This window comes from Streptomyces sp. NPDC057950 (genome assembly GCF_042887295.1).
Classification (GTDB): Bacteria; Actinomycetota; Actinomycetes; order Streptomycetales; family Streptomycetaceae; genus Streptomyces; species Streptomyces kaempferi.
Map to the genome: position 1 here is coordinate 1 of NZ_JBHVPP010000034.1, position 85,095 is coordinate 85,095.

Annotated in this window: 70 protein-coding genes and 1 riboswitch; of the genes, 44 read left to right on the forward strand and 26 right to left on the reverse strand. The window is 71.4% G+C overall.

All coding sequences use genetic code 11. The features are described 5' to 3' along the window. The first annotated feature begins 442 nt into the window (after window positions 1-442). From ACFVTC_RS39055 to ACFVTC_RS39075, 5 genes are all read left to right on the forward strand, one after another. Window positions 443-967, forward strand: a complete 525-nt coding sequence (locus ACFVTC_RS39055) for a DUF1453 domain-containing protein (protein WP_390134000.1) — start codon at window positions 443-445, stop codon at window positions 965-967. Continuing rightward, window positions 964-2,115, forward strand: a complete 1,152-nt coding sequence (locus tag ACFVTC_RS39060; RefSeq protein ID WP_390134002.1) for a sensor histidine kinase — start codon at window positions 964-966, stop codon at window positions 2,113-2,115. Before ACFVTC_RS39055 ends, ACFVTC_RS39060 begins: the two co-directional genes overlap by 4 nt. Continuing rightward, entirely contained in the window at window positions 2,112-2,795 is a 684-nt protein-coding gene (locus ACFVTC_RS39065) for a response regulator (protein ID WP_390134005.1), read from the forward strand. Before ACFVTC_RS39060 ends, ACFVTC_RS39065 begins: the two co-directional genes overlap by 4 nt. A gap of 104 nt (window positions 2,796-2,899) precedes the next feature. Next, entirely contained in the window at window positions 2,900-3,388 is a 489-nt protein-coding gene (locus ACFVTC_RS39070) for a DUF485 domain-containing protein (protein ID WP_390134007.1), read from the forward strand. Next, window positions 3,385-4,977: a cation acetate symporter gene (locus ACFVTC_RS39075; protein ID WP_390134009.1), complete on the forward strand. Its 1,593-nt coding sequence runs from the start codon at window positions 3,385-3,387 to the stop codon at window positions 4,975-4,977. The genes ACFVTC_RS39070 and ACFVTC_RS39075 overlap by 4 nt, the downstream gene beginning before the upstream one ends. Window positions 4,978-5,172: 195 nt before the next feature. Here the strand turns inward: ACFVTC_RS39075 and ACFVTC_RS39080 are convergent, their stop codons facing one another. Next, on the reverse strand, window positions 5,173-5,865 hold the full coding sequence (locus tag ACFVTC_RS39080; protein WP_390134011.1) for a response regulator: 693 nt from the start codon (window positions 5,863-5,865) through the stop codon (window positions 5,173-5,175). Window positions 5,866-6,026: 161 nt separating this feature from the next. On the opposite strand from ACFVTC_RS39080, the gene ACFVTC_RS39085 reads away from it, so the two are divergent. The 3 genes from ACFVTC_RS39085 (at window position 6,027) to ACFVTC_RS39095 (ending at window position 9,020) form a co-directional block, all read left to right on the forward strand. Continuing rightward, the gene (locus tag ACFVTC_RS39085; protein WP_329527587.1) at window positions 6,027-6,842 is read left to right on the forward strand and encodes an ABC transporter ATP-binding protein; all 816 of its coding nucleotides are present in this window, start codon (window positions 6,027-6,029) and stop codon (window positions 6,840-6,842) included. After that, window positions 6,832-7,707, forward strand: a complete 876-nt coding sequence (locus ACFVTC_RS39090; RefSeq protein WP_390134013.1) for an ABC transporter permease — start codon at window positions 6,832-6,834, stop codon at window positions 7,705-7,707. The genes ACFVTC_RS39085 and ACFVTC_RS39090 overlap by 11 nt, the downstream gene beginning before the upstream one ends. 254 nt (window positions 7,708-7,961) lie before the next feature. After that, on the forward strand, window positions 7,962-9,020 hold the full coding sequence (locus ACFVTC_RS39095; protein ID WP_390134015.1) for an ABC transporter substrate-binding protein: 1,059 nt from the start codon (window positions 7,962-7,964) through the stop codon (window positions 9,018-9,020). A 97-nt stretch (window positions 9,021-9,117) separates the two neighbouring features. Here ACFVTC_RS39095 and ACFVTC_RS39100 read toward each other — a convergent pair whose 3' ends face one another. The 4 genes from ACFVTC_RS39100 to ACFVTC_RS39115 form a co-directional block, all read right to left on the reverse strand. Beyond that, window positions 9,118-9,798, reverse strand: a complete 681-nt coding sequence (locus tag ACFVTC_RS39100) for a response regulator (RefSeq protein WP_390134017.1) — start codon at window positions 9,796-9,798, stop codon at window positions 9,118-9,120. Beyond that, window positions 9,795-11,456, reverse strand: a complete 1,662-nt coding sequence (locus tag ACFVTC_RS39105; RefSeq protein WP_390134019.1) for an ATP-binding protein — start codon at window positions 11,454-11,456, stop codon at window positions 9,795-9,797. Before ACFVTC_RS39105 ends, ACFVTC_RS39100 begins: the two co-directional genes overlap by 4 nt. Window positions 11,457-11,663: 207 nt before the next feature. Further along, on the reverse strand, window positions 11,664-12,608 hold the full coding sequence (locus tag ACFVTC_RS39110) for a sucrase ferredoxin (protein WP_390134021.1): 945 nt from the start codon (window positions 12,606-12,608) through the stop codon (window positions 11,664-11,666). A gap of 113 nt (window positions 12,609-12,721) precedes the next feature. Continuing rightward, window positions 12,722-13,990 carry a citrate synthase family protein gene (locus ACFVTC_RS39115; protein ID WP_390134023.1) on the reverse strand — a complete coding sequence of 423 codons (1,269 nt, stop codon included), beginning with the start codon at window positions 13,988-13,990 and terminating at the stop codon, window positions 12,722-12,724. 65 nt (window positions 13,991-14,055) lie between these two features. Here ACFVTC_RS39115 and ACFVTC_RS39120 point away from each other — a divergent pair, with 65 nt between their 5' ends. Beyond that, a complete protein-coding gene (locus ACFVTC_RS39120) occupies window positions 14,056-15,342 on the forward strand; it encodes a citrate synthase/methylcitrate synthase (RefSeq protein ID WP_390134025.1) in 1,287 nt (428 codons plus the stop codon). A 126-nt stretch (window positions 15,343-15,468) separates the two neighbouring features. Here ACFVTC_RS39120 and ACFVTC_RS39125 read toward each other — a convergent pair whose 3' ends face one another. Together ACFVTC_RS39125 and ACFVTC_RS39130 are read right to left on the reverse strand one after the other, a co-directional pair. Continuing rightward, window positions 15,469-15,705, reverse strand: coding sequence for a hypothetical protein (locus tag ACFVTC_RS39125; RefSeq protein ID WP_168530585.1), 237 nt, complete (start codon window positions 15,703-15,705; stop codon window positions 15,469-15,471). 666 nt (window positions 15,706-16,371) lie between these two features. Next, on the reverse strand, window positions 16,372-16,878 hold the full coding sequence (locus ACFVTC_RS39130; protein WP_390134027.1) for a DUF6082 family protein: 507 nt from the start codon (window positions 16,876-16,878) through the stop codon (window positions 16,372-16,374). Between the two features lie 353 nt (window positions 16,879-17,231). Between ACFVTC_RS39130 and ACFVTC_RS39135 the strand changes: the two genes are divergently transcribed. Beyond that, window positions 17,232-18,356 (forward strand): CobW family GTP-binding protein, encoded by a 1,125-nt coding sequence (locus tag ACFVTC_RS39135; protein ID WP_390134029.1) that lies wholly within the window; start codon window positions 17,232-17,234, stop codon window positions 18,354-18,356. A gap of 7 nt (window positions 18,357-18,363) precedes the next feature. Here ACFVTC_RS39135 and ACFVTC_RS39140 read toward each other — a convergent pair whose 3' ends face one another. After that, a complete protein-coding gene (locus ACFVTC_RS39140; RefSeq protein WP_390134031.1) occupies window positions 18,364-20,823 on the reverse strand; it encodes a DNA topoisomerase (ATP-hydrolyzing) subunit A in 2,460 nt (819 codons plus the stop codon). A gap of 286 nt (window positions 20,824-21,109) precedes the next feature. Here ACFVTC_RS39140 and ACFVTC_RS39145 point away from each other — a divergent pair, with 286 nt between their 5' ends. The 4 genes from ACFVTC_RS39145 (at window position 21,110) to ACFVTC_RS39160 (ending at window position 25,932) form a co-directional block, all read left to right on the forward strand. Beyond that, window positions 21,110-22,474, forward strand: coding sequence for a M16 family metallopeptidase (locus tag ACFVTC_RS39145; RefSeq protein WP_390134115.1), 1,365 nt, complete (start codon window positions 21,110-21,112; stop codon window positions 22,472-22,474). Beyond that, the gene (locus ACFVTC_RS39150) at window positions 22,471-23,859 is read left to right on the forward strand and encodes a M16 family metallopeptidase (RefSeq protein ID WP_390134032.1); all 1,389 of its coding nucleotides are present in this window, start codon (window positions 22,471-22,473) and stop codon (window positions 23,857-23,859) included. Before ACFVTC_RS39145 ends, ACFVTC_RS39150 begins: the two co-directional genes overlap by 4 nt. 249 nt (window positions 23,860-24,108) lie before the next feature. Continuing rightward, a riboswitch (cyclic di-AMP (ydaO/yuaA leader) is annotated at window positions 24,109-24,270 on the forward strand. Between the two features lie 13 nt (window positions 24,271-24,283). Beyond that, window positions 24,284-25,048, forward strand: a complete 765-nt coding sequence (locus ACFVTC_RS39155) for a M23 family metallopeptidase (protein ID WP_390134035.1) — start codon at window positions 24,284-24,286, stop codon at window positions 25,046-25,048. Between the two features lie 188 nt (window positions 25,049-25,236). Next, entirely contained in the window at window positions 25,237-25,932 is a 696-nt protein-coding gene (locus tag ACFVTC_RS39160) for a GntR family transcriptional regulator (RefSeq protein WP_390134037.1), read from the forward strand. Between the two features lie 184 nt (window positions 25,933-26,116). Here ACFVTC_RS39160 and ACFVTC_RS39165 read toward each other — a convergent pair whose 3' ends face one another. Beyond that, window positions 26,117-26,398 (reverse strand): HPr family phosphocarrier protein, encoded by a 282-nt coding sequence (locus ACFVTC_RS39165; RefSeq protein WP_148010890.1) that lies wholly within the window; start codon window positions 26,396-26,398, stop codon window positions 26,117-26,119. A gap of 178 nt (window positions 26,399-26,576) precedes the next feature. On the opposite strand from ACFVTC_RS39165, the gene ACFVTC_RS39170 reads away from it, so the two are divergent. The 4 genes from ACFVTC_RS39170 (at window position 26,577) to ACFVTC_RS39185 (ending at window position 32,003) form a co-directional block, all read left to right on the forward strand. Next, the gene (locus ACFVTC_RS39170) at window positions 26,577-29,423 is read left to right on the forward strand and encodes a GNAT family N-acetyltransferase (protein ID WP_390134039.1); all 2,847 of its coding nucleotides are present in this window, start codon (window positions 26,577-26,579) and stop codon (window positions 29,421-29,423) included. A gap of 110 nt (window positions 29,424-29,533) precedes the next feature. Then, window positions 29,534-30,121, forward strand: a complete 588-nt coding sequence (locus tag ACFVTC_RS39175) for a DUF5998 family protein (RefSeq protein WP_390134041.1) — start codon at window positions 29,534-29,536, stop codon at window positions 30,119-30,121. Continuing rightward, complete coding sequence (locus ACFVTC_RS39180; protein WP_390134043.1) at window positions 30,121-31,308, forward strand: alkaline phosphatase family protein; 1,188 nt, start codon at window positions 30,121-30,123, stop codon at window positions 31,306-31,308. Before ACFVTC_RS39175 ends, ACFVTC_RS39180 begins: the two co-directional genes overlap by 1 nt. A 47-nt stretch (window positions 31,309-31,355) precedes the next feature. Further along, a complete protein-coding gene (locus tag ACFVTC_RS39185; RefSeq protein WP_390134045.1) occupies window positions 31,356-32,003 on the forward strand; it encodes a thymidine kinase in 648 nt (215 codons plus the stop codon). A gap of 109 nt (window positions 32,004-32,112) precedes the next feature. On the opposite strand, the gene ACFVTC_RS39190 is transcribed toward ACFVTC_RS39185, so the two are convergent. After that, entirely contained in the window at window positions 32,113-32,916 is an 804-nt protein-coding gene (locus ACFVTC_RS39190) for a VOC family protein (RefSeq protein WP_390134047.1), read from the reverse strand. 324 nt (window positions 32,917-33,240) lie between these two features. On the opposite strand from ACFVTC_RS39190, the gene ACFVTC_RS39195 reads away from it, so the two are divergent. After that, window positions 33,241-34,092: a sulfurtransferase gene (locus ACFVTC_RS39195; RefSeq protein ID WP_390134049.1), complete on the forward strand. Its 852-nt coding sequence runs from the start codon at window positions 33,241-33,243 to the stop codon at window positions 34,090-34,092. A gap of 140 nt (window positions 34,093-34,232) precedes the next feature. On the opposite strand, the gene sepH is transcribed toward ACFVTC_RS39195, so the two are convergent. Next, a complete protein-coding gene (sepH, locus tag ACFVTC_RS39200) occupies window positions 34,233-35,315 on the reverse strand; it encodes a septation protein SepH (protein WP_390134051.1) in 1,083 nt (360 codons plus the stop codon). A gap of 438 nt (window positions 35,316-35,753) precedes the next feature. Here sepH and ACFVTC_RS39205 point away from each other — a divergent pair, with 438 nt between their 5' ends. Beyond that, a complete protein-coding gene (locus ACFVTC_RS39205; RefSeq protein WP_390134053.1) occupies window positions 35,754-36,572 on the forward strand; it encodes a hypothetical protein in 819 nt (272 codons plus the stop codon). On the opposite strand, the gene ACFVTC_RS39210 is transcribed toward ACFVTC_RS39205, so the two are convergent. Then, a complete protein-coding gene (locus tag ACFVTC_RS39210) occupies window positions 36,496-37,815 on the reverse strand; it encodes a D-arabinono-1,4-lactone oxidase (RefSeq protein WP_390134055.1) in 1,320 nt (439 codons plus the stop codon). The two genes, ACFVTC_RS39205 and ACFVTC_RS39210, sit on opposite strands and share 77 nt — an antisense overlap. After that, complete coding sequence (locus tag ACFVTC_RS39215) at window positions 37,775-39,013, reverse strand: MFS transporter (protein ID WP_390134057.1); 1,239 nt, start codon at window positions 39,011-39,013, stop codon at window positions 37,775-37,777. Before ACFVTC_RS39215 ends, ACFVTC_RS39210 begins: the two co-directional genes overlap by 41 nt. Before the next feature lie 175 nt (window positions 39,014-39,188). On the opposite strand from ACFVTC_RS39215, the gene ACFVTC_RS39220 reads away from it, so the two are divergent. Next, the gene (locus ACFVTC_RS39220) at window positions 39,189-40,316 is read left to right on the forward strand and encodes a ferrochelatase (protein WP_390134059.1); all 1,128 of its coding nucleotides are present in this window, start codon (window positions 39,189-39,191) and stop codon (window positions 40,314-40,316) included. Window positions 40,317-40,366: 50 nt separating this feature from the next. Continuing rightward, the gene (locus ACFVTC_RS39225) at window positions 40,367-41,182 is read left to right on the forward strand and encodes an inositol monophosphatase family protein (protein WP_390134061.1); all 816 of its coding nucleotides are present in this window, start codon (window positions 40,367-40,369) and stop codon (window positions 41,180-41,182) included. A 98-nt stretch (window positions 41,183-41,280) separates the two neighbouring features. Here ACFVTC_RS39225 and ACFVTC_RS39230 read toward each other — a convergent pair whose 3' ends face one another. Then, window positions 41,281-41,454, reverse strand: coding sequence for a hypothetical protein (locus tag ACFVTC_RS39230; RefSeq protein WP_168530603.1), 174 nt, complete (start codon window positions 41,452-41,454; stop codon window positions 41,281-41,283). Window positions 41,455-41,871: 417 nt separating this feature from the next. Here ACFVTC_RS39230 and ACFVTC_RS39235 point away from each other — a divergent pair, with 417 nt between their 5' ends. From ACFVTC_RS39235 to ACFVTC_RS39250, 4 genes are all read left to right on the forward strand, one after another. Further along, window positions 41,872-42,525: a response regulator transcription factor gene (locus ACFVTC_RS39235; RefSeq protein ID WP_081219848.1), complete on the forward strand. Its 654-nt coding sequence runs from the start codon at window positions 41,872-41,874 to the stop codon at window positions 42,523-42,525. 6 nt (window positions 42,526-42,531) lie between these two features. After that, window positions 42,532-43,764, forward strand: a complete 1,233-nt coding sequence (locus ACFVTC_RS39240) for a sensor histidine kinase (protein ID WP_390134063.1) — start codon at window positions 42,532-42,534, stop codon at window positions 43,762-43,764. A 393-nt stretch (window positions 43,765-44,157) separates the two neighbouring features. Beyond that, window positions 44,158-44,454, forward strand: a complete 297-nt coding sequence (locus ACFVTC_RS39245) for a DUF4193 domain-containing protein (protein ID WP_003997302.1) — start codon at window positions 44,158-44,160, stop codon at window positions 44,452-44,454. Window positions 44,455-44,467: 13 nt separating this feature from the next. Continuing rightward, a complete protein-coding gene (locus ACFVTC_RS39250; protein ID WP_390134065.1) occupies window positions 44,468-45,439 on the forward strand; it encodes a hypothetical protein in 972 nt (323 codons plus the stop codon). Between the two features lie 190 nt (window positions 45,440-45,629). Here the strand turns inward: ACFVTC_RS39250 and ACFVTC_RS39255 are convergent, their stop codons facing one another. Continuing rightward, a complete protein-coding gene (locus ACFVTC_RS39255; protein WP_390134067.1) occupies window positions 45,630-46,091 on the reverse strand; it encodes a DUF3093 domain-containing protein in 462 nt (153 codons plus the stop codon). 58 nt (window positions 46,092-46,149) lie between these two features. Here ACFVTC_RS39255 and ACFVTC_RS39260 point away from each other — a divergent pair, with 58 nt between their 5' ends. The 10 genes from ACFVTC_RS39260 to ACFVTC_RS39305 all read left to right on the forward strand — a co-directional run bounded on the left by ACFVTC_RS39260 (window position 46,150) and on the right by ACFVTC_RS39305 (window position 55,584). Further along, window positions 46,150-46,734: a PaaI family thioesterase gene (locus ACFVTC_RS39260; RefSeq protein ID WP_390134068.1), complete on the forward strand. Its 585-nt coding sequence runs from the start codon at window positions 46,150-46,152 to the stop codon at window positions 46,732-46,734. Beyond that, window positions 46,731-47,246, forward strand: coding sequence for a dUTP diphosphatase (gene dut, locus ACFVTC_RS39265; protein ID WP_153288141.1), 516 nt, complete (start codon window positions 46,731-46,733; stop codon window positions 47,244-47,246). The genes ACFVTC_RS39260 and dut overlap by 4 nt, the downstream gene beginning before the upstream one ends. Window position 47,247: 1 nt before the next feature. Next, the gene (locus tag ACFVTC_RS39270; RefSeq protein WP_390134070.1) at window positions 47,248-48,009 is read left to right on the forward strand and encodes a DUF3710 domain-containing protein; all 762 of its coding nucleotides are present in this window, start codon (window positions 47,248-47,250) and stop codon (window positions 48,007-48,009) included. A gap of 269 nt (window positions 48,010-48,278) precedes the next feature. Beyond that, window positions 48,279-49,493, forward strand: coding sequence for an alginate lyase family protein (locus ACFVTC_RS39275; protein WP_390134073.1), 1,215 nt, complete (start codon window positions 48,279-48,281; stop codon window positions 49,491-49,493). Between the two features lie 83 nt (window positions 49,494-49,576). After that, window positions 49,577-50,269, forward strand: coding sequence for an ABC transporter ATP-binding protein (locus ACFVTC_RS39280; protein ID WP_390134076.1), 693 nt, complete (start codon window positions 49,577-49,579; stop codon window positions 50,267-50,269). Between the two features lie 124 nt (window positions 50,270-50,393). Beyond that, window positions 50,394-52,937, forward strand: a complete 2,544-nt coding sequence (locus tag ACFVTC_RS39285) for an ATP-binding protein (RefSeq protein ID WP_390134078.1) — start codon at window positions 50,394-50,396, stop codon at window positions 52,935-52,937. Beyond that, the gene (locus tag ACFVTC_RS39290; protein ID WP_168530613.1) at window positions 52,934-53,617 is read left to right on the forward strand and encodes a response regulator; all 684 of its coding nucleotides are present in this window, start codon (window positions 52,934-52,936) and stop codon (window positions 53,615-53,617) included. The genes ACFVTC_RS39285 and ACFVTC_RS39290 overlap by 4 nt, the downstream gene beginning before the upstream one ends. Before the next feature lie 64 nt (window positions 53,618-53,681). Continuing rightward, window positions 53,682-54,080 carry an OB-fold nucleic acid binding domain-containing protein gene (locus tag ACFVTC_RS39295; RefSeq protein WP_148010914.1) on the forward strand — a complete coding sequence of 133 codons (399 nt, stop codon included), beginning with the start codon at window positions 53,682-53,684 and terminating at the stop codon, window positions 54,078-54,080. 3 nt (window positions 54,081-54,083) lie between these two features. Next, on the forward strand, window positions 54,084-54,839 hold the full coding sequence (locus tag ACFVTC_RS39300) for a DUF3159 domain-containing protein (protein ID WP_390134080.1): 756 nt from the start codon (window positions 54,084-54,086) through the stop codon (window positions 54,837-54,839). 154 nt (window positions 54,840-54,993) lie between these two features. Beyond that, complete coding sequence (locus tag ACFVTC_RS39305; protein WP_390134082.1) at window positions 54,994-55,584, forward strand: GNAT family N-acetyltransferase; 591 nt, start codon at window positions 54,994-54,996, stop codon at window positions 55,582-55,584. Window positions 55,585-55,643: 59 nt separating this feature from the next. On the opposite strand, the gene ACFVTC_RS39310 is transcribed toward ACFVTC_RS39305, so the two are convergent. Beyond that, window positions 55,644-56,321, reverse strand: coding sequence for a TrkA family potassium uptake protein (locus tag ACFVTC_RS39310; RefSeq protein WP_148010917.1), 678 nt, complete (start codon window positions 56,319-56,321; stop codon window positions 55,644-55,646). Beyond that, on the reverse strand, window positions 56,321-56,992 hold the full coding sequence (locus ACFVTC_RS39315) for a TrkA family potassium uptake protein (RefSeq protein ID WP_054237133.1): 672 nt from the start codon (window positions 56,990-56,992) through the stop codon (window positions 56,321-56,323). The genes ACFVTC_RS39310 and ACFVTC_RS39315 overlap by 1 nt, the downstream gene beginning before the upstream one ends. 1,008 nt (window positions 56,993-58,000) lie before the next feature. On the opposite strand from ACFVTC_RS39315, the gene ACFVTC_RS39320 reads away from it, so the two are divergent. Further along, window positions 58,001-60,052, forward strand: coding sequence for an APC family permease (locus tag ACFVTC_RS39320; protein ID WP_390134084.1), 2,052 nt, complete (start codon window positions 58,001-58,003; stop codon window positions 60,050-60,052). Window positions 60,053-60,191: 139 nt separating this feature from the next. Continuing rightward, window positions 60,192-61,520 (forward strand): class I SAM-dependent RNA methyltransferase, encoded by a 1,329-nt coding sequence (locus ACFVTC_RS39325; RefSeq protein ID WP_390134086.1) that lies wholly within the window; start codon window positions 60,192-60,194, stop codon window positions 61,518-61,520. An 81-nt stretch (window positions 61,521-61,601) separates the two neighbouring features. Here the strand turns inward: ACFVTC_RS39325 and ACFVTC_RS39330 are convergent, their stop codons facing one another. From ACFVTC_RS39330 to ACFVTC_RS39365, 8 genes are all read right to left on the reverse strand, one after another. Continuing rightward, window positions 61,602-62,372, reverse strand: coding sequence for a hypothetical protein (locus tag ACFVTC_RS39330; protein WP_390134088.1), 771 nt, complete (start codon window positions 62,370-62,372; stop codon window positions 61,602-61,604). Between the two features lie 443 nt (window positions 62,373-62,815). Continuing rightward, window positions 62,816-63,574 carry a hypothetical protein gene (locus ACFVTC_RS39335; RefSeq protein WP_390134090.1) on the reverse strand — a complete coding sequence of 253 codons (759 nt, stop codon included), beginning with the start codon at window positions 63,572-63,574 and terminating at the stop codon, window positions 62,816-62,818. A 7-nt stretch (window positions 63,575-63,581) separates the two neighbouring features. Beyond that, window positions 63,582-68,348, reverse strand: coding sequence for a putative T7SS-secreted protein (locus tag ACFVTC_RS39340; RefSeq protein WP_390134092.1), 4,767 nt, complete (start codon window positions 68,346-68,348; stop codon window positions 63,582-63,584). 2 nt (window positions 68,349-68,350) lie between these two features. After that, on the reverse strand, window positions 68,351-69,010 hold the full coding sequence (locus ACFVTC_RS39345; protein ID WP_390134094.1) for a hypothetical protein: 660 nt from the start codon (window positions 69,008-69,010) through the stop codon (window positions 68,351-68,353). Further along, window positions 69,007-69,423 carry an SseB family protein gene (locus tag ACFVTC_RS39350; protein ID WP_390134096.1) on the reverse strand — a complete coding sequence of 139 codons (417 nt, stop codon included), beginning with the start codon at window positions 69,421-69,423 and terminating at the stop codon, window positions 69,007-69,009. Before ACFVTC_RS39350 ends, ACFVTC_RS39345 begins: the two co-directional genes overlap by 4 nt. 131 nt (window positions 69,424-69,554) lie before the next feature. Continuing rightward, entirely contained in the window at window positions 69,555-71,261 is a 1,707-nt protein-coding gene (locus tag ACFVTC_RS39355) for a hypothetical protein (protein WP_390134098.1), read from the reverse strand. Between the two features lie 103 nt (window positions 71,262-71,364). Next, a complete protein-coding gene (locus tag ACFVTC_RS39360) occupies window positions 71,365-71,784 on the reverse strand; it encodes a molybdopterin-binding protein (protein ID WP_390134100.1) in 420 nt (139 codons plus the stop codon). A gap of 227 nt (window positions 71,785-72,011) precedes the next feature. Further along, on the reverse strand, window positions 72,012-76,346 hold the full coding sequence (locus tag ACFVTC_RS39365; protein ID WP_390134102.1) for a molybdopterin-dependent oxidoreductase: 4,335 nt from the start codon (window positions 76,344-76,346) through the stop codon (window positions 72,012-72,014). 256 nt (window positions 76,347-76,602) lie between these two features. Here ACFVTC_RS39365 and ACFVTC_RS39370 point away from each other — a divergent pair, with 256 nt between their 5' ends. The 4 genes from ACFVTC_RS39370 (at window position 76,603) to ACFVTC_RS39385 (ending at window position 79,503) form a co-directional block, all read left to right on the forward strand. After that, window positions 76,603-76,992 (forward strand): cell division protein SepF, encoded by a 390-nt coding sequence (locus ACFVTC_RS39370; RefSeq protein ID WP_168530623.1) that lies wholly within the window; start codon window positions 76,603-76,605, stop codon window positions 76,990-76,992. 92 nt (window positions 76,993-77,084) lie between these two features. Beyond that, complete coding sequence (locus tag ACFVTC_RS39375) at window positions 77,085-78,308, forward strand: ATP-binding protein (RefSeq protein WP_390134104.1); 1,224 nt, start codon at window positions 77,085-77,087, stop codon at window positions 78,306-78,308. Between the two features lie 104 nt (window positions 78,309-78,412). Continuing rightward, a complete protein-coding gene (locus ACFVTC_RS39380) occupies window positions 78,413-78,787 on the forward strand; it encodes a nucleotide pyrophosphohydrolase (protein ID WP_390134106.1) in 375 nt (124 codons plus the stop codon). A 239-nt stretch (window positions 78,788-79,026) separates the two neighbouring features. After that, window positions 79,027-79,503: a DUF6099 family protein gene (locus ACFVTC_RS39385; protein ID WP_390134108.1), complete on the forward strand. Its 477-nt coding sequence runs from the start codon at window positions 79,027-79,029 to the stop codon at window positions 79,501-79,503. 102 nt (window positions 79,504-79,605) lie between these two features. On the opposite strand, the gene ACFVTC_RS39390 is transcribed toward ACFVTC_RS39385, so the two are convergent. Next, window positions 79,606-80,529, reverse strand: coding sequence for an LLM class F420-dependent oxidoreductase (locus tag ACFVTC_RS39390; RefSeq protein WP_390134110.1), 924 nt, complete (start codon window positions 80,527-80,529; stop codon window positions 79,606-79,608). A gap of 382 nt (window positions 80,530-80,911) precedes the next feature. On the opposite strand from ACFVTC_RS39390, the gene ACFVTC_RS39395 reads away from it, so the two are divergent. Then, window positions 80,912-82,387, forward strand: coding sequence for a 3' terminal RNA ribose 2'-O-methyltransferase Hen1 (locus tag ACFVTC_RS39395; RefSeq protein WP_390134112.1), 1,476 nt, complete (start codon window positions 80,912-80,914; stop codon window positions 82,385-82,387). Next, window positions 82,384-84,933, forward strand: coding sequence for a polynucleotide kinase-phosphatase (locus ACFVTC_RS39400; RefSeq protein ID WP_390134114.1), 2,550 nt, complete (start codon window positions 82,384-82,386; stop codon window positions 84,931-84,933). The genes ACFVTC_RS39395 and ACFVTC_RS39400 overlap by 4 nt, the downstream gene beginning before the upstream one ends. Window positions 84,934-85,095 lie beyond the last annotated feature (162 nt).

The window sequence follows — 85,095 nt, forward strand, 5'->3', positions numbered from 1 at the left end:
CGTGGGCCGGGTAAGGGAGCCGTTGCTCGATCCGGGCGTAAGCGACGGGCTGCGACGTACCGGCACGGCCCCTCGCGTGCGTCGCCGGGTGCGGGTGCGGGTGCGGGTGCGGGTGCGAGTGCGGGTGGGGTCGGGGCGGTGGTGGCGGCGCCCCTCGCGTGCGTCGTCGGGTGCGGGTACGTGGTGGGTCGGGGCGGTGGTGGCGCGCCCCTCGCGTGCGTCGCCGGGTGCGGGGGCGTGGGGGAGTGGGGCGGGGTTCGTCGGGGTCGGGGTGGGCTGAGGGTGTCGTGGGCTCCACCCGTGGGTGGAGGCTTGGGGGCGGGGTGGATCCACCCCGGATCCACCCGGGCTCCGATCTGCTGACCTCGCGATTTCCGTAGCGTCGAAGGCGTCGACAGCGCTCGCTGTCGGTATCCGCTCTTCCTCGCCCATGGAGGTCGCGATGTCCGGGCTCGTCAACGCCTTGGTGATCGTCGCCGTTGTTGTTCTGGTCGTCGCGCGCCAATTCCGTACGCGCAGGGTGAGCACGGACAGGCGCTGGTGGATCGTGCCGGCCGTGCTGGCAGTGATCGCTCTGCGTGAGCCGGGGCTCATCGACGCCCATCACCGGGCCGAGGCGATCCTGCTCATCGGGGCCGAGGTCCTCATCGGGCTGGCCGTCGGAGCCGCCTGGGCGTGGACCACCCGGATGTGGGCGGAGCCGGACGGCACGGTCTGGAGCAGGAGCACCAAGGCCGGCGCGGCCGTCTGGGGCGTGGGCATAGCCCTGCGGCTGGGGCTCTTCGGCGTCGGCGCGCTGCTGGGCGTGCGTCAGGACAGCTCCGCCCTGCTGCTCGCGCTCGCCGCCACCCTGTCGGTCCGCTCCGGGCTCCTGCTCTGGCGGTCGCAGTCCCTGCGCCCGGCGGTCGGGCGGGACGCGGCGTACGGTGGCGGCGTGCCCCAGGCGGCGTGGAAGGAGCACGTGTGACCGAGCATTCCTGGACCCGCTGGCCCTCCCGCGAGGCGCTCTCCCGAGCGGGAGTGACCAAGGCCAGGCGTGGGCTCGCCTGGACGACGCGGCTCTTCGCCCTCGGCGTGCTCCTGTGGACGACCTTCACGAACAGCGACCTCAGCGGGTGGGACACCGCCGCGGCGACGCTGGGGGTGATCGTCTGCGGCGTCGCCGCCTGGGCGTTCTGGCAGACCACGCTCCAGCACCGGCTGCTGCCCTCCGTGGCGCTGCTCGCGCTGCTGCTAGCGATCGCGACGGTGGCGGCGAGCACGGGATTCAGGATTCCGGCGCTCGTGCTGTGGTGCGCGTGCGGGATCAGTGCCATCGAGAGACTGCCCCTGGCGGCGGCACTGCCCGTCACCACGGTGGCGCTGAGCGCCTACGCGGCGGTCAACAACGACATCTGGCTGACCACGGTGGCCACCGCCGTGGGGCTGGTCCTGGCGGGATACGTACTGCGTCTCGACGCGGAAGCGCGGGGCAGTGCCCAGCGCCTCCTCGCCCAGGAGCGCGCGGCACGCGCGGCCGAGGCCGAGTCGGCGGCGCTCGCGGAGCGCGCAAGGATCGCACGGGAGATCCACGACGTCCTGGCGCACAGCCTCTCGGCGCAGATGGTGCACCTCGAGGCCGCCCGGCTGCTGATCGAGCGAGGCGCCGACCGGGCGACGATCCTCGAGCGCGTCGTGGCGGCGCGCGGGATGGCCAGGGAAGGGCTCGCCGAGACCCGGCAGGCGCTCTCCGCGCTACGGGGCGAGATGTCCCCGGTGGAGGAATTCCTGGGTGAACTGGTCGCCACGTCCGACGGGGCGGACGTCACCGTCACAGGTGAACGCCAGCCGCTGCCGGCCGAGGCATCGCAGGCGGTGCGCAGGGTGGCGCAGGAGGCCCTGACGAACGTCCGCAAGCACGCGCCGGGCGCCAAGGTCCACGTCCGGCTGGAATACGGCGAACACGAAGTGACGCTGGCCGTACGGGACTCCGGGGGAGCGCCGGGGGAGCTCGGCGCCGCCGGCGCCGGGTACGGTCTGCTGGGCATGCGGGAGCGTGCCGAACTGTTGGGCGGCTCGTTGGAGGCCGGGCCGGACGAGGAGGGCTTCGTGGTCACGCTGAAGGTGCCCGTATGACGGCGGAGGAGACCCGAAGGGCGGCTCGGGTCGTGGTGGCCGACGACCAGACGGTGGTGCGCGAGGGCATCGTGATGCTGCTGGGCCTGCTGCCGGGGATCGAGGTGGTGGGTGCGGCCGGGGACGGGGAGGAGGCCGTGGCACTCGTCGCCGAACTCGCCCCGGACGTCGTGCTGATGGACCTGCGCATGCCTCGCTGCGACGGGGTGGAGGCGACCCGGCGCATCCGCGCCGAGCATCCCGGGACGCAGGTGGTCGTGCTCACCACGTACGCGGACGACGAGTCGCTGTTTCCGGCGCTCAGGGCCGGGGCCCGCGGATATCTCACCAAGGACGCGGGCGGTGACGAGATCGTGCGCGCCGTGGAGAGCGTGCTGTCCGGGAACGCGGGACTCTCACCGAGTGTGCAACGACGCTTGCTGGAGCGGCTGTCACAGCCGGAACCGCCGTCGGCCGCGCCCGTGGCGCCGCCCGACGGGCTCACCGCGCGCGAGACCGAGGTGCTGCTGCTGATCGCCGAGGGGCTCACCAACCAGGAGATCGCCCGCAAGTTGCATGTGTCCACCGCCACGGTGAAGACGCACATCAACAATCTCTTCGCCAAGACGGGACTCAAGGACCGTGCTCAGGCGGTGCGTTATGCCTATGGGAAAGGTCTCGTCCGGCCACCGGTGAATTGAGTCACCTGATGGGGTGAAGCGGGTGGGTAGAAGAGTCCGGGATCTTCCCGATCTGTACATCCTTGGGTACGCGGCCGAAACGGGTCGCGGACAAGGAGAGTTCGGTGGAGAAGCACGACGGCCGCGATACGGGGGAGGTCCGGTTCGACGACCCCTGGTATGACGCGCTCGCCTCCGGCTGGGGCGAGTTGGATGGCACGGGGGCGCCCGCGCCCGTCGTCCCGCCCGCGCGCCAGGGGCAGGGAGGCCGCTTGGGCGGCACGGCCGAGGTTTATCTGAAGGTGCAGCGCAGCGCGGCCTTCCAGGAGGTGCGTGGGCGGTACCGGAGGTTCGTGATCCCGGCCTTCGCCGTGTTTTTCACCTGGTACGTCGGCTACGTGGTGACCGCGACGGCGGCACCCGGGTTCATGGCCAGGTCGGTCGCGGGCGCGGTCAACGTGGGAATGGTGGCGGGGCTCGGGCAGTTCCTCACCACGTTCGTGCTCACCTGGGCGTACGCGCGGCACGCGCGGCTGCGCCGGGACCGATCGGCACTCGAACTCCGATGGGACACACAGGAGTTGACGCGAAACGTCACAGGGTCCGAGCGGTGACCGGCAACCATCAGACGCTGGCGCTGCTGCTGTTCAGCGCATTCGTGGCGGTGACTCTGGCGATCACCACATGGGTGAGCCGCAACCGACACGGTTCGGCCGAGGAGTTCTACGCCGGAGGGCGACTGTTCTCATCAATGGAGAATGGTTTTGCCATTTCTGGTGACTATATGTCGGCGGCGTCCTTCCTCGGGGTCACGGGGCTCATCGCGCTCTACGGCTACGACGGACTGCTGTATGTCGTGGGATTCTTCGTCGCCTGGCTCGTCGTTCTGTTCCTCGTCGCCGAACTGGTGCGCAACTGCGGGCGGTTCACCCTCGCCGACGTCGTCGCGGCGCGGATGAGCGAGCGACCCGTGCGGATCGCGGCGGGAACGGCCTCGGTGACGGTCTCCGTCCTGTATCTGGTGGCGCAGATGGTGGGCGCGGGCAGTCTGGTCGCGCTGCTGCTGGGAGGCACGAGTGACGCGGCGCGGAACTGGACGGTGATCGGCGTCGGCGCGCTCATGGTGATCTATGTGTCGCTGGGCGGGATGCGGGCCACCACGTGGATCCAGATCGTCAAGGCGGTCCTGCTGATGGGCGGCGCCGTCGCGCTGACCGTGCTCGTCCTGGTGCGCTTCCACGGGGACTTCAACCAGTTGCTGCTTTCGGCCGCCGCACGCAGCGGGCACGGCGACGCGTTCCTCGTGCCCGGCCTGAAGTACGGCGGGGACTGGACGGCGCGTCTCGACTTCATCAGCCTGGGTCTCGCGCTGGTGCTCGGCACGGCCGGTCTGCCGCACATCCTGTCGCGCTTCTACACCGTGCCGACCGCGCGAGCCGCACGGCGCTCGGTGGTCTGGGCGATCGGACTCATCGGGGGCTTCTACCTGATGACGATCGTGCTGGGCTTCGGAGCGGCTGCGGTCGTCGGACCGGGGGCGGTGAGGGAGTCGAACGCGGCGGGCAACACGGCCGTTCCGCTGCTCGCGCTCGACCTGGGCGGCGGCCCCGATTCGACAGGCGGAACGGTGCTGTTCGCGGTCGTCGCGGCCATCGCCTTCGCCACGATCCTCGCGGTCGTCGCCGGCATCACGCTGGCGTCCTCGGCGTCCGTGGCCCACGACCTGTACGCCTCACTGCGACGCCCGCACGCGAAGGTACGCAGCGAGGTCGCGGTGGCGCGTGCGGCGGCGGTGGGCATCGGAGTCGTCGCGATCGGGCTCGGGCTGGTGGCCCGCGACCTGAACGTGGCGTTCCTGGTGGGCCTCGCCTTCGCCGTCGCCGCGTCCGCGAACCTGCCGGTGCTGCTGTACTCGTTGTTCTGGCGGAGTTTCACGACCCGTGGCGCGGTGTGGGCCGTATACGGCGGGCTGGTGCCCGCGTTGGTGCTCGTGCTGCTGTCGCCGGTGGTGTCGGGCAGCCCCGACTCCCTGTTCCCGGGCGTCGACTTCCAGTACTTCCCGCTCCAGAATCCCGGCCTGGTGTCGATCCCGCTCGGCTTCCTGGCGGGCTGGCTGGGGACGGTCACCTCGGTGGAGCCGCCGGACGAGGCCAAATACGCGGAGACCGAGGTGCGGTCGCTGACGGGTGCCGGGGCGGTCTGAGGGCACCTCGCGTCCCGCGCCCACCCCGGGCGACGTGAACCGTGGCGGGGCGAGCGGCCCCCAGGACTTCCGTGACAGAGGCCTGCGGCGCCGCACGCCTCCAGCGGCGTATTCCTCCGCCGCCGGTTCCTGCCTGCGGAGACTCCGACGCGCGCGTCAGGGGCGCGTGCGGGCGACCGCGGATCGGGACAGCCCTCAGGGCGCCACCCACGCGTACCGATGCTCGGGGCGTCCGGTGTCGCCGTACTTGAGGGAAAGGCGCAAGCGCCCCGCCTGTTCGAGGTGGCGCAGGTACCGCTGGGCGGTGGAGCGGCTGAGGCCCGTCTCGGCGGCCACCTCGTGGGCGGACAGCGGTTGGTTCGCACGGTGCAGCACACCGCAGATCAGATCGGTGGTGGGCTCGGAGTGGCCTCTGGGCAGCCCCGGCGACGCCGGTGTGGGCGCGGTGCGCAGGGCGCCGAAGATCCGGTCGACCTGCTCCTGACCCGCGACGCCGCGCCCACCCACCCGGTCGACGGTGCGCCGCAGGGCGGCGTACGAGTCGAGGCGGGTGCGCAGTGCGGCGAAGGTGAACGGTTTGACCAGATAGTGCAGGGCGCCCAGCCGCATCGCGGCCCGCACGGTCGCCACGTCGCTCGCCGCGGTGATCATTATGACGTCGGTGCCGTGACCCCGTTCGCGCATGTGGTGGACGAGTTCGAGGCCTGTCCGGTCGGGCAGATAGTGGTCGAGCAGGACCAGGTCGACGGGCGCGCGCTCCACGGCGGCCAGGGCCTGGGCAGCGCTGTGCGCGCGGGCGGCCACCCGGAATCCGGGAACCTTACCCACGTACTTCGCGTTTATCTCAGCGACGCGGAAGTCGTCGTCCACGACCAGGACGTCAATCATCGGGCCTCTTTCTCTCAAGGCCTGGCGAGCGTTAAGCCCGTGTTTCGGCTCCGCCGTTGTAGCGCGAGCAAAATGAGCACAACAGACTCTTGCAAGCAGAAGAATGCCTTGCGCCCAGAAGACTGATGCTGTGGCCCGCGCCACATCTACCGTCCCGGCCCATGAGCGCAGACACCAGCCCCGCCATAGAGCTACGGGGCGCGAGCAAGATCTTCAAGACCCCGTCAGGCGGGCTGCACACGGCAGTCAGGGAACTGGACCTGACGATCGGCCGTGGCGAGTTCGTCGCCGTCGTCGGCCCCACGGGCTGTGGGAAGTCGACCACGCTGACCCTGGTGAGCGGCCTCGAGGAGCCCACCGAGGGCGAGGTCCTGGTGGCGGGTGCGCCGGTCGAGGGCGTCGGTGACAAGGTCGGCTTCGTCTTCCAGCAGGACGCCACCTTCCCGTGGCGTACGGTCCTGTCGAACGTCATGGCGGGCCCACGGTTTCGTGGGGTACCCAAGGCGGAGGCGAAGAAGCGGGCCCGCGAATGGCTGGCCAGGGTCGGGCTCGCGGCCTTCGAGGACCGCTACCCGCACCAGCTCTCCGGCGGTCAGCGCAAGCGTGTCGCGCTCGCCGCGACCTTCGTCAACGACCCCGAGATCCTGCTGATGGACGAGCCCTTCTCGGCGCTCGACGTGCAGACCAGGGCCCTGATGTCGGACGAACTGCTGGAGCTGTGGGAGGGCACGGGCGCCTCGGTCGTCTTCGTCACCCACGACCTGGAGGAGTCCATCGCGCTCGCCGACAAGGTCGTCGTGATGACGGCGGGCCCGGCCACCGTGAAGCAGATCTTCGACATCGATCTGCCGCGGCCCCGCAAGGTCGAAGCCGTACGTCTGGAGCCGCGGTTCATCGAGATCTACCGGGAGATCTGGCAGTCGCTCGGCGAAGAGGTCCGCATCACGCGTGAGAGGGGTGCGGCCGATGTCGCCTGACGTCATGCCCGAGGCCGTCGTCGCGCCGGCCGACCGTGAACCCGTCAAGCCGGGACGCGCCCACTCACGGGCCCGAGCCGCCCGCCGACGCCGGATGACCGTGGCCGCGGTCCGCGCGGTGCTTCTGGTCGCCGTGCTCGGTCTGTGGGAGGTGTTCGCACGGGCCGAGATCATCGACCCGTTCAACTTCTCCATGCCGTCGAAGATCTGGGACCAGATCTACACCTGGGCCGCCCACGGGACCGCACTCGGTTCGCTCGGCGAGCAGATCTGGTTCACGCTCCACGAGGCGCTGCTCGGCTGGGTCATCGGCGTGGTGTCCGGTGTGGTCTTCGGTATCGCGCTGGGACGCGTCACCTTCCTCGCCGATGTCCTTGGTCCATACATCAAGGTGCTCAACTCCATACCGCGGATCGTGCTGGCCCCGATCTTCGTGATCTGGTTCGGGCTCGGCCCCGCCTCCAAGGTCGCCTCCGCGGTGGTCCTGGTGTTCTTCCCGGTCTTCTTCAACGCGTTCCAGGGCGCCCGCGAGGTCGACCGCAACCTCGTCGCCAACGCCCGGATCCTCGGCGCGAGCGACCGACGGGTGACGCTTCAGGTCGTCATCCCGTCCGCCACCTCATGGATCTTCACCAGCCTCCACGTCAGCTTCGGCTTCGCCCTCATCGGTGCGATCGTCGGGGAGTACATCGGCGCCACCAAGGGCATCGGCCTGCTCGTCGCACAGTCGCAAGGCACCTTCAACGCGGCCGGTGTGTACGCCGCGATGGTCATCCTCGCCGTGGTCGCGCTGTTGGCCGAGGGACTGCTCACCTTCGCCGAGCGCCGCATCTTCCGCTGGAAGCCGTCGGACTCCGAGAGCTGACCGACCCGGAGCCCGGCTTTCCGGGCCGCCGGTCGTGCCCGCCCGGTCGAGGTCGCCGGCAGGAGGGCGGGCTCGGCGCCCGACTCCACGCCAGGAAACCCCTGTGGCCCTCCCGGCGCCCCTCCGCACAACACCGTTCCCGGCTCAACGCCCCTCTACAGCGCCCTTCTTCAGGAAGCCCGTTCCCGGTTCAGCGCCCCCTTCAGGGCGCCTGTTCTGCCCGCACCGCCCTCTCACAAGGACGTGACCCCATCATGCGCAAGACCGCCAGATACTCCGCGCTGGCAGCCGCCGGTCTGCTCGCCCTCTCCTCGCTCACCGCCTGTGCCAACGACGCGGCCTCCACCGCCGGCAGCGGCAGCGACGGAGGCGGTGGCAAGGGCGAACACGTCAAGATCATGGTGGGCGGCCTCGACAAGGTCATCTACCTGCCGGCGATGCTCACCCAGCGGCTCGGCTACTTCAACGATCAGGGCCTGGACGTCGAACTCCTCAGTGAGCCGGCCGGTGTGCAGGCGGAGACCGCGCTCGTCTCCGGCCAGGTGCAGGGGGCCGTCGGCTTCTACGACCACACGCTCGACCTGCAGACCAAGGGCAAGTCCGTGGAGTCCGTCGTGCAGTTCTCGCACGCGCCCGGTGAGGTGGAACTCGTCTCCGCCCAGCGCGCGGGCGACATCACGTCGCCCAAGGACTTCAAGGGCAAGAAGCTCGGCATCACCGGGCTCGGCTCCTCCACCGACTTCCTCACCAAGTACCTGGCGGTCAAGAACGGGGTGAGGGTCAGCGACTTCTCGCCGGTCGCCGTCGGCGCCGGACCGACCTTCATCTCCGCGCTCCAGAAGGGCGCGATCGACGGCGGTATGACGACGGACCCGACCGTCGCCACGGTCCTGAAGAAGGGCCTGGGCAAGGTGCTCATCGACATGCGCACACCGAAGGGTTCGGCGGAGGCGTTCGGCGGCCCGTATCCCTCGTCCAGCCTCTACATGCAGACGGATTGGGTGAACGGTCACAAGGAGACGGTCCAGAAGCTGGCCAACGCCTTCGTGAAGACTCTCGCGTGGATGGCCACGCACAGCGCGTCCGAGATCGCCGCCAAGATGCCCGCCGACTACTCACAGGGCGACAAGGCGCTCTACGCCACCGCCATCGAGAGCACGTTGCCGATGTTCACCAAGGACGGGGTGATGCCCGAGGGTGGCCCCGAGACCGTCGAGAAGGTGCTCAAGGCGTTCAACCCCAACATCAAGAACGCCAAGGTGGACCTCGGCAGGACCTTCACCACGGAGTTCGTGAAGAAGGCCGCCGGCTGAACGGCCCGAACGGTCCACCGCGTACGGCTGTGCTTCCCCGGCAGCCGTACACGGTGGACTGTTCGAAACTCCGGCCCCTGCCTCCTGAGCCGTGGCCTCACCCGCGGGTCGCCCAGACGTACCGATGCTCCGGGCGGCCCGCGTCGCCGTACCTGAGGGTCAGCCGGACCCGTCCCGTGCGCTCCAGGATCTTCAGATAGCGCTGGGCGGTCTGTCGGCTCAGTCCGGTCTCCTCGGCGATCTCCTGGGCCGACAGCGGCTCTCCGGCGTTCACCAGGGCACGGCGCACGAGCTCGGCCGTCGTGGGGGAGTGCCCCATGGGCGGGGTCGGCCCGGCAGTCGTCGAAAAGGCGCCGAAGATGCGGTCCACCTGGGCCTGTTCGGCCTCTCCGCCGCCGTCGAGGGTACGGCGCAGAGCCGCGTACGCCTCCAGTTTGGCGCGCAGGCCCGCGAAGGCGAACGGCTTGACCAGGTACTGCAGCGCGCCCAGCCGCATGGCCGCCCGCACGGTCGAGATGTCGCGTGCGGCCGTCACCATGATGACGTCGGTCTGGTGACCGCGCCGCCGTATCTCCCGGACGACCGTGAGGCCTGTCTCGTCGGGGAGGTAGTGGTCCAGGAGAACCAGGTCCAGGTCCGGCAGTGTCTCCATGAGCCGGATCGCCTCCGTCGCGCTGTGCGCTTCTCCCGCGACCCGGAACCCGGGCACCTTCGTGACGTAGGCGGCGTTGACCCGGGCGACCCGGGGGTCGTCGTCCACGACCAGTACCTCGATCACCGCGATCCCGCCCCGGTGGCCGTAAGAGGGCTGGGTTCCGCCGCCAGGTCCGCCTCCGTGAGCGCCTCCGGCAGGACGACCGTGAACTCCGCGCCCCCGCCGCTCGCCTCGGCCACCTCCGCGCTGCCGCCCTGCCGCTCGGCGAACCGTCTCACCAGGGAGAGACCGATCCCGCGCTTGCCGTGCGCCGGAGGCTTCTTGGTGGACCACCCGTCCGTGAAGATCAGCTCCCGCCGCTCCGCCGGGATGCCCGGCCCGGTGTCCCGCACGCGCAGTACGGCCGTACGCCCCTGGACCCGCAATTCGACCTCCACGCGCGCGTGCGGCGTACCGGCCACGGCGTCGAGCGCGTTGTCGACGAGGTTCCCGACGACGGTGACCAGTCCGCGCGGGTCGAGCAGCCGGTCGGGCAGCAGCGTCCCGTCCGAGATCCACAGAGCCACTCCGCGCTCGGCCGCGACGGTGGCCTTCCCGACCAACAGGGCCGCGAGCAGCGGATCGTGGACCTTCTCGGTGACCTGTTCCGCGGTGATCCGATGGTCGCCGACCACCTCGCCGACGAACTCCACGGCGTCGTCGTACATCTCCAGTTCGAGCAGTCCCAGAAGCGTGTGCAGCCGGTTGGCGTGCTCGTGGTCCTGGGCCCGCAGAGCGTCGATCAGTCCGTGCGTGGCGTCGAGTTCACGGCTGAGCTGCTCCAGTTCGGTGCGGTCGCGCAGGGTCGCCACGGCGCCGCCGTCGTCGGTCGGCATCCGGTTGGCGACCAGGACGCGCTGACCGCGCACGGTCAGCAGATCCGTGCCGGTGACCCGTCCGGCCAGCACGTCTGTGGTGCGGCCGGGGCCGAGCACGTCGTCGAGCGGCCCGCCGATGGCCGCCGCGTCGAGTCCGAGCAGCCGCTGGGCCTCGTCGTTGAGGAGGCGTACCCGGCCGGTCCGGTCGAGGGCGACGACTCCCTCCCGGATGCTGTGCAACATCGCCTCACGTTCCGCGAGCAGCGCCGAGATGTCGGAGAAGGCCAGGTCACGGGTCTGCCGCTGGACCCGGCGGGAGAGCAGATACGCGGCGAACGCACCGACGGCCAGGGCTCCGCCCGCGTAGGCGAAGAGGCCCGGGATGGCGTGGATCAGCCGGTTGCGCACACTGTCGTACTTGATGCCGACCGAGACCGCGCCGACGATGTGTCCATGGAGGCGCAGCGGCACCTTGCCGCGCGCCGAGCGCCCCAGTGTGCCGCTGTCGATCTGCATGACGTCCTTGCCGGCGAGGGCCCGGCGGGGGTCGGTGGAGACGACCTGGCCGATCTGCGTGACGTCCTTGTGCGACCAGCGCACGCCGTTCGTGTTCATCACCACCACGTACTCGGCCTCGCTGGCCCGGCGGATCCGCTCGGCGGCAGCCTGTACGGGCCCGTTCACGGACGGCAGCGACGTCTGCAGGTCCTCGGCGATGCGCGGCTGGGCCGCCGTGGTCTGCGCGATCGCGAGCGCGCGGCGCATGGCCTGGTCGTCGAGCTGCGCGCTGAGCGGGGCGAGGAACAGCCCGGTGGCGAGGACGGCGACTCCGGCGGCGATCGCCACCTGCATCAGCAGCACCTGCGAGAACATCCGCCGCGGCAGACGGAGGCGCAGGCGTCGTGCGCGGGGAGTGGAGCTCATGCCCATGACCGTACGGGGGAGGGCGTTCTCCACCGTAGGGGGTGTGGCGCGGATCTCCCGAGCTTCGTGCGGGAGGCGGTTACGGGGGCCGGGTCCGGGCGGGGCCCAGCGGGTGCCACAAGGGGCGTGTGCCGTGTGCCGTGTGGCGATCGGTGGTGGGTGGAGCCCGGGTGCGGAGGTGTGTGGCCCGGCGCTGGTGGGCCGTGGTCAGCAGGCGATCGGGATCGGCGTCCGGGGCAGCTCCCGCACGGCCACCACGTCCATGCGGGCCGGGGAACCGAGCGCCGAGCCGCAGCTCTCGGGGCGAGGCGGCAGCGAGGCGCCCTGCGCGACGACCACACGCCACACGCGACCGTCGGTGTGGGCGACGGTCACCTCCCAGCGCGGTGCCGTCCCGTGGGTGCGCAGGACCCGGAAGGCGTCCGCCGCGTGCTCCCCGGTGGCCGTGCGCACGGCCAGCTCCGCCGCCTGTCCCGGCCGCTCCCAGGCGGACCCGCCCCGGCAGCCCTCGGTGACGATGCGCCCCTCCCGCACGCCCTGGAGGATCTCCTTGACGGAGTGTGCCGCGGTCCGTCCGTACGCGTAGCCGTACGGCAGGACGAGCAGCGTGGGTGAGAAACGGTGACCACCCAGATGGGTGACCTCCCACACGCCCTCCAGCCCCGAGGCCGCGAGTTCGGCGGCGAGAGGCCGGCCCAGGAGGGCGCAGCAACGGTCACGCTTGCCGTTGGTGCAGACGAGCGCGAGCGGGTCGCCCCGGTGCGGACGGCCTCGCAGCACCGTGTCGAAGGTGCGCGCGTCACCGGTACCGAGCGCGGCGAAGTCCAGGTCGAGCAGTTGCGCGGGTGTGCGGGTCGTGGCGCTGTGCAGCCATGTGTGTCCGGGAGTGGTGTGGGCCGCGTACACCTGGCGCTCGGCGGATGCACCGCGGTCCGCGTGCCGTCCGGGGCGCCGGATGAGCGCGATCCGCACGCCGGTGCCCTCGGCGGCCGCTTCGAGGGCACGCCCGAGCTCGGGGTCCAGGTGGCTCGACGTGAGCGCCTTGGCACCCCAGGGTCCGGGCTGCTCGAGCAGCAGCCATGTCGCCGCGGTCGCCGCGGTCCCCGCGAGCGGTTCGTCGAAGTCGCGGGACGCGGTCGTGCACGTACTCACAGAGGTGAGCCTAACCTGACTTCGGCCAGGGCGACTTCCGACCTAGGGCCAGGGTGACCCCCGGCCGTGCGGACGGGGGCGCACTCTCGGCGCATTCAGCGCGTGGAGAGGCTTCAGGGGGCGCACTCGGGGAGCGGCTGTGGTGGCCGCGCTCCCACGTACTGGCCGCTCGGACGCATGCGCAGCGGCCGTTCCCCGTACTCCTCCAAGGTGTGGGCGATCCACCCCGCCGTGCGGGCGACGGCGAAGACCGTCTCCGCGGCGGAGGCGGACATGCCGGAGGAGACCGTGAACACGGCCAGCGCGAGATCGACGTTGGCGTGCAGCGGGGTGTGGCGGGCGGTGGTGGTCACGATGTCCCGCGCCGCCGCCAGGGCCGGTTCGGCGCCGGGTACCTCCTCCAGGAGGGCGAACAGGGCACGCGCGCGTGGGTCCTCTCCGGGGTAGAGACGGTGGCCGAGACCGGGGACGCGACGTCCGGCGCGCAGTTCGTCGGCGACGACCGGCGCCGCGGTGCCCTGGTCCAGTACGTCGAGGAGCATCCGGTGGGCCAGGCCGCCGGCGGCGCCGTGCAGGGGCCCTTCGAGGACGCCCAGGCCCGCGGAGACGGCGGCGTACGGGTGTGCCCGAGCCGACGCGGCGACCCTTACCGCGAGCGTCGAGGCGGCCAGGTCGTGGTCGACGAGCAGACCGAGTGCCTTGTCCAGGACCCGCAATGACGCACCGTCAGGTGTCCGGCCGGTGAGGCGCGGCCACAGACGGTGGGCCAGGGGGCCCTCGTCGCGGTGGTCGTGCCGCTTCGGCGGGAGAGCGGCGACGAGGGTGGGGATGAGGGTGCGCGCGCTGCCGAGGACGGCGCTCTCCGACAGGTCGAAGCGCAGCGGGTCGGCGGCCGAGGCGGCGATCGCGGCGACGCGCAGCCGGTCCGTCGGGCCGCTGTGGTCGGGCAGCGCGTCGACGGCCCGGCGGGCGGCGGCGACGGTGGCGTCCGGAGCGGTGAACGTGATGCCGGGGCGCAGTCGTCCGGTCCACAGCCACTCGGCGATCTCTTCGTAGGAGTGGTGTGCGGCCAGTTCCGTCGCGTCGACTCCGCGATAGTAGTACCGGTTCTCGTCGATCAAGGTGATGCGGGTGCGGACGGACAGCTCGCCGCCCGCGCTCGGACTCCCGCTGGAATCACGCCTGTTGCGTCCGGCGAGCGCCTCCACCTCCTCGGCGTCGAAGGTGCTGCCCCGGCCGGCGGGGTTCCGTCGGCTGCTGAGCTGACCGCGGCTCACGTACGCGTACACGGTCTCGGCCTTCACGCCGAGCAGGTCGGCGGTCTCCCTGGTGCTGAGCCGCCGGCCCGCGCGCGCCTGCGTTCCCGGTTCCTGATCCCTCATGGGTGACACCGTATCCGTGGATCGACATATTGATCCAATCAATATTGACAGAGATCCAGTCAAGCATGGACAGTCGAATCAAGTTCAGGGAGGAACGCATGCCGAACAACCGGGCCGCCACCGCCACCGCCAGCATCAGCGCGACAGCCCCCACCACCGCGACAACCCCCACAACCCCCGCCCCTGCCGCCATACCGCGAGGACTCGCGGGCGTCGTCGTCACCGAGACCGCACTGGGTGACGTCAGAGGCATGGAGGGCTTCTACCACTACCGCCAGTACTCGGCCGTCGAACTCGCGCGGACCCGCGGGTTCGAGGACGTCTGGCATCTTCTGGTCCACGGTGAACTGCCGGACGCGGCCCATGGCGCCGCCTTCGCCGCGCGGACCGCGGCGCTGCGCCGGCTCCCGGACGAGGTGCGCGCGGCGCTGCCCGCGATCGCCGCGGCGACCGGCCCCGCCGGACCGCTCGCGGGCTTGCGGACCGCGTTGTCGCTGCTCGGGGCGGCGTCGGGATTCCGGCCGCTCTACGACACCGACGCGGACCGGCGCCAGGCGGACACGCTCGCCGCGTGCGCGGCCGTGCCGACGCTGCTCACCGCGCTGTACCGGCTCGGGCGGGGCCTGGAGCCGGTGGAGCCGCGCGAGGACCTCCCGTACGCGGCGAACTACCTGTACATGCTCACGGGTGCGGAGCCGGACGCGGCGCGGGCGCGGGCGGTCGAGCAGTACTTGATCTCCACCATTGACCACGGATTCAACGCGTCGACGTTCACGGCGCGGGTGATCGCGTCGACGGGTGCGGACGTGGCGGCCTGTCTGGTGGGCGCCGTGGGGGCGCTGTCGGGGCCGCTGCACGGTGGCGCGCCGAGCCGTGCCCTGGACACGCTCGACGCGATCGGCACCGCCGACCGCATCGACCCGTGGATCCGCGCACGGGTCCTCGCGGGTGAGCGCATCATGGGCTTCGGTCACGCCGTGTACCGCACCGAGGACCCGCGCTCCCGGATGCTCCGCGACATCGCCCAAGGGTTCGGCGGCTCCCTGGTCGGCTTCGCCGTCGAGGTCGAGCGCCGGGTGGAGGCGATCCTGGCCGAACTCAAGCCGGGCCGCGAACTCCACACCAACGTCGAGTTCTACGCCGGTGTGGTCATGGAACTGTGCGGCCTCCCGCGCGAGATGTTCACCCCCACCTTCGCGGCGGCCCGGGTCGTCGGCTGGAGCGCCAACATCCTGGAACAGGCGCGGGATTCGAAGATCATCCGTCCGTCCGCGCGGTACGTGGGGCCGGTGCCGCCGATGCCCGTCCCTCCGGCGCCGGCGCCGCGGGCCGAGGTGCCTGCGGCTCGCTGACGGGCGGTGTGTGTCCGCGGCACATGAAGGGCCCGGCATCCGGGGGATGCCGGGCCTGGCGTCGTGGCCGCAGGGGGTGGATCCTGACCGCGGATCACCCGCGGTCAGCTCCTGACGGTGACGAGGTCAGACGTCGGGGATGTCCTTCTTCGCGCGGACCAGGGTGTCGCGCGTGATGATGACGATCCGCTCGTAGTCGGCTCGTGCGGCGTCGGGCGGGAGCTCGGGGTCGAGTTCCAGGGTGGCCTCGCGCCCGATGACGGCGAAACTGCCGTCACTGAGCTCGAAGATGTCGGGGCACGACTGACCAGTGGCGCTGCCGCGCTCGCGTGGCGTAGCTCCGACACGTCGCACGATTTTCACGGGGTGGTACCAATCTTGTGGCTCGGACTGATGGGTGCCTCCGAGCTCTGGGGTCCTCGGAGCATGGCCGACTCCGGGCGGAGATGTTCGTCGGAGCCGAAAAGTGCCTCCGAGCGCGGGGTGTTCGTCGGAGTGCCCGCGCAGCGGGCAGACGATAACCTAGCGCGTCCGATTGCCCCTGGTGTGCAAAGCCATCACAAGCAGGGGAGTGAATTCCGTCGGATGTGTCCCGGTCTCCGCTGCTATGTCCGGCGTCGGAACACCTTCTCCACCGTGCCGCGCATGCGCGCCGGAACGCGGTACGGGTCCCCCGACGGGCGGCGTTGGGGCTCAGGCAGGCGACCGGTACGGCTGTCAGGACGGGAAGCGGGACGGCGGTCGCGAGCGCCATCGCAGGGGCCGTGATCTCCACGGGTGGTGTCCGTCCTTCGGGCTCGGAGTGGTGGGTGCCTCCGACCTCCGGGGTCCTCGGAGCATGGCCGACTCCGGGCGGAGATGTTCGGCGGAGCCGGAAGTGTCCCCGGGCGCAGGGGTGTTCGCCGGAGTGCCCGCGGGCCGGGCAGGCGACAAGTCGGCCGGTTCCGTCGTCTGTGGGGCGCGAATGGTGCGCGAAGCCGTCACGAGCCGTGGAGTGAAGCCGCGCAACTCCGCCGACCACGCCGGGAGCTACTGAGGTCCCTCATCGGGTTCGCCGACCACCCACCATTCGTCGGTGTCGGAATCGGTCTGATCCTGGATCAGGCTCTCCATCATCCGGCCCAGTTCGGCTTCCTCGGAGGAGTCGGCCAGACTCTTGCGGTGGTGCTCCGTCGCGGCCCAGTACGCCCGGAAGATCTGGTTCTGGCACATGATGCGGAAGTGGCCGTGGAGTTCCGCCCGCGTCAGGGCCCCGATCCGGTGGAAGTACAGGGCATTGATGTACAGGGCGTTCGCGAAGAGGTACTGCCGCTGCTCCTCGTCGGTGATCTCCGTCTCGTACGTGTTGAGGACCGCGGCGAGAGCGGGATCGTCCATGGCCTTGCACAGCAGATCGAAGTGGAGTCGGTGCTGCTCGGTGAGCACGGCCCGCCTGCGCGGCCTCGTCCTTCGTTCCGTGACGGCACCGGCCGCGGCGGTGAGCCGGGCCCAGGCATCTGAGCCGAACCTCCGAACCGCGGAGTTCTGTGTGGCCATGTCAACCCCCGAATCAGGCGACCGTTCCGCCGGCCGTCGGTTGCGGGGCGACAGGGAGCGGACCGGTGACCGGTGGGCGGCGCGCTTGCCGCCTCCCAGTCTTGCCGAGCGGCTCTGATCGGCGGGGAGGCGGAGAGGAGGCGCACGGAGGGAAGTGAGGGTTGCGCGTCCCGGCGCCATGCCCAACGTGTGCCCCGCGAGCGCCGCTAACAATCGTTCACTTCGGGGCGATTCCTCCCGCTCGTATCCTGGGACGACAGCCATTCCCCGTACGAGCGCCGGTCCACGAGCCGCCCTCGTCGAAGAACCGGTCCACGAGCCGGTGCACGCGTCGGTGTGAAAGAGGTCGCCCGTTGAGCCAGCCCAGCCCGCAGCAGGTCCCGTCCGCGTCGGACGGACGGCCCCCGCTCGGTGACCCGCAGGTTCCCGTCATCGTCCTCGCCGGATTCCTCGGCGCAGGCAAGACCACTCTCCTCAACCACCTCCTGCACCACAGCGGAGGCAGTCGCATCGGCGCCGTCGTCAACGATTTCGGGGCGATCGAGATCGATGCGATGGCGGTGGCCGGAGCGCTCGGGGACTCCACCGTGTCGCTCGGGAACGGATGCCTGTGCTGCGCCGTCGACGCCGGTGAGCTCGACGACTATCTGGAACGGCTCACCCGGCCCTCCTCCCGCATCGACGTCATCGTCATCGAGGCGAGCGGCCTGGCCGAGCCCCAGGAACTCGTGCGGATGGTGCTCGCCAGCGAGAATCCGCGGATCGTCTACGGCGGACTCGTCGAGGTCGTCGACGCGGCCGAGTTCGACGGCACGCGGGAGAAGCATCCCGAGATCGACCGGCACCTCGCCCTCGCCGACCTCGTCGTCGTCAACAAGATCGATCGCGCCGACGGCGGGGAGCGGGTGCTGCGCACCGTACGGGACCTCGTGGACCACGCCGCCGTCGTGCCCGCCGCCCACGGCCGCGTCGACCCCGAGTTCCTCTTCGACCGCAGGCCGAGCGAGGACCGCGTCGGCCAGCTCTCCTTCGACGACCTCCACACCCACGACGAGGACGGCCACACGGACCGCGAAGGGCACGCCGGTCACCTGCACGCGGCCTACGAATCCCTCTCCTTCAGCTCCGAGGTCCCGCTCTCCCCGAGGCGGTTGATGGAGTTCCTCGACAGCAGGCCCGAGGGGCTCTACCGCATCAAGGGGTACGTCGACTTCGGCGCCCACGACCGCCGCAACCGCTACGCCGTGCACGCGGTCGGTCCGTTCCTGCGGTTCCGTCCGGAGCCCTGGGCCGGCGGCCCGGAGCCGAGGGCCGCCGCCGGCGAACGGCGCACCCAGCTCGTACTGATCGGCTCCGGCATCGACACCACCGCCCTCGGCAAGGACCTGGCGGCGTGCGAGGAGGACGCCCCGCACGCCGACGAGCACAGCATGTGGGGCGTCCTGCGCTACGTACAGGAGCAGAGCCCGGAGGGCTGAACCGGCGCTACACCGGACCCGCCACCACCGACACCGTCTTCGCCAGCGACACGCCCGAGCCGTCGCGGCGCGGGTCCATCTCGGGCAGCTCGGCCGGTGTGCCGTTCTTCTGCGCGGCCCGCGCCGGAGCCGCGCCCGCCCAGGCCAGCGACAGGCAGTCCTCGCCCTTCAGGAACCGCTGGCAGCGCACACCACCCGTGGCCCGGCCCTTGCGCGGGTACTGGTCGAACGGTGTCAGCTTGGCCGTGGTCTGGACGGAGTCGTCCAGCGTGCCGCGCGAGCCGGCCACGGTGAAGACCACCGCGTCCACCGCCGGGTCGACCGCCGTGAAGGAGATCACCTTCGCGCCGTCGGTGAGCTTGATGCCCGCCATCCCGCCAGCGGCCCTGCCCTGCGGGCGGACCTGAGAGGCCTGATAGCGCAGCAACTGGGCGTCGTCGGTGACGAAGACCAGGTCCTCCTCGCCGGTGCGCAGTTCGACCGCGCCGACGATCCGGTCGCCGTCCTTGAGGGTGACGACCTCCAACTCCTCCTTGTTCAGGGGGTAGTCGGGTACCACACGTTTGACGACGCCCTGCTCGGTGCCGAGGGCCAGGCCGGGCGACGACTCGTCGAGCGTCGTCAGACAGATGACCGTCTCGTCCGCCTCCAGGGAGGACAGGAACTCCGAGATCGGCGCGCCTCCGGAGAGATTGGGTGCCGACGCGGTCTCCGGCAGCTGCGGGAGATCGATCACGTTCAGCCGGAGCAGCCGGCCCGAGGAGATGACCACCCCGATCTCACCACGGGCCGTCGCCTGCACCGCGGAGACGATCAGGTCGTGCTTGGTGCGCTTGGCGTCCTCCGCCTCGGCGAAGGGTTCGCCGTTGGCCGTACGGGCGACCAGGCCCGTCGAGGAGAGGAGCACCCGGCACGGGTCGTCCGCCACCTGGAGCGGAACCGTCGTCGCGACGGAGCCGGCGGACTCCAGGAGCACCGTGCGCCGGTCGGTGCCGAACTTCTTCGCGACCGCGGCCAGTTCGGTGGAGACCAGCTTGCGCAGCTCGGCGTCCGAGTCCAGGATCCCGGTCAGCTCGTCGATCTCGCCGTTGAGCCGGTCGCGCTCCGACTCCAGCTCGATACGGTCGAACCTGGTGAGGCGGCGCAGCGGGGTGTCCAGGATGTACTGCGTCTGGACCTCGGAGAGCGAGAAGCGCTCGATCAGGCGCTCCTTGGCCTGCGCCGAGTTCTCGCTGGACCGGATCAGACGGATGACCTCGTCGATGTCGATCAGCGCGACGAGGAGACCCTCGACCAGGTGAAGCCGGTCGCGCTTCTTGCCGCGGCGGAACTCGCTGCGCCGGCGCACGACCTCGAAGCGGTGGTCGAGATAGACCTCCAGGAGCTCCTTGAGGCCCAGGGTGAGCGGCTGACCGTCCACCAGGGCAACGTTGTTGATGCCGAAGGACTCCTCCATCGGCGTCAACTTGTAGAGCTGCTCCAGGACCGCTTCCGGCACGAAGCCGTTCTTGACCTCGATGACCAGGCGCAGGCCGTGCGCGCGGTCGGTGAGGTCCTTCACGTCGGCGATGCCCTGCAGCTTCTTGGAGCCGACCAGGTCCTTGATCTTGGCGATCACCTTCTCCGGGCCGACGGTGAAGGGCAGTTCGGTGACGACGAGACCCTTGCGGCGGGCCGACACGTCCTCCACCGACACCGTGGCACGGATCTTGAAGGTGCCGCGGCCCGACTCGTAGGCGTCCCTGATCCCGGACAGGCCGACGATCCGGCCACCCGTGGGCAGGTCCGGGCCCGGCACGTACTTCATCAGCGTGTCGAGGTCGGCGCCCGGATAGCGGATGAGGTGCCGGGCGGCCGCGACGACCTCGCCGAGGTTGTGCGGCGGCATGTTGGTCGCCATGCCGACGGCGATGCCCGACGAGCCGTTGACCAGGAGGTTCGGGTACGCCGCGGGGAGGACGCCGGGCTCCTGCTCCTGGCCGTCGTAGTTCGGCGAGAAATCGACCGTGTCCTCGTCGATGGACTCGGTCATCAGTGACGTGGCGTCGGCCATCCGGCACTCGGTGTAACGCATGGCGGCCGGCGGGTCGTCGTTGCCGAGCGAGCCGAAGTTGCCGTGCCCGTCGACGAGCGGCAGGCGCATGGAGAAGGGCTGGGCCAGCCGCACCAGGGCGTCGTAGATCGACGCGTCGCCGTGCGGGTGGAGCTTACCCATGACCTCGCCGACGACGCGCGCGCACTTCACGTAGCCGCGGTCGGGGCGCAACCCCATCTCGTTCATCTGGTAGACGATGCGTCGGTGCACGGGCTTGAGGCCGTCACGGGCGTCCGGCAGGGCTCGCGAGTAGATGACCGAGTACGCGTATTCGAGGAAGGAGCCCTGCATCTCGTCCACGACGTCGATGTCGAGGATCTTCTCCTCGTACGAGTCGTCGGGCGGCGGGGTCTTCGTGCTGCGGCGGGCCATCGCTGCTGCGGCTCCTTCACAGTCTCTGCCGGGGCATGAACGGGATCTGACGCGCACCATTGTGGACCGCCCCGCTGACAACGCCGACCGCGACCCGTCCGTAGGGGCTCCGCGGAGCCCCTTTCCGCTCGCTCGGGGCGGGCGGGAGCCCGCCCTACCGCCGCAGGTGAATCTCGCTCTCGGCGTACGGGGCGCGGGAACTTCGCCACCTGTCGGCACGCTTGCATACAGTGGCAGGACCGGCAGGAATTCTGCAGTTTCCGCGATCGAAGGGACGTACATGCCCATGGGTCACACGGCCACAGCTGAGACAGGCTCCGGCGGCCTGACAGCGACCGAGCACCGCCTGGCCAACGGCCTGCGCGTGGTGCTCTCCGAGGACCATCTGACCCCGGTCGCGGCGGTGTGCCTCTGGTACGACGTCGGTTCGCGCCACGAGGTCAAGGGCCGTACCGGACTCGCCCACCTCTTCGAGCACCTGATGTTCCAGGGATCGGGCCAGGTGAAGGGCAACGGCCACTTCGAACTGGTGCAGGGCGCGGGCGGTTCGCTCAACGGCACCACCAGCTTCGAGCGCACCAACTACTTCGAGACGATGCCGGCCCACCAGCTGGAGCTCGCCCTCTGGCTGGAGGCGGACCGGATGGGCTCGCTGCTCGCCGCCCTCGACGACGAGTCCATGGAGAACCAGCGGGACGTCGTCAAGAACGAGCGCAGGCAGCGCTACGACAACGTGCCCTATGGCACCGCCTTCGAAAAGCTGACCGCGCTCGCCTACCCCGAGGGCCACCCCTACCACCACACGCCCATCGGGTCCATGGCGGACCTGGACGCGGCGACCCTCGAGGACGCCCGCGCCTTCTTCCGCACCTACTACGCGCCCAACAACGCGGTGCTCTCGGTCGTCGGCGACATCGACGCCGAGCAGACGCTCGCCTGGATCGAGAAGTACTTCGGTTCCATCCCCGGGCACGACGGAAAGCCCGCCCCGCGCGACGGTTCGCTGCCCGAGACCATCGGCGGACAGCTGCGCGAGGTGGTCGAGGAAGAGGTCCCGGCGCGCGCCCTGATGGCCGCCTACCGGCTCCCCGAGGACGGCACGCGCGCGTCCGACGCGGCCGACCTCGCCCTGACCGTCCTCGGCGGCGGCGAGTCCTCCCGCCTGTACAACCGGCTCGTACGCCGCGACCGCACCGCCGTCGCGGCCGGCTTCGGCCTGCTGCGGCTCGCCGGGGCGCCCTCCCTGGGCTGGCTGGACGTGAAGACGTCCGGCGACGTCGAGGTCCCGGTCATCGAGACCGCGGTCGACGAGGAGCTCGCCCGGTTCGCCGAGGAGGGCCCCACGGCCGAGGAGATGGAGCGCGCCCAGGCCCAGTTGGAGCGCGAGTGGCTGGACCGGCTCGGCACGGTCGCGGGCCGCGCCGACGAACTGTGCCGGTACGCGGTCCTGTTCGGCGACCCGCTGCTCGCCCTGACGGCCGTGCAGCGCATCCTCGACATCACCGCCGAGGAGGTCCAGGAGGTCGCCAAGGCCCGCCTGCGCCCCGACAACCGCGCGGTGCTCGTCTACGAGCCGATCGCCGACGAAGCCACCGGCACGGACGACGCCACCGACGCCGCCGACGACACCGACGAGGAGGCGGCGAAGTGACCGAGCTCGCCACCATGGACTTCCACCCGCAGCCGCAGGCCGGCCGGCCCAAGCCCTGGGCCTTCCCCGCTCCCGAGCGCGGCACGCTGGACAACGGCCTGACCCTGCTGCACTGCGACCGCCCGGGTCAGCAGGTCGTCGCCGTCGAGGTGCTGCTCGCAGCGCCGCTGGACGCCGAGCCGGCCGGTCTCGACGGCATCGCCACGATCATGGCGCGCGCGTTCTCCGAGGGCACCGACAAGCTCTCCGCCGAGGAGTTCGCCGCCGAGCTGGAGCGCTGCGGCGCCACCCTCGACGCGCACGCCGACCACCCCGGCGTACGCCTCTCGCTCGAAGTGCCCGTCTCACGCCTGCCCAAGGCTCTCGGTCTGCTCGCCGACGCCCTGAGGGCACCGGCGTTCACCGAGAGCGAGATCGAGCGGCTGGTGCGCAACCGGCTCGACGAGATCCCGCACGAGAGCGCCAACCCGGCCCGCCGCGCCGCCAAGGAGCTCTCCAGGGAGCTGTTCCCGGCGACCTCGCGGATGTCCCGTCCCCGGCAGGGCACCGAGGAGACCGTCCAGAAGATCGACGCTGCGGGTGTCCGCGCCTTCTACGACCGGTACGTCCGCCCGGCCACGTCCACCGCCGTGATCGTCGGCGACCTCACCGGCGTGGACCTCGACGGGCTGCTCGCCGAGACGCTCGGCGCCTGGACGGGCTCCTTGGCCGAGCCGCGCCCCGTGCCGCCGGTCACCGCCGACGACACCGGCCGCGTGATCATCGTGGACCGCCCCGGCGCGGTGCAGACGCAGTTGCTGATCGGCCGCGTCGGCTCGGACCGGCACGACCGTGTCTGGCCCGCCCAGGTGCTCGGCACGTACTGCCTCGGCGGCACCCTCACCTCGCGCCTGGACCGCGTACTGCGCGAGGAGAAGGGCTACACCTACGGGGTGCGGGCCTTCGGCCAGGTGATGCGTTCCGCCCCGGACGGCACGGGCATCGCGATGCTCGCCATCAGTGGTTCCGTGGACACCCCGAACACCGGGCCGGCGCTGGACGACCTCTGGAAGGTGCTGCGCACCCTCGCCGCGGACGGTCTGACGGACGCCGAACGGGACGTCGCCGTGCAGAACCTGGTGGGCGTGGCACCCCTCAAGTTCGAGACCGCTGCGGCCGTCGCGGGCACGCTCGCCGACCAGGTCGAGCAGTACCTGCCGGACGACTACCAGGCGACGCTGTACCAGCAGCTCGCCGCGACCGGCACCGTGGAGGCCACCGCGGCGGCGGTGAGCGCCTTCCCGGTGGACCGTCTGGTCACCGTCCTGGTGGGCGACGCCGCGCAGATCGAGGAGCCCGTCAAGGCGCTCGGTATCGGTGAAGTGACCGTCGTGGCCGCGGAGTAGAAGCGGAGCGGACGACGCGGCGGACAGCGCGGCGGAAATCGCGAGCACGGAGGGGCCCGGGTGACCGAAGAGTCGCCCGGGTCCCCTTATGCCCGGACAACATCCTCAATTTGTCCGTATTGATGGGGAGGTTGCCTTTCTGCCCTGTGGCATGCGCTACAAAAGCCGCGATCCGTTTGTCGATTGAAAGAGGGCCCCCTTAGCGTCGGTCCGGCTGTTCGTCAGGCAGTGCGCCGCGTCCGCGGCACCGGACAGTCATCGCCGAGTCCCCGTACGGCGCGAGCCAGGGGAGCCGGGGACCCGTACGCAGTCCCTGGGGTGAATCGGACCCCCTCCCCGCGAGGGCGTCCGTAGGAGACCTTCCTGCTCCGAACCCGTCAGCTAACCCGGTAGGCGAGAGGGAAGGAAAGGACCAAGCCCCTTCATGGCGTTCACCTGTGGCACCGGGAAACACCGTCGTCCGAGCCGCGTGAAGCGCACCACGTCGAACGCCGTCGGCGTCGCGGCGCTCACCACCACCGGTGTCATCGGAACCCTGGCCGCCCCGGCCTTCGCCGCGGACAGCTCCGTCGAGCAGACCGGACTGACCCAGGCGATCACCATCGGCGACACGGTCGCCGCCCGGATCGACGCGCAGGCCGCCGCGCAGCAGCATGCCGCCGACGAGGCCGCCGCCCGTCTCGAGGCCGAACAGGCCGCGCGCAAGCAGGCCGTCGAGGAGGCCAAGAAGGAGCGCGAGGCCGAGGAGCGCGCGGCCCGAGCCGCCGAGCGCAAGCGTCTCAACACCTTCGTCCTGCCGATCCCCGGCTCGTACGTCTCCACCGGCTACAAGGCCGGCGGCAGCCTCTGGTCCTCCGGCAGCCACACCGGCGTCGACTTCCACGCCGCGTCCGGGACCTCCGTCCACGCGGTCGGCTCGGGCACGGTCGTCACGGCCGGCTGGGGCGGCGCCTACGGCAACCAGGTCGTCCTGCGGATGATCGACGGTACGTACACGATGTACGGCCACCTGTCGTCCATCGGTGTCTCCGTCGGCCAGACCGTCACGCCGGGCGGCCGGCTGGGCCTCTCCGGGGCCACCGGGAACACCACCGGGCCCCACCTCCACTTCGAGGCCCGCACCACGGCGGAGTACGGCTCCGACATCGACCCGGTCGCCTACCTCCGCTCGCACGGCGTGAACGTCTGACGCCCGGCGTCCGCACTTCCGAAGCCCCGGCTCACCCGAGTCGGGGCTTCGTCGTTTCGAACGGCTGTCTGTCCAAAAAATATCCATGGATTCAGGCCCGCCATCGGAAATTCCGGCTCGCTGCAATAGAGTCGCCGAACGAGCGTCGATCGACCGCGTTTCGCGGGGATTAAGGCGGAGGTCCGGTCATGCGCATTCCCGCGCACTCGGTATGCACGGCGATCCGCGACGACATCGTCGCGGGTGTCTACGAGCGCGGCGGCCGGCTCACCGAGGAACTGCTCGCGCGCCGCTACGGTGTCTCGCGGGTCCCGGTGCGCGAGGCCCTGCGCACCCTGGAGGCCGAGGGATTCGTCGTCACCCGGCGGCACGCGGGGGCGTGCGTGGCGGAGCCCACCGAGCAGGAGGCCGCGGACCTGCTGGAGATGCGCATGCTCCTGGAGCCGCTGGGGGCGTTCCGGGCCGCCCAGCGGCGCACCGAAGCCCATCTCAAGGTGCTGCGAGGCCTGGTCAGGCTGGGTCAGGAGCGCTCCAGGAGGGGGAACAGCGAGGATCTGCGCTCCCTGGGCGGCTGGTTTCACGAGACGCTCGCACAGGCATCCGGGAGTCCCGCGCTGACGTCCACGCTGGCCCAGCTGCGGCACAAGATCGCCTGGATGTACGCGGTCGAGGCGCCCGCCGATCCGGCGGAGTCCTGGGCGGAGCACGGCGGCATCGTGGACGCCGTGGCGCGCGGTGACGGTGAGCGGGCGCGGGCCGTCACGGCGCTGCACACCGAGCGCGCGACGGCCGCGCACCGGCTGAGGTTTCCCGGCGGGGGAGACCGCCCGGACCGTGTGAGGACTTCGCAACATCCCGTAAACATGACGGGCCTGCGTCATTAACACGGGGGCCGTATACAAAGAGAGGTAATTCGCGGGAGATTATTTCTGCTGCCCGTAATTCGAAATAGCGAAGGGCTCGCCCGATGTTTTCGGGCGAGCCCTTCGCGATGTCGGCGGGGCGACGTTCTTCGGTCCGGAAAACTTCGCCGCCGTCAATGGGGGAGCCCCGCGAGGGGGGGGCGCCTCAGACGGTCTCGGGAAGCTCCTCGAGGCCTTCCGCGACCAGCTTGGCCAGTCGGTCGAGGGCGGCGTCCGCGCCCTCGGCCTCCGAGGCGAGGACGATCTCCTCGCCGCCCTGGGCGCCCAGGCCGAGGACCGCCAGCATGGAGGCCGCGTTGACGGGGTTGCCGTCCGCCTTGGCGATCGTCACGGGGATGCCGGAGGCCGTGGCCGCCCGGACGAAGATGGAGGCGGGACGGGCGTGGAGGCCCTCGGCCCAGCCGACGTTGACGCGGCGCTCAGCCATGTGATGCTGCCCTTCAGGGGTTCAGGGTTGTCTAGACCAGTGTTCCATAGAGTGAAGCGCGTCCGAAGCGGGTGTCGTACCCGCCCCGGACCCGGCTTCGGACCCCGGCCTGGATCCGAATCCGCTGCCCCTAGCCTGCCTCGCGCCGCTGACGGACGCGAGCCGTACTCTGGGCCCCATGCAGACCTCGTCGGACCGGCACGAGTACCCCTCCCACTGGGAGGCCGACGTGGTGCTGCGTGACGGAGGGACGGCCCGTGTCAGGCCCATCACCGTCGACGACGCCGAGCGCCTGGTCAGCTTCTACGAGCAGGTGTCGGACGAGTCGAAGTACTACCGCTTCTTCGCGCCGTACCCGCGCCTGTCCGCCAAGGACGTCCACCGCTTCACGCACCACGACTTCGTGGACAGGGTGGGGCTCGCGGCCACGATCGGCGGCGAGTTCATCGCCACCGTACGCTATGACCGCATTGGTGCCGGTGGCCTGCCCGCCTCCGCGCCCGCCGACGAGGCCGAGGTCGCCTTCCTCGTCCAGGACGCCCACCAGGGCCGCGGCGTCGCCTCGGCCCTCCTCGAACACATCGCCGCGGTGGCGAGGGAACGGGACATCCGCCGGTTCGCCGCCGAGGTGCTGCCCGCCAACACCAAGATGATCAAAGTGTTCACGGACGCCGGGTACCAGCAGAAGCGGCACTTCGAGGACGGCGTCGTACGCCTGGAGTTCGACCTCGAACCCACCGACCGCTCCCTCGCCGTGCAGCGCGCGCGGGAGCAGCGCGCCGAGGCCCGCTCCGTGCAGCGGCTGCTCGCGCCCGGCTCGGTCGCCGTCATCGGCGCGGGACGTACGGCCGGCGGGGTGGGCCGCAGCGTCCTCGCCAACCTCCGCGAGGCCGGCTTCACGGGCCGGCTGTACGCGGTGAACAAGTCGCTCGAGGAGAAGGAGCTCGACGGGGTCCCCGCGCACCGCTCCGTCCGCGACATCGGCGAGCACGTCGACCTCGCGGTCGTCGCCGTGCCCGCGCCGTACGTCCCCGAGGTCGTCGCGGAGTGCGGCGAGCACGGTGTGCAGGGCCTCGTCGTCGTCTCCGCCGGGTACGCGGAGAGCGGCCCCGGCGGTCGCGAGCGCCAGCGCGAGCTCGTCCGCCAGGCCCGTACGTACGGCATGCGGATCATCGGCCCCAACACCTTCGGGATCATCAACACCTCTCCCGACGTGCGCCTGAACGCCTCCCTGGCACCGGAGATGCCACGCCCCGGAAGGATCGGCCTGTTCGCCCAGTCCGGCGCGATCGGCATCGCCCTGCTGTCCCGGCTGCACCGGCGCGGCGGCGGCGTCACGGGCGTCACCGGTGTGTCCACGTTCGTCTCCACCGGGAACCGCGCGGACGTGTCCGGCAACGACGTCCTCCAGTACTGGTACGACGACCCGGACACCGACGTCGCCCTCATGTACCTCGAATCCATCGGCAACCCGCGCAAGTTCACCCGGCTGGCACGGCGGACGGCGGCGGCGAAGCCGCTGGTCGTGGTGCAGGGCGCCCGGCACGCCGCCGCTCCCCAGGGGCACGCGGTACGGGCCACCCGGCTGCCGCACGCCACCGTCTCCGCGCTGCTGGCACAGGCCGGGGTGATCCGGGTCGACACGATCACCGAGCTGGTCGACGCCGGCCTTCTGCTGGCCCGCCAGCCGCTCCCTCCCGGCCCCCGGGTGGCGATCCTCGGCAACTCCGAGTCGCTGGGACTGCTGACCTTCGACGCGTGCCTCGCGGAGGGGCTGCGGCCGCTGCCGCCGCTCGACCTGACCACGGCGGCCTCGGCGGAGGACTTCCACCGGGCGCTGGAGCGGGCACTGGCCGACGACAGGTGCGACGCCGTCGTGGTCACGGCCATCCCCGCGGTGGGGGAGACCTCCGTGCGGGACGCGGCCCTGGCCGAGGCGCTGCGCTCGGCCTCGGCCTCGGCCCCGGCGAAGCCGGTCCTGGTGGCGCACGTCGAGCTCGGCGGCCTCGCCGAGGCGCTGTCCGCCGCCGCCAGTACGGCCCCGCAGGCCGGTCCCGGGCCCGTCGGCACCACGGACGCCGCCCGGCCCGGCGAGCGATCCGCCCCGGTCGGGCGACAGGACCCGCCGCGGCCGCCCGCCGGAACCGGAGCCGCCGACGAGACGCGCCTCATCCCCGCCTACCCCGCCGCCGAGCGCGCCGTCCGCGCGCTCGCGGAAGCCGTGAAGTACGCCCAGTGGCGAAGGGAGGCGGCCGAGCCCGGCAAGGTGCCCGAGTACGAGGACATCGACGAGAAGGGCGCCGCCGAGCAGATCGACGCGTTGCTGTCCCGGGGCACCGGGCTGACGCTGGGGGCCGAGGACACCCGCGCGCTGCTCGGGCGGTACGGCGTCGACGTACGCCGCGCGCTGCCCGCACCGACGCCCGCCGAAGCGGCCGCGGCCGCGCGGACCCTCGGCTACCCCGTGGCCCTCAAGACCACCGCCCCGCACCTGCGACACCGCGCCGACCTCGGCGGCGTACGCCTGGACCTGGCGAACGAGGAGCAACTGCGCAGGGCCTACGCGGAGTTGACCGAGCTTTTCGGAACGCCCGAGGAGCTGCGGCCGGTCGTGCAGGGCATGGCGCCGCGCGGGGTGGACACGGTCGTACGGGCCGTCATCGACCCCGCGGCCGGTGCGGTGCTCTCGTTCGGCCTGGCCGGAGCCGCCTCGGAACTGTTGGGGGACACCGCGCACCGGTTGATTCCGGTCACCGACCGGGACGCGGGCTCGCTGGTCCGGGCGATCCGGACGGCGCCGCTCCTGTTCGGCTGGCGCGGCTCGGCGCCGGTCGACACCGCGGCCCTCGAAGAGGTGATGCTGCGGGTGTCGCGCCTGGTGGACGACCATCCGGAGGTCGTCGGAGTCTCCCTGGAGCCCGTGGTCGTCGCCCCGCACGGCCTGAGCGTGCTCGGCGCCTCCGTACGGCTGGCCCGTGCCCCCCTCCGCGGCGACCTCGGCCCCCGGACGCTGCCCGTCGTCTGAGCGGCGGCCCAGCGCCGCACCGGTGCGGTCCCGCGTTCGTTCTGATCCGTCCACGACAGAGAACCACGAGCGGTGCCTCGCAGTCAGTGGGCCCCCGTAGGATGGACGTCATGGCCAAGACCAGTACGACGACCCAGGGGCTGCGAGCGGCGATCGAGCGCAGCGGCTACTACCCGGCCCTCGTGGCCGAGGCGGTGGAGGCCGCGATCGGCGGCGAGGCCATCCGGTCGTACCTGGTCCACCAGGAGACGACGTTCGACGCCAACGAGGTGCGCCGGCACGTCACCGTGCTCGTCCTGACCGGTAACCGCTTCATCGTGAGCCACACCGACGAGCAGAACGCGGACACGACCTCGCCGACGCCGTACGCCACCACGTCGACGGAGTCCGTGAAGCTCGGCCGGATCTCGTCGGTCGTGGTCAGCCGTGTCGTCGCCAACCCCGAGTCGTACGCGCCCGGCACCCTGCCCCGTGAGGTCGTCCTGACCATCGGCTGGGGCGCGGTCGCGCGTATCGACCTGGAGCCCGCGGCCTGCGGCGACCCCAACTGCGAGGCGGACCACGGCTACACCGGCAGTTCGACGGCCGACGACCTGAGCCTGCGCGTCAGCGAGGCAGGGGACGGCCCGGAGACGGTCCGCCAGGCCCTGGCCTTCGCGCAGTCCCTCTCCGAGGCGACCGCGGACCCCGCGCACTGATGGCCCTCTCCACCTGGGAACACCCGGAACCCCTGGCCATCGGGTCCGCGCCCGTCCCCGAGTACGGCGCGGGATCACTGGCGGATCTGCTGCCCACGCTCGCCGCGGGCATGTCGGTACCCGGTATGACCGCCGCCATACCGGAGCTGACCGGCGCCGACCGCAACTGCGTCTTCCTGATCGACGGTCTCGGCTGGGAGCAGCTGAAGGCGCATCCCGACGAGGCCCCCTTCATGACGTCGCTCCTGGCGTCGTCCCGGGGCGGCACCGGACGGCCGATCACCGCCGGCTACCCGGCGACCACCGCGACCTCCCTCGCCTCCGTCGGCACGGGCCTGCCGCCCGGCGCGCACGGTCTGCCCGGGTACACCGTGCGCAACCCCGGGACCGGCGAGCTGATGAACCAGCTCCGCTGGACCCCGTGGACGCAGCCGCGTACCTGGCAGCCGTACCCCACGGTCTTCGAGCTGGCGGACGCGGCCGGAGTGCACACCGCCCAGGTCTCGTCCCCCACTTTCCAGAACACCCCGCTCACCAAGGTCGCGCTGAGCGGCGGCACCTTCCACGGTCGGCTGACCGGCGAGGACCGCATGGACTTCGCGGCCACCCAACTCGCCGCGGGCGACCGCTCCCTGGTCTACACGTACTACGCCGAGGTGGACGGCAAGGGCCACCGCTTCGGCGTCGACTCGGACCCCTGGCGCGGCCAGCTGATGTATGTCGACCGGCTGGTCCAGCGCCTCGCCGAGCAGCTGCCGCCGCGCTCCGCGCTCTACGTCACCGCGGACCACGGCATGGTCGACATCCCGTTCGACGAGCAGCACCGCATCGACTTCGACGAGGACTGGGAGCTGCGTGCCGGGGTCGCGCTGCTCGGCGGCGAGGGCCGGGCCCGGCATGTGTACGCCGTCCCGGGCGCCGAGGCGGACGTCCTGACCTGCTGGCGCGAGGTGCTCGGCGAGCAGTTCTGGGTGGCCTCGCGCGACGAGGCGATCGCGGCGGGCTGGTTCGGACCCCATGTCGACGAACGGGTGTACGCCCGTATCGGCGATGTCGTCGCGGCGGCCCGGGACGACGTCCTGATCATCGCGACCGAGCGGGAGCCGAAGGAGTCCGCGATGGTCGGAAACCACGGTTCGATGACACCGGCGGAGCAGCACGTCCCGCTCCTGGAAGTACGTTCCTGACCCCTCTGCGTCCGCCCCCCTTCTCGCCGAAAGGTGCTCAACCCCCCATGCCCGAGCTGGTGTTCTTCTCCGGAACGATGGACTGCGGGAAGTCGACGCTGGCTCTGCAGATCGAGCACAACCGTTCGGCCCGGGGCCTGCAGGGCATGATCTTCACGCGCGACGACCGCGCGGGCGAGGGCAAGCTGTCCTCACGCCTGGGTCTGGTCACGGACGCGGTGGAGGTCGCCGACGACCAGGACCTGTACGGGTATCTCGTCGAGCACCTCTCGCAGGGCGGCCGCGCGGACTACGTGATCGCCGACGAGGCCCAGTTCCTGGCTCCCCTGCAGATCGACCAACTGGCACGGGTGGTCGACGAACTGGACATCGACGTCTTCGCGTTCGGTATCACCACCGACTTCCGCTCCAAGCTCTTCCCCGGCTCGCAGCGTCTGGTGGAGCTGGCCGACCGGGTGGAGGTCCTCCAGGTCGAGGCCCTGTGCTGGTGCGGCGCCCGTGCCACCCACAACGCCCGCACGATAGGCGGCGAAATGGTCGTCGAGGGCGCGCAGGTGGTCGTCGGCGACGTCAACCAGGCGGAGAACGTGGGCTACGAGGTCCTGTGCCGTCGGCACCACCGCCGGCGGATGACGGCGGCGACCGCCCGCGCGGGTGCCCTCTCCCCGGACGTGCTCCCGATCGCCTCCGTCTGACCGCGTCGGGACCGCCCCCGCCGGCCGTCCGCCGGAGCGACGGCCCGGCCGGCGGTCCGACGTCGACCGGCGGTCCGACGTCGACCGGCCGTCCGCTCCGCCGGCCCCGTCAGCGGTCGGTGTGGATGACCGAGAACACCGCGCCCTCCGGATCCGCCACCGTGGCCACGCGCCCGTAGGTCGAGTCGTGGGCGGCCCTGAGGATGTGCCCGCCGAGCTCGGTGACCTGGGCGGTGGCGGCGTCGACATCCGTGACCTCGAAATACGTCAGCCAGTGCGGGCCGCGGTCGCGGGGCAGGCCGTGACCGACGCCGTGGATGCCCGCGACCGCGCGGCCACCCGACTGGAGGGTCACGTAGTCGAAGTCGGCCGAGACGACGGGCTCCAGTTCGTGCCCGAAGACCCCCTGGTAGAACTTGACTACGCTCTCGGTGTCGCGGGTCACCAGCTCGATCCAGGCGGGCGTGCCGTGCACCCCGATGATCCCGGTGCCCAGATGCGCCGCCGCCTGCCAGATCCCGAAGACCGCGCCGGTCGGGTCCAGACCGATGGCCAGCCGCCCGGCGTCGCCCGCGTCGAGCGGACCCACACCCACCGTGCCGCCACAGTGCCGTACCGATTCGGCGGTCTGGTTGACGTCGTTCGAGGCGAAGTACGGCGTCCAGGCGATCGACAGGTGCTGGTCGGGCGGCATCTGCCCGATGCCCGCCACCTCGTGACCGTCCAGCAGGGCCCGCGCGGAGGGGCCGAGCTGCCGCGGGCCCGGCTCGAACTCCCAGCCGAACAGTTCTCCGTAGAACTCCTGGGTCGTGTCCATTGCGTGCACCATCAGGCTCACCCAGCAGGGAACGCCGGGCGCGTGCCGAGTGTGCGTTGTGCCGTTCAGGCCGGCCGGCCCCCGTGCCTCGGTCATCGTCACTCTCTCCTCGGCCCCTCGCGGTGGCCGTTCACCGTCCGCCTACCAACACGCGTACCGCAGCCGCGCGCGTGCACGCCCCGTGTCGATGCTCGCACTACCCGTCACCCTGCGCGCCCTGACCGCACCGTCATGTCGCGGTCCACTGCCGGAGGATGCCCGTTGTGCCATTTCCCGTCCGTTTCCGCACCATTGCCGCAGGGTGTCCATCGGCTGTACAGCACGTGCCCGATCCCGTACGCCTCGTGATCGGACCTGTCCGGCCGAGCAGAGTAGCCGGAGCTGGACGCCGGGGCCACCCCGTGCGCGAGGATGGTGGCCATGAACGCCATCATCTCCGCCTCCGAACTCGCGAGCGATCTGGCGGGGCCGAACCCGCCGGTCGTGCTCGACATCCGCTGGCAACTCACCCTGGCCACGGCCGACGGGGCCGCCCCCTTCGACGGCCGGGCCGCTTACGGGGCCGGCCACATCCCCGGTGCGGTCTTCGTCGACCTGGACGCCGAATTGGCCGGAAAGGCGGGTGACGCCGGCCGTCATCCGTTGCCCGATCCCGAGGTCTTCGGCACGGCGATGCGGGCCGCCGGCGTGTCCGAGGACCGCGATGTGGTCGTGTACGACGGCGGTACCGGGTGGGCCGCCGCGCGCGCCTGGTGGCTGCTGGGCTGGACGGGTCACCCGTCGGTGCGTGTGCTGGACGGCGGCCTGGCCGCGTGGAGCGGACCGTTGTCCACCGAGGTCCCCTCGCCCGGCGTCGGAAGCTTCGTCCCGGTGCCGGGTGCCCGTTCGCTGCTCGACGCGGACGGAGCGGCCGCTCTCGCCCGTACGGGGCTGCTGCTCGACGCGAGGGCGGGAGAGCGGTACCGGGGCGAGGTGGAGCCGATCGACCCCGTCGGCGGTCACATCCCGGGCGCGGTGTCCGCGCCGACCACGGAGAACGTCACCGAGGGCGGGGAGTTCAGGCCCGCCGCCGAGCTGGCCGACCGCTTCAAGTCCCTGGGTGTGACCGGCACTTCGGAGGTCGGTGTCTACTGCGGCTCGGGCGTCTCCGCCGCCCATCAGGTGCTGGCGCTCGCCGTCGCGGGCATTCCGGCCGCGCTGTACGTGGGTTCGTGGTCGGAGTGGTCCCGGGACGGGAACCGGCCGGTCGCCGTGGGGCCCGACCCCCAGTGACGACGACGGGGCCCGCACCGATCCGGACGCGAATCCGGTGGGGGCCCCATCGCTCGTACGAGTGACCGGCCGAGTGGCCGGTGGTCGCGTTCCGGCCGCGTCCGGACTCTCGCCCCGCCGCTTCAAGCCGGCTTCTTCATTCAGTCCTGCTTCTTGCGCCGGGTGCCGAAGACGATCTCGTCCCAGCTCGGTACCGCCGCTCTGCGGCCGGGGCGGACGCCGTCGGCCTCGGCCTGGCGGTCGGTCGCGCCGACCAGGCGGTCGCGGTGGCTGCCGACCGAGCGGGGCATCAGGACGTCCGCGTAGGCGGAACCGGCACCGGCCGAGGCGGCGGGAGCCGGGGGCTCCTCCGCCTCGGGCTCCGGGGCGGGCTCCTCCGCGGGCGGGAGTTCCGTGGTGGAGGGCCGCTCGGGCACCACCATGTCGCCCCGGAAGCTGGGCACCGCCTCCAGGAGGCTGGTGAGCGAGTCGCGGTCGCCCGCGCCCTCGTCGACCGGCTCGGAGGGCGGCAGGCTCGGCCGCTCCATCTGCCGGTCCAGGGCACGGTCGAGCGGACGGTCACGGGGCAGTCGCGCGATGCGCGGCACGAACGGGAAGCTCGGTTCGGGCGCCGCGAGATCGTCGGACTCGCCGATCAGCGAACGCGCCTCGTCGTCGACGGCCTGGACGAGCCGCCGGGGCGGGTCGTACGTCCAGCTCGCCGAGTGCGGCTCGCCCGCGACCAGGTAGACCAGCAGGACTTCCCAGGTGCCGTCGTCGCGACGCCACGAGTCCCACTGGACGGTGTCCTTCTCGGCGCCGCGGATCAGCAGCCGCTCCTGGACCGCCTCACCGAGCTGGGGTCCGGCGTTCTCGCCGGGGCGGCGGACAGGAGTCTTCCGGGCGCGTTCGGCCATGAAGGCACGCTCGGCGAGCACGGGGCCCTCGAAACGGCGCACCCGGTCGACGGGGATCCCGGCGAGCTGGGCGACCTCCTCCGCGGAGGCACCCGCTCGTATCCGGGCCTGGATGTCCCGGGGGCGGAGATGGCTCTCCACCTCGATCTCGATCTGGCCGAGGCGGGGACGGTCGCCGCGGACGGCGGCGCGCAGACGCTCATCGATCGGAAGCGTGTACTCCGTGCTGTCCGCAGCCTTCAGCACCAGCCGTGTGCCGTCGTTAGAGACGGCCACGACACGCAGTTCCGGCATGGGGACCTCCCGGGTGGTGCCTGCCGACGTCACGTGCGTCGCTGCTTCCGCTAGTCGAGTGTGGCCTGCCCGGGTGCAGCCTGCCACAACCTTGCCGAGTTGCCCGGCGTGTCGGGCAGCGGCCCGGCCCCGCCGTTATGGCACGGTTACCTATTCGCAACGCTAAGTGACGAACTCCATCACCCTGTGCAACGAGCCCCCTCCCGGCGGTCCTGGCAGGCCCCGGACACCCTGGCGGGAGTCCGGACCCAGGGCTCGCAAGAGTACTCCATTCGGGCCATGTGCGTGGATCGGCACGCCGCCCAACTTCTAGCGGGGGGTGGTAGTTGGCCGTCCGATGCGCCGTTTTCGTGACCCCGAAACGTGGCGTACTTCACGTATCCGACGGAAACGGAACTAAAGGTTTCCTTCAGCCGTCCTTTCTCGTGCAGTAGGTCGACCAAGTACGGGAAAGGCAGGCAAGGTCCGGGTATGCGTGGAGTGCCGGGTTCCGGAGAAGATCCGAGTGCCGCAGCGGAGGCCGGGAGGAAACGGCTGGATCTGAGCCTTCCGCAAGTGGCGGGCAGTGCGGTGGCCGCCGTGGTGGCCGCGAAGCTCGCCTCCTACTTCGGTGTGTACGGGACGATCCTGGGCGCGGGCCTGGTCAGTGTCGTCGCCACCTGCGGCGGCACCGTCTTCCAGCACTTCTTCAGACGCACCGGCGAACAGATACGCGACGTGGGAGTCCAGGCGAAACCGGTACGGCCGGGACTCCGGCCGGTGCCGGGGGAGTTCACCCCACAGGGGGAGCTCACCCCGTCCGTGCGGGGGGAGTTCGGCGAGGGGACGGTCTACCGCGCCCGGGTCAGGAGCTGGAAGCGGCCGTTTGTCGCCGCGGCGTTCGTCTTCGGCGTCACCATGGCGGGCGTCACCACCTACGAACTCGTCTCGGGGCAGAGCTTCAGCGGCGACGGGAGGAGCACCACCGTCGGTGACGCCTTCCAGGGGAGCGGCTCCGGCAACGGCCGGTCCGGCAGGGGCCCGGACCCGACGCCGGAGTCCGGCACTTCGGGTGGGACACCTCCCACCGGATCCTCCCGGCAGCCCTCGAACCCCGGTTCGGGTGACGGCTCCGGCACGACGAGCGGTGGGGACGGGGTGACGACTCCCACGCCGACGCCGGGTGCCGGCGCCGGCCCTCAGGCGCCGGACGAGACCCCGGCGCCGAGCGCGTCTACGAGCCCAGCACCCGACGCAGGTAGTCATTCCCGAAGCGCCGATCCGGGTCCAGCCGATCCCGCAACGCCGTGAACTCGCCGAAGCGCGGGTACACCCGGGAGAAGTACTCCGCGTCCCGCGTGTGCACCTTGCCCCAGTGCGGACGGCCTTCGTGCGCCGTGAAGATCCGCTCCGCCGCGGTGAAGTACGCCTGGTAGGGCGTGCCCCGGAACATGTGTACGGCGATGTAGGCGGTCTCCCGGCCGGACGCGGTGGACAGCGTGATGTCGTCCGCGGGGGCGGTGCGCACCTCGACGGGGAAGCTGACCCGCAGGGGGGAACGGTCCACCATCGCCTTCAGCTCGCGCAGGGTGTCGACGAGGGCCTCGCGCGCGACCGCGTACTCCATCTCCACGAAGCGCACCCGGCGCGGGGAGGTGAAGACCTTGTAGGGGATGTCGGTGTACGTCCGCGCGGAGAGCGCGCGGCTGGAGATCTTCGCGATCGCCGGGATGGCGGCGGGCGCGGCGCGGCCGAGCAGATTGGCCACCTGGAAGACGCCGTTGGAGAGGAACTCGTCCTCGATCCAGCCGCCGAGCCGCCCGACGGGCCTCTCGGGACCGGCGCTGCGGTTGTTGCGCTTGGTGTTGCAGTTGTCGGTGTGGGGGAACCAGTAGAACTCGAAGTGCTCGTTCTCGGCGAACAGTTCGTCGAAGTCGGCGGTGACCCGGTCGAAGGTCATCGGCTCCTCGCGGGCCGTGAGCAGGAACAGGGGCTCCACGGAGAGGGTGATCGCCGTGACGACCCCCAGGGCGCCTATGCCGAGCCGGGCGGCCGCGAAGACGTCGGGGTTCTCCTTCTCGGAGCAGGTCAGGACCGAGCCGTCCGCGGTGACCAGCTCAAGGCCCTTGATCTGGGCGGCGATCGACGCCGAGTCGCGCCCGGTGCCGTGCGTTCCGGTGCTGGTCGCCCCCGACACCGTCTGCTCCATGATGTCGCCCATGTTCGTGAGCGACAGTCCCTCGCGCGCGAGTGCCACGTTGAGGCGCTTGAGCGGGGTGCCCGCCTCGACGGTGACGGTGCCGGCCTCGCGGTCGAGGGCGCGGATGCCGGTCAGCAGCTGGGGGCGGATCAGTACGCCGTCGGTCGCCGCGGCGGCGGTGAAGGAGTGCCCGGTTCCGACGGCCTTCACCTTCAGTCCCTCGTCCGCGGCCGCGCGTACGGCGGCGGAGAGCTCTTCGACCGAGGCGGGGGTGACCTCCCGTACGGGACGGGCGGTGACGTTCCCCGCCCAGTTACGCCACGTGCCGCTCTTGCCGCTCACTGTGGTGCTCATGGGTCCCCTCCCGCTGCGGAACCGGCCTGTTCAGCCGGCGATACCCGAGGAAACCGACCGCGACCGCGACGGCCCCGGACACCGCCGGAACCCCGTACCCGGCCTTCGCGCCGGCGGCGTCGATCACCCAGCCGGCCACGGAGGAGCCGAGCGCGACCCCGACCGCGAGTCCGGTGCTCACCCAGGTCATGCCCTCGGTCAGTTTCGCGCGTGGTACGTGCTGTTCGATGAGGGACATCGTCGTGATCATCGTGGGAGCGATGGACAGCCCCGCAACGAACAGCGCCACGGCCAGGAACGGCAAGTTTCCGACCAGTAGGAGGGGGATCATACTCACGGCCATCGCGCATATGCCCAGCAGCCACCGGGCTTCGGCCGAGCCCTTGAAGTGCAACAGCCCGAACACGGCCCCCGCCAGGCAGGAGCCGGCCGCGTAGAGCGCCAGGACGACACTCGCGGCACCCTTGTGCCCCTGCTCCTCGGCGAAGGCCACGGTGACCACGTCGACGGCCCCGAAGATCGCCCCCGTGGCGACGAAGGTGGCCACCAGGACCTGGAGTCCGGCCGAGCTCATCGCCGAGCCGCGGTTGTGCTGCTCGCGCGGGTGCGGCACGGGTTCGGTGGCCCGCTGGGCCGTCAGCCAGAAGACACCGACCGCCAGGAAGCAGGCCGCGAGCAGTGGTCCGGCCTCGGGGAACCACACCGTGGACAGACCGATCGAGAGGATCGGCCCGAAGATGAAGCAGACTTCGTCGACCACGGACTCGAACGAGTACGCGGTGTGCAGCTGCGGGGTGTCCCGGTAGAGGGCGGCCCAGCGGGCCCGGACCATCGCGCCCATGCTGGGGACGCAGCCGATCCCGGCCGCGCAGAGGAACAGCACCCAGTCCGGCCAGTCGAAGTGCGCGGCGAGCAGCAGCCCGGCGGACGCGGCCAGCGCGAACAGGGTGACGGGGCGCAGTACCCGGCGCTGCCCGTACCGGTCCACCATCCGGGAGACCTGCGGACCCAGCGCCGCGGCCGCCAGCGCCATGGTCGCCGACAGCGCGCCCGCGAGCCCGTAGCGCCCGGTGAGCTGGGAGATCATGGTCACCACGCCGATGCCCATCATCGACAGCGGCATCCGGCCGAGGAAGCCCGCGGCGGAGAAGCCCTTGGAGCCGGGGGCGGTGAACAGGGCGCTGTACGGGCTGGGCACGGGTGTCTCCGGTGGGCTCGGCCCGGTCACCCGGGCACCACGGGCGTCCGAACTCCGGTAAGGCGTGAAGGTAGCCGATACAGCTTACGGGTTAGGTGACCCTAATGCACTCCTCGGGTCCGCCCCGGCCGTGGCCGTTGTCCCGCCGTCAGCGGCGGATGGCAGGATCGGAGGCATGCCAGATGCGCTCGATGCCCGTCCCTACGACGCCCTGCTCCTGCTCTCGTTCGGCGGCCCCGAAGGCCCGGACGACGTGGTTCCGTTCCTGGAGAACGTGACGCGCGGGCGAGGCATCCCCAAGGAACGGCTCAAGGAAGTGGGCCGGCACTACTTCCTGTTCGGCGGGGTCAGCCCCATCAACGACCAGAACCGTGCCCTGCTCGAGGCCCTCCGCAAGGACTTCGCGGAGCACGCCCTGGACCTCCCCGTGTACTGGGGCAACCGCAACTGGGCCCCCTACCTGACCGACACCCTGCGGGAGATGACCGTCGACGGCCGCCGCCGCGTGCTCGTCCTCGCCACCAGCGCCTACGCCTCGTACTCCGGCTGCCGCCAGTACCGCGAGAACCTCGCCGAGTCCCTGGCCGCGCTGGAGGCCGAGGGCCTGCGGCCGCCCCGGGTGGACAAACTGCGGCACTACTTCAACCACCCGGGGTTCGTGCGCCCCATGATCGACGGCGTCCTGAAGTCCCTCGCCGACCTGCCCGAGGACGTGCGGGAGGGCGCGCACCTCGCCTTCACGACCCACTCGATCCCGGACGCGGCGGCCGACACCTCCGGCCCCGTCGAGGACCACGGCGACGGCGGCGCCTACGTCGGACAGCACCTGGACGTGGCCCGGCTGATCGCCGACGCCGTGCGCGAGGAGACCGGGACCGAGCACCCCTGGCGGCTCGTCTACCAGTCGCGCTCCGGCGCCCCGCACATCCCCTGGCTGGAGCCCGACATCTGCGACCACCTGGAGGAGCTGCACGGCGCCGGGGTCCCGGCCGTCGTGATGGCCCCGATCGGGTTCGTCTCGGACCACATGGAGGTGCTGTACGACCTCGACACGGAGGCCACGGCCAAGGCGGCGGAGCTCGGGCTGCCGGTGCGCCGCTCGGCGACCGTCGGCGCCGACCCCCGGTTCGCCGCGGCGGTCCGCGACCTCGTCCTGGAACGCGCCGCGACCGAGAGCGGGCGGCGGCCGGCCCCCTGCGTCCTCGGCACCCTCGGCCCGAGCCGGGACCTGTGCCCGGTGGGCTGCTGCCCCGCCCGCGCCCCCAAGCCCGCCGCCGCGGGCGCCGACAGCCCGTACGCCTAGGGGATGTCGTCGCGCCGGCCTGATCCAGACGACATCTCCCGAGGAGCCCCGTGATCGAGCCCCTGCACACCCAACTGCTCCAGCTCGCGCACGACGCCGCCCGCCGTGCCGGCGAGCTGCTGCGCGACGGGCGCCCGGCCGACCTCACGGTCGCCGCCACCAAGTCCAGCCCGATCGACGTCGTCACCGAGATGGACATCGCCGCCGAGAAGCTGATCACCGACCTGATCTCCCAGCATCGCCCGCAGGACGGCTTCCTCGGCGAGGAGGGCGCCGCCAGTGAGGGCACCAGCGGCATCCGCTGGGTCGTGGACCCGCTCGACGGCACGGTGAACTACCTCTACGGGCTGCCGACCTGGGCGGTGTCCATCGCGGCCGAGCAGGACGGCGAGACCGTCGTCGGGGTCGTCGCGGCACCGATGCGCGGCGAGACGTACAGCGCCGTCCGCGGCCGGGGCGCCCGAGCCACCGGCGCCTGGGTCGGCGAACGGCGGCTGACCTGCCGGCCCTCGCCTGCCCTGGACGAGGCACTGGTCTCGACCGGCTTCAACTACGTGAGCGAGGTCAAGGCCCACCAGGCCGACGTCGCCCAGCGGCTGATCCCGCTGGTGCGCGACATCAGGCGCTCCGGCTCCGCGGCGGTCGACCTGTGCGACGTCGCGGCGGGCCGCCTCGACGGCTACTACGAACGCGGCCTCCACCCCTGGGACCTCGCGGCGGGCGACCTGATCGCCCGTGAGGCGGGCGCCCTGACCGGTGGGCGCCCCGGAGAGCGGCCCGCGCGGGACCTTGCGGTGGCGGCGTCACCGGGCGTCTTCGAGCCCCTCCAGCGGCTCCTGGAGGAGTTCGGCGCCTGGCACGACTGACGGCGTCCGAGCGGGACGGGCGACGCCCCCTGCGACGGCGGACGAAGCGGGGCCCCGGTACTGGATCGACACCGGGGCCCCGCTCACGTACGAACCGATCAGACGCGCGTCGCGCCGACCTCCACACCGTGCTCGGCGGCGAGGCGGCGAAGGTCCTCGAGCTCGGCCTGCTCGACCTCCGCGAGGAAGTCGTCGCCTGTCTCGCGAGCCCGCGTCAGGTCGGACTCGGTCGCCTTTATGCGCTGCAGAAGTCCTGCGGTGAATGCGTCCATGCTGCGCCCCCTCGTCCTGGGTCGTGGGTCGATGGCACGGGGGTGTGCCGTTGGGAAGGGGCGATCACGTCTCCAGATGGGTGCCCAGCGCTGCCCGGGCTGGGCGGCGACGGTGCCGGACACCCACGCCCGCTCTGCGGAAGCGGTTGGACGTACCACAAGGTGGCTTGCCACATGCAGAGCGTGATCGCGGGGTGTAAATCCGTCCTCCCCCCGCTCTCTTCCGTGGAAACCTCAACCCGAGGAGAAAATCCCGCATTCCCGGGGCCCCGAACCCCCGCGACGTACGGCCCCTCACCCGTCTTACAGCCGGTTTACGGCCGAAAAAGGCAGGATGGGGGTCTTACCCGGGACGGACCCCCCACCCGCGTGCGCCGAGGAGGCGTCGCGCGGGTGGACAGAGGAAGGACAAGCGACGTGCGCGTACTCGTCGTCGAGGACGAGCAGCTGCTCGCCGATGCGGTGGCCACCGGACTGCGCCGGGAGGCCATGGCCGTCGACGTCGTGTACGACGGCGCGGCCGCCCTGGAGCGCGTCGGCGTCAACGACTACGACGTGGTCGTCCTCGACCGCGACCTCCCGCTCGTGCACGGGGACGACGTCTGCCGCAGGATCGTCGAGCTGGGCATGCCCACCCGCGTCCTGATGCTGACCGCCTCCGGCGACGTCAGCGACCGCGTCGAGGGCCTGGAGATCGGCGCCGACGACTACCTCCCCAAGCCGTTCGCCTTCAGCGAGCTGACGGCACGCGTGCGTGCCCTCGGCCGCCGTACGAGCGTGCCCCTGCCGCCCGTCCTGGAGCGCGCCGGCATCAAGCTCGACCCCAACCGCCGCGAGGTCTTCCGTGACGGCAAGGAGGTCCAGCTCGCGCCCAAGGAGTTCGCCGTCCTGGAGGTGCTGCTGCGCAGCGAGGGCGCCGTCGTCTCCGCCGAGCAGCTCCTGGAGAAGGCCTGGGACGAGAACACGGACCCCTTCACCAACGTCGTGCGGGTGACCGTGATGACCCTGCGCCGCAAGCTCGGCGAGCCCGCGGTGATCGTCACCGTGCCCGGCTCCGGGTACCGGATCTGACCGGCGGTGGCCACGACTCCGGCGCCGTCGACGGCGCCCCCGAAGCCCACCTGGGACCCCCGGCGGGCGGAGCCGCCGTTCCCCTGGCTGCGCCCGACCATCCGCATACGGCTCACTCTGCTCTACGGCGGCATGTTCCTGATCGCCGGCATCATGCTGCTGTCGATCATCTACCTGCTCGCCGCACAGGCACTGAACGTGGGCAGCGAGCTTCCGTTCAGGATCATCTCGGGCCAGGTCGGAAGCAGCATCTGCAACTTCCCGTCCGCGCCGTCGCAGAACGAGCTCAACGCCGCGATGAACGCGTGCGCCAACCAGCAGCGCCAGCACGCTCTGGACGACCTGCTGAGCCGTTCCCTGCTCGCGCTGCTCGGCCTCGCGATCATCGCCTTCGCCTTCGGCTACGCGATGGCGGGCCGGGTGCTCTCGCCGCTCGGGCGGATCACCCGCACCGCCCGCGCGGTGGCGGGTTCGGACCTGTCCCGGCGGATCGAGCTGGACGGCCCGGACGACGAGCTGAAGGAGCTGGCGGACACCTTCGACGACATGCTGGAGCGGCTCCAGCGCGCCTTCACCGCCCAGCAGCGGTTCGTCGGCAACGCCTCGCACGAACTGCGCACCCCGCTCGCGATCAACCGCACGCTCCTGGAGGTCCACCTCGCCGACCCGGGGGCGCCGGTCGAACTGCAGCAGCTCGGCAAGACCCTGCTCGCCACGAACGAACGCAGTGAGCAGCTCGTCGAGGGCCTGCTGCTGCTCGCCCGCAGCGACAACCAGATCGTGGAGCGCAAGCCCGTCGACCTGGCCGAGGTCGCCTCGCAGGCCGTGGACCAGGTGCACGCCGAGGCCGAGGCCAAGGGCGTGCGGATCCGCGGGGAGCGCGCCGCGGCGGTCGTCCAGGGCAACGGCGTCCTGCTGGAGCGGATCGCGCTGAACCTCGTCCAGAACGCGGTGCGCTACAACGTGCCGGAGGGCGGCTGGGTCGAGGTCACGACCCTGGTCGAGCACGGTCACGCGGTCCTGCTGGTCTCGAACACGGGACCGGTGGTTCCCGCGTACGAGATCGACAATCTTTTCGAGCCTTTCCGGCGGCTGCGCACGGAGCGCACGGGCAGTGACAAGGGTGTGGGCCTCGGCCTGTCGATCGCCCGGTCGGTGGCCCGTGCCCACGGGGGCCACATCGCCGCGGAGCCGCGTGAGGGAGGTGGTCTCGTGATGCGCGTCACCCTTCCGATCTGAGAGCATGACCCCCACACACGAGGATGTTCGCTTTGCGCGGAATTTTCTGGTCACCCGTCCGGGAGGCCCGTGTGTGATCGATCACAAGGGCGATATTCCGGCCATCTACTCTCCGTGGTCGCGCAAGCTGCCGGAAAGCCGGGAAAATCCGGGTTTTCGGGGGTCTTGATCACGGGAAGTACACGGTGGGACGCCTTTGAAGTGCGACCTTCAGACCGTGTACGGTCCGCATCGCCATCCAAGCCGATCACCTTTCAGAGGTCCGGTTGGGTGTCGATTGAGTAACAGACCTTGATGTGAGGCAAAATCTCCGCCTCAGGTCGGGCACAAGTCCGGCCTCTCACGCGTTACGTGCGCTGGAGACACCGCAGACACCCAGAGGGGGAGAGCGACATGGCAACGGATTACGACACCCCACGCAAGACCGACGACGACGTCGACTCGGACAGCCTTGAAGAACTGAAGGCTCGCCGGAACGACAAGTCCACGTCGTCCGTCGACGTAGACGAGTTCGAGGCCGCAGAAGGCCTGGAGCTGCCCGGGGCCGACCTCTCGAACGAGGAGCTGGCCGTCCGGGTACTGCCCAAGCAGCAGGACGAGTTCACTTGCATGAGCTGCTTCCTGGTGCACCACCGCAGCCAGCTGGCCCGCGAGAAGAACGGTCAGCCGATCTGCCGCGACTGCGACTGAGGCAGGGTCGGCCGTGACTGGCTCGACCCCTCCTTGGAAGCGCCGCCTCCCCCACAGGGACGCGGACGAAGGGCCGTCACAGGGCCCTGAAGGCGTGCGTGACGACGAGCGGGGCTCTTCCCGACCAGGATCAGCCTCGCTCGACCCGGCGCCCGCCACAGCGCCGACAGGCGCCTCCACGCGGGCCGGTGACCCAACGCCGGCCGGCACCCCCGCACCGGGTGAGGACCAGGTGCACACGGACGCCCCCGCGCCCGCCGCAGGCGGCCGTGCGGCGGCCGTTCGGGACGGGGTCAGGAAGGGCGTCCGCAAGAGCGGCAGCAAGGCCAGGGCGGGCCTGGCCTACCTCGCCGACCGCATCATCGACATCGCGCCCCGTGTCCCGGTCCGGGACCTCGCGACCCTCCGCGGACAGTTCCCCGGCCTCGACGCCGAGCAGCTCGCGGACAAACTCGTCGCGGGCGCGGCCAACGCGACGTCCACGGTGGGCGCCGGAATCGGCGCGGCCGCCATGCTGCCGGTACCGCCCGCGATGCCCACGGAACTCGCCGCCGAGATCACCGGGGTCGCCGCGATCGAGCTGAAGCTGATCGCCGAGCTCCACGAGGTCTACGGCCTGCGACCGCCGGGCACCCTTCCTCAGCGGAGCACCGCCTACCTGAACTCGTGGTCCTCCGAGCGCGGGATCGACGTGAGCAAGCCGTCGACCCTCAACGCCGCGCTGGGCGGCCAGATGAAGCGGGAGCTGCGCCAGCAGATCATGAAACGCACGGTCCGTGACCTGCCGAACCTGATGCCGTTCATGGTGGGCGCCGCGGTCGGGGCGGTCATGAACCGCCGGGACACCAAACGTCTGGCGGCACGCATCCGCAAGGACCTCCGCAGACACCAGGTGCCCTGGGCCGAGCTGCCCGAACTGCCGCCCCTGGAGAAACCGGCGGATCCGCTGCGGATGGGGGAGATCCCCAAGGAGCTGGGGCCCTGACCGGACCCCGGCACCGCCGGCCCGTGGCGCGGTGCGCTCCCGGCACTGCTCAGGCTCTGGAACCGCTCGGGTCCCGGCGCGGCCCGTGCTCCGGCGGAGGGGACGCCGTCCCGCGCCCTCATACCCGGGCGAGGGGGACAGCCCCTTTCCGGGTCTGCCCAGGTTTGTCCGGGTTCACCCGGGCGCGCGCCTAGGCCGACGCCCGCGCCGACTCCAGGGCCGCCCTCAGGCGCTCCGGCTCCCGCGTCGACAGGTACAGGTACGGGGTCGGGTCGGCCGGGTCCGTGACCTGCACGCGCAGGGCCGTGGGGATGTAGGACCGCAGCAGCATGAAGGCGCGGGTGTCCGCCTTGTGCGTCCGCCAGGCGCGCGCCTCCTCCTGGTCCAGGATCTCGGCGTCGCCCAGGGCGGCGACCGGGATCCGGGCCTCGCCCGCGATCAGCGAGTCGCCGACGACGCGGATGCGGACCGAACCGTACGAGCTGGCCACGACGGCGGAGACCGCGGTGCCGCCGACCAGCCCGCCCAGCAGAGGCAGCGTCCCGAAGGGGAGGAAGACCAGGGCCAGCGCGACCCCGACCAGGAAGCAGACCGCCCACCAGCTGCGGGGTGCGGTGAGGCGTTCTTCGTACGGGGAGGCGGAGAGCTGCATGGGGCCAAGCTTGGCACGGTGCGTGCGCCCCGCCGACGCGCGGGTAAGGTCTGCGCCTGTGAGTGGTACTTCCGCAGCTCTGGAGCCTCCCCCCGACGCCGTCGTGCCGGTGCGGCACCCCGACGCGCCCGCCCCCGGCGAGCTCCTCGGCGCGCACTACGAACAGTGTTTCGGGTGCGGCGGCCGGCAGCCGCACGGACTGCATCTGGCGGCCCGTGCCGGTGAGGGCGTCAGGATCACCGCGGAGTTCACCGTACGGGCCGCCCATCAGGGTGCTCCCGGGCTCGCGCACGGCGGGGTGCTGGCCACGGCGCTCGACGAGACGCTCGGCTCGCTCAACTGGCTGCTGCGCGTCATCGCCGTCACCGGCCGTCTGGAGACCGACTTCGTGCGGCCGGTCCCCGTGGGCACCGTGCTGTACCTGGAGGCCGAGGTCACCGCCGTGGCCGGCCGCAAGATCTACTCGACCGCCACCGGCCGGATCGGCGGGCCCGAGGGGCCCGTGGCCGTCCGGGCCGACGCCCTCTTCATCGAGGTCAAGGTCGACCACTTCATCGACAACGGCCGCCCGGAGGAGATCCGGGCCGCCATGAACGACCCGGACCGGAACCGCCGTGTCCGTGCCTTCGAGGTGAACCCGTGACCCGTCATCCCGTGGACGTGCTGATCCGGCGCGTAGATCCGGAAGTTCCGCTTCCTGAATACGCGCATCCCGGTGACGCCGGTGCCGACCTGCGCACCACCGAGGAGCGTGAACTGAAGCCGGGCGAACGCGCCGTTCTGCCCACCGGAGTGTCCATCGCGCTGCCGGAGGGGTACGCGGCCTTCGTGCACCCGCGTTCCGGGCTCGCCGCCCGCTGCGGTGTCGCCCTCGTGAATGCCCCGGGGACGGTTGATGCCGGGTACCGTGGGGAGATCAAGGTGATCGTGGTGAATCTCGACCCGTACGAGTCCGTGCGGTTCGAGCGCTTCGACCGGATTGCCCAACTGGTCGTCCAGCAGGTCGAGAAGGTCCGCTTCCATGAGGTGGCGGAGCTTCCCGGCTCGGCGCGGGCCGCAGGGGGCCTCGGGTCCACCGGCGGTCATGCCGCCGTGGGCGGCACCACGGGTGGGAATCGATACGCTTCGGTCGTATCCGACCGGGAAGGACAGTGACGTGTTCGGACGTCGCAAGAAGGGCAGTGCCGCCGAGGACGCGGCGGGCGAGGCCGAGCAGGTCGTCGACGGAGTCGACACTGAGACGGACGAGGCGGAGCGGGAGCGCGTGAGGCTCGAGCCGGAGCCGCGACCCGACGGACCCTGGGACGACTCGGAGGTGCGGGACCCCGCCGAGGGCCGGGTGGACCTGGGTGGTCTTTTCATCCCCGGGGTCGACGGCATGGAGCTGCGGGTCGAGGTCGCGGGCGACGCGATCGTCGCGGCCACCGTCGTCCTCAAGGACAGCGCCGTGCAGCTGCAGGCCTTCGCCGCTCCCAAGCGCGAGGGCATCTGGGGCGAGGTGCGGGAGGAGATCGCCTCCGGCATCACCCAGCAGGGTGGTGTCATCGACGAGGTCGAGGGCCCGCTGGGCTGGGAGCTGCGGGCGCAGGTGCCGGTGCAGCTGCCGGACGGCACGGGCGGTTTCCAGGTCGTGCGGTTCGTCGGTGTGGACGGCCCCCGCTGGTTCCTGCGCGGAGTGATCTCCGGGCAGGGCGCGGTGCAGCCGCAGGCCGCGGGGCTGCTCGAGCAGATCTTCAGGGACACGGTCGTCATGCGCGGCGAGGGCCCGATGGCCCCCCGTGACCCGATCGTCCTGAAGCTGCCGGACGACGCGCAGATGGTGGCCGAGGGTGTCCAGCAGGAGGAGCAGGCCGGTTCCCGCTTCTCCGGCGGCATGGGCCAGCTCCAGCGTGGACCGGAGATCACCGAGGTCCGCTAGCCGCCGGCGCACACCGAGAATGTACGGAAGGGCCGTATCCCCGGCAGGGGGTGCGGCCCTTTCCCCGTGTGCGAGCGGGGCCTCGGTGGGCGGGTGCCCCTGCGCCCGCGACCGTCCCCTTGCGGCAAGTTCTCATCCATGAACGGCAGTTGAACTGCGCGTCCTTCTTGGGCTCTTGACGGAAGCCTGGTCCGTACTTATGGTCACCGGCCAGCGCGCGTGTTCAGAAACCAGTGTGTCGTTCACATACGAGAACGGATGTCCCCCACATGCTTGACGCCCCCGCACGTCATCGCCGCCGGCCACGCACCGCCCTCCTCGCCGTCACCGCGACGGCCGCCCTGGTCTCCGCCCTCCTCACCTGGCCCGCCGCCCACCGCGCCGAGGCCGCCCCCGCCGCCTTCGCGCACCCCGGGGTCACCGTCTCCAAGGCGCAACTGGACTTCACCCGCGCCGAGGTCAACGCGGGAGCCCAGCCCTGGAAAGGCGCGTACGACCAGATGATGGCGAGCAAGTACGCCTCGCTGACCCGCACCGCCAAGCCTCGCGCGACCGTGGAGTGCGGCTCGTACTCCAACCCCAACTACGGCTGCACCGACGAGCGCGAGGACGCGATCGCCGCGTACACCGACGCCCTCGCCTGGTACATCACCCGCGACGACCGGTACGCGAAGAAGTCCATCGAGCTCATGGACGCCTGGTCGGCCGTCATCAAGGAGCACACCAACAGCAACGCGCCCCTGCAGACCGGCTGGGCGGGTTCCTCCTGGCCCAAGGCCGCCGAGATCATCAAGTACACCTACACCGGCACCTGGGCCAACTCCGGGCGTTTCTCGACCATGCTGCGCAACGTCTATCTGCCCGAGGTGATCAACGGCTCCAACTCCAACGGGAACTGGGAACTGTCGATGATGGAGGCCGCCGTCGGCATCTCCGTCTTCCTGGAGGACAAGACCTCGTACGACAAGGCCATGGCGAAGTTCCGGACCCGGACGGCCGCGTACGTGTACCTCGCCTCCGACGGCGACCTGCCCAAGACCGTGCCGAGCCAGAACCTCGACACCAAGGCGAAGATCGTCAGCTACTGGCAGGGGCAGTCCACCTTCGTCACCGGACTCACCCAGGAGACCTGCCGCGACTTCACCCACACCGGATACGGCATCTCGGCCATCTCCCACATCGCCGAGACCAGCCGCATCCAGGGTGCGGACCTCTACGGCACCGACGTCGGCGAGCGGCTGCGCCAGGCGCTCGGCTTCCAGTCGAAGTACCAGCTGGGCGAGGCGGTGCCGAGCTCACTGTGCGGAGGCTCCCTCACCCTCGGGCTCGGGCCGGTCACCGAGGTCGGCTACAACGCCCTGCACAACCGGCTGGGCATCGCCATGACCAACACCCAGAGGCTGACCGAACAGAACCGGCCGTCCGGCAGCAACAACCTGTTCGTCGCCTGGGAGACTCTGACCCACGGGGACAACCCCAGCTGACCCGCCGCGCCGTCCGGGCACCCGGTGCGACACCGTGTGCCCGGACGTCCCGCCGGCAGGCATCCGGCCGGCACGGGAGAGGCATGAGCCAGGTCGCCGCGGACACCGCGGTACGCGTCGAGAACGTCCACCACGCGTACGGCAGCGGTGCCGCCGCAGTGCACGCGCTGCGCGGTGTCTCCCTCGAGGTGCCGCGCGGCGAGTTCGTCGTCCTGCGGGGCCGCCCCGGGGCGGGCAGAAGCACGCTCCTCAACCTCGTCGGCGGCCTCGACGAGCCGGACGCCGGGCGGATCACCGTCGACGGGCTGGAGCCGGGCGCCCTGGACGAGGACGCGCTGCTGGAACTGCGCCGGGACCGGATCGGCTTCCTCCTCCCGTCCGCCGGACTCGTCCCCGTCCTCACCGTCGCCGAGAACGTCGCCCTGCCGCTGCGGCTGAACGGGACCCCGCCCCAGGAACACGGCGACCGCGTCGAGCGGCTGCTCGCCCTCGTCGGCCTGGCCGGTCACGCGGCGTGCCGGCCCGGGGAACTGTCCGCCGGACAGCGCCGCCGCGCGGCCGTCGCGCGCGCCCTCGTCAACCGCCCCGCGCTCCTGCTCGCCGACGAACCCACCAGCGGGCTCGACACCGAAACCGGCGTCGCGCTCCTGGAACTGCTGCACGCCGTCGTCCGCCGCGAACACGTGACGGCCCTGGTCGCCGCACGTGACGCAGCCCCGGCGACCCCGGCCGACCGGGTGCTGGAGCTGAACGACGGAAAACTCGCCGCGCGCTGACCCGACCCGCGCATCAGGGTTGCGTCAAAGACGGACACCCGTCGAGCTAGCGCCCCATTTGTCGTAATTATGGGCCGTAAAGTCGACGCAGCGTACAGAGCATTGACAGGAAGACAATGGGGCCATGGGACGCGGCAAGCTTCGGATCTACCTCGGCGCGGCACCGGGCGTCGGCAAGACGTACGCGATGCTCTCCGAGGCGCACCGGCGCATGGAGCGCGGCACCGACTGCGTCGTCGCCTTCGTGGAGCACCACAACCGGCCGCGCACCGAGGTGATGCTGCACGGTCTGGAGCAGATCCCGCGCAAGGAGCTCGACTACCGCGGCTCCGCCTTCACCGAGATGGACGTGGACGCCGTACTGCGCCGCGCACCTGCCGTCGCCCTGGTGGACGAACTCGCGCACACCAATGTCCCCGGTTCCCGCAACGCCAAGCGCTGGCAGGACGTGGCGGAGCTGCTCGCGGCCGGGATCGATGTCGTCTCGACCGTCAACATCCAGCACCTGGAGTCACTCGGCGACGTCGTCGAGTCGATAACCGGTGTACGGCAGCGGGAGACCGTCCCCGACGAGGTCGTCCGCCGGGCGGACCAGATCGAGCTGGTCGACATGTCGCCCCCGGCCCTGCGCCGCCGTATGGCGCACGGCAACATCTACAAGTCCGACAAGGTCGACGCGGCCCTTTCCAACTACTTCCGCCCCGGCAATCTCACCGCACTGCGTGAGCTGGCCCTGCTCTGGGTGGCCGACCGGGTCGACGAGTACCTGACCGAGTACCGCAGCGAGCACCGGGTCTCCAAGATCTGGGGCTCGCGCGAGCGGATCGTGGTGGGTCTGACCGGCGGCCCCGAAGGACGCACCCTGATCCGGCGTGCCGCGCGGCTGGCCGAGAAGGGCGCGGGCGGCGAGGTCATGGCCGTCTACATAGCGCGCAGCGACGGACTCACCAACGCGTCGCCCAAGGAACTGGCCGTCCAGCGCACCCTGGTCGAGGACCTCGGCGGCACCTTCCACCACGTCATCGGCGACGACATCCCCGTCTCGCTCCTGGACTTCGCACGCGGGGTGAACGCCACCCAGGTCGTGCTCGGCTCCTCCCGCCGCAAGACCTGGCAGTACGTCTTCGGGCCCGGCGTCGGCGCCACGGTCGCCCGGGAGTCCGGCCCCGACCTGGACGTCCACATCGTCACCCACGACGAGGTCGCCAAGGGCCGCGGACTGCCGGCGGCCCGCGGCGCGCGGCTCGGCCGCTCCCGGATCATCTGGGGCTGGCTGGTCGGCCTCGGCGGCCCGGTGGTCCTCGCGCTGGTGCTCAACACCGTCGATCTCGGCCTCGCCAACGACATGCTGCTGTTCCTGACGGTGACGGTGGCGGCCGCCCTGCTCGGCGGCCTGTTCCCGGCCCTCGCCTCGGCGGCCTTCGGCTCCCTGTTGCTGAACTACTTCTACACACCGCCGCTGCACCGCTTCACGATCGCGGACCCCAAGAACATCGTCGCCATCGCGATCTTCGTGGGCGTCGCGGTCTCGGTGGCCTCCGTGGTGGACCTGGCCGCCCGCCGCACCCACCTGGCGGCCAGGCTGCGCGCCGAGTCGGAGATCCTGTCCTTCCTCGCGGGCAGCGTCCTGCGCGGTGAGACCAGCCTGGAAGCCCTCCTGGAGCGGGTCCGGGAGACCTTCGGGATGGAGTCGGTCGCGCTGCTGGAGCGGGCGGGCGGCGTCGACCCGTGGACCTGCGCGGGCAGCGTGGGCCCGCGGTCGCCGCTGCGGCCCGAGGACGCGGACGTGGACATGCCGGTCGGCGACCACATGGCGCTCGCGCTCTCCGGACGCGTGCTGCCCGCATCCGACCGCAGGGTGCTCGCCGCCTTCGCCGCCCAGGCCGCCGTCGTGCTGGACCGCCAGCGCCTCCAGCACGAGGCCGACCAGGCCAAGGAACTGGCCGAGGGCAACCGCATCCGCACCGCGCTGCTGGCCGCCGTCAGCCACGACCTGCGTACCCCGCTGGCCGCGATCAAGGCCGCCGTGTCCTCACTGCGGTCCGACGACGTGGCCTGGTCGGAGGAGGACCAGGCGGAGCTCCTGGAGGCGATCGAGGAGGGCGCCGACCGCCTCGACCACCTGGTGGGCAACCTGCTCGACATGTCCCGCCTCCAGACCGGCACGGTCACCCCGCTGATCCGGGAGATCGACCTCGACGAGGTGGTGCCGATGGCGCTGGGCGGCGTACCCGAGGACAGCGTGGACCTGGAGATCCCCGAGATCCTGCCGATGGTCGCCGTCGACGCGGGGCTGCTGGAGCGGGCGGTCGCCAACCTCGTCGAGAACGCCGTCAAGTACAGCCCCGTCGACGACCGGGTCCTCGTCTCCGCGAGCGCCATCGCCGACCGCGTGGAGGTACGCGTGGTGGACCGCGGCCCCGGCGTCCCGGACGAGGCCAAGGACCGCATCTTCGCGCCCTTCCAGCGCTACGGCGACGCCCCGCGCGGCGCCGGAGTGGGCCTCGGGCTCGCCGTCGCCCGTGGCTTCGCCGAGTCGATGGGCGGCACACTGAACGCCGAGGACACCCCCGGCGGCGGACTCACCATGGTGCTCACGGTCCGCGCGGTGGACCGCCGTCCGGACCCGCTCACCTCACCCGCAGTCGCAGAAAGGCAGGTCTCATGACCCGGGTTCTCGTGGTCGACGACGAGCCGCAGATCACCCGAGCCCTCGTCATCAACCTGAAGGCACGCAAGTACGAGGTCGACGCGGCCCCCGACGGCGCCACCGCGCTCCAGCTCGCCGCCGCACGCCATCCCGACGTGGTCGTGCTCGACCTCGGGCTCCCCGACATGGACGGCGTCGAGGTCATCAGGGGGCTGCGCGGCTGGACCCGGGTACCGATCCTGGTGCTCTCCGCCCGGCACTCCTCCGACGAGAAGGTCGAGGCGCTCGACGCGGGTGCCGACGACTACGTCACCAAGCCCTTCGGCATGGACGAACTGCTCGCCCGGCTGCGCGCCGCCGTCCGCCGCGCCGAGCCCACGGGGTCCGGCGAGGACGACGTCGTCGTCGACACCGAGGACTTCACGGTCGACCTGGCGGCCAAGAAGGTCAACCGCGCCGGACGCGACGTACGGCTGACCCCCACGGAGTGGCACCTCCTGGAGGTACTGGTCCGCAACACCGGCCGCCTGGTCAGCCAGAAGCAGCTGCTCCAGGAGGTGTGGGGGCCGTCGTACGGCACGGAGACGAACTATCTGCGGGTCTACATGGCCCAGCTGCGCCGCAAGCTGGAGGCGGATCCGTCGCATCCGCGGCACTTCGTCACGGAGCCGGGGATGGGTTACCGGTTCGAGAGATGAGCGGTGCTTGAGAGGGCGACGTCGTGGGTACGACGCTGTCATCGGCCCCCGGTACGCTTTCGGTATGAGTGCTGTTCCTCGTTCCGAAAAGCCGGCGGGCCGGTTCCGGCGCATGATAGACCGGCTCTCCTCGTCCCAGGAGGACCTGGAGTCGGAGGAGCTGCGCGAGGAAGCCGAGACGACGGGGTGCACCCGTATCGGCGACTGCCACGACCGGCAGATCGTCACGGTTACTGGTACCTTGCGCACGGTCACTCTGCGTCCACGAGCCGGAGTCCCGGCGCTGGAGGCCGAGCTGTTCGACGGCTCGGCGGCTCTGGACGTGGTCTGGCTCGGCAGACGCTCCATCGTGGGAATCGAGCCGGGGCGCAAGATGATCGCTTCGGGGCGCATCTCGATGAGCCGGGGCCGTAGGGTGCTGTTCAACCCGAAGTACGAACTCAGACCGCTCGGACGGGAGTAGCCGGTGACGTCGCTCGACAAGCCGACCGAAGACGCCCAGCAGGACGCGAGGGCGGTGACGGAGGCCGCGCTCTTCGAGGCGTTCGGCGGTGTGCGGGGCATGGTCGAGACCGTGGTCCCCGGCCTGCTCTTCGTCACCATCTTCACGATCAACAAGGACCTCCACTGGTCGGCGATCGCCGCCCTCGGAGTGTCCTTGCTGCTCGTCGTCGTCCGCCTCGTCACGCGTGACACCGTCAAGCACGCCTTCAGCGGCGTCTTCGGCGTCGCCTTCGGCGTGGTCTTCGCGATGATGACGGGCAACGCGAAGGACTTCTACCTGCCGGGCATGCTCTACACGCTCGGCCTGGCCGTCGCCTACATCGTCACGACCCTCGCGGGTGTGCCCCTGATCGGCCTGATCCTCGGCCCGGTCTTCAAGGAGAACCTCTCCTGGCGTACCCGCAACCCGGGCCGCAAGAAGGCGTACGCGAAGGCGAGCTGGGCCTGGGGCCTGATCCTGCTCGCCAAGTGCGCGGTCCTCTTCCCGCTCTACTGGTGGGCCAACACCGCGCAACTGGGCTGGGTCCTCGTCGCGTTGAAGATCCCGCCGTTCCTGCTGGCCGTCTGGCTCACCTGGGTGTTCCTGGCGAAGGCCCCGGCCCCCATCGACGTGTTCGCGGAGATGGAGGCGGAGGAGCAGGCCGAGAAGGAGCGCGAGGCCGCCCTCGCGCAGGAGGACGCCGAGGCCACGGCCGGGCGTCACCGCCGCGACACCTAGTCACTCGTACGAGTGTGGGGCGCCCGGAGATCTCCGGGCGCCCCACACTCGTGTCCGGGCGCTCCCGTCGTGTACCGGTGCGCCCCGCGCCCGTGTCCCACCGTCGGGGGAATCCGGTGGCCGCGCGGCGGGGCGGGCGTCACAATCGCCGCTCATGGAACCTGTCTCGCTCACCACGGAGCGTCTGTTGATCCGCCCGCACGACGCGCGTGACGAGGACGCGCTCCTCGCCGCCTGCCAGGACCCCGAGATCGCCCGGTGGACGGACTTCCCCACGCCCTACGAGCGCCGGCACGCCGCCTTCTACCTGCGGGCGCTGGTGCCGCGGGGCTGGCGCGACGACTCGATGTACCACTTCGCGGTGGAGCGGCGGGACGACGGCGACGGCACCCTCGTGGCGTCCGTCAACGTGCACCGGCAGGCCGACATCTGGGGCATCGGGTACTGGACCGTGGCGGAGCACCGGGGCCGGGGCTATGCGACGGAGGCCGTCGGTGCCCTGGCGCGGTGGGCTTTCACCGAGCTGGGCGTGCAGCGTCTGGAGTGGCGGGCGGAGGCGGGCAATCGGGGGTCGTGGGCGGTCGCCCGGAAGGCCGGCTTCGTGTGGGAGGGCGCGCTGCGGGCCGCGCAGACCGGGCGGGACGGTCTGCGGGACACCTGGCTCGGGGCGCTGCTGCCCGGCGACCTGGGTCTGCCCTTCGCGCTGCCGTACGGCCCGGCCGCCGAGGATCTCCAGAGGTCCTGACCGCAACGGTGAAGCCTCCGCGGGCGTCCCGCGGAGGCTTCGGCGCTTAAGGGGCCGGGCTAGTTCGGCGCGTCCTCGCGGCGGACCGAGAGCAGGTCCTCCAGCTGCTCCTCGCGGGCCTGGGCGGCCACGAAGAGGAGCTCGTCGCCCGCCTCCAGGGAGTCCTCCTGGGAGGGGGTGAGGACGCGGGTGCCGCGGATGATCGTGACCAGGGAGGTGTCCTGGGGCCACTCCACGTCACCCACCTGCGTACCGGCCAGGGCCGACTCCGGCGGCAGGGTCAGCTCGACCAGGTTCGCGTCACCGTGGCTGAAGCGCAGCAGCCGGACCAGGTCGCCGACGCTCACCGCCTCCTCCACGAGGGCCGACATCAGGCGCGGGGTGGAGACGGCGACGTCGACGCCCCATGCCTCGTTGAACAGCCACTCGTTCTTCGGGTTGTTGACCCGGGCGACGACGCGCGGCACTCCGTACTCGGTCTTGGCGAGCAGCGAGACGACCAGATTGACCTTGTCGTCACCGGTGGCCGCGATGACCACGTTGCAGCGCTGCAGTGCCGCCTCGTCCAGGGACGTGATCTCACAGGCGTCGGCGAGCAGCCACTCCGCCTGTGGGACGCGCTCGACCGAGATGGCGGTCGGCGCCTTGTCGATCAGCAGGATCTCGTGACCGTTCTCCAGGAGCTCGCCCGCGATCGAGCGGCCCACGGCGCCGGCGCCGGCAATGGCGACCCTCATCAGTGACCGCTCTCCTCTTCGGGGCCCTCGGCGAACGAGGCCTCGACCTTTTCGACGTCGTCCGTGCGCATCATCACGTGCACGAGGTCGCCCTCCTGCAGCACTGTCTGCGAGGTGGGCAGAATCGCCTCGCCCAGCCGGGTCAGGAAGGCCACCCGCACGCCGGTCTCGTCCTGGAGGCGGCTGATCTTGTGGCCGACCCAGGCGGCGGAGGCGTGCACCTCGGCGAGCTGCACCCCACCGGTGGGGTCGCGCCACAGCGGCTCGGCACCCGACGGCAGCAGGCGGCGCAGCATCTGGTCGGCCGTCCAGCGGACGGTGGCGACGGTCGGGATGCCCAGGCGCTGGTAGACCTCGGCCCGGCGCGGGTCGTAGATGCGCGCCGCGACGTTCTCGATGCCGAACATCTCCCGGGCGACCCGGGCGGCGATGATGTTCGAGTTGTCCCCGCTGGACACGGCGGCGAAGGCGCCGGCCTCCTCGATGCCCGCCTCGCGCAGGGTGTCCTGGTCGAAGCCGACTCCGGTGACACGACGGCCGCCGAAACCGGAGCCGAGTCGTCGGAAGGCGGTCGGGTCCTGGTCGATCACCGCGACCGTGTGCCCCTGTTGCTCCAGGGTCTGGGCGAGAGCGGAACCCACTCTGCCGCAGCCCATGATGACGATGTGCACCTAGCCCAACCCCGCAGTCCTGGTCATCCCGCTGACCTGCGAAAACACCCTGCTCACTCTTCTCTCTCGGTCTGCCGGGCCCTCACGAGGCAACGGCATGCGGCGTTGCCGGGAACGAGCTTAAGGCGCAACCGCGGTCTTGCCCTCATCGATGCGGGGATCTCCTGCGGTGATCCAGGGCGGGGCTCCGCCCGGCGTACGTGGTGGGGTCCTCCCGCCGCGTTACGCGCCGGGGTGCGACGGGCGGGGCGGCAGGCCCGGGGGCACCACCCAGGCCATGGGGGAGCGCGCCGGTGCGGAAGCCGCGGAGGTCGCGGAGGTCACCGAAGCCGCGGATGCCGCCGGGGTGGCGAGGGTCGTCGGGCCGGCCGAGACGGCAGGGAAGGCAGGGACGGCCAGGGCAGCCGCAGTCGGGGCTGTCGGGGCTGCCGGGGCGCCCTGGCGCCGGTCGCCGGTCGTCTCGGCCGGGGCGTTGTCGGGAGCGTCCATACCCCGGACAACGACCCGGACCGGCCGAGGGAACGGAGCCCCTGCCACGCGGCGAGGACGCGAGGGAGGGACGAGGGGGGGGACGAGGGAGGGAAAGGGAGAAGGGGAACGGAGGGCGCCGGAAGGACGAGGAGGCGGGAGACCTGAGCGGAGCCGGGTCGTCCGTCGGGAAAGTTCAGGAAAAGAGACAAGAACCACAATGTGAACGGAATCCGCCTCTCCGGTCGCCCGTCAGCGCCGGCTGATGCTGCGCACGCTGACCAGGGTCAGGATTCCGAGGCCGACGAGTCCTGCGGCGGCGCCGATGAGCTGCGCGGTCGCGTGCATGGAACCTCCATAACTGGACAAAAAGGGAACTTCGTCATATATGCATGTGACTCTCGGATGTGCGGAATCCGCAACGGGACCCGTCCCCGTTTTCACTCGGAGAGCAGATGGGGAGGGGAAGGGGAGGGGAAGCCGAGGTGATGCGGGACGGCGGGTGGGCGACCCCCCGTTCGAACGCTTACGATCCTCTGCGTGTCCAAACTGACCGACGTGCCCAAACGGATCCTGATCGGGCGCGCACTGCGCAGTGATCGGCTCGGAGAGACGCTCCTGCCGAAGCGCATCGCACTCCCCGTCTTCGCTTCCGACCCGCTCTCCTCCGTGGCGTACGCCCCTGGAGAAGTGCTCCTGGTCCTTTCCATCGCGGGCGTGTCGGCCTACCACTTCAGCCCCTGGATCGCGGTCGCGGTCGTCGTGCTGATGTTCACGGTCGTGGCGTCGTACCGCCAGAACGTGCACGCGTACCCCAGCGGCGGCGGCGACTACGAGGTCGCCAACACCAACCTCGGCCCCCGGGCCGGACTCACCGTCGCCAGCGCGCTCCTCGTCGACTACGTGCTCACCGTCGCCGTGTCGATCGCGTCCGGCATCGAGAACCTCGGCTCCGCCATCCCCTTCGTCGTCGAGCACAAGGTGCTCTGCGCCGTCGTCGTCATCGTGCTGCTCACGCTGATGAACCTGCGCGGGGTCAAGGAGTCCGGAAAGCTCTTCGCGATCCCGACGTACGTCTTCGTGGCGGGCGTCTTCATCATGATCGCGTGGGGCGCCTTCCGCGGGCTCGTCCTGAACGACACCATGCGGGCGCCGACCTCCGACTACCACATCAAGGCCGAGCACCAGGGTCTCGCCGGTTTCGCGCTCGTCTTCCTGCTGCTGCGTGCCTTCTCCTCCGGGTGCGCCGCGCTGACCGGCGTCGAGGCCATCTCCAACGGCGTCCCGGCCTTCCGCAAGCCCAAGTCGAAGAACGCCGCGTCCACGCTGGCCGCGATGGGCCTGCTCGCCGTCACCATGTTCTGCGGGATCATCGCGCTGGCCATGACGACCAAGGTCCGGATGGCCGAGAACCCGGCCTCCGACCTGATTCACAACGGCGTCCCGATCGGCTCCGGATACGTCCAGAACCCGGTGATCTCCCAGGTGGCCGAGGCCGTCTTCGGCAAGGGCAGCTTCCTGTTCATCGTGCTCGCCGCGGCCACCGCGCTGGTCCTGTTCCTCGCGGCGAACACCGCGTACAACGGATTCCCGCTGCTCGGCTCGATCCTCGCCCAGGACCGCTACCTCCCGCGCCAGCTGCACACCCGCGGCGACCGCCTCGCCTTCTCCAACGGCATCGTGCTGCTCGCGGGCGCCGCGACCCTGCTGGTGGTCATCTACGGCGCGGACTCGACGCGGCTCATCCAGCTCTACATCGTCGGCGTCTTCGTCTCCTTCACGCTCAGCCAGACCGGCATGGTCCGGCACTGGAACCGCCATCTGCGCACCGAGACGGACCCGGCCAAGCGCAGCCACATGATCCGCTCCCGGGCCATCAACACCTTCGGCGCGTTCTTCACCGGCCTGGTGCTCGTCGTCGTCCTGGTCACCAAGTTCACGCACGGCGCCTGGGTCGCCCTGCTCGGCATGATGATCTTCTACGCGACGATGAGCGCGATCCGTAAGCACTACGACCGCGTCGCAGAGGAGATCGCCGCCCCCGAGGGCCCCTCCGACGACAGCGTGCGCCCCTCCCGCGTCCACTCCGTCGTCCTGATCTCCAAGATCCACCGCCCGACCCTGCGCGCCCTCGCCTACGCCAAGCTGATGCGCTCCGACACCCTCGAAGCGCTCAGCGTCAACGTCGACCCGGCCGAGACGAAGGCCCTGCGCGAGGAGTGGGAGCGGCGCGGCATCACCGTACCGCTGAAGGTCCTCGACTCCCCGTACCGCGAGATCACCCGGCCGGTCATCGAGTACGTGAAGGGCCTGCGCAGGGAGTCACCGCGCGACGTGGTGTCCGTCATCATCCCCGAGTACGTGGTCGGCCACTGGTACGAGCACCTGCTGCACAACCAGAGCGCGCTGCGCCTCAAGGGCCGCCTGCTGTTCACGCCCGGTGTGATGGTGACCTCCGTGCCCTATCAGCTGGAGTCCTCCGAGGCCGCGAAGCAGCGAGCCCGCAGGCGCCAGGACTGGAACGCGCCGGGCGCGGTGCGCCGGGGTCCGGCGGAGGAGCGGCCGAAGGAGTCCAGCGCTCCCAAGGGCTGACGTACTCGTGTCGAACGGCCGGGCACGGTCCACGTAGACTGGTGGGCTGTTGTCCGGCCGTTCCCGTCCGCGGGGGTGGCCGAGACCCCCGTTCCTGTCCCCCGCATCACCCCCCTTTCGCACCTGGAGTCACCCCGCCATGCAGGCAGAACCGAAGAAGTCGCTGGTGGGGGACGAGTACGAGGTGGAGATCGGCCCCGTGGCGCACGGCGGGCACTGCATCGCCCGTACGACCGAGGGCCAGGTCCTCTTCGTCCGGCACGCCCTGCCCGGTGAGCGTGTCGTCGCACGCGTGACGGAGGGCGAGGAGGGCGCGCGCTTCCTGCGCGCCGACGCCGTCCAGATCCTGGACCCCTCGAAGGACCGTGTCGAGGCCCCCTGCCCGTACGCCGGTCCCGGCCGCTGCGGAGGCTGCGACTGGCAGCACGCCAAGCCGGGCGCGCAGCGCCGCCTCAAGGGCGAGGTCATCACCGAGCAGTTGCAGCGTCTCGCGGGGCTCACCCCCGAGGAGGCGGGCTGGGACGGCACCGTGATGCCCGCCGAGGGCGACAAGCTGCCCGCCGGCGAGGTCCCTGCGTGGCGCACCCGTGTCCAGTACGGCGTCGACGCAGACGGAAACGCCGGACTGCGCCGCCACCGCTCGCACGAGATCGAGCCGGTCGAACACTGCATGATCGCGGCGCCGGGCGTCAGCGAACTGGGTATCGAGGACCGCGACTGGGCCGGCATGGAGTCCGTCGACGCGATCGCCGCGACGGGATCCCAGGACCGCATGGTCATCCTGGAGCCGCGGCCCGGCGCCCGCCTTCCGCTCGTCGAGCTCGACAAGCCGGTCTCCGTGATGCGGGTCGCCGAACAGGACGGCGGCATCCACCGCGTGCACGGCCGCGCCTTCGTCCGCGAGCGGGCCGACGGCCGTACCTACCGCGTCGGCAGCGGCGGTTTCTGGCAGGTCCACCCGATGGCCGCCGACACCCTCGTCAAGGCCGTCATGCAGGGTCTGCTGCCGCGCAAGGGCGACATGGCCCTCGACCTGTACTGCGGCGTCGGCCTCTTCGCCGGCGCCCTCGCCGACCGCCTCGGCGACAAGGGCGCGGTCCTCGGCATCGAGTCCGGCAAGCGCGCGGTCGAGGACGCCCGCCACAACCTCGCCTCCTTCGAGCGCGTCCGCATCGAACAGGGCAAGGTCGAGGCGGTCCTCCCGCGCACCGGCATCACCGAGGTCGACCTCATCGTCCTCGACCCGCCCCGCTCCGGCGCCGGCAAGAAGACGGTCGAACTCCTGTCGGCGATGGGCGCGCGAAAGATCGCGTACGTGGCCTGCGACCCGGCGGCGCTGGCTCGTGACCTGGCGTACTTCCGTGACGGTGGCTACAAGGTGCGGACGCTGCGGGCGTTCGATCTGTTTCCGATGACGCATCACGTCGAGTGCGTCGCGATCCTCGAACCGGTCAAGGACGAACTCTGAGACGGTCATGATCCCGGTTCGGTCCATGGTCCGAAGGCCGGCCGGCCGGGCGCAGGGCGGGGCCGGCTGCGAAGCCGTCCGTCACGCGTTCCCGTGGTCCTCGACCAGTTCGCCGATGAACGCGAGCAGGGCGTCGGCTCTGTGGCGGTCCTCGCGCTGACTCCGCAGGCTGTGGTCGAGCTGCCGGAGCCCGGCCAGGGCGGCCGGGTCCCGGCGTCTCACCTCGTCGAGCAGCGGCGTGGTGATCACGTCCATGCACGCGGTGAACAGGAGCCGGGTGGCCGGCGCGGGGGGCGCCGGATCGGGGGCCGTGAAACCGGTGGTCAGATGCCGGGCGGGGTCGGTCAGGCTCCAGCCGACGACGGTGCCGTGCTGGACGATGAGCGCCAGGTCGGGGGCGATGCCGATGCGCGCGTCCAGCGGTTCGTCCAGGACGTCGAGGTCGCGCAGACAGGTCAGTACGGCGTCCCCGGGCGCGCGGCAGAGCGCCGTGGTCACCTCCAGGCGGAAGTCCCGGGCCTCGTCCGCGCGAAGGCCGCCGGGACGGACGGGGGGTGCGGCGGGAACGCGGACGGAGTCCTCGGGGGCGGCGGCCTCACCGGCGATCTGGAACTCGGCGCCGACCAGTTCCCGGCGTTCCTCGCCGAACCGGAGCTCGTCAGGCGTGTCCCACAGCCAGGGCCCGCTGCCGAAGGTGCCGAGCAGGAACCCGCCGCGTTCCTCGACGTTCGCGTACTCCGCGACGCGCACACGGAAGTCCCTGAAGTCGAAACGCGGGGCGAGGCGCAGGGGAGCGCCCGTCACCGTCGCGGTCCAGTCGTCGTCGACGGTGATTCTCACGGTGGATGCCACGTCATCTGACCTTCTGTGCGGGAGGCATGCGGCCGTTCCGGCCGGACCCGCCCTCCACCACGGCTTCATGGGTGATCGGCGAACCAGGGTCGGTCTTCATCAATCCGCCCAGCGCCTCGGCCCCGGAGGGGCCCTTGACGCCGGACGAACCGTATGGCGCGAGGACGTTGCCCGCGGATGGGACGCGTAGCGGAAGCCTGTGAAGGGCTCTACGCGTGAACCGCGGGACGGATCGAGCACCCCGTCCGGACTCGGAACCTCTCGAACCAGCGGACAAGGAGCGCGACTTGACCGGTCCCAGGATGGCGACGCACTCCATATGACGCGTCATCGAGATCACGTCCGGGGCCGGGCGTCGCACCGTCGCAGGCCGGCGCGGGTGCCCGTCACATGGAGCGGCCTGGCCGCCGACAGCCGCCGGGAGCACCGCCACGGTTCCATGGTCACCGGTTCCCGTAGCCCTCCATCAGGTTGCCGATGAGCGAGAGCAGGACGTCGGCGCGGCGCCGGTCCTCGCGCTGGGCGCGCAGGGCCTCGTCGGTCGCCCGGAGACGGGCCAGGGCGGTCGGGTCGCCGTCTTCCACGTCGTAGATCAGCGGCTGGGTGATCAGGTCCAGGCAGTCGGTGAGCAGGCGGCGGGTGGTGTCGGTCGGTGGGGTGGGGTCGGGGTCGGTGTACGCCGTGGTCAGGTAGCGGGCGGGGTCCGTGAGGCTCCAGCCGACGACGGTGCCGTGCTGGACGAGGAGTGCCAGGTCCGGGGCGATGCCGATGCCAGTCTCCAACGGAGCGTCGAGGACGGCGGGGTCGCGCAGAGAAGTCAGCACGGCGTCTCCGGGGGCGCGGCACAGGAGCGCGCACATCTCGTGCCGGAAGTCCGTGGCCTCGACCGCGCGCAGTCCGCCCGGGCGCACCGCCAGGGTGAGCGGGAGGCGGGCCGCGTCCTCGGCCGAGGTGGACTCCTCCGGCAACTGGAGCTCGAAACCGACGAGTTGGCGGTTGGCCGGGTCGAAGCGGAAGACGTCGGGCGCGTCCCACAGGCGGTGCTGGCTGCCGAAGGTATCCAGGACGAACCGCTCACGTTCCTTCGCATCCGCGTAGCGCACGACGCGTACGGAGTCGCCGTCGAAGCGCGGGGTGATGTGCAGCGGATCGTCCGTCACCATGGCGTGCCAGCCGCCGTCGAACGACAGTTTCATGGTCATCCTTGCCTCATCTGATCCGCACCGCGGGGGCCAGGTTGCCGCCCTTACCGGGAATTCTGCCCTCCACGATGTCCTCGTGCGTCACCGGTGGACCGGGGTCGGTGGGCCTGCCGCCCAGTGCCTGCGCTCCGGAGTCGCCCTTGACACCTGACGGACCGTACGCCGTGACAGCCTGACCCTGGGTGCTGCCGGGCCCCTCGGTCACGACGATGTCCTCGCCCTGCCGGAACGTCAGCCTTCCGGCCGTGCCCGTCGACTGGTACACCGCGTCCGGGTTCTTCAGGATCTCCAGAACCCGTTCGTCGCTCATACCGTGCATCGTGTCCCCGTGGTAGTCGACGTGCTTCCTGACCTCGCCGTTCTGAGCCCTGTCGATGACCCCGTCCACGATCTTGTCGAGTCGCCTCTTGGCCCTCTCCTCCTTCGTGTAGTTGGGCATCAGGCCCAACGGGTCCGACGCGGTGGTCGGGTTGTCCACGTAGCCGACGGGGTTCGGCGCGGGAGCGAGGCCGAGGGGGTCCGGGGAGGTGTAGCGCCCGGTCTCCGGGTCGTAGTGCCGGAAGAAGTTGTAGTGGAGGCCGGTCTCGGAGTCGTAGTACTGGCCGGGGAAACGGAGCGGGGTGTAGGTGATGCCGTCGCGGGCCCACGCGGTGGCGCCCCACAGCGTGGACCGGGAGCGCCACGCGATGCCGCCGGACTCGTCGATCAGTTCGGTGGGGGTGCCGACGAGGTCCGTGGCGATGGCGAAGAAGCGGCGGTCGATCTCGCTCCGCCGGTCGTCGGCGGTGAGGATGCGCTCGGTCTGCGCCAGGGGGACGTGGCCGCGGTGGTCCCAGGTGAGGGCCACCGGGTTCGGCTGGTCCATTCCGTGAACGGTCTGTTCGCAGAGGGTCAGGCCGTCCCAGGTGAAGCGGGTCTCCTCGTCCACGCCGGCACCGTCCGCCGCCAGGCGCTGCTTCGCCGTACGACGGCCCAGCGGGTCGTAGCGGTACCTCCACCGGGTCCCGTCGGGGGTGGTGACGGAGGTGAGCCGGTTCTCCGTGTCCCACTCGTAGCGCCAGGTGTCGGGCTTGCGGGACAGACGGGTCTTCTGGCGCAGGGTGACGCGGCCGAGGGCGTCGTACTCGAAGCGGACGTCTCCGGCGCGGACGACACGGGTGCCGTCGTACGAGCGGGGGCCGACCGACTCGCTGCCGGGGTGGCTGTCGGGCCAGGAGGCGGACGTCTGGTTGCCCGTGTCGTCGTACGCGTACCGCTCCGTCCAGGCCGGGGCGTGGACGGCGGTCACCCTGCCCATCGGATCCAGGTCGAACGTACGGGTCCCGGAGAGCCGGTCGGCGACGGAGAGCAGGTGTCCGTCGGCGCGGTAGGCGTAGGCACGGCTGTTGACGGCGCGTGCTCCGGCGGTGAAGTGCTGCGTGGCGAGCCGGCCGGCCTCGTCCCAGGCCGACGTCACGGTGAGCGAGTCCCCGAAGGCACGGGCCAGTTCGCGGCCCTCGGCGTCGTGCGTGAAGGTGATGTGCTGTCCACCCGTGTCCAGCCGGGCGGGGAGGCCGTCGGAGTCGTAGGCGTAGGACGTGACATGGCCCGTGGGGGTGGTCCGACGGACGCGCCGGCCCAGGGCGTCGTAGGAGTAGAGCATCGGGCGGCCGTCCACCAGTTCCGTCTTGACGCGCCCGACGCGGTCGTACTGGTAGCGCAGTTCGCTGTCGCGTCCTACCGCCTCCAGGAGGCGGCCCGCCCGGTCGTACGCGTAGGTCGTCACCCGGCCGTCGACGGTCTTGCCGAGCACCTGGCCGAGTGGGTCCCGCTCGAAGGAGATGGTGCCGCCGAGGGCGTCGGTCCTGGCGGCGAGACGGCCGGCGGCGTCCACCCGGTAGGTCAGGGTGCGCCCGTCGAAGTCGGTCTCGGAGACGATGTTGCCGACCGCGTCGTACTCGTACGTCCAGCTCGGGCCCCGTGGGCCGGTGACCCGGGTGAGGCGGAGGTCTGCGTCGTGCTCGAACTCGTAACGGCCGCCATCGGGACGGGTGGTGGCGAGCGGAAGGTCGAAGTGGGTGTATTCGTGGCGCGTGACGGCTCCGACGGCGTCGGTGTGGGCCGTGCAGTTGCCCTCGCCGTCGTAGTTCCATGACTCGTTCGCACCGTCCGGGCCGGTGCGGCGGGCGAGTCGGCCGTCCGCGTTCCACTCCAGGCGGGTGACGCCGCCCGTTCGGTCGGTCGTACGGACCGGGCGGCCGAGCCCGTCCCGCTCGGTGCGGGTGGTGGCGCCGGACGGATCGGTCACCGCTACGGTCCGTCCCGCCGCGTCGCACCTGACGCGCGTCGTGTTCCCGAGGGTGTCGGTCACCGCGGTGAGCCGTCCGGCGTCGTCGTAGGACATGCGGGTGGTGTGTCCGGCCGGATCGGTGAGCGACGTGCGGTTGCCGAGCTCGTCGTAGGCGTACGTCCTGCGGGAGCCGTCCGGCCCCACGGTCTCCACGGGCAGCCCGAACGGGCCGCGTACGACACGCAGTTCGCCGCCGTCCGCATCGGTGACCGTGAGCAGACGGCCGTCCTCGTCGTACGTGAAGGCGGTGGTGGCGCCCAACGGGTCCGTACGGGACAGCAGTTCGCCACCCGAGCCGTAGCGGAACCGGGTCGTGCGGCCGAGCGCGTCGGTGGTGGCGAGGACACGGCAGCCGGGGCCGATCACGTGCCGGGTGGCCCGGCCGGCGGCGCTGGTCAGAACCGTCGTCCGGTGGCCGGTCTCCGCGTCCGGACCGGTGTAGGCCAGGGTGATCTGGACGTGCCCGGCCTCTCCGCCCTCGGCGACGACGCGGTCGTGGTCGTCGTACACGTAGTCGTAGCGACGCCCGTTGGAGTCGATCCAGGCGATGACGCGGCGGCGGTCGTCGTAGAGGAACGTGGTGACGGCGCCGGAAGGCCTGGTGACGGCGGTGAGGTCGCCGCCCTCGTAGCCGTAGCCCAGCAACGGCAGGTCGGCGCCGTTCTCGCCCGCGCCGGCCAGGGACAGGGCGGTGACCCGTCCGTCGGCGGCGGACAGCCGCAGCTCGTGGCCCGCCGAGTGGACGAGGGCCAGCGGCAGTCCGTCCTCGGCGCGGTCGACCGTGACGGAGTGGCCGCCCCGTTCGGTGATGCCGGACAGCCAGGCCGTACCGTCGCCGCCCGGCTCACCGCCGGACGGGGCACTGAAGTGCCGGGTCGGACCGGCGTCGGGGTCGGCGAGCGTGTAGTCGCCGTCGGCGTCCCGGGAGAGGAGCGTACGGAAGCGGCCCGAACGCGGCCGGGTGGGCAGGCCGGGGACCGGGTGCGGGTAGGCGACGAGCAGCCCGTCGGCGGTGACGTGGACGACACCGATCGCGTCGACCTCGAGGCGCTCGTCGACGGTGGACGACCAGGCGGCACCCAGGAAGCGGCCGGTCGCGAGGCCGGACTCGGTGCGGCGGGTGAAGACCAGTGGCAGGATGCCGGGTATCTCGAGCTCGGTCTGGGGCAGGAACATCCGGCCCGAGGCGAGGTCCACCGGGTCGGTGCCGTCGGTGACGCGCTCGCCGTCCGGCCGGTGGTGGGTGCCGTCCGGGGCGTCGTCGATCAGCCTGCGCAGCCGCGCGGCCTCGGCGGCGTCCTCGGCGACGCGCACGCCCTTCACCGCGGCTCCGCCGCCGTCGGTGGCCACGGTCAGCACCAGGTCGGGGATGAGCCGGCCCAAGCCCTCGGCCGGGTCCTTCATGAAGTCCTTGACCATCTGGGTGCCGGTGCCGACCGGGTCGTTGGCGGCGACCACCAGACCGGCGGCGAGACTGTTCAGGGACGTGAGGTACTCGGCCGGGTGCGTGAGGTTGTACGGGTCCATCGGGTCCACGCTGCGGACGAAGTTGAGCAGCCCCGCCGTGCCCTTGACGAGGCCGCCGCCGACGTGGTCGCTCATGATCTGCAGCTCTTGGAGCCCGTCGGCCGCCTGCTCGGCGTAGGACGGCTTCTTCGGCGCCATGTCGCGGGCGGCGCGGACCGCCGTGCGCGCGGTCTCCGCCGCCGAGTTCCGCTGCTTGCGGGCCTCGGCGAGGAGGTCCTGGGCGTCCTTCATCAGCTTCTGGCCGGGGTCGTCGAACGTCGCCGCGGGCCTGGGCGGGAGCGAGGCCGGGTCGCGCTCGTCCGCGGGCCGGGCGTTGTAGCGGTCGACGGCGCTGTTGTAGTCGTCGACCTTCTTGCGGTGGGCGTCGGCGGCACCCTCGGAAGCCTCGACGCCCTCCTTCCACTTGTCGATCGCCGTCTGCGCCTGTCCCTGCGCCCAGGTGACCGTGTCGGCGAAAGCCTCCAGCGCGCCGATCGCCTTCACACATGCTTCGCCGGCCGCGTACCACCTGTGCGGCTGCGTGCCCACCGCGGTGCGCAGCGCGTCGGCGCTCTCGCCCTTCAGCCGGGACGAGTCGAGGCCACGGAGACCGTCGCCGGTGTCGTCGAAGGACGACTCGAAGGCGCGGAGCTTCTCGGCCGTGGAGTTGATCTTTTCCGGACTGCCGTAGATCAGCTTGGTCTTGTCCTCGGTCTGCCCGAGGTCCATCTCGTCGACCTCGGCGCCCATCCGGTTGGCGACCGAACGGGACTGTTCACGCACCCAGTCCGCGCCGGACTCCCAGCCGACGTCGTCCAGGCGGTCGGCGGTCCAGTTGCCCGCGTCCTCGACCCGGTTGCCCGCCCACTCGACGCCGTCCTCGACCGCGTTCTCGACCGAGTCGGGCGTGATGTCACTGATGAAGTCGCCTATACCCACGCTCAGTTCCCCCCGGACTCACCCTGCGGCGACTGTTCCCGCTGGGCGCGTTCGTCCGGCGAAGGGCCGAAGGTGTCGTCCAGCGCCTGGTTCCACTGGTCGTCGGAGACGCCCAACGCGTTGTTGAGCACCTCCGACTGCCGGCCGCCCTGGCCCTCGGTGAGGACGGTGCGGCCGGTGTCCTTCCAGGTCTGCTCCATGTCCTGACCGGCCTTGTCGAACGACTCGGGGCTCCAGTCGGGGTTCAGGTAGTCCGGAGTGAAGATGTCGCCCCAGTCCTGCTTGGCGATGTCCTCCTCGCTCGCGTGCGGATTCCCGCCGAAAAGGGAGTTGGCGCCCACCTTGAGGGAGTTCCCGACGTACTGGTCCTCCTCCCACACGGTGCCCGCCGCCAGCCCGAGACGGTTCGCGATCGCGCTCGCGTCCCGCACCAGGGCGCGCACACCCCATTCCCAGCGCTCGCAGAAGTCCTCGAAGTCGACCGAGAGCCCGTGGTGCCCCGCCTCCATCCCGGTCATCGCCAGCCCCGAGAAGCCCTTTCCCATCACCGCGCCGGTGGGGCCGCCGAGTTCACCGAGCTGGTCGATCGTCGCACCCATGCCCTGGGTGAACTTGGCGACCGACGCCTGGTCGAGATGCAGGTCCGCTTCGTCGCCGCTCATGCCCCTGACCCCCTCGCGCCCGCATCCGCGTCGACGGCGGCCGCCTCCGCCACGATGCCGACGACCGGCGGGAAGAACATCGCCCCGTCCTCGGTGGCGATGTCGACGGCGAGCCCGGCGGGCTCGCCGAGGGCGGGCACGATCTCGTCGACGATGCGCGCGCCCCGCAACGCCGCGTAGTCCATGGGCTGGTCACCGGCCGCGTGGTGCAGGGCGAACCTGGCCAGCGCGGTCTCGTCGGTGAAGCCGCAGATCCATCGCACCCCGCCCGAACGCACCGACCAGAGACCTCCGTCGGCCACCGGCACCAGAAGGACCGAGCGCCGCATCTCACCGACCAGCGCACGGGGGTCGTCACCTCCCCTCCTCCGCTCGGCGATGCGCTCCGCCAGTGCCGCGTCGGGTTGCCGCACGGTTCCTCCCCGTTACTGGGCGACTGTTCGCAGGTCTTGGGTGACTGATCGCACCATAGGGCGGGACGCGTGGGAAGGAGGGGGCGGTTCTCGTTCTGGTGGAGGGTTGTGCGACCGGACAGGAGCCCGCCCTAGCGGCCGCTCGTGGGTGTCAGCCGGATGTCCGTGCTGGACAGCGTCATGGGGGAGGCGGAGACCGCCCGCAGGCGGATGCGTACTCCGGTGCCGGGGAGGGTGAACTTGCCGTCGGGCGGCAGGATCTCGTAGCGGGCCGAGGCGTGCCGGCCGAGGGTGGCGGGGCCCGAGGCGATGGACCAGTAGCGGCCCATGCCCTGGCCGGTGGTGAGGGTGAAGTGCGGACTGAGGGCCGTTTCGCCGAGGTTGGTGACGCGCACGGTGAGCGCCGTCACGGCCTTCGTGGCCCGGCGCGCTCCGACGAGTTCCATCCGTAGGGGCGGCGAGCCCGTCACGGCCAGAGTCGTCGCCACCAGGGCGGGGGCCAGCAGGAGCACGGCCGCGGCGACGCGTGCCCCCTGCCGGCGCGGGCCGCGCAGCAGGGCCGGCCGGGGCTGCCAGGCGGCGGCGAAGGCCAGTGGGGGCGCGGTGACGGCGGCGGCCAGCCACAGCGGCGTCATCATGAGGTAGTAGCCGTCCTGGGAGCGTGTCGCCACGTAGAACGCGCACCAGGGCAGCACCGTCGCCGCGGGCCCGAGCCGTCGTACGAAGAGCACGAAGAGCCCCAGCAGACCCGCGGCCAGGAGCAGACTCGCGTGCGAGTACCAGGCCAGCCGGCCGCTGCCGTCGGTGAAGTAGAGCGAGACGCCGACCAGGCCCTGGCCGTGGAGGTTCGCCTTCTGGGTGAGGGGCAGCACGATCCCCTCGAACCAGGTACGCGGCTCGCTCACGATGAAGTACACGTTGATCAGCAGCCAGGTCGTGGCGGCCACGCCGACGATCCTGCCCACGGCCACCGCGGCACCACGGGGGCCGAGATCGGCACGGCGCAGGGCGTGGACGCCGGCCAGCAGGAACGGCGTGAGGAACCACGGCAGCTGCTGGGAGGCGCAGGCCGCGCCCAGGCACGCCGCCCGCGCCCAGTCCGCCCGGCCGCCGTACCCCATGCGGGGCCAGCCCACCACCACCGGGACGAGGAAGGCACAGGCGACGATCGCCGGGTAGCCGAGCCGGGCGTACGCCGGCAGCAGACCGAGACCGAGACAGACCAGCGTGGCCGCCGAGCGCCACTGCACGGGCAGCATTCGCCACATCACGATCGTGGCCACGATCAGGGCCACCGTACTGACCAGGACCGCCGGAGCCGCTCCGTGCCCGACCCACAGCAGGGGCGCGGTGAGCAGCAGGGGCAGCGGCGGATAGCCGTACGTGAAGTCGTAGCCGCCGGTCATCGTCGGGGTGAGGGCGACGCCGTGCTGGGAGAAGAGCCACGGCCACGGCTGCCCGTAGACACGATGACCGGCGACGAACTCACGCGCGGCCTGCGCGGTTAGGGCCGATTCGTCCCCGCCCCCGTGGTACATGGCGTACCCGCACACGGCGAGCGTCACCGCCGTCACCAGGACGACGAGGTCCAGGCGGGCCAGCGTGCGCGAGCGGCGGGCGACCAGGGTCAGCACGCCGGTCACCAGGATCGAGGCGTAGCAGACCGAGATGACCGCCGCGACGGGGAGCCGATGGCTCGCCGCCGCCGTCCACATCGGGCGGGCGCCGATGAAGAGGCTGATGTCGGCGAGCAGCGTCAGTACGCGGTGCCACTGCGCGGGCGCCTCTTCCGAAGGTGCCTCGGTACGGGCCCGCAGGCGGATGGTCGACGGCCTCATGTCTGCCAAGTACACAGGTTTGGACGGTAATTCCCGCAGTTGAGGGGCGTGATGGCGGACGTGAAGAGTCCGGTGTGAGGGCGGTAAGAAGCGTGTCGGCGGCTCATGCGTTGGAGAGGGAGACCTCGGTGGACTTGATGAGCGCCACGACCGCGGAGCCTGCCGCGAGGCCCAGTTCGGTGGCCGCGTCCCTGGTGATCGCGGAGGTCAGTTCGGCCCCCGCCACCGCGAGCCTGACGCGGGCCATCGCGCCGCCGGTGGCGACGTCGGTGACCGTGCCGGGGAGCTGGTTGCGGATGCTCACCCCCTCGACCGGGCCGGTGGCCAGGGACACCTCCGTCGACTTGACCAGGGCGCGGACCGCGGAGCCCTTGACGAGGCCCAGGTCCTCGACGGCCTCCGCGGTGATGGCGGCGGTCAGGTCCTGGCCGCCGTCGAGACGGAGCCTGACCGTCGCCATCACCTCGCCGGAGGTGACGGAGGTGACGGTGCCGGGGAGCTGGTTACGGATGCTCAGGCTCATGGGGGCGCCTCGATTGCGGTCCGGACAGTCGGTTTTCGGCAATTATGTGTGCTGTGCGCCGTATGGGGTGGACGCCACGGCCCGTGTCTCCCGTGCATCGCGGATGTGTTAACCGAATCAGCCTTTTGGTCCGGTGCGCTTTGTTCGCCGTATTCGCCTTATTCATCCCCACTTGTATGTGGTGAACCGTACCCCTCATGCCCGCATGCCCCGACGAGCCCGCCTCGTCAGTAGACATCCCGTACGTACCGCTTGTCCGCCGCGAGCTGTCTGACGTGGGCGGCGGCCTCCGCCTCGCCCAGGCCGCCGTGCGCGACGGCGATGTCCCGCAGCGCCCGGTCGACGTCCTTGGCCATCCGTGAGGCGTCCCCGCACACATAGAAGCGGGCGCCGCCCTGGAGCCAGTGCCAGAGCTCGGGCCCGTGTTCGCGCATCCGGTCCTGCACGTAGACCTTGGTGCGCTGGTCACGTGAGAACGCCGTGTCGAGGCGGCTGAGCGTGCCGTCGTCGAGCAGCGCGGTCAGCTCCCGCTCGTAGGAGAAGTCGGTGGCGCGGTGCTGCTCGCCGAAGAACAGCCAGTTCGGCGCACGGTGTCCGAGCGCCCGTCGCTCCTCGAGGAAGCCGACGAACGGCGCGACTCCGGTGCCGGGTCCCACCATCACCATGGGGGTCGTCGCGTCCGCCGGGGGCCTGAAGTGCGGCGACCGCTGGACGAAGACCGGCACGCGCGCTCCCGGCCCGGCGTCGGCCAGGAAGGATGAGCACACCCCGCCGCGCGGCCGGCCGCCCGGATTCTCGTAGCGCACGACGGAGACGGTCAGGGCGACCAGGTGCGGATCGACGAGCGGACTGGACGAGATCGAGTACAGCCGGGGCCGCAGCCGGCTGAACACCCCGGCCCACTCGCCTGCCGCGGCGCGCACCGGATGATCGGACACCACGTCCACGAACTGCCGACCCCACGACCACCGGGCCAGCTCGCCCTTGTTGCCGGGCCGTAGGAGCTTCCTCAACTCCCGCCCGTCCCTGGTTCGTTCGGCGACGAAGCGCAGCAGGTCCGGGGTGATCCGGGTGATGTCCAGATGCCGGAGGAGTGCTTCCTCGAAGGGCATCTCCCCGATGCCCGTGATCTCGACCGGAGTTGACCCGCGCGCTCCGATGACCTCCAGCCACTCGGTGACGAGACGGCGCGAGTTGACGGGCCGTACGCCGAGCGCGTCCCCCGCCTCGTACGTCAGCGGGCTCTCGCTCTCCCGGGTGTCGAAGGTGAACCGGCGGACTTCCTTGGCGGCGCCGGGCAGGCTGAGCAGACGGTTGCCGGTGAGGAGGGCGGTGCCGGCGGCCGGCCCCGAGCGGGTCGCCCGCGACGCCTTCGGCGGCTCCGCGTCCTCGCCGGGCACGGGCACGGGTCGGGGTACGGGTAGGGGTACGGGTACGGGCGCGGGCCCCGCGTCGAACACGGGCACGGCTCCGGTGCCGGGGCCGGGCTCCGCCCCCGTGCCGAGGCCCGGCTCCGCCCCCGTGCCGGGGTCGTGCTCCACTCCCGTGCCGAGGCCCGGCTCCGCCCCCGTGCCGAGCGCGGTGAGGATCCGCTCCAGCCAGCCGTCCGCGGACGGCTCGTACTCCGGTTCGCAGTCCGTACGGGGCGCGAGCCGTACGGCGCCCAACTCGTCCAGTCGCGCGTCGAGTCGACGCCCGTGCCCGCAGAAGTCGTCGTACGAGGAGTCGCCGAGCGCCAGCACGGCGTAGCGCACCCCGTCCAGGCGCGGGGCCCGCTGCCCGGACAGCGTGTCCCACAGGCCGGACCCGTTGTCGGGCGCGTCGCCGTCCCCGAACGTGCTGGTGACGAAGAGCAGATCGGCGCCGCGGGTGAGCGAGCCGACGTCCGCCTCGTCCATCCCGACCAGCCGTGTCCGGTGGCCCCGCGCGCCGAGCCGCTCGGCGGCGGACGCCGCGCACTCCTCCGCGTTCCCGGTCTGCGAGGCCCACAGCACCACGACTTCGCGGGCCGCCGAGGCCGATACCGACGGCGTAGCCGGTGGGGGAGCCGATGCCGATGCCGATGCCGATGCCCGTGCGGGGACGGCCGGGGGTGCGGAGCGGGAGTACATCCCGGCGAGCGCGCCGTTGACCCAGAGCACGTGCCCGGGGGTGAGGGGAGCGTCCGGCGGGAGGACGGGTACGCCGGACAGCCCGGAGCCGAGCCCCGCCAGGAAGCCGGTGAGGTACTGACGTTCGGAGGAGGACAGGACGGGCGGCGGCGCGGGCTCCAGACCGAAGTCGCGTGGAGAGACGCCTGGGGGCTGTGCGCCCGAGGGAAGGAAGGCGGGGCTCGCGTGCGTGAGCGCGGGACGCGTGTGCGCGAGGGCACTCCCCTCCTCGACGGGATGCCCCCGCTCCACGGCGGCCGCGCCACGCGTCCGCGTCAGCGACACCGCGCACACCTTGAACTCCGGCTGGAACGACACCGGGTCCACCGCGTCTCCGGTCACCGCGTTGATGCTCAGGTACTCCCCGAACAGGTCGTTCCAGTGGAAGGGCGCGAACACGCACCCGGGCAGCACCCGGTCCGTCACCACCGCCGGGAGCACCGCCCGTCCCCGCCGGGAGGCGACCTCCACCGAGTCGCCCTCCCCGATCCCGAGGGACTCCGCGTCCCGCGGGTGCAGTTCCACGAACGGGCCGGGATTCAGCCTGTTGAGCCTCGCCACCTTCCCGGTCTTGGTCAGCGTGTGCCACTGGTGCGGCAGGCGCCCGGTGTTGAGAACGAACGGGAAGTCGTCGTCGGGCATCTCGGCGGGCGGCAGATGCGGCCGTGCGTGGAACACCGCCCGCCCGCTCGCGGTGGGGAACGACAGTTCCGCACCCTTCCGGTACCGGATCGGGTTGCGCCGCGGGCCGTCCGCGCGGGCGACGGGCCACTGCACGGGTCCGCCCCGCAGCCGCTCGTACGACGCACCCCGCAGATCCCACCCGGTCCTCGGGTTCCAGGCCCGCTTGATCTCCTCGAAGACCTGTTCGGCGCTCTCGTACGAGAACCCCTCCTCGTAGCCCATCGCGCGGGCGACGGCCGCGATGACCCGCCAGTCCGCCATCGCCTCGCCGGGCGGGTCGACGGCCGGCCGGGCCAGAGTGAGCGTGCGCTCGCTGTTGACGAGGACGCCCTCCGTCTCCGTCCACAGCGCGCCGGGCAGGACGACATCGGCGTACGCGTTGGTCTCGGTCTCGGCGAACACGTCCTGGGTGACGACGAATTCGGCGGCCTCCAGCGCCTCGACGACCGTGCGGCGGTTGGCGACGGAGGCGACGGGGTTGGTGCAGATGATCCAGCATGCCTTGATGTCGCCGTCGGCCATCCTCCGGAACATCTCGACGGTGCCCCGCCCCACCCCGTCCTTGCGGATGGTCCCCTCCGGCAGTCCCCACAGCTCCTCGACGAAGGCCCGTTCGTCGTCCACCAGCACCGACCGCTGTCCGGGCAGCCCCGGCCCCATGTATCCCATCTCGCGCCCGCCCATGGCGTTGGGCTGCCCGGTGAGGGAGAACGGCCCGCTGCCCGGACGGCAGATGGCGCCCGTCGCGAGGTGCAGGTTGACCAGGGCGTTGGTGTTCCAGGTGCCGTGCGTGGACTGGTTGAGGCCCATCGTCCAGCAGCTCGTCCACTCGCCGGCCTCGCCGATCAGCCGCGCCGCCGTCCGGATGTCCTCCTCGGGGACACCGGTGATCCCGGCGACCACCGCGGGCGGATAGCCGGCGAGGAACGCGGGCATCGCCTCCCAGCCCTCGGTGTGCCGGGCGATGAACGCGGCGTCCGTGTGCCCGCCCTCGTGCAGCAGGTACAGCAGACCGTTGAGCAGCGCGAGGTCGGTGCCTGGCCGGATCGGCAGGAACAGATCGGCCTTCGCCGCGGTCGCGGTACGCCGCGGATCGACGACGATCAGCCGGGCGCCCGCCTTGACGCGCTCCATGAGCCGCAGGAAGAGAACGGGATGACAGTCGGCCATGTTCGAGCCGATGACCAGGAAGACGTCGGCCCGGTCGAGATCGTCGTACGAGCCCGGAGGCCCGTCGGCACCGAGGGACAGTTTGTATCCGGCGCCCGCGCTCGCCATGCACAGCCGCGAGTTCGACTCGATCTGGTTCGTCCGTACGAAGCCCTTGGCCAGCTTGTTCGCCAGGTACTGCGCCTCCAGGCTCATCTGCCCCGAGACGTAGAACGCGACGGCGTCCGGACCGTGCTCGTCGATGATCGCGCGCAGCCGCCCGGCGGTCTCGGCGAGCGCCGCGTCGACGGACACGGGCTTCGCCTCCTCACCGCGCTCCGCCCGCCGGAGCGCCGTGGTCAGCCGGCCGGGCGCGGCGAGCATGTCGGCCGTCGTCGCGCCCTTGGTGCACAGCCGGCCCGAGTTCGCGGGGTGCGCCTTGTTGCCGGACGCCTTCAGGACAGTACGCCGTCCGTCGGGACCCGCGCCGATGTCGAGGACCAGGCCACAGCCGACGCCGCAGTACGAGCAGACGGTCCGCACCCGCGCGGTGCCGGCCTGCGGACCCTGTGCCGTCACGGACGGCCCCTCTCGTCTCTTCGTCTCTCGCCGGTACCCGACGCGGCCGAGCGTACGAATTGCCCGTTACGTCGATGTCACGGCCCTTGATCGCGAGGGGTTACGCGCGCTGCACAGCCGGACGAAGGGCCGTGTGAGGCCCCGGAAATGACGGCCCGTGGAGTCGCGGACCGTGTCGCTGTTGGGCCGAACGGGTGACCATGCGTAAGAATTGCCCGGTGCAGACAATGAGTGCGAGCCAGGACGGGGTGGGCCAGTGAGCGGCCACGACGTCACCGACGAGCAGTGGGAAGGGCTCGCCCAGGTCGTTCCGCTGCGGGGCCGGGACGCGTGGCCCTCGGCGGTGAGCCACCGGTCGATGCCCGAGGCCCCGACCGAGACGCGGCGCCGCTTCGTGGTCCTGCGGGTCAATGTGTTCGCGGACGCCCGCGACGTCGCCGAGACACTGATGTCCGGCATCCCCGTCCTGCTGGACCTGACCGGCGCCGAGACCGAGGTCGCCAAGCGGGTGCTGGACTTCAGCACCGGAGTGGTCTTCGGGCTCGCGAGCGGAATGCACCGGGTCGACCGGAACGTGTTCCTGCTGACACCGCCCGGAACCGAGGTGCGGGGGCTGATGGAGGGCGCGGGCGTTCCCGGGGTCTGAACCGGGCGGTGCGGAGGGCGCGGTTCCCTCGATCGTAGGAAGGTGATCCGGGTGTAACGGTTCCCCTGGGGACGGGGTCCTACCGTCCACATATGACCCTGTCATCTCTGGCGGCCGAGGCCCCCGCCCGGGCCGAGTCGCCCCACGCCCCCGCCGAACCGTACGGCGCCCCCGCCGCGCCGCCTCCCGACCGGCCCGGCGCCACCGAGCTGCGGCTCGCGGCCTTCGCGGCGCACCGGCGCGCCCGGTTCCCGCTCGGACCGTTCACCCTCTTCGCGGGGCCAAGCGGCAGCGGCAAGTCCGCCGTCCTGCGCGCGTACGAGGCACTGGCGCGGCTCGGCGGCGGCGCCGAACTCGGTGAAGTGTTCCCGGACCCGGTCGCCTGCGTGCCCGAGCGGGCCCGGCCCGACGCCCAGCGGCGCCGAGGCTTCCGCATCGGCTGCACGGTCGACGGCCCGCAGGGACCCGTACGGCTCGATGTCGCCGTACAGGCCGAGCCCGAACTGCGCATCGTCGGCGAACGGCTCTCCGCCGGCGGGCGGACCCTGCTGGAGACGGCGCTGCGGGACCCTGGGCGCCCCGTGGTCCAGGCGGCCTGGCACACGGCGGGCTCGTCCGCCGTCACCCGGGGCCCGCTCCCCGACGACCGCCTCGGCACCGCCCTGCTGCCGCTGCGCCTCGCGGGCCGGACGGAGGGGGAGCGCCAAGTCCTCGCCGCCGCCGAGCAGATGGTCGTCGCCCTGCGCTCCGTGTACGCCTGCGACCCGAGCCCGCGGCGGATGCGGGCCGCCGCCCCGCTGGGCGCGGGCCGGCTGCTCCGGGGCTGCGACAACCTCGCCGACGTCCTGTGGCGGACCCGCTCGGAGTGCGGCCACCGGTACGCGCACCTGGTCGCGGCCGTCCGGGCCGGATGCGCGGGACCCGTCGTGGACGTCCTGGCCGAGCCGTGCGGTGACGGTACGGTCCGCGCGCTCCTCGACCGCGGCGACGGCGTCCGCACGCACCTCGGGCTGCTCGGGGACGGCGAGTTGAGGTATCTGGCACTGGCCCTGGTGCTGCTCACCGGTCCCGGGGTGCTGGAGGTCGACCCGGTGGGGGAGGTCCCGGCCGCGCTGCAGTCGCTGACCGTGCTGGCCGACGGTCTCGACCGCGGGCTGGACGTCCGGCAGGCCGGTGAACTGGTCCGGCTGGCGGCACGGATGTGCGAGCGGGGGCACATCCGGCTGGTGGGTGCGGTGAGCGATGCCGTCCGGGTGTGCGGGGCCGATGGGCTGGACGGGGTGGAGGGCGTCACGGTGGTAGACCTGACGCCGTGAGCGAGAGCGGAAGCGGAAGCGAGAATCCGGCTGCGGCTGCGGCTGCGGCTGCGGCTGCGGCTGCGGCTGCGGTTGCGGGTACGGGTACGGGCGCGGGCGCGGTTGTGGGTGCCGGGGAAGGGGCAGGGGCCGGTACCGGTGTCGGTGCCGGAGGGCTGGACGTTCCGAAGCTGCAGCACCGGCTGGCCGAGTTCGCGGCCGCGCGGAACTGGCAGCGCTACCACACCCCGAAGAACCTGGTCGCCGCGCTGAGCGTGGAGGCGTCCGAACTCGTCGAGATCTTCCAGTGGTTGACCCCCGAGGAGTCGGCACGGGTCATGGACGACGCGGACACCGCGCACCGCGTCACGGACGAGGTGGCGGACGTCCTGGCCTATCTCCTGCAACTGTGCGAAGTGCTCGGCATCGACGCGCTCGCGGCGCTCGACGCGAAGATCGACCGGAACGAGCGGAGGTTCCCGGCGCCCGAGGGGCCCTAGCGGAGTGGCGTCGGCGGGGGCCCGGTGGGGGTGCGACACCTCCAGGGGGCGGGCTCCCGGGGTAGGGGCTCCATCTCCTCGTCACTCTCCGGAGTCGTTGAGTTGTCTACATTCGATTCTCTGTCCACAGATTTCGGGCTTCCTCTGGCTTTTCGTCGTGCGAGAACTCACTCTGGGTAGTGGACAAGGGAGTTCGAGCGGACGTGCGACCAGCGCGTCGGGACAGACGGGGGCAGCGCATGGAAGCGGTGCGGCTCATCGTGGTGAGCAGACGTGCCCTGGCCGGGAGCGGGGACATGGACGAGGTGGTGGCGGAGGCGTGGCAGGCGCAGGCCCTGGCCCAGGCCATAGGCAGTCGCCTGGCCGTCTCGGGGCCACCCGAACTGCGGGGCGAGGCCCTCGGGCTGACCGAGCTGGCGGGGCGGGGATGCGGTGTCCTCGACGCGGCGCCTCGGGACATCGCGGATCTGCGCGCCGCCCGGCTCACCGAGCTGGGTGACGCCCGGGAGGCGCTTCTGTGTCTCGGGGGGCTTCTCGCCGAGGTCGGCATCGCCCTCGTCGGCGTCGCCTGCGCGGCGGACGAACAGGGGACGTACTGGCAGTGCATGGAGGCGATCGACGCGGCGGACGAGTCACGGGACCGGGTTCTGGAGATGCTGAGACGGCTGGCCGACCGGGATCAGGGGGTGGTGGAGCGGGGGTGGGCGACGGGGTAGGTTCTCGCCCCCGCCGCCCCTCCCCGTCCCGTTCCCGGGGCTCCGCCCCGGACCCCGCCACGGGGCCGCGCCCCCGGCCGGGGGCGCGTCGGCCTCAAACCCTCAACCCACCTGCGGCATCACCGCGGACGCGATCAGCTCCAGGTGATCCAGGTCGTCGAGGTCGAGCATCTGGAGATACATCCGCCGCGCACCGACACCCTGGAACTGGGCGATCCTCTCGACGACCTCCGCGGGCGACCCCGCGAGACCGTTCGCCTTCAGCTCCTCCACGTCGCGCCCGATCGCGTCCGCCCGACGCTTCACCTCCAGATCGGTCCTGCCCACGCAGGCGACGAGCGCGTTGGAGTACACCAGGTCGTCCCCGTCGCGTCCGGCCTCCTCGGCCGCCGCCCGCACCCGCTGGAACTGCCGCTCGGTGTCCTCGAGAGAGGCGAAGGGCATGTTGAACTCGTCGGCGTACCGCGCCGCCAGTGCCGGCGTCCGCTTGGCCCCGTGACCGCCGATCAGGACCGGCACCTTCGACTGCGCGGGCTTCGGCAGCGCGGGGGAGTCCTTGAGCTGGTAGAACTTCCCCTCGTAGGTGAACCGTTCACCGACCGGCGTGTTCCACAAGCCCGTGACGACGGCGAGTTGTTCCTCCAGCCGGCCGAACTTCTCCTTGGGGAACGGAATCCCGTACGCCTCGTGCTCGGCCTCGTACCAGCCGGAGCCGAGCCCGAACTCCACCCGGCCGCCGGACATCTGGTCGACCTGCGCCACCTGGATGGCGAGGACGCCGGGGAGGCGGAAGGTGCCGGCCGTCATAAGGGTGCCCAGCCGGATCCGTTCCGTCTCGCGCGCGAGGCCGGCCAGCGTGATCCACGCGTCGGTGGGCCCGGGGAGCCCGTCGACGGACCCCATGTGCAAGTAGTGGTCGGAGCGGAAGAAGGCTCCGTAGTGGAGGTCTTCGGCGGCCTTGGCGACGCGGAGCAGCGTCTCGTAGGTCGCCCCTTGCTGCGGTTCTGTGAAGACTCGAAGATCCATGTATCCATCATGCACCGGTCGCGTCAACCGTCCCACCGGGCACCGCTGCCCCACCCGTGACCGATCGTGGCGATCCGGACACAGGGTGCCGTGACCGTCGGCCACCCCGCGTCCCCGGCAGTCCGGCGTGGGCCGCCACCAGCGAAAATTCCCGGCTCCGCCCGAGACGTTCGCTGTAGGTTGGGCAGGCGCGCCGAGGGCACGGCATGGCGCGCTCTTCCCCTGTCGCGGTTCACCGTCGACCGGCACCGGACACCCGGAGCACACGCACCCGGAGCACACGCACTCGGAGCACGCGTCCCGGAGAACGTGTTCCCGGAGTGCGCGGTCACGTCCGTACGGAAAATCCGCGGCTCAGATGACGTTTCGAGGAAGACCCACAGTGTTTCTGACGATCAGTACCACCGGCGACCCGGAACGCCCCGCGACCGACCTCGGATTCCTGCTGCACAAGCACCCCGACAAGGCGCAGGTGTTCTCGACCTCCTACGGCACGGCGCACGTCCTCTACCCCGAGGCGTCCGCCGAGCGGTGCACGGCCGCGCTGTTGCTGGAGGTCGACGCGGTGGCGCTGGTCCGGCGCGGCAAGGGCAAGGGCCGTGGCGGCGCACCCGACGCCGCGCTCGCGCAGTACGTCAACGACCGCCCGTACGCCGCCTCGTCCCTGCTCGCCGTGGCGCTGAGCGCGGTGTTCTCCAGCGCGATGAAAGGACAGTGCGCCGCGAAGCCGGACCTCCCCGCTCGTGCGCTGCCCCTGCGGATCGAGGTGCCCGCGCTTCCCGCGCGAGGCGGCGCCGACCTCGTGCGCCAGCTGTTCGAGCCGCTCGGCTGGACCGTGGACGCCGAGGCCGTGGCGCTGGACGCCGAGTTCCCCGAGTGGGGTGCGTCGCGGTACGTCCGCCTCGTCCTGGAGTCGGCCCGGCTGACGCTCGCCGAGGCACTGCGCCACCTCTATGTCCTGCTCCCCGTCCTCGACGACGCCAAGCACTACTGGGTGTCGTCCGACGAGGTCGACAAGCTGCTGAGGGCCGGCGAGGGCTGGCTGCCGGACCACCCCGAGCAGAAGCTGATCACCAGCCGGTACCTCTCCCGACGCTGGTCGCTGACGCGTGAGGCGATGGAGCGGCTGGAGCTCGTCCGGCTCGCCGAGACCGACGACACCGAGGTCGAGGACATCGACAACGCGGTCGACGAGGAGACCGACACGGAGGACAGGCCCGTGCCGCTCGCCGTGCAGCGGCGGGACGCGATCCTCGCCGCGCTGCACGCCCGCGGCGCCGGCCGAGTCCTCGATCTCGGCTGCGGACAGGGGCAGTTGGTGCAGGCGCTGCTCAAGGACGTGCGGTTCACCGAGATCGTCGGGGTGGACGTGTCGATGCGCGCGCTCACCATCGCCGCGCGCCGGCTCAAGCTGGACCGGATGGGCGAGCGGCAGGCGGCCCGCGTACAGCTCCTGCAGGGCTCGCTCGCCTATACCGACAGGCGGCTCAAGGGGTACGACGCCGCCGTGCTCAGCGAGGTCGTCGAACATGTCGACCTGCCCCGGCTGCCTGCCCTGGAGTACGCGGTGTTCGGCTCCGCGCGCCCCAGGACCGTCCTGGTGACCACCCCGAACGTCGAGTACAACGTCCGCTGGGAGACCCTCCCGGCCGGACACACCCGGCACGGCGACCACCGCTTCGAGTGGACCCGCGAGGAGTTCCGGAGCTGGGCGCGCGCCGTGGCCGAACGACACGGCTACGAGGTGGAGTTCACCCCCGTGGGTCCCGACGACCCCGAGGTGGGGCCGCCGACCCAGATGGCCACGTTCTCCCTGAACACGACCACCCGGGACACGAAGGAGGAGAAGGCCGCATGAGCAGCGAAGACACCACCCAGGGACGGGTCCTGCCCGTCACCGACCTCTCCCTGGTCGTCCTGATCGGCGCGTCCGGGTCGGGCAAGTCGACCTTCGCCCGCAGGCACTTCAAACCGACCGAGGTGATCTCCAGCGACTTCTGCCGGGGCCTCGTCGCCGACGACGAGAACGACCAGAGCGCCAGCGGCGACGCCTTCGACGTCCTCCACTACATCGCGGGCAAGCGGCTCGCGGCGGGCCGGCGCACGGTGGTGGACGCGACGAACGTCCAGCAGGAGAGCCGCCGACAGCTGATCGAGATCGCCAGGAAGCACGACGTGCTGCCCATCGCGATCGTCCTCGACGTACCCGAGGAGGTGTGCGCCGGACGCAACGCGTCCCGGACCGACCGGGCCGACATGCCACGCCGTGTCATCCAGCGGCACATCCGCGAACTCCGGCGCTCCCTGCGGAGCCTGGAGCGCGAGGGCTTCCGGAAGGTGCACGTGCTGCGCGGCGAGGCGGAGATCGAGGGCGCCGGGATCAGCACCGAGCGGCGCTTCAACGACCTGACCCACCTGACCGGTCCCTTCGACATCGTGGGCGACATCCACGGCTGCGCCTCGGAACTGGAGACCCTGCTCGGCAAGCTGGGGTATGCCGACGGTGTGCACCCGCAGGGCCGTACGGCCGTCTTCGTCGGCGACCTCGTCGACCGGGGACCGGACACTCCCGGCGTGCTGCGCCGCGTGATGTCCATGGTCGGCTCCGGCAACGCACTGTGCGTGCCCGGCAACCACGAGAACAAGCTCGGCCGCCACCTCAAGGGCCGCAAGGTCCAGCACACCCATGGGCTCGCCGAGACCGTCGCGCAACTGGCGGGGGAGAGCGAGGAGTTCCGGGCGGAGGTGAGGGAGTTCGTCGACGGTCTGGTCAGCCACTACGTCCTGGACGGCGGACGGCTCGTCGTCTGCCACGCCGGTCTGCCCGAGCGGTACCACGGCCGCACCTCGGGCCGGGTGCGTTCGCACGCGCTGTACGGCGACACGACCGGGGAGACGGACGAGTTCGGCCTGCCGGTGCGCTACCCGTGGGCGGAGGACTACCGGGGCCGTGCGGCGGTCGTCTACGGCCACACCCCCGTGCCGCAGGCGACCTGGCTGAACAACACCCTCTGCGTCGACACCGGTGCCGTCTTCGGCGGCAAGCTCACCGCGCTGCGCTGGCCGGAGCGCGAGCTCGTCGACGTACCCGCCGAGCGGGTCTGGTACGAGCCCGCCAAGCCGCTGGCCTCGGAGGCGCCCGGCGGACACGAGGGGCGTCCACTCGACCTCGCGGACGTGCACGGCCGGCGGGCCGTCGAGACCCGGTACGCCGGGCGGGTCGCGGTGCGCGAGGAGAACGCGGCGGCGGCCCTGGAGGTCATGAGCCGCTTCGCGGTCGACCCCCGGCTGCTGCCGTACCTCCCGCCGACGATGGCGCCGACCGCGACGTCCCGGGTGGAGGGCTATCTGGAGCACCCGGCGGAGGCCTTCGCCCAGTACCGGGAGGACGGGGTCGCCCGGGTCGTGTGCGAGGAGAAGCACATGGGCTCCCGGGCGGTGGCGCTGGTCTGCCGGGACGCCGGGGTGGCGCGCGAGCGGTTCGGCGTGGCCGACGGTCCCACCGGGTCGCTGTACACCCGTACCGGCAGGCCCTTCTTCGCCGACACCGAGGTCACCGAGGAGATCCTCGGGCGGCTGCGGGACGCGGCTGCGGCCGCGGGTCTGTGGGAGGAACTGGGGACGGACTGGCTGTTGCTCGACGCCGAGCTGATGCCGTGGTCGCTCAAGGCGTCCGGACTGCTGCGGACGCAGTACGCCGCTGTCGGCGCCGCGTCCGGGGCGGTGTTCCCGAGTGTGCTGGCCGCGCTCGAAGGGGCGGCGGCGCGGGGTGTCGACGTGCGGGACCTGCTGGGCCGGCAGCGGGAACGGGCCGCCGACGCGGCGGCGTTCACCGACGCCTACCGGCGGTACTGCTGGCCGACGGACGGCCTGGAAGGGGTGCGGCTCGCGCCCTTCCAGATCCTGGCGGCGCGGGGCCGCAGCCTGGCCGCGCTCCCGCACGACGAGCAGCTCGCGCTGATCGACCGGCTCGTCGAGCACGACGGAAGCGGACTGCTCCGGACGACCCGGCGGTTGTTCGTCGAGACCGGAGACGCGGAGTCCGTGCGGGCCGGTGTGGACTGGTGGCTGGAGATGACCGGGCGCGGCGGCGAGGGCATGGTCGTCAAGCCCGTCGAGGCGGTCGTCCGGGACGCACGGGGGCGGTTGGCGCAGCCCGGTATCAAGTGCCGGGGGCGCGAGTACCTGCGGATCATCTACGGACCGGAGTACACCCGGCCGGAGAACCTGGCGCGGCTGCGGGGTCGGTTCCTCAACCACAAGCGGTCGTTGGCGATCCGGGAGTACGCGCTGGGGCTGGAGGGGTTGGAGCGGCTGGCGGAGGGGGAGCCGTTGTGGCGGGTGCACGAGGCGGTGTTCGGCGTGCTGGCCCTGGAGTCCGAACCGGTGGACCCACGTCTCTAGCGGCTCGTTTCGCCCCTGCCGTATCCGGGGGCTGGCGCCCCCAGACCCCCGCTCCGGCCTCGAGGCCCTCGTCCTCGAACGCCGGACGGGCTGAACTACCCACGCCGGCCGGCGATGGAGCGCGAGCCCTTCGGGCGCGGCGGGGGGCGCGCGGGCGCAGAC

Bases quoted from the DNA above. Each gene is read 5' to 3' on its own strand.
- ACFVTC_RS39055 (WP_390134000.1), top strand. From the start codon at position 443: ATGTCCGGGCTCGTCAACGCCTTGGTGATCGTCGCCGTTGTTGTTCTG.
- ACFVTC_RS39065 (WP_390134005.1), top strand. From the start codon at position 2,112: ATGACGGCGGAGGAGACCCGAAGGGCGGCTCGGGTCGTGGTGGCCGAC.
- ACFVTC_RS39080 (WP_390134011.1), bottom strand. From the start codon at position 5,865: ATGATTGACGTCCTGGTCGTGGACGACGACTTCCGCGTCGCTGAGATA.
- ACFVTC_RS39085 (WP_329527587.1), top strand. From the start codon at position 6,027: ATGAGCGCAGACACCAGCCCCGCCATAGAGCTACGGGGCGCGAGCAAG.
- ACFVTC_RS39090 (WP_390134013.1), top strand. From the start codon at position 6,832: ATGTCGCCTGACGTCATGCCCGAGGCCGTCGTCGCGCCGGCCGACCGT.
- ACFVTC_RS39095 (WP_390134015.1), top strand. From the start codon at position 7,962: ATGCGCAAGACCGCCAGATACTCCGCGCTGGCAGCCGCCGGTCTGCTC.
- ACFVTC_RS39105 (WP_390134019.1), bottom strand. From the start codon at position 11,456: ATGAGCTCCACTCCCCGCGCACGACGCCTGCGCCTCCGTCTGCCGCGG.
- ACFVTC_RS39115 (WP_390134023.1), bottom strand. From the start codon at position 13,990: ATGAGGGATCAGGAACCGGGAACGCAGGCGCGCGCGGGCCGGCGGCTC.
- ACFVTC_RS39120 (WP_390134025.1), top strand. From the start codon at position 14,056: ATGGACAGTCGAATCAAGTTCAGGGAGGAACGCATGCCGAACAACCGG.
- ACFVTC_RS39130 (WP_390134027.1), bottom strand. From the start codon at position 16,878: ATGGCCACACAGAACTCCGCGGTTCGGAGGTTCGGCTCAGATGCCTGG.
- ACFVTC_RS39140 (WP_390134031.1), bottom strand. From the start codon at position 20,823: ATGGCCCGCCGCAGCACGAAGACCCCGCCGCCCGACGACTCGTACGAG.
- ACFVTC_RS39145 (WP_390134115.1), top strand. From the start codon at position 21,110: ATGGGTCACACGGCCACAGCTGAGACAGGCTCCGGCGGCCTGACAGCG.
- ACFVTC_RS39155 (WP_390134035.1), top strand. From the start codon at position 24,284: ATGGCGTTCACCTGTGGCACCGGGAAACACCGTCGTCCGAGCCGCGTG.
- ACFVTC_RS39160 (WP_390134037.1), top strand. From the start codon at position 25,237: ATGCGCATTCCCGCGCACTCGGTATGCACGGCGATCCGCGACGACATC.
- ACFVTC_RS39165 (WP_148010890.1), bottom strand. From the start codon at position 26,398: ATGGCTGAGCGCCGCGTCAACGTCGGCTGGGCCGAGGGCCTCCACGCC.
- ACFVTC_RS39170 (WP_390134039.1), top strand. From the start codon at position 26,577: ATGCAGACCTCGTCGGACCGGCACGAGTACCCCTCCCACTGGGAGGCC.
- ACFVTC_RS39175 (WP_390134041.1), top strand. From the start codon at position 29,534: ATGGCCAAGACCAGTACGACGACCCAGGGGCTGCGAGCGGCGATCGAG.
- ACFVTC_RS39180 (WP_390134043.1), top strand. From the start codon at position 30,121: ATGGCCCTCTCCACCTGGGAACACCCGGAACCCCTGGCCATCGGGTCC.
- ACFVTC_RS39185 (WP_390134045.1), top strand. From the start codon at position 31,356: ATGCCCGAGCTGGTGTTCTTCTCCGGAACGATGGACTGCGGGAAGTCG.
- ACFVTC_RS39190 (WP_390134047.1), bottom strand. From the start codon at position 32,916: ATGACCGAGGCACGGGGGCCGGCCGGCCTGAACGGCACAACGCACACT.
- ACFVTC_RS39195 (WP_390134049.1), top strand. From the start codon at position 33,241: ATGAACGCCATCATCTCCGCCTCCGAACTCGCGAGCGATCTGGCGGGG.
- ACFVTC_RS39205 (WP_390134053.1), top strand. From the start codon at position 35,754: ATGCGTGGAGTGCCGGGTTCCGGAGAAGATCCGAGTGCCGCAGCGGAG.
- ACFVTC_RS39210 (WP_390134055.1), bottom strand. From the start codon at position 37,815: ATGAGCACCACAGTGAGCGGCAAGAGCGGCACGTGGCGTAACTGGGCG.
- ACFVTC_RS39220 (WP_390134059.1), top strand. From the start codon at position 39,189: ATGCCAGATGCGCTCGATGCCCGTCCCTACGACGCCCTGCTCCTGCTC.
- ACFVTC_RS39230 (WP_168530603.1), bottom strand. From the start codon at position 41,454: ATGGACGCATTCACCGCAGGACTTCTGCAGCGCATAAAGGCGACCGAG.
- ACFVTC_RS39245 (WP_003997302.1), top strand. From the start codon at position 44,158: ATGGCAACGGATTACGACACCCCACGCAAGACCGACGACGACGTCGAC.
- ACFVTC_RS39255 (WP_390134067.1), bottom strand. From the start codon at position 46,091: ATGCAGCTCTCCGCCTCCCCGTACGAAGAACGCCTCACCGCACCCCGC.
- ACFVTC_RS39275 (WP_390134073.1), top strand. From the start codon at position 48,279: ATGCTTGACGCCCCCGCACGTCATCGCCGCCGGCCACGCACCGCCCTC.
- ACFVTC_RS39280 (WP_390134076.1), top strand. From the start codon at position 49,577: ATGAGCCAGGTCGCCGCGGACACCGCGGTACGCGTCGAGAACGTCCAC.
- ACFVTC_RS39285 (WP_390134078.1), top strand. From the start codon at position 50,394: ATGGGACGCGGCAAGCTTCGGATCTACCTCGGCGCGGCACCGGGCGTC.
- ACFVTC_RS39290 (WP_168530613.1), top strand. From the start codon at position 52,934: ATGACCCGGGTTCTCGTGGTCGACGACGAGCCGCAGATCACCCGAGCC.
- ACFVTC_RS39295 (WP_148010914.1), top strand. From the start codon at position 53,682: ATGAGTGCTGTTCCTCGTTCCGAAAAGCCGGCGGGCCGGTTCCGGCGC.
- ACFVTC_RS39305 (WP_390134082.1), top strand. From the start codon at position 54,994: ATGGAACCTGTCTCGCTCACCACGGAGCGTCTGTTGATCCGCCCGCAC.
- ACFVTC_RS39310 (WP_148010917.1), bottom strand. From the start codon at position 56,321: ATGAGGGTCGCCATTGCCGGCGCCGGCGCCGTGGGCCGCTCGATCGCG.
- ACFVTC_RS39325 (WP_390134086.1), top strand. From the start codon at position 60,192: ATGCAGGCAGAACCGAAGAAGTCGCTGGTGGGGGACGAGTACGAGGTG.
- ACFVTC_RS39335 (WP_390134090.1), bottom strand. From the start codon at position 63,574: ATGACCATGAAACTGTCGTTCGACGGCGGCTGGCACGCCATGGTGACG.
- ACFVTC_RS39345 (WP_390134094.1), bottom strand. From the start codon at position 69,010: ATGAGCGGCGACGAAGCGGACCTGCATCTCGACCAGGCGTCGGTCGCC.
- ACFVTC_RS39355 (WP_390134098.1), bottom strand. From the start codon at position 71,261: ATGAGGCCGTCGACCATCCGCCTGCGGGCCCGTACCGAGGCACCTTCG.
- ACFVTC_RS39360 (WP_390134100.1), bottom strand. From the start codon at position 71,784: ATGAGCCTGAGCATCCGTAACCAGCTCCCCGGCACCGTCACCTCCGTC.
- ACFVTC_RS39375 (WP_390134104.1), top strand. From the start codon at position 77,085: ATGACCCTGTCATCTCTGGCGGCCGAGGCCCCCGCCCGGGCCGAGTCG.
- ACFVTC_RS39385 (WP_390134108.1), top strand. From the start codon at position 79,027: ATGGAAGCGGTGCGGCTCATCGTGGTGAGCAGACGTGCCCTGGCCGGG.
- ACFVTC_RS39390 (WP_390134110.1), bottom strand. From the start codon at position 80,529: ATGGATCTTCGAGTCTTCACAGAACCGCAGCAAGGGGCGACCTACGAG.
- ACFVTC_RS39400 (WP_390134114.1), top strand. From the start codon at position 82,384: ATGAGCAGCGAAGACACCACCCAGGGACGGGTCCTGCCCGTCACCGAC.